102 protein-coding genes, 1 rRNA gene and 1 pseudogene are annotated in these 102,371 nt (G+C 69.7%); 82 read left to right on the forward strand and 22 right to left on the reverse strand.

The features are described from left to right. Positions 1-142: 142 nt before the first annotated feature. Positions 143-574, forward strand: a complete 432-nt coding sequence (gene rbfA, locus QM591_RS05215; RefSeq protein ID WP_415130301.1) for a 30S ribosome-binding factor RbfA — start codon at positions 143-145, stop codon at positions 572-574. A 39-nt stretch (positions 575-613) separates the two neighbouring features. On the opposite strand, the gene QM591_RS05220 is transcribed toward rbfA, so the two are convergent. Both QM591_RS05220 and QM591_RS05225 read right to left on the reverse strand, forming a co-directional pair. Continuing rightward, positions 614-1,096, reverse strand: a complete 483-nt coding sequence (locus QM591_RS05220; protein ID WP_415130303.1) for a flavodoxin family protein — start codon at positions 1,094-1,096, stop codon at positions 614-616. A 69-nt stretch (positions 1,097-1,165) separates the two neighbouring features. Then, positions 1,166-2,032 (reverse strand): A/G-specific adenine glycosylase, encoded by an 867-nt coding sequence (locus tag QM591_RS05225; protein ID WP_415130305.1) that lies wholly within the window; start codon positions 2,030-2,032, stop codon positions 1,166-1,168. 36 nt (positions 2,033-2,068) lie between these two features. Between QM591_RS05225 and QM591_RS05230 the strand changes: the two genes are divergently transcribed. From QM591_RS05230 to QM591_RS05265, 8 genes are all read left to right on the forward strand, one after another. Beyond that, the gene (locus tag QM591_RS05230) at positions 2,069-2,749 is read left to right on the forward strand and encodes a uridine kinase (RefSeq protein ID WP_415130307.1); all 681 of its coding nucleotides are present in this window, start codon (positions 2,069-2,071) and stop codon (positions 2,747-2,749) included. After that, positions 2,746-3,669, forward strand: a complete 924-nt coding sequence (gene truB / locus QM591_RS05235; RefSeq protein ID WP_415130309.1) for a tRNA pseudouridine(55) synthase TruB — start codon at positions 2,746-2,748, stop codon at positions 3,667-3,669. Before QM591_RS05230 ends, truB begins: the two co-directional genes overlap by 4 nt. Next, entirely contained in the window at positions 3,666-4,034 is a 369-nt protein-coding gene (locus QM591_RS05240) for a hypothetical protein (RefSeq protein WP_415130311.1), read from the forward strand. Before truB ends, QM591_RS05240 begins: the two co-directional genes overlap by 4 nt. Before the next feature lie 71 nt (positions 4,035-4,105). Continuing rightward, positions 4,106-4,552: a hypothetical protein gene (locus QM591_RS05245; RefSeq protein WP_415130313.1), complete on the forward strand. Its 447-nt coding sequence runs from the start codon at positions 4,106-4,108 to the stop codon at positions 4,550-4,552. After that, on the forward strand, positions 4,549-5,508 hold the full coding sequence (locus tag QM591_RS05250; RefSeq protein WP_415130315.1) for a bifunctional riboflavin kinase/FAD synthetase: 960 nt from the start codon (positions 4,549-4,551) through the stop codon (positions 5,506-5,508). The genes QM591_RS05245 and QM591_RS05250 overlap by 4 nt, the downstream gene beginning before the upstream one ends. Positions 5,509-5,743: 235 nt before the next feature. Beyond that, positions 5,744-7,915, forward strand: coding sequence for a DEAD/DEAH box helicase (locus QM591_RS05255; protein WP_415130317.1), 2,172 nt, complete (start codon positions 5,744-5,746; stop codon positions 7,913-7,915). Between the two features lie 121 nt (positions 7,916-8,036). After that, a complete protein-coding gene (locus QM591_RS05260; protein WP_415130319.1) occupies positions 8,037-9,065 on the forward strand; it encodes an ATP-dependent 6-phosphofructokinase in 1,029 nt (342 codons plus the stop codon). A 694-nt stretch (positions 9,066-9,759) separates the two neighbouring features. Then, positions 9,760-10,116, forward strand: a complete 357-nt coding sequence (locus tag QM591_RS05265; protein ID WP_415130321.1) for an endonuclease domain-containing protein — start codon at positions 9,760-9,762, stop codon at positions 10,114-10,116. 108 nt (positions 10,117-10,224) lie between these two features. Here QM591_RS05265 and QM591_RS05270 read toward each other — a convergent pair whose 3' ends face one another. After that, positions 10,225-12,327 carry a S9 family peptidase gene (locus tag QM591_RS05270; protein ID WP_415130323.1) on the reverse strand — a complete coding sequence of 701 codons (2,103 nt, stop codon included), beginning with the start codon at positions 12,325-12,327 and terminating at the stop codon, positions 10,225-10,227. A 172-nt stretch (positions 12,328-12,499) separates the two neighbouring features. Between QM591_RS05270 and QM591_RS05275 the strand changes: the two genes are divergently transcribed. The 7 genes from QM591_RS05275 (at position 12,500) to QM591_RS05305 (ending at position 18,895) form a co-directional block, all read left to right on the forward strand. Then, positions 12,500-13,900 (forward strand): inorganic phosphate transporter, encoded by a 1,401-nt coding sequence (locus tag QM591_RS05275; protein WP_067162933.1) that lies wholly within the window; start codon positions 12,500-12,502, stop codon positions 13,898-13,900. Further along, complete coding sequence (locus QM591_RS05280; RefSeq protein ID WP_415130325.1) at positions 13,897-14,229, forward strand: peptidase; 333 nt, start codon at positions 13,897-13,899, stop codon at positions 14,227-14,229. The genes QM591_RS05275 and QM591_RS05280 overlap by 4 nt, the downstream gene beginning before the upstream one ends. A 53-nt stretch (positions 14,230-14,282) precedes the next feature. Next, positions 14,283-15,338 (forward strand): phosphodiesterase, encoded by a 1,056-nt coding sequence (locus QM591_RS05285; RefSeq protein WP_415130327.1) that lies wholly within the window; start codon positions 14,283-14,285, stop codon positions 15,336-15,338. A gap of 33 nt (positions 15,339-15,371) precedes the next feature. Beyond that, entirely contained in the window at positions 15,372-15,755 is a 384-nt protein-coding gene (locus QM591_RS05290) for a MerR family transcriptional regulator (protein WP_415130329.1), read from the forward strand. Further along, positions 15,752-16,729, forward strand: coding sequence for an aldo/keto reductase (locus QM591_RS05295; protein ID WP_415130331.1), 978 nt, complete (start codon positions 15,752-15,754; stop codon positions 16,727-16,729). The genes QM591_RS05290 and QM591_RS05295 overlap by 4 nt, the downstream gene beginning before the upstream one ends. Before the next feature lie 150 nt (positions 16,730-16,879). Then, complete coding sequence (locus QM591_RS05300) at positions 16,880-18,343, forward strand: aspartate ammonia-lyase (RefSeq protein ID WP_415130333.1); 1,464 nt, start codon at positions 16,880-16,882, stop codon at positions 18,341-18,343. Positions 18,344-18,466: 123 nt separating this feature from the next. Beyond that, complete coding sequence (locus QM591_RS05305) at positions 18,467-18,895, forward strand: DUF4190 domain-containing protein (protein ID WP_415130335.1); 429 nt, start codon at positions 18,467-18,469, stop codon at positions 18,893-18,895. 64 nt (positions 18,896-18,959) lie between these two features. Here QM591_RS05305 and QM591_RS05310 read toward each other — a convergent pair whose 3' ends face one another. Continuing rightward, complete coding sequence (locus QM591_RS05310) at positions 18,960-19,832, reverse strand: fumarylacetoacetate hydrolase family protein (RefSeq protein WP_415130337.1); 873 nt, start codon at positions 19,830-19,832, stop codon at positions 18,960-18,962. A 99-nt stretch (positions 19,833-19,931) separates the two neighbouring features. Here QM591_RS05310 and QM591_RS05315 point away from each other — a divergent pair, with 99 nt between their 5' ends. The 4 genes from QM591_RS05315 (at position 19,932) to QM591_RS05330 (ending at position 24,081) form a co-directional block, all read left to right on the forward strand. Continuing rightward, positions 19,932-21,104: a PrsW family intramembrane metalloprotease gene (locus QM591_RS05315; protein ID WP_415130339.1), complete on the forward strand. Its 1,173-nt coding sequence runs from the start codon at positions 19,932-19,934 to the stop codon at positions 21,102-21,104. 230 nt (positions 21,105-21,334) lie between these two features. After that, the gene (locus tag QM591_RS05320) at positions 21,335-21,703 is read left to right on the forward strand and encodes an FKBP-type peptidyl-prolyl cis-trans isomerase (protein ID WP_415130341.1); all 369 of its coding nucleotides are present in this window, start codon (positions 21,335-21,337) and stop codon (positions 21,701-21,703) included. Positions 21,704-21,877: 174 nt separating this feature from the next. Then, positions 21,878-22,447, forward strand: coding sequence for a YceI family protein (locus QM591_RS05325; RefSeq protein WP_415130343.1), 570 nt, complete (start codon positions 21,878-21,880; stop codon positions 22,445-22,447). Positions 22,448-22,581: 134 nt separating this feature from the next. Then, entirely contained in the window at positions 22,582-24,081 is a 1,500-nt protein-coding gene (locus QM591_RS05330; protein ID WP_415130345.1) for a D-alanyl-D-alanine carboxypeptidase family protein, read from the forward strand. Between the two features lie 39 nt (positions 24,082-24,120). On the opposite strand, the gene QM591_RS05335 is transcribed toward QM591_RS05330, so the two are convergent. Then, the gene (locus tag QM591_RS05335) at positions 24,121-25,428 is read right to left on the reverse strand and encodes an MFS transporter (RefSeq protein ID WP_415130347.1); all 1,308 of its coding nucleotides are present in this window, start codon (positions 25,426-25,428) and stop codon (positions 24,121-24,123) included. After that, entirely contained in the window at positions 25,428-25,649 is a 222-nt protein-coding gene (locus QM591_RS05340; RefSeq protein WP_415130349.1) for a DUF167 domain-containing protein, read from the reverse strand. The genes QM591_RS05335 and QM591_RS05340 overlap by 1 nt, the downstream gene beginning before the upstream one ends. Before the next feature lie 156 nt (positions 25,650-25,805). Here QM591_RS05340 and rpsO point away from each other — a divergent pair, with 156 nt between their 5' ends. The 4 genes from rpsO to QM591_RS05360 all read left to right on the forward strand — a co-directional run bounded on the left by rpsO (position 25,806) and on the right by QM591_RS05360 (position 29,680). Then, positions 25,806-26,075: a 30S ribosomal protein S15 gene (gene rpsO, locus QM591_RS05345; RefSeq protein ID WP_067162967.1), complete on the forward strand. Its 270-nt coding sequence runs from the start codon at positions 25,806-25,808 to the stop codon at positions 26,073-26,075. 162 nt (positions 26,076-26,237) lie between these two features. Continuing rightward, on the forward strand, positions 26,238-27,656 hold the full coding sequence (locus tag QM591_RS05350; RefSeq protein WP_415130351.1) for a polysaccharide deacetylase family protein: 1,419 nt from the start codon (positions 26,238-26,240) through the stop codon (positions 27,654-27,656). Positions 27,657-27,776: 120 nt separating this feature from the next. After that, complete coding sequence (locus tag QM591_RS05355) at positions 27,777-29,003, forward strand: LLM class flavin-dependent oxidoreductase (protein WP_415130353.1); 1,227 nt, start codon at positions 27,777-27,779, stop codon at positions 29,001-29,003. Next, on the forward strand, positions 29,000-29,680 hold the full coding sequence (locus QM591_RS05360) for a CE1759 family FMN reductase (protein ID WP_415130355.1): 681 nt from the start codon (positions 29,000-29,002) through the stop codon (positions 29,678-29,680). Before QM591_RS05355 ends, QM591_RS05360 begins: the two co-directional genes overlap by 4 nt. A 38-nt stretch (positions 29,681-29,718) precedes the next feature. On the opposite strand, the gene QM591_RS05365 is transcribed toward QM591_RS05360, so the two are convergent. Genes QM591_RS05365 through QM591_RS05375 form a run of 3 tightly spaced genes read right to left on the reverse strand, consistent with a single transcriptional unit; the run spans position 29,719 to position 32,413 of the window. Then, positions 29,719-30,450, reverse strand: coding sequence for a gamma-glutamyl-gamma-aminobutyrate hydrolase family protein (locus QM591_RS05365; protein WP_415130357.1), 732 nt, complete (start codon positions 30,448-30,450; stop codon positions 29,719-29,721). A 29-nt stretch (positions 30,451-30,479) separates the two neighbouring features. Beyond that, complete coding sequence (locus tag QM591_RS05370; protein ID WP_415130359.1) at positions 30,480-31,151, reverse strand: response regulator; 672 nt, start codon at positions 31,149-31,151, stop codon at positions 30,480-30,482. Then, complete coding sequence (locus QM591_RS05375; protein ID WP_415130361.1) at positions 31,148-32,413, reverse strand: ATP-binding protein; 1,266 nt, start codon at positions 32,411-32,413, stop codon at positions 31,148-31,150. The genes QM591_RS05370 and QM591_RS05375 overlap by 4 nt, the downstream gene beginning before the upstream one ends. A 147-nt stretch (positions 32,414-32,560) precedes the next feature. On the opposite strand from QM591_RS05375, the gene QM591_RS05380 reads away from it, so the two are divergent. Beyond that, on the forward strand, positions 32,561-34,009 hold the full coding sequence (locus tag QM591_RS05380) for a cation:dicarboxylate symporter family transporter (RefSeq protein WP_415130363.1): 1,449 nt from the start codon (positions 32,561-32,563) through the stop codon (positions 34,007-34,009). Between the two features lie 68 nt (positions 34,010-34,077). Here the strand turns inward: QM591_RS05380 and QM591_RS05385 are convergent, their stop codons facing one another. Further along, the gene (locus QM591_RS05385; protein WP_067162986.1) at positions 34,078-34,260 is read right to left on the reverse strand and encodes a DUF5302 domain-containing protein; all 183 of its coding nucleotides are present in this window, start codon (positions 34,258-34,260) and stop codon (positions 34,078-34,080) included. Between the two features lie 318 nt (positions 34,261-34,578). On the opposite strand from QM591_RS05385, the gene QM591_RS05390 reads away from it, so the two are divergent. The 4 genes from QM591_RS05390 (at position 34,579) to QM591_RS05405 (ending at position 39,656) form a co-directional block, all read left to right on the forward strand. Then, entirely contained in the window at positions 34,579-36,858 is a 2,280-nt protein-coding gene (locus QM591_RS05390) for a polyribonucleotide nucleotidyltransferase (protein WP_415130365.1), read from the forward strand. 241 nt (positions 36,859-37,099) lie between these two features. Further along, positions 37,100-38,119, forward strand: a complete 1,020-nt coding sequence (locus QM591_RS05395) for an aldo/keto reductase (protein ID WP_415130488.1) — start codon at positions 37,100-37,102, stop codon at positions 38,117-38,119. A 76-nt stretch (positions 38,120-38,195) separates the two neighbouring features. Further along, positions 38,196-38,795, forward strand: a complete 600-nt coding sequence (locus QM591_RS05400; protein ID WP_415130367.1) for a histidine phosphatase family protein — start codon at positions 38,196-38,198, stop codon at positions 38,793-38,795. Positions 38,796-38,798: 3 nt separating this feature from the next. Continuing rightward, entirely contained in the window at positions 38,799-39,656 is an 858-nt protein-coding gene (locus tag QM591_RS05405; protein WP_415130369.1) for a phosphotransferase, read from the forward strand. A 33-nt stretch (positions 39,657-39,689) separates the two neighbouring features. Here QM591_RS05405 and QM591_RS05410 read toward each other — a convergent pair whose 3' ends face one another. Both QM591_RS05410 and QM591_RS05415 read right to left on the reverse strand, forming a co-directional pair. Further along, positions 39,690-40,463, reverse strand: a complete 774-nt coding sequence (locus QM591_RS05410) for a glycoside hydrolase family 16 protein (RefSeq protein WP_415130371.1) — start codon at positions 40,461-40,463, stop codon at positions 39,690-39,692. A 69-nt stretch (positions 40,464-40,532) separates the two neighbouring features. Further along, complete coding sequence (locus tag QM591_RS05415) at positions 40,533-41,003, reverse strand: GNAT family N-acetyltransferase (protein WP_415130373.1); 471 nt, start codon at positions 41,001-41,003, stop codon at positions 40,533-40,535. Positions 41,004-41,059: 56 nt separating this feature from the next. On the opposite strand from QM591_RS05415, the gene dapB reads away from it, so the two are divergent. Both dapB and QM591_RS05425 read left to right on the forward strand, forming a co-directional pair. Continuing rightward, positions 41,060-41,872 (forward strand): 4-hydroxy-tetrahydrodipicolinate reductase, encoded by an 813-nt coding sequence (gene dapB / locus QM591_RS05420; RefSeq protein ID WP_415130375.1) that lies wholly within the window; start codon positions 41,060-41,062, stop codon positions 41,870-41,872. Continuing rightward, positions 41,869-42,318, forward strand: a complete 450-nt coding sequence (locus QM591_RS05425) for a hypothetical protein (RefSeq protein WP_415130377.1) — start codon at positions 41,869-41,871, stop codon at positions 42,316-42,318. The genes dapB and QM591_RS05425 overlap by 4 nt, the downstream gene beginning before the upstream one ends. Positions 42,319-42,320: 2 nt before the next feature. On the opposite strand, the gene QM591_RS05430 is transcribed toward QM591_RS05425, so the two are convergent. From QM591_RS05430 to QM591_RS05440, 3 genes are all read right to left on the reverse strand, one after another. Beyond that, positions 42,321-43,232: a TIGR01777 family oxidoreductase gene (locus QM591_RS05430; RefSeq protein WP_415130379.1), complete on the reverse strand. Its 912-nt coding sequence runs from the start codon at positions 43,230-43,232 to the stop codon at positions 42,321-42,323. Continuing rightward, positions 43,225-43,650: an OsmC family peroxiredoxin gene (locus tag QM591_RS05435; RefSeq protein ID WP_415130381.1), complete on the reverse strand. Its 426-nt coding sequence runs from the start codon at positions 43,648-43,650 to the stop codon at positions 43,225-43,227. The genes QM591_RS05430 and QM591_RS05435 overlap by 8 nt, the downstream gene beginning before the upstream one ends. 88 nt (positions 43,651-43,738) lie before the next feature. After that, on the reverse strand, positions 43,739-44,176 hold the full coding sequence (locus QM591_RS05440; RefSeq protein ID WP_415130383.1) for a TlpA family protein disulfide reductase: 438 nt from the start codon (positions 44,174-44,176) through the stop codon (positions 43,739-43,741). A 122-nt stretch (positions 44,177-44,298) separates the two neighbouring features. On the opposite strand from QM591_RS05440, the gene QM591_RS05445 reads away from it, so the two are divergent. The 17 genes and pseudogenes from QM591_RS05445 to dapF all read left to right on the forward strand — a co-directional run bounded on the left by QM591_RS05445 (position 44,299) and on the right by dapF (position 60,285). Continuing rightward, the gene (locus QM591_RS05445; RefSeq protein ID WP_415130385.1) at positions 44,299-45,120 is read left to right on the forward strand and encodes a thymidylate synthase; all 822 of its coding nucleotides are present in this window, start codon (positions 44,299-44,301) and stop codon (positions 45,118-45,120) included. Next, positions 45,117-45,683 carry a dihydrofolate reductase gene (locus QM591_RS05450; protein WP_415130387.1) on the forward strand — a complete coding sequence of 189 codons (567 nt, stop codon included), beginning with the start codon at positions 45,117-45,119 and terminating at the stop codon, positions 45,681-45,683. The genes QM591_RS05445 and QM591_RS05450 overlap by 4 nt, the downstream gene beginning before the upstream one ends. Next, a pseudogene (locus tag QM591_RS05455) lies at positions 45,680-46,443 on the forward strand (SDR family NAD(P)-dependent oxidoreductase). Before QM591_RS05450 ends, QM591_RS05455 begins: the two are co-directional and overlap by 4 nt. 52 nt (positions 46,444-46,495) lie before the next feature. Beyond that, entirely contained in the window at positions 46,496-47,473 is a 978-nt protein-coding gene (gene dapA / locus QM591_RS05460; RefSeq protein ID WP_415130389.1) for a 4-hydroxy-tetrahydrodipicolinate synthase, read from the forward strand. A 105-nt stretch (positions 47,474-47,578) separates the two neighbouring features. Then, a complete protein-coding gene (locus tag QM591_RS05465; protein WP_415130391.1) occupies positions 47,579-49,255 on the forward strand; it encodes a ribonuclease J in 1,677 nt (558 codons plus the stop codon). Positions 49,256-49,271: 16 nt separating this feature from the next. After that, entirely contained in the window at positions 49,272-49,766 is a 495-nt protein-coding gene (locus QM591_RS05470) for a GNAT family N-acetyltransferase (protein ID WP_415130393.1), read from the forward strand. A gap of 86 nt (positions 49,767-49,852) precedes the next feature. Next, entirely contained in the window at positions 49,853-52,537 is a 2,685-nt protein-coding gene (locus QM591_RS05475; protein WP_415130395.1) for a DNA translocase FtsK, read from the forward strand. A gap of 61 nt (positions 52,538-52,598) precedes the next feature. Beyond that, entirely contained in the window at positions 52,599-53,174 is a 576-nt protein-coding gene (gene pgsA / locus QM591_RS05480; RefSeq protein WP_415130397.1) for a CDP-diacylglycerol--glycerol-3-phosphate 3-phosphatidyltransferase, read from the forward strand. Then, positions 53,171-53,731: a CinA family protein gene (locus tag QM591_RS05485; protein ID WP_415130399.1), complete on the forward strand. Its 561-nt coding sequence runs from the start codon at positions 53,171-53,173 to the stop codon at positions 53,729-53,731. The genes pgsA and QM591_RS05485 overlap by 4 nt, the downstream gene beginning before the upstream one ends. 147 nt (positions 53,732-53,878) lie before the next feature. Next, the gene (locus QM591_RS05490; RefSeq protein ID WP_067163029.1) at positions 53,879-54,199 is read left to right on the forward strand and encodes a helix-turn-helix domain-containing protein; all 321 of its coding nucleotides are present in this window, start codon (positions 53,879-53,881) and stop codon (positions 54,197-54,199) included. Positions 54,200-54,204: 5 nt separating this feature from the next. Next, positions 54,205-54,426 (forward strand): DUF3046 domain-containing protein, encoded by a 222-nt coding sequence (locus tag QM591_RS05495; protein ID WP_415130402.1) that lies wholly within the window; start codon positions 54,205-54,207, stop codon positions 54,424-54,426. A 249-nt stretch (positions 54,427-54,675) separates the two neighbouring features. Beyond that, positions 54,676-55,722, forward strand: a complete 1,047-nt coding sequence (recA, locus tag QM591_RS05500; RefSeq protein WP_415130404.1) for a recombinase RecA — start codon at positions 54,676-54,678, stop codon at positions 55,720-55,722. A gap of 235 nt (positions 55,723-55,957) precedes the next feature. Further along, positions 55,958-56,413 (forward strand): regulatory protein RecX, encoded by a 456-nt coding sequence (locus QM591_RS05505; RefSeq protein ID WP_415130406.1) that lies wholly within the window; start codon positions 55,958-55,960, stop codon positions 56,411-56,413. Between the two features lie 64 nt (positions 56,414-56,477). Beyond that, entirely contained in the window at positions 56,478-58,025 is a 1,548-nt protein-coding gene (gene miaB / locus QM591_RS05510; protein ID WP_415130408.1) for a tRNA (N6-isopentenyl adenosine(37)-C2)-methylthiotransferase MiaB, read from the forward strand. Further along, the gene (gene miaA / locus QM591_RS05515) at positions 58,022-58,957 is read left to right on the forward strand and encodes a tRNA (adenosine(37)-N6)-dimethylallyltransferase MiaA (protein ID WP_415130410.1); all 936 of its coding nucleotides are present in this window, start codon (positions 58,022-58,024) and stop codon (positions 58,955-58,957) included. The genes miaB and miaA overlap by 4 nt, the downstream gene beginning before the upstream one ends. After that, complete coding sequence (locus QM591_RS05520) at positions 58,954-59,376, forward strand: GNAT family acetyltransferase (protein ID WP_415130412.1); 423 nt, start codon at positions 58,954-58,956, stop codon at positions 59,374-59,376. Before miaA ends, QM591_RS05520 begins: the two co-directional genes overlap by 4 nt. A gap of 42 nt (positions 59,377-59,418) precedes the next feature. Next, positions 59,419-60,285 carry a diaminopimelate epimerase gene (gene dapF, locus QM591_RS05525; RefSeq protein ID WP_415130414.1) on the forward strand — a complete coding sequence of 289 codons (867 nt, stop codon included), beginning with the start codon at positions 59,419-59,421 and terminating at the stop codon, positions 60,283-60,285. Between the two features lie 35 nt (positions 60,286-60,320). On the opposite strand, the gene QM591_RS05530 is transcribed toward dapF, so the two are convergent. Beyond that, positions 60,321-60,962 (reverse strand): class I SAM-dependent methyltransferase, encoded by a 642-nt coding sequence (locus QM591_RS05530; RefSeq protein ID WP_415130416.1) that lies wholly within the window; start codon positions 60,960-60,962, stop codon positions 60,321-60,323. Between the two features lie 96 nt (positions 60,963-61,058). Here QM591_RS05530 and hflX point away from each other — a divergent pair, with 96 nt between their 5' ends. Next, positions 61,059-62,585: a GTPase HflX gene (gene hflX / locus QM591_RS05535; protein WP_415130418.1), complete on the forward strand. Its 1,527-nt coding sequence runs from the start codon at positions 61,059-61,061 to the stop codon at positions 62,583-62,585. Here the strand turns inward: hflX and QM591_RS05540 are convergent. Continuing rightward, positions 62,564-64,519, reverse strand: a complete 1,956-nt coding sequence (locus QM591_RS05540; protein WP_415130420.1) for a S9 family peptidase — start codon at positions 64,517-64,519, stop codon at positions 62,564-62,566. The genes hflX and QM591_RS05540 overlap by 22 nt on opposite strands. Before the next feature lie 224 nt (positions 64,520-64,743). Between QM591_RS05540 and QM591_RS05545 the strand changes: the two genes are divergently transcribed. After that, a complete protein-coding gene (locus QM591_RS05545) occupies positions 64,744-65,691 on the forward strand; it encodes a methylenetetrahydrofolate reductase (RefSeq protein WP_415130422.1) in 948 nt (315 codons plus the stop codon). Then, on the forward strand, positions 65,688-68,006 hold the full coding sequence (gene metE, locus QM591_RS05550) for a 5-methyltetrahydropteroyltriglutamate--homocysteine S-methyltransferase (RefSeq protein ID WP_415130424.1): 2,319 nt from the start codon (positions 65,688-65,690) through the stop codon (positions 68,004-68,006). Before QM591_RS05545 ends, metE begins: the two co-directional genes overlap by 4 nt. A gap of 111 nt (positions 68,007-68,117) precedes the next feature. On the opposite strand, the gene lexA is transcribed toward metE, so the two are convergent. Further along, entirely contained in the window at positions 68,118-68,792 is a 675-nt protein-coding gene (gene lexA / locus QM591_RS05555) for a transcriptional repressor LexA (protein ID WP_415130490.1), read from the reverse strand. A gap of 264 nt (positions 68,793-69,056) precedes the next feature. Here lexA and QM591_RS05560 point away from each other — a divergent pair, with 264 nt between their 5' ends. Genes QM591_RS05560 through QM591_RS05585 form a run of 6 tightly spaced genes read left to right on the forward strand, consistent with a single transcriptional unit; the run spans position 69,057 to position 73,379 of the window. Next, a complete protein-coding gene (locus tag QM591_RS05560) occupies positions 69,057-69,422 on the forward strand; it encodes a LysM peptidoglycan-binding domain-containing protein (protein ID WP_415130426.1) in 366 nt (121 codons plus the stop codon). An 11-nt stretch (positions 69,423-69,433) separates the two neighbouring features. Then, complete coding sequence (locus QM591_RS05565) at positions 69,434-70,516, forward strand: histidinol-phosphate transaminase (protein ID WP_415130428.1); 1,083 nt, start codon at positions 69,434-69,436, stop codon at positions 70,514-70,516. Between the two features lie 37 nt (positions 70,517-70,553). Next, positions 70,554-71,165 (forward strand): imidazoleglycerol-phosphate dehydratase HisB, encoded by a 612-nt coding sequence (hisB, locus tag QM591_RS05570; RefSeq protein ID WP_415130430.1) that lies wholly within the window; start codon positions 70,554-70,556, stop codon positions 71,163-71,165. Next, positions 71,162-71,812 carry an imidazole glycerol phosphate synthase subunit HisH gene (gene hisH, locus QM591_RS05575; protein WP_415130432.1) on the forward strand — a complete coding sequence of 217 codons (651 nt, stop codon included), beginning with the start codon at positions 71,162-71,164 and terminating at the stop codon, positions 71,810-71,812. Before hisB ends, hisH begins: the two co-directional genes overlap by 4 nt. Positions 71,813-71,866: 54 nt before the next feature. Then, positions 71,867-72,613, forward strand: coding sequence for a bifunctional 1-(5-phosphoribosyl)-5-((5-phosphoribosylamino)methylideneamino)imidazole-4-carboxamide isomerase/phosphoribosylanthranilate isomerase PriA (gene priA, locus QM591_RS05580; RefSeq protein WP_415130434.1), 747 nt, complete (start codon positions 71,867-71,869; stop codon positions 72,611-72,613). Continuing rightward, complete coding sequence (locus QM591_RS05585) at positions 72,597-73,379, forward strand: SseB family protein (RefSeq protein ID WP_415130436.1); 783 nt, start codon at positions 72,597-72,599, stop codon at positions 73,377-73,379. The genes priA and QM591_RS05585 overlap by 17 nt, the downstream gene beginning before the upstream one ends. Positions 73,380-73,397: 18 nt before the next feature. Here the strand turns inward: QM591_RS05585 and QM591_RS05590 are convergent, their stop codons facing one another. Then, the gene (locus tag QM591_RS05590; RefSeq protein ID WP_415130438.1) at positions 73,398-73,823 is read right to left on the reverse strand and encodes a DUF1844 domain-containing protein; all 426 of its coding nucleotides are present in this window, start codon (positions 73,821-73,823) and stop codon (positions 73,398-73,400) included. A gap of 271 nt (positions 73,824-74,094) precedes the next feature. Here QM591_RS05590 and infC point away from each other — a divergent pair, with 271 nt between their 5' ends. The 10 genes from infC (at position 74,095) to pheT (ending at position 83,467) form a co-directional block, all read left to right on the forward strand. After that, positions 74,095-74,730 (forward strand): translation initiation factor IF-3, encoded by a 636-nt coding sequence (gene infC, locus QM591_RS05595; RefSeq protein WP_415130492.1) that lies wholly within the window; start codon positions 74,095-74,097, stop codon positions 74,728-74,730. Positions 74,731-74,787: 57 nt separating this feature from the next. Next, positions 74,788-74,982: a 50S ribosomal protein L35 gene (gene rpmI, locus QM591_RS05600; RefSeq protein WP_005048908.1), complete on the forward strand. Its 195-nt coding sequence runs from the start codon at positions 74,788-74,790 to the stop codon at positions 74,980-74,982. A 31-nt stretch (positions 74,983-75,013) separates the two neighbouring features. Continuing rightward, entirely contained in the window at positions 75,014-75,394 is a 381-nt protein-coding gene (gene rplT, locus QM591_RS05605; protein ID WP_067163069.1) for a 50S ribosomal protein L20, read from the forward strand. Positions 75,395-75,502: 108 nt separating this feature from the next. Further along, positions 75,503-76,306 carry a TrmH family RNA methyltransferase gene (locus tag QM591_RS05610; protein ID WP_415130442.1) on the forward strand — a complete coding sequence of 268 codons (804 nt, stop codon included), beginning with the start codon at positions 75,503-75,505 and terminating at the stop codon, positions 76,304-76,306. 128 nt (positions 76,307-76,434) lie between these two features. After that, a complete protein-coding gene (locus QM591_RS05615; RefSeq protein ID WP_415130444.1) occupies positions 76,435-77,229 on the forward strand; it encodes an amino acid ABC transporter ATP-binding protein in 795 nt (264 codons plus the stop codon). 64 nt (positions 77,230-77,293) lie between these two features. Next, positions 77,294-78,196 carry a glutamate ABC transporter substrate-binding protein gene (locus tag QM591_RS05620; protein WP_415130446.1) on the forward strand — a complete coding sequence of 301 codons (903 nt, stop codon included), beginning with the start codon at positions 77,294-77,296 and terminating at the stop codon, positions 78,194-78,196. A gap of 60 nt (positions 78,197-78,256) precedes the next feature. Next, positions 78,257-78,907 carry an amino acid ABC transporter permease gene (locus QM591_RS05625; RefSeq protein ID WP_415130448.1) on the forward strand — a complete coding sequence of 217 codons (651 nt, stop codon included), beginning with the start codon at positions 78,257-78,259 and terminating at the stop codon, positions 78,905-78,907. Further along, a complete protein-coding gene (locus QM591_RS05630) occupies positions 78,904-79,842 on the forward strand; it encodes an amino acid ABC transporter permease (RefSeq protein ID WP_415130450.1) in 939 nt (312 codons plus the stop codon). Before QM591_RS05625 ends, QM591_RS05630 begins: the two co-directional genes overlap by 4 nt. Before the next feature lie 59 nt (positions 79,843-79,901). Continuing rightward, complete coding sequence (gene pheS / locus QM591_RS05635; protein ID WP_415130452.1) at positions 79,902-80,957, forward strand: phenylalanine--tRNA ligase subunit alpha; 1,056 nt, start codon at positions 79,902-79,904, stop codon at positions 80,955-80,957. After that, positions 80,957-83,467: a phenylalanine--tRNA ligase subunit beta gene (pheT, locus tag QM591_RS05640; RefSeq protein ID WP_415130454.1), complete on the forward strand. Its 2,511-nt coding sequence runs from the start codon at positions 80,957-80,959 to the stop codon at positions 83,465-83,467. Before pheS ends, pheT begins: the two co-directional genes overlap by 1 nt. 47 nt (positions 83,468-83,514) lie before the next feature. Here pheT and QM591_RS05645 read toward each other — a convergent pair whose 3' ends face one another. Continuing rightward, the gene (locus QM591_RS05645; RefSeq protein WP_415130456.1) at positions 83,515-84,639 is read right to left on the reverse strand and encodes an AAA family ATPase; all 1,125 of its coding nucleotides are present in this window, start codon (positions 84,637-84,639) and stop codon (positions 83,515-83,517) included. 64 nt (positions 84,640-84,703) lie between these two features. Here QM591_RS05645 and QM591_RS05650 point away from each other — a divergent pair, with 64 nt between their 5' ends. The 14 genes from QM591_RS05650 (at position 84,704) to QM591_RS05715 (ending at position 99,774) form a co-directional block, all read left to right on the forward strand. After that, entirely contained in the window at positions 84,704-85,489 is a 786-nt protein-coding gene (locus QM591_RS05650; RefSeq protein WP_415130458.1) for an ABC transporter ATP-binding protein, read from the forward strand. Beyond that, on the forward strand, positions 85,471-87,054 hold the full coding sequence (locus tag QM591_RS05655; protein ID WP_415130460.1) for a hypothetical protein: 1,584 nt from the start codon (positions 85,471-85,473) through the stop codon (positions 87,052-87,054). Before QM591_RS05650 ends, QM591_RS05655 begins: the two co-directional genes overlap by 19 nt. Before the next feature lie 76 nt (positions 87,055-87,130). Further along, the gene (locus QM591_RS05660) at positions 87,131-88,108 is read left to right on the forward strand and encodes an NAD-dependent epimerase/dehydratase family protein (protein WP_415130462.1); all 978 of its coding nucleotides are present in this window, start codon (positions 87,131-87,133) and stop codon (positions 88,106-88,108) included. Positions 88,109-88,326: 218 nt separating this feature from the next. Continuing rightward, the gene (argC, locus tag QM591_RS05665) at positions 88,327-89,391 is read left to right on the forward strand and encodes an N-acetyl-gamma-glutamyl-phosphate reductase (protein WP_415130464.1); all 1,065 of its coding nucleotides are present in this window, start codon (positions 88,327-88,329) and stop codon (positions 89,389-89,391) included. Then, positions 89,388-90,545 (forward strand): bifunctional glutamate N-acetyltransferase/amino-acid acetyltransferase ArgJ, encoded by a 1,158-nt coding sequence (argJ, locus tag QM591_RS05670; protein ID WP_415130466.1) that lies wholly within the window; start codon positions 89,388-89,390, stop codon positions 90,543-90,545. The genes argC and argJ overlap by 4 nt, the downstream gene beginning before the upstream one ends. Beyond that, on the forward strand, positions 90,542-91,441 hold the full coding sequence (gene argB / locus QM591_RS05675) for an acetylglutamate kinase (protein ID WP_415130468.1): 900 nt from the start codon (positions 90,542-90,544) through the stop codon (positions 91,439-91,441). Before argJ ends, argB begins: the two co-directional genes overlap by 4 nt. Beyond that, positions 91,441-92,718 carry an acetylornithine transaminase gene (locus tag QM591_RS05680; protein ID WP_415130494.1) on the forward strand — a complete coding sequence of 426 codons (1,278 nt, stop codon included), beginning with the start codon at positions 91,441-91,443 and terminating at the stop codon, positions 92,716-92,718. Before argB ends, QM591_RS05680 begins: the two co-directional genes overlap by 1 nt. Continuing rightward, entirely contained in the window at positions 92,715-93,638 is a 924-nt protein-coding gene (gene argF / locus QM591_RS05685) for an ornithine carbamoyltransferase (RefSeq protein ID WP_415130470.1), read from the forward strand. Before QM591_RS05680 ends, argF begins: the two co-directional genes overlap by 4 nt. Before the next feature lie 18 nt (positions 93,639-93,656). Beyond that, a complete protein-coding gene (locus tag QM591_RS05690) occupies positions 93,657-94,751 on the forward strand; it encodes a heparan-alpha-glucosaminide N-acetyltransferase domain-containing protein (protein ID WP_415130472.1) in 1,095 nt (364 codons plus the stop codon). A gap of 9 nt (positions 94,752-94,760) precedes the next feature. Beyond that, entirely contained in the window at positions 94,761-96,191 is a 1,431-nt protein-coding gene (argH, locus tag QM591_RS05695) for an argininosuccinate lyase (protein WP_415130474.1), read from the forward strand. Between the two features lie 75 nt (positions 96,192-96,266). Beyond that, positions 96,267-96,917: a SatD family protein gene (locus QM591_RS05700; protein ID WP_415130476.1), complete on the forward strand. Its 651-nt coding sequence runs from the start codon at positions 96,267-96,269 to the stop codon at positions 96,915-96,917. Further along, on the forward strand, positions 96,914-97,609 hold the full coding sequence (locus QM591_RS05705; RefSeq protein ID WP_415130478.1) for a hypothetical protein: 696 nt from the start codon (positions 96,914-96,916) through the stop codon (positions 97,607-97,609). Before QM591_RS05700 ends, QM591_RS05705 begins: the two co-directional genes overlap by 4 nt. 57 nt (positions 97,610-97,666) lie before the next feature. Continuing rightward, a complete protein-coding gene (gene tyrS / locus QM591_RS05710) occupies positions 97,667-98,968 on the forward strand; it encodes a tyrosine--tRNA ligase (RefSeq protein ID WP_415130480.1) in 1,302 nt (433 codons plus the stop codon). A gap of 2 nt (positions 98,969-98,970) precedes the next feature. Then, positions 98,971-99,774: a DUF4184 family protein gene (locus QM591_RS05715; RefSeq protein WP_415130482.1), complete on the forward strand. Its 804-nt coding sequence runs from the start codon at positions 98,971-98,973 to the stop codon at positions 99,772-99,774. 41 nt (positions 99,775-99,815) lie between these two features. On the opposite strand, the gene QM591_RS05720 is transcribed toward QM591_RS05715, so the two are convergent. Both QM591_RS05720 and QM591_RS05725 read right to left on the reverse strand, forming a co-directional pair. Further along, positions 99,816-100,244: a HEAT repeat domain-containing protein gene (locus QM591_RS05720; protein ID WP_415130484.1), complete on the reverse strand. Its 429-nt coding sequence runs from the start codon at positions 100,242-100,244 to the stop codon at positions 99,816-99,818. Beyond that, complete coding sequence (locus QM591_RS05725) at positions 100,241-101,518, reverse strand: CoA transferase (protein ID WP_415130486.1); 1,278 nt, start codon at positions 101,516-101,518, stop codon at positions 100,241-100,243. Before QM591_RS05725 ends, QM591_RS05720 begins: the two co-directional genes overlap by 4 nt. A gap of 602 nt (positions 101,519-102,120) precedes the next feature. On the opposite strand from QM591_RS05725, the gene QM591_RS05730 reads away from it, so the two are divergent. Then, positions 102,121-102,371: ribosomal RNA gene (locus tag QM591_RS05730) — 16S ribosomal RNA — on the forward strand; the annotation flags it as partial.

The raw sequence follows: 102,371 nt of genomic DNA on the forward strand, positions 1-102,371 counted from the left end.
CTCGGATGTCCCTCTTCGGCAAGAGTGGGGCCCCTGCCCCAATTGCCTCAGAGGGACATCCGAGTCCTCCGGCCCCCGCCTCCGCGGGGGTCTCCGGCGCTCCGCCTCGCGGACGCGGGGAGAGTGGAAGAAGGAGAAGGAAATGGCTTCGGAACGTCAGGCCCGACTGGCCGACCGCATTCGCGTGCTCATCGCCGAGCGCCTCGAGAAGGGGCTGCGTGACCCGCGGCTCGGATTCGTGACGATCACCGATGTGCGCGTCACGGGTGACCTGCAGCACGCCTCGGTGTTCTACACGGTGTACGGCTCCGACGAGGAGCGTGCCGACTCCGCCGCTGCTCTGACCGCAGCCACGGGAATGCTCCGCAGCGAGGTCGGCCGCAAGCTCGGAGTGCGGCTGACCCCGACGCTGGAGTTCATCCATGATGCGCTCCCGGAGAACGCCGGCCACATCGAAGACCTGCTCCGCGAGGCACGTGAGCGCGACGCTGCGGTGGCGGGAATCGCGACCGGTGCCAGCTACGCCGGCGACGAGGACCCCTACGTCAAGCCGCGCGAGGCCGACGAGGACTGATCCGCTCCAGGGGCTCGTCGGGGGCCCGCTCGTCGGGGGTCAGCGCGACAGCTCGCGGCCCCACGCGGTCGCCCGGTCGATCTCGCCGGGCTCCAGCGGACCCGTCTTGCCCGTCACGAAGAAGTCCACGTTCTCTGCGGGGACGGTCGCGTGGTGGCGCACGGCTTTCGCTGCCGATGCCGCCGCCGACCCGCCCCAGCGACTGTGTCCCTGCTTCGTGCCGAAGGTCGCGATGCGGGGGACCGGAAGCGGCGTCGGAAGGGAGTCCAGCCACTCGCGGATGCCTGTCGGAGTTCCCACGCCGCCGTCGGTCTTGGCGGCCTCTCGGCTGGCGGGCCGCGACATCGAGAAGGCGTGCGTCGGTCCTCCCACCAGGAGCAGATCGACGTCAGGCAGCGTCGTCGGGGCTTCGGCCACGGGTACGACCTCGGCCGATCCCGTCTCGCGGAGGCCGGCGGCGACCGCCTCGGCCACCTCGAGAGTGTTGCCGAACTGGGACTCGACCACGATGAGGGTTCTCATGCCGCGCAGGTTACGCCGCACCGAGGGGCATCGATGGGTCACGGGCCGGGAGAATCGGCTGAGCGGAGCTCACCGCGGCAGCCGCACCACCCCGTCTTCGATCTCGACCAGGCCGTCGGCCACGAGGGAGTCGATCGCACGATCGCGCTGACCGGCATCGGGCCAGTCCTTCGCGACCTCCTCCACGGGGCAGGCCTCCGGGGCCGCGTCGCGCAGCGTCTTCAGCACCGCGCCGCGGGCCTGACGGTCGCTGCCCTCGTAGCGCGCCTGTTTGCGACGAGTGTCGCCGGTATCGGGGTAGCCCGCGGCGCGCCAGGCGCACGATGCGGCGAGCGGACACCGATCGCAGTGCGGCACTCGTGCGGTGCAGACGACGGCCCCGAGCTCCATGGCTGCCGCGTTGACGACGGCTGCGGCCGCATCGTCGTCGGGGAGGATCGCGCTCATCGCGGCGAGGTCGCTACGGCTGGGCGGGCCGGGCTGTGCACGCCCGTCGACGGCGCGTGCGAGCACCCGCCGCGTGTTCGTGTCGACCACGGGATGTCGGTCACCGTAAGCGAAGACCGCCACCGCCCGCGCCGTGTAGTCGCCGATGCCGGTCAGCGCGAGGAGCGCGTCCACGTCGCGCGGGACCACTCCGCCGTGGCGTGCGGTGATCTCCGCCGCCGCTCGGTGGAGCCACAACGCCCGACGGGGATACCCGAGGTTCGCCCATTGCGTCACCGCCTCTGCCGGCGACGCGGCAGCCAGCGCCGCCGGAGTCGGCCAGCGTCCCAGCCACGCCTCGAGGCGGGGGATGACGCGCGCGACGGGGGTCTGCTGCAGCATGAACTCGCTGACGAGCACGCCCCACGCCCCGAAACCGGGGGCGCGCCAGGGCAGTTCCCGCGCGTGATTGCGGTACCACGCGATCAGCGGCGTCGCGAGGTCGGGCATCCTCTCAGCCTACGTCCCGTCGCCTAGGCTGGTCGGGTGCGCCTGCCCGTCACCCCCGCTGCCACGCTGTGGCGTGCCCTCCGCGACGAAGCCCGCCGGACCTACCCGCGAGGACGCGTGATGATCGCCGTGGACGGCGAAGACGGCGCCGGCAAGACACGCTTCGCCGACAACCTCGCGACCGTGTTCCGCGAGGACGGATCGGCGGTGTTCCGTGCGTCGATGGACGACTTCCACCGCCCGCGCGCCGAACGCTACGCCCGGGGCCGCACCTCTCCCGAGGGCTTCTACCGTGACTCCTACGACGAGGCGACCTTCCGGCGCGTGCTGATCGACCCGTTCCGCTCCGGAGCCACACCCGACGCGGGCTTCCAGCTGGCCGCCTTCGATCTCGTCCGAGACGAGCCTCGCCCGGCCGTGTGGGTCACGGCTCCCCGCGATGCCGTGCTCATCGTCGACGGGATGTTCCTGCACCGGCCGGAGCTGCGCGGCATCTGGCACTGGTCGATCTGGCTCGACGCCCCTCTCGACGTCCGCTATGCCCGCATGGCGGAAAGGGACGGAACCGATCCCGATCCGTCGGCCGAGAGCAACCGCCGCTACCGCGAGGGTCAAGAGCTCTACCTGAAGGACGCCCGCCCGCGCGCCGCCGCGTCCGTGATCGTCGACAACACCGACCCCGCCGCCCCGTCCCGCGTCTACCAGGACTTCTGTTGAGCGTCTCGACGCCGGGAGAGAGGAGCGCGCCCCGCGGCATCGCCCTCGTCGACAAGCCCGGCGGCATGACCAGCCACGACGTCGTCGTCCGCGCGCGCCGCGCGCTCGACATCCGCAAGATCGGCCACGCGGGCACCCTCGATCCCATGGCCACCGGTCTCCTCGTCCTCGGAGTGGGAAGCGCCACGCGTCTGCTCACCTTCATCGTCGGACTCGACAAGACCTACGAGGCGACCATTCGCCTGGGGGTGAGCACCGACTCCGACGACGCCGACGGTGTCGAGACGGCACGTGCCTCCGCCGATGAGGTCGCTGCGGTCACCGAGCAGGCGATCGCGACCGGCGTCGCGACGCTCACCGGGAGGATCTCTCAGGTCCCGAGCCGGGTGTCCGCCATCAAGGTCGGGGGGAAGCGGGCCTACGACCTCGCTCGCGCTGGCCAGGACGTCGAGTTGGCCCCGCGCGAGGTCACCGTCTCGCGGTTCGCCGTCGCCCGCGTCCGTCGCGATGCGGATGCCGGCACGATCGACCTCGACGTGAGCGTCGATTGCTCCAGCGGCACCTACATCCGCGCCCTCGCCCGTGACCTCGGTGCTCACGCCGGAGTCGGCGGGCACCTCACGGCCCTTCGCCGCACGCGGATCGGACCGTTCGAGGTGGCGGGCGCAGCGACCGACGTCACCGCCGACCTGCCGCTCCTCGACGAGGCAGACGTCGCTCGGCGTGTGCTCGGTGCCTTGGAGGTCTCCTCCGACGAGGCGCGAGACCTCCGCCATGGGAAGCGGCTGCTCGGCGCGGCCGAGCGCATCCCCGGCCCGATCAGCGCCGCGATCGATCCGGCGGGCCGATTGGTCGGGATCGTCCAGCGGCGGGGGAGCGACCTCAAGAGCGTCATGAACCTGCCCGAGGAGGCCGGATGATCCTGTGGTTCACGCTCGTCCTGATCGGCGTCGCCGTGGCGGTCGGGCTCGTGTGCGTCGTCGCGGGACTGGCGGGCAGGCGTCCCGGCGACGTCACCGTCGGCGGACTCGCACTGATCCTCCTGCTCCTGATCGCGCAGGTCGTCATGAGCATCATCGCACCGTTCGCTGGCAACCCGGCGACGGGGAGCCCGCTGGAGTTCTGGGTCTACCTGGTCTCGGCGCTTCTCCTGCCTCCCGCCGCCGTCGCATGGGCACTCCTGGAACGCAGCCGATGGAGCACGGTGATCATGGGCATCGCCGCCCTCGCGGTGGCGGTGATGGTGTGGCGCATGCAGGTGATCTGGACCGTGCAACTGGCCTGACGGTCCGTACCTCCGCGCCGTCCGGGCTTGCGACGCCCCTGGCTATGGCGCCCGCCTATCATTGACTGGTCATGTCTTCGTCGCGCCCCCGAATGACCGGAATCGGTCGTGTGCTCGTCGTCGTGTACGCCATCATGGCGCTCGCCGCCACGGGCCGGTCGTTCGTGCAGATCGTGCAGGACTTCTCCGCCGCCCCCGTCGCCTACCTTCTCTCGGCAGCGGCCGCTGTCGTGTACATCCTCGCAACCGTCGCGCTGGTGAAGTCCGGCTCTCGTGCGTGGTACGTCCTGGCCTGGGTGGCGATCTGCTTCGAGCTGGCAGGCGTCGTGGTCGTCGGGACCCTGAGCCTCGTGGTTCCTGAGCTGTTCGCCCACGACGCCACGGTGTGGTCGGGGTTCGGCTACGGCTACTTCTGGGTGCCGCTCGTCCTCCCCGTCCTCGGGCTGTGGTGGCTTGCCCGGGGCGGGCGAGAGACCTCCGCCGAGCCTGTGCTGGTCGAGGAGAGGTCGTCCTGGTGATCGTCTTCCACGATGTCGCAGAGGTCCCCGCCGACTTCGGCCGAACGGTCGTGGCGATCGGCAAGTTCGACGGCGTGCACTCCGGACACCGCGCCGTAGTCGCCCGGGCCCGGATCGAGGCGGCGGGCACCGATGCGCGCGTCGTCGCCGTGACCTTCGACCGCAACCCGCTCAGCTTCCTGAGCCCGGAGCGCTGTCCCGAGCCGCTGTCGAGCCTCGACCAGAAGCTCGACCTGCTCGCGGCCGAAGGCGTCGATGCGACGCTCGTGCTGCGTTTCGACGCGGAGCTGGCCGGTCTCGGCGCGCGGGAGTTCGTCGAGCGTGTGCTCGTGGACGGGCTCCGGGCCGTCACCGTCATGGTGGGCGACGACTTCCGCTTCGGTCGGGGCGGGGAGGGAGATCCGGACTTCCTCGCGCGGATGGGTGCCGAGCACGGCTTCGTCGTCGACGTCGTCGGAGACGTCCAGGGGGCCGGTCGCCGAGTCTCGTCCACCTGGGTGCGCGAATCGCTGCGATCCGGAGACGTCGAAGGCGCCTCCCGGCTCCTGGGCCGGCCCCACACGATGCGCGGACGCGTGGTGCACGGACTCCAGCGCGGACGCGAGCTGGGATACCCGACCGCGAACCTCTCCGCCGACGCCGAGGGCTTCGTTCCCGCCGACGGTGTCTATGCGGGCTGGCTCGTCGACGAGGGCGCGCCGGGGGAGGCGGGGCACGCCGTGACTCGGTACCCGGCTGCCATCTCCGTCGGCACCAACCCCACCTTCGACGACGTCGAGCAGCGACAGGTCGAGGCGTATGTGCTCGACGAGACCGGGCTCGACCTCTACGGGCATCGCGTGCAGGTGCAGTTCACCCAGCGCATCCGCGGCATGGTCGCCTTCGACGGCGTGGACGCGCTCCGGGCGCAGATGGCCGACGACGTGCGACGCACCCGGGTCGCGCTCGGCGTCTGAGGCGGACCGGCGCTTCGCGTCGGTTCCGGTCGCCCTTCCCACGCCGCGGCCGCACAGGCGCTACAATCGTCGAGAGGTTTCGTTCCGCCGTCGCCGCAGCTCGCAGAAGCGAGTACCCGCAGCCGGGGGGATCAGATCCCGCCTCACGACGCGGCATCCCGCCGCAGACCCGACCGCCCGATCGTGGCACGACGGGCATCACCGGCTTCGGCCGGTCTCTACGCTCAGGAGGAGCATGCCGACCACGGCACTTTCCGGAACCTCGACCACCGCCGCCAAAGCAGGTGCGCGCCGTCGTCGGGGGTCTTCGGCCCGTCGAGACGACGAGGCCCCCCTCATCCCGATCCTCGCGCGCAAGGTGCGCGAGGTCGAGGCCAAGGCGCAGCGGGGCAAGCTCGGCCCGACCAACCGCGTCAAGTTCCAGGTGATCGCGTTCCTCGTGCGCGAGGAGCGGGCCCGCGTGAAGGCGGAGGCCGAGATTCCCGCCGCGACGCGTGCCGAGCTGCTCAAACGGCTCGACGGGGTCGCGACGATCCTCGCGAAGACGGCCGCGCGTGACACGTCGCTGATCCAGCTCCTCGAAGTGGACCAGGCCACTTCTCCGGTCGCCCGCCGCATGCGCCGCGACTGGCTCCTGGAGTCGGGGGCAGAGCTCCCCGACGACGAGCTCATCATCACCGACGTCGCGCCGGCGCAGGCACCCGTGGTGCCCGCCGCCCTCGCCGATCGGCAGGTGGTGCCGCCGCAGATCGAGGCGCGCCGCGAGGCCAACCCCTTCCTGGCGCCCGATCTCGCGCTGCGTGCGCCGGCCGAGGCGCCGCGTCGCCGGCTCGACGGCTGGGAGCTCATGGGTCCGCTGTACAAGGCGTTCGAGATGGGCGCCGGGGGCGGGGCCGCCTCGATGGAGCTTCCGCCGGTGCCCGAGTTCGACCGGCTCTCTCCCAAGGGGCTGGAGATCATGGCCCACCAGTCGCGATTCCTGGAGGCGGTGCGGGCCGGACACCGCTCGTTCCTGCTGGCCGACGAGCCGGGTCTCGGGAAGACGGCGGAGTCTGTGCTCGCGGCCTCGGTCGCGGACGCCTACCCGCTCCTGGCCGTCGTCCCCAACGTCGTGAAGATGAACTGGGCGCGCGAGGTGGAGCGATGGACGCCGCAGCGGCGAGCCACCGTCATCCACGGCGACGGCGACACGGTCGATGCGTTCGCCGACGTCTTCATCGTCAACTACGAGGTCCTCGACCGGCACCTCTCCTGGCTCGGCTCGTTGGGACTGCGGGGGATGGTGGTCGACGAGGCGCACTTCATCAAGAACCTCACGTCCCAGCGCTCGCAGAACGTGCTCGCGCTGGCCGGCCGCATCCGCGAGCAGGTCCGTGATCCGCTGATGCTGGCGCTGACCGGTACGCCGCTCATCAACGACGTCGAGGACTTCGACGCGATCTGGCGCTTCCTCGGCTGGACCAACGGCGAGAAGCCCGGTCCGGAGCTCATGGCCAAGCTCGACGCGACCGGCCTCACTCCGGCCGACAAGGCGTTCTATCCCGAGGCGCGCGATGCCGTCATCTCCCTCGGGATCGTGCGTCGCAAGAAGAAGGACGTCGCCGCTGATCTCCCCGACAAGCTCATCGCCGATCTCCCCGTGGAGCTCGACGACGAGTTCGGTCGCTCCATCCGGGCCGCCGAGCAGGAGCTCGGTCAGCGGCTGGCCGCCAAGTACCGCCGGATCATCGAGGCGCGAGGCGACACGGTCGTGCTCGACGACATCGACGAGGACATCGTCCGGCTCGTCGCCCACGGCGAGCTCGAGGAGTCCAAGGCAGCGGGCACGGGTGCCGACAACGTGTTCACGATGGTGCGGAAGATCGGTCAGGCCAAGGCTCTGCTGGCGGCCGACTACGCCGTGCAGCTGCAGCGCTCGGTCGGGAAGGTCGTCTTCTTCGCGAAGCACATCGACGTGATGGACGCCGCCGAGGCGCACTTCGCGGCGGCCGGCCTTCGTACCGTGTCCATCCGGGGCGATCAGTCGACCCCTGCCCGTCAGCAGGCGATCGACGCGTTCAACGGCGATCCCGATGTGGCCATCGCCGTCTGTTCCTTGACCGCCGCGGGAGTCGGGCTCAACATGCAGGCCGCCTCGAACGTCGTCCTGGCAGAGCTGTCGTGGACGGCGGCCGAGCAGACGCAGGCGATCGACCGGGTGCACCGGATCGGCCAGGACGAGCCGGTCACGGCGTGGCGGATCATCGCGGCGCACACGATCGACACGAAGATCGCCGAGCTCATCGACTCCAAGCAGGGCCTCGCGCAGCGCGCCCTCGACGGTGACCAGCTCGATCCGACCTCCAGCGACTCGGTCCAGTTGTCCGCGCTCATGCACCTGCTCCGGCAGGCGTTGGGGGCGTTCTGAGCCTCGCCGTTTATCGACGGCGGGCTCGCTGGCACCACCACGCATCCGGCGATAGGGTCGGTGCGAGGCAATGGTGCCGCTCGGAACACCCGAATCATCGACACACCCGAAGGATCTCCCCATGAAGATCGGCATCCTCACCAGCGGCGGCGACTGCCCCGGTCTGAACGCCGTCATCCGCGGCGTCGTGCTCAAGGGCACGACCAACTACAACATCGAGTTCGTGGGCATCCGCGATGGCTGGCGAGGCGTCGTCGACGGCGACTTCTTCCCGCTCACCCGCCACGAGGTGAAGGGTCTGTCCAAGGTCGGCGGCACGATCCTCGGCACCAGCCGGACCAACCCCTACGAGGGTCCGCGCGGCGGTGCCGAGAACATCGCGAAGACGCTCTACGGGCACCACATCGACGGGATCATCGCGATCGGTGGCGAGGGCACGCTCGCGGCGGCCAACCGCCTGTGGGGCGACGGGATCAACGTCATGGGCGTGCCCAAGACGATCGACAACGACCTGCGCGCGACGGACTACTCGTTCGGCTTCGACACGGCCGTCAACATCGCGACCGACGCGATGGACCGCCTCCGCACCACCGGTGACTCCCACCAGCGCTGCATGGTCGCCGAGGTCATGGGTCGCCATGTCGGGTGGATCGCGCTGCACTCGGGGATCGCGTCCGGCGCCCACGTCATCTGCATCCCGGAGGTGCCGATGTCGCTCGACGACATCGCGGCCCAGGTGCAGAAGGCCCACGATCGTGGACGTGCCCCGCTCGTCGTGGTCTCCGAGGGCTTCAAGCTCATCGGCCAGGACGAGGCGTTCAGCGACAAGGGGCTCGACGCCTTCAACCGCCCCCGCCTCGGTGGTATCGGCGAGGTGCTCGCTCCGGAGATCGAGCGCATCACGGGCATCGAGACCCGCGCCACAGTGCTCGGCCACATCCAGCGAGGCGGATCGCCGTCCGCGTTCGACCGCGTCCTCGCGACCCGTCTCGGCCTCCACGCCGCCGATGCCGTGGTCGAGAGCGCGTGGGGCGAGATGGTCTCGATGAGGGGCACTGACATCGTCCGGGTTCCGTTCGCCGAAGCCCTCGGCGAGCTCAACACCGTGCCGCTGTACCGCTACGAGGAAGCAGCCGCACTCTTCGGCTGAGCGGGACCGGCGCCGCGCAGGCGATCTCCGCTGCACAGGACTCTTCGGTGGAGATCCTCCTGTCCAGGGGAGATCGCCTGCGGTGCGTGTACCCGGCGATTCGCCTCGGCCACGGCGTCGGCTCCTCCCCAGGACGTGTCGGAGGGGCGGTGGAGGCGCGGATCGTGTCCGCGCGGGAGGCAGAAGGCCCTCGGGCGACACTGAGGCATGCGCGCACCCGAGGAGCTTCCGGTCTGGCTGTCCGAGCGCGGGGGCTCCGCGCACGCGGCTGAGGCGCGGGCCGTGGGATTCACCACCCACGGGATCCGGATCGCCCTCGGGCGGGGCGGGGTCGTGCGTGCGCGGAAGAACTGGCTCGTACGGTCGGATGCGCCGCCGTCGGTGAGACTCGCTGCGGACGCGGGAGGGCGCCTCAGGTGCATCAGTGAGGCCGCACGCCGAGGGCTGTGGGTTCCCCCCGACGCGGGTGCGGCGGTGCACGTGGCGGTGGCGCCCACCGCGTCGCGCAATGCAACCGAGGGTGTTCGGCTCCACTGGGCCACCGGGGCCCGCGCCCGTGGCACGGACCACCTCGCGCGACCCCCTGCTGAACGTCCCTTTCTAGGTCGCACGGTGCCTTCCTCTGGGCGACGCGCTCGCGGTGTGGGAGTCGGCGATCCGACGCAGGGACGTCTCCGTCGAGACGCTGAAGGCGGTGAGGTGGCAGAGCGAAGCGGCTCGTCGCCTCGCCGACCGCGTCGGTGACCTGTCCGACTCCGGCTTGGAGACACGCTTCGTGCTCCTCGTCGGCCAGCTCGGGCTGGATGTGCGCCCGCAGGTCGCGATCGACGGGCATCGGGTGGACGTCCTCATCGGCAGGCATCTCGTCGTCCAGCTCGACGGCTTCGCGTTCCATACGTCGTCCGCGCGTCGGGCGGATCTGCGCCAGGATGCGCGGCTGGTGCTCCGCGGGTACACCGTGCTGCGGTTCGACTACGCCCAGGTGTTCTTCGACCCCGAGTATGTTCTCGGGGTCATCGCTGCCGCTGTGGCGCAAGGTCGCGACCGTTGAGGGTGCTCGCGGTATCCGCTGATCAGGCGATATCTGCTGATCAGGCCGTCGGGGCAGGGCGGCTCCTGTGCACCGGAGATCTCCTGCGCAGCCGTGCGGACGGATCGGTCAGTCGGCGACGCCCAGCACATCCAGGAGCCAGGCGAGCTCGAAGGCGCGCTGGTGCCACGCGTTGTACCGCCCGCTCACCCCACCGTGACCGGCGACCATCTCGCACCGCAGGAGGGCGTCGGCGCCGACCTCGCGCAGACGCGCGACCCACTTGGCCGGCTCCACGTACAGCACCCGCGTGTCGTTGAGGGAGGTGGTCGCGAGGATCCGGGGGTAGGAGACCCCGTCGCGGACGTTCTCGTAGGGCGTGTACGACTTCATGTAGGCGTAGACCTCGGCGTCGTGCAACGGGTCTCCCCACTCGTCCCACTCGATCACGGTGAGGGGGAGGGACGGATCGAGGATCGTCGTCAGTACGTCGACGAAGGGCACGTCGGCGAGCACGCCCGCGAACAGCTCGGGGGCGAGGTTGGCCACCGCGCCCATCAGGAGACCGCCGGCCGAGCCGCCTTCAGCGACCAGGCGGTCCGGCGTGGTCCATCCGCCGTCGACGAGGTGACGGGCGCACGCGACGAAGTCGGTGAAGGTGTTGCGCTTGTGGAGAAGCTTGCCGTCCTCGTACCACTGCCGGCCGAGCTCGCCCCCGCCGCGCACGTGGGCGACGGCGAAGACCACGCCGCGATCCAGTTCCGAGAGTCGGGCGACCGAGAAGCCCGGCTCGATCGAGTGTTCATACGAGCCGTAGCCGTAGAGGTGGACGGGGCGCGGCGAATCACCCGGGGCGCCGAACGACCGCTTCCAGACGAGCGAGAGCGGGATGCGGGTGCCGTCGTCGGCGGTCGCCCAGATGCGCTCCTGGCCGTAGTCGGCGGGGTCGTAGCCTCCGAGCACGGGCTGCTGCTTGCGCAGCAGCAGCTCGCCGGTGGCCACGACGTAGTCGTAGACGGTTCCGGGGGTCGTGAACGAGCCGTAGCCGATCCGCAGGAGCGGGGGCGCCCACTCGGGGTTGCCCGCGGTACCGACGGTGTACAGCGGCTCGTCGAAGGTGATCTCCGAGACGGCCGCGCTCGCGTAGTCGAGCACGCCGAGCCGAGGGAGGCCGTCGCGGCGGTAGGACACGACACCCCAGTCGCGGAACGCCGCGACATCCAGCAGACGGCGACCCGGAACATGGGGGAGGACGATCCGACGCGCACCGGAGGGGTCGGCCACCGGCACCTGCACGAGCTCGAAGTCGAGTGCGCCGTCGTTGTGCAGCACGTAGAGGACGTCTTCGCCGTCGACGATCGCGTGCGTCGAGGAGTACTCCACGCCCTCCTGACGCGGCCAGACCACGCGCGGTTCCGCCCGCAGATCGTCGGCGGGCACCAGGAACTCCTCCGAGGTGATGGAAGACCCCACCTCGATCATGAGGTAGCGGTCACTCCGTGTGAACCCGGCACCGACCCAGTAGCGCTCGTCGGGCTCATGGAACAGGCGCGCGTCGTCGTCGGCGGAGGTGCCGATCTCGTGCAGCCAGACCGTGTCGGGGCGCCACGCGTCGTCGACCGTCGTGTAGACGACGAACCGGCCATCGGGGGAGAACGAGGCGCCGGCCGACGTATTGGTCACGACGTCGTCGAGGTCCGTCCCGGACGCCAGATCCCGGATCCGCAGGGTGTAGCGCTCGTCGCCTTCGACATCCACGCCGTAGAGCAGGAGGCGGCCGTCGGTGGAGACTTCGAGGCTGCCGAGGGAGAAGAACTCGTGCCCGTCCGCTTCGACGTTGCCGTCGAGGAGAACCTCCTCGCCCACGATGGGGACGTCGGCGGCGAGCTCCGGAGGCGTCCAGTCATCGGGAGAGGAGAGGGGCGCCCGGCAATGGATGCCGTACTGCTTGCCCTCCACGGTGCGCCCGTAGTACCACCAGTCGCCACGGCGCGCCGGCACCGACAGGTCGGTCTCGAGCGTGCGGCCCTTGATCTCGTCGAAGATGCGGGAACGCAGTCCCGCCAGGTGAGCCGTGCGCGCCTCGGTGTAGGCGTTCTCGGCCTCCAGGTGAGCGATGACGTCGGCGTCGTCCTTCGCGCGGAGCCACTCGTACGGATCGACGACATCGTCGCCGTGGTGGCTGCGGGTGGTCGATCGGGTGGGGGCGACGGGAGGCTGCGCGGTGCTCACCGTCCCACGCTAACGGAACGGAATTCACCGGTCGCCCGTGTTCTGAGATCGCGGGCGAATGTGCGAGGATTTTCCTCGTCCGGTTGCCGGAACCTGAACCCACGGTGAACTCTTCGTTCGCTGCCGCCGACAGTGGTCGGCCCACCCCACTCCTCCTGACGGAAAGCGAACTGTGGAAGCCGCAGTCTTCATCGTCGTGCTGGTGATCGCGCTGGCACTCTTCTTCGACTTCACCAACGGATTCCACGACACGGCGAACGCCATGGCGACCCCGATCGCCACCGGCGCTCTCAAGCCCAAGGTCGCCGTGCTCCTGGCCGCCGGCCTCAACCTCGTGGGGGCGTTCCTGTCCACCGAGGTGTCCAAGACCATCTCCCACGGGATGATCCGAGAGGACGGGATCGACGCGTCGACCTTCCTCCCGATCATCTTCGCCGGCCTCATCGGCGCCATCACGTGGAACATGCTCACCTGGCTCCTGGGTCTTCCCTCCAGCTCCTCCCACGCGCTGTTCGGCGGGCTGATCGGCGCGACCCTGGTCGGAACGATGAGCGCTGCGGCGATCGACTTCGGCGTCGTTCTGAGCAAGGTCGTGCTGCCGGCTCTCATCGCCCCCTTCACGGCGGGCGTGATCGCGTTCGTCGTCACGAAGATCGCCTACGCCGTGACGCGCCGCTACGACAACAAGCCCGACGGGCGTGACGGCTTCCGGTGGGGGCAGATCTTCACGTCCTCCCTCGTGGCGCTCGCGCACGGCACCAACGATGCCCAGAAGACGATGGGCGTCATCACGCTGGCGCTGATCACGGCGGGAATGCAGGACCGCGAGCACGCCGATCCGCAGTTCTGGGTCATCTTCGCCTGTGCCTTCACGATCGCCCTCGGCACCTACATGGGCGGTTGGCGCATCATCCGTACCCTCGGCAAGGGCCTCACCGACGTCAAGCCGGCGCAGGGCTTCTCGGCCGAGTCGTCGACCGCGTCGACGATCCTCGCCTCCAGCTTCTTCGGCTTCGCCCTGTCGACGACGCAGGTCGCGTCGGGGTCGGTGATCGGATCGGGCCTCGGCCGTCGCGGCTCGAAGGTGCGCTGGGGCACGGTCGGACGCATCGCGGTCGGCTGGGTGCTGACCCTTCCTGCGGCCGGAGCCGTCGGAGCGGCCGCGGCCCTCATCGTCGTGTGGCTCGGCGACATCTGGGGCGTCACGGTAGGCGCGTTGATCGCGCTCGTGATCATCCTGGCGATCTTCGCCCGTTCGCGACGCAACGCGGTTCACGCCGGGAACGCGATGAGCGAGGTCGCCGACTCCGGCCACGCCGTGAAGGTCAAGCGCAACCCGCCGCCCACGCGTCGCCAGCGCGCCATCCTGCGTGAGCAGGCGCGGCAGAAGGCGGAAGAGGAAGCCCGGCAGAAGGCCGAGCGGAAGGCGAAGGCGAAGGCCGACGCGAAAAAGGCAGCGGGCGAGAAGAAGAAGGCCGCCGACGACAAGCGCGCCGCCGAGAAGGCCCGCGCCGCCGCGTCGAAGAGTCAGGCACCCGAGAAGGGCTCGCACGGCAAGGGGGGCAAGAAGTGATCGTCCACATCGACTGGGCCGCGTTCCTCGCGGTCTTCGCCGCCGCGCTCGTGGGTGCCTCGCTCGTCGTGGGCTTCTACGCGATCGGTCTCCGACTGCTCGTGCGTGCCGGGCGTGCACCGGTGGTCGCGCCCGCCGAGTTCACGGACGCCATCACCGTCATCACCGAGAAGGAAGCCCGCCGCGCCGCGAAGGCGGCCGTCAAGGCGGCGAAGAAGAGTCCGCTCACCGACGGGCAGAAGCGCGTCGCGCTGGTGGGTGCGTACGCGTCCTTCGGTGTCTCCGCGCTCGCGGTGCTGGGCGGTCTCCTCCTGCTGGTGCTGCACTGATCGGAAAGCGTCGGCGCCCCGCGACTGTCCCGGGCGGCTTCTAGGCTGGGAGCATGGACGGCACTGCTGACGACACCGCGCGACGCGACGCGGCACCGACCGGGGCCGCGCGGAGCGGATCACAGCCCGTCTCGCAGAGCGGCTCCCGACCCGCCTCGCGGAGCGGCTCCCAACCCGCCTCGCGGAGCGGCTCCCAACCCGAGGTGCAGTTCGGTCGCCATCCCCGAGCGGCCAAGACGCTCATCCATCTCAGCGACACGCATCTGCTCGCGGGCAACCCTCCCCTCGGAGGCCGGTACGACACGGCGGCGAACCTGGACGCGACGCTCGCCGCGATCGAGCGGACCGGGGTCCGCCCCGACGCCCTCGTCTTCACGGGCGATCTGACCGACTTGGGGGAGGCGGAGGCCTACCGCGACCTCCGTCGTCGAGTGGAGCCCTTCGCCGCACGCCTGGGTGCCCCGGTCGTCTGGGTGGCGGGCAACCACGACGAGCGACCGGCTCTGCGGTCCGCTCTCCTGGGCAAGGAGGCCTCCGACGCCCCGGTCACCGGCGTGTGGGACCTCGACGGTCTCCGTCTCATCGCGCTCGACACGTCCGTGCCCGGCTGGCACCACGGCGACCTCGATGACGCGCAGCTCACGTGGCTGCGCGATGTGCTGGCCGATCCGGCTCCGCAGGGCACGCTCATCGCCCTCCACCACCCGCCGCTGCCCTCCCACATCCCGTTCTTCGACATCCTCGAGCTTCGCCGGCAGGACGAGCTCGCCGCCGTGCTGCGGGGTTCCGACGTGCGGGGGATCCTGGCCGGCCACCTGCATTACTCCACCAGCGGGACGTTTGCGGGGATTCCGGTCAGCGTCGCGGCCGCGACCTGTTACACGATGAACCTGCAGCGACCTCCCGCGTCGGTCAACGGCATGGACGCCGGCCAGTCCTTCCACCTGGTGCACGTGTATGACGACGTGATCACCCACGCGGTGGTGCCGGTGCTGGCAGCCGAGACCGCCGAGCACTTCTCTGCGGAGTGGGTCGCGAAGATGGCCGAGCTGACACCCGAGGAACGGCTGGCAGCCTTCTCCCGAAAGGCGCCGCGTCCCTCCGCTTGACTTCGAGTGCGCTCTAAGTTCTAGCGTGAGGACATGACGTTCCTCCACGAAGGACTCTCGATTTCGGACGCCGCTGCGGCGACCGGGTTGTCGACTCACACGTTGCGCTACTACGAGCGTGCCGGGCTCATGCTGACGCCTGTCGACCGGGCATCCTCGACACACCGCAGATACAGCCCGGCGGATGTCACGTGGGTGCAGTTCCTCACCCGGCTCCGCTCCACGGGCATGCCGATCTCCACGATCCGCCTCTACACCCAGCTGGTGCGGGCGGGGGAGTCGTCGGTGGAGGAGCGTCTCGACCTGCTGCTACGACATCGCACGGCGGTGCTTGCGCAGCTCGAGGAGATCACGGCGAGCCTCGCCGCCATCGACCACAAGATCGCCGTCTATCGGCAGAAGGAGACACGCGAATGAAGACCATCCACCTCGGTGCCGCAGGCCCCCGCATCGGCCGACTGGGTCTCGGCCTCATGGGCATCAGCGCGTTCTACGCGGGGGCGCGCGAAGACGACGAAGGCGGCGTGCGCACGATCCATCGGGCCCTGGACCTGGGCGTGAACTTCCTCGACACGGCGGAGATCTACGGTCCGTACGTGAACGAGGAGCTGCTCGGACGCGCGCTCGCCGGGCGGCGCAGCGAGGCGATCGTCGCCACGAAGTTCGGCACGATCCGGCACACCGACGGCGATCGACCGGGGCTCGACGGCTCTGCGGCCAACGTGAGACTGTCCGTGGAGGGGTCGTTGCGGCGCCTGGGCACCGACTACATCGACCTCTACTATCAGCACCGCATGGACCCGGACACGCCCATCGAGGAGACCGCGGCGGCGCTCGCCGAGCTCGTGCAGGAGGGGAAGATCCGCGGATACGGACTGTCGGAGGCGGGGGTCGAGACGATCCGTCGAGCGCACGCGGTGCATCCGGTCACGGCGGTGCAGACCGAGTACTCGCTGTGGAGCCGCGATCCGGAGGCGGAACTGCTCCCCGTCCTGCGCGAGCTCGGGATCGGCTTCGTCCCCTACTCGCCTCTCGGCCGCGGTTTCCTCACGGGTGCCATCCGGTCGGTCGACCACCTGCCCGACGGCGACTTCCGCAAGACGAACCCCCGCTTCGTCGAAGGCGCCCTCGAACAGAACCTCCGGATCGTCGAGGCGGTCGAGGAGGTCGCTGCGGAGGCCGAGGCGACTCCGGCCCAGGTCGCCTTGGCGTGGCTTCTCGCCCAGGGTGACGACATCGCTCCGATTCCGGGCACCCGGCACGTGCAGCGACTCGAGGAGAATGTGGGCGCCGACGCGCTCGCGCTGACGGAGGCGCAACTCGGCCGCCTCGGGGCCCTCGACGCCCCCGTCGGTGACCGCTACTCGGACATGACGCCTCTCGGACGCTGAGTCCGGCGGTGCGGCGCCGCCACGCGCATACCGCCGCGACGTACAGAGGGCGAGGCGACGATGTACACGCAGTACATCGTCGCCCCCGCCAGAGCGGGCTAGGCTCGGAGGGATTCCGCCACCCTTCGAGACCCACAAGGACTCCTACCCATGGCTCAGGACGCAATGACGCGCACCCGCACCGAGACCGACTCCCTGGGATCGCTGGAGATCCCCGCCGACGCGTATTGGGGGATCCACACCGCCCGAGCGCTCGAGAACTTCCCGATCTCGCAGCGTCCCATCTCCGTCTACAAAGATCTCGTCACGGCGCTCGCGATGGTCAAGCAGGCCTCCGCTCGCGCGAACCGAGAGATCGGCGTCCTCGACGACGAGCGTGCGGACCTCATCGATCGCGCCGCCGGGCGGGTGATCGATGGGGAGTTCCACGATCAGTTCGTCGTCGGGGTGATCCAGGGCGGTGCGGGAACCTCGACGAACATGAACGCGAACGAGGTCATCACCAACATCGCGCTCGAGATGGCGGGGCGCGAGAAGGGCGACTACGCGTTCCTGTCTCCCATCGACCACACCAACCGCAGCCAGTCGACCAACGACGTCTACCCGACGGCCGTGAAGATCGGTCTGAGCCTCGACCTCAAGACGCTTCTGGAAGAGCTCGACCTCCTGCGGCAATCGTTCCTGGCCAAGGCCGTGGAGTTCCACGACGTACTCAAGATCGGCCGTACCCAGCTCCAGGACGCCGTTCCCATGACGCTCGGGCAGGAGTTCCACGGTTTCGCCACGACGCTCGGTTACGACCACCAGCGCCTCACCGAGAACGCCTACCTCCTCTACGAGATCAACATGGGTGCCACCGCGATCGGAACGGGGATCACGACGCACCCCGGATACTCCGCCGCGGTGCTCCGGCATCTGCGCGAGATCACCGACCTGGACCTGGCGACGGCGGCAGACCTCGTCGAAGCCACGAGCGACACCGGATCGTTCATGTCCTTCTCGTCCTCGCTCAAGCGCAACGCGATCAAGCTGTCGAAGATCTGCAACGACCTCCGCCTGCTCTCCTCGGGCCCCCAGGCGGGCCTCGGCGAGATCAACCTGCCCGCCCAGCAAGCCGGGTCGAGCATCATGCCGGGCAAGGTCAACCCGGTCATCCCCGAGGTGGTCAACCAGGTGGCCTTCGCCGTCGCCGGCGCCGACCTCACCGTCACGATGGCCGTCGAGGGCGGCCAGCTCCAGCTGAACGCCTTCGAACCGGTGATCGCCCACTCGATCTTCCAGTCGATCACGTGGATGCGGCGCGGCATGCGCACCCTCCGACTCAACTGCGTCGACGGCATCACCGCCAACCGCGACCGGCTGGGCGCGATGGTGGGGTCGTCGGTGGGAGTCGTGACCGCCCTCACGCCGTTCATCGGCTACGCGGCCTCGGCAGCGCTGGCCAAGACCGCGCTCCTGACCCACCGAAACGTCGGCGATCTCGTGGTCGAGGCGGGACTCATGACGCGCGAAGAGGTCGACAAGCAGTTGTCGCCGGCCCGCCTGTCGGGCTTGGAAGCGATCACGCAGGCGATTCCGATCGTCCAGGCCGCGGAGAACGTCGTCGAGGGCTGAGAGCGCGACAGGGATGACCGCCCCGCCGCTCGCTCCGTGCGCGGGCTCCCCTTTGCGCGTGGGTTTCCAATGGCGCTAACGTCATCGTTGCCGGTCGACCGGCACGACCCCGGAGGAGAACCGATGACCGATCCCCAGAATCCGCAGCAGCCGCAGACCCCGCCCGCGTACAACCCGCCGCCCGCGGCACCCGCGTACAACGCGCCGCCTGCCGCGCCCGCCTACAACGCCGGCGGGTACCCGGGGCCGGATGCGCCGGTTCCCGGCAAGACCCTCGGCATCGTGGCCCTCGTAGTCGTCTTCTTCGCGTCGGTCATCGGGCTGATCCTCGGCTATGTGGCACGTTCGCAGAGCAAGACCGCGGGCGTCGAGAACACCCCGGCGAAGGTCGCGATCATCCTCGGCTGGATCTTCACGGCCCTCTACATCATCGGTTTTATCATCGTCGGCATCCTCATCGCGATGGGTGTCGGTATCTGGCAGAACGCGTGCGCCGATCTCGGCTCGGGCGTCTGGGAGCTCACCGACGGCACCACCGTCACCTGCCCCTGAGGCCATCTGCACGAAACGCCGGGCCCACGGGTCCGGCGTTTCGTCGTATGAGCCGGTGGCCCGGTCAGCCGACGATGCGGCAGTGAGTCGTCAGCGCCCCGATGCCGTCGATCCCGACCGTCACGGTCGAGCGGTCGCGGAGGAAGATCTGCGGATCCCGCGAGTACCCGGCACCGCCGGGGCTGCCGGTCGAGATGAGGGTTCCGGGCAGGAGCGTCGCCGACTGTGACAGATGCGACACGAGCGTGGCCACGGATCGGATCATCTGACCCGTCGTGGCGTCCTGCACCGTCTGCCCGTCGACGATCGCCCAGATGTGGAGGTCCTGCGGGTCGTCGATCTCGTCGGCGGTGACCACGACCGGACCGGTGGGGGTGAAGCCGTCGAACGACTTGCACCGCGACCACTGCGCTTCCGAGAACTGGATGTCCCGCGCGGTGATGTCGTTGACCACGGTGTAGCCCCACACATGGTCCAGCGCTTCCGCCTCCGAGACGTCCTTGGCGGGACGCCCGATCAGCACGCCGAGCTCTGCCTCGTAGTCCACGGACTCGCTCAGCGTGCGAGGCCAGGTCGTCGTGGCATCGTGCCCGGTCAGGGAGCCGGGCCACAGGACGAAGACCGTGGGGGCCTTGTCGGCCTTCAACCCGAGTTCGCTCGAGTGTGCGGCGTAGTTCAGTCCGACGGCCAGGACGACCGGAGGGCGGCTGACGGCGGAGGCCCAGCCCACCTCGGCGAGAGGAGTGCCGTGCGTCGCGGTCGCCGCTGCCGACGCGTCGCGCACCCGAGCCAGCAGCGCATCTCCGCCGTCGATGAGGGACTGGAGGTCATCGGGGGCGCCGTCGAACAGCCCGGCCACGGGGAGGACGTCGTCGTCGCGCACGATGGCCAGGTGGGGAGCGTCGGACGCGGCCGAGGTCACGTGGGCGAAGCGCATCAGTCCAGGCTAGCCGGTGCGGCGCGGATCGCTGCGGATCGCGGTGTCGTCGGCCGTCCGGGCCGTGCGACGCGGGGCGCCACGCCTAGGCTGAGCCCCATGGCCTTTCCGTCCCCGCTGGCCCAGCCGCCTCATGCCGCGCCCGCGCCCGTCCCCGCCGCGGCGCCCCATCTGGCGGTGCAGCCCCCCGCGCCATCGCGTCGAGGACGCTCCGCGCCGCTCTGGCTGTTCGCGATCGTCGTGGTCGCCGCCCTGGGGCTCGCGGCCTACCTGCTGACGTTCCTCGGCGTGGCGGCCTCGGTGGTCGCGATGGTGCTCGCCCTCCTTCCCCTGACGGGAGTGCTGTTCGCCGTCCACCTCGTCGACCGATGGGAGCCCGAGCCCCGCAGCCTCAAGATCGCGGCCGTCGCCTGGGGTGCGGTGATCGCGGTCGGGCTCGCCCTCCTGGTCGACCTCCTCGTGGCGCCCGTTCTCGGAGTCATCGACCCCGCGCGTGCCGATGCGCTGTCGGCCGTCATCCAGGCGCCCATCGTGGAGGAGGTGGCCAAGGGGCTGGGGGTCTTCGCGATCTTCCTCTTCGGACGTCGCGCCTTCGACGGTCCCGTCGACGGCGTGGTCTACGGAGCCCTCGTGGGGGCGGGTTTCGCATTCACCGAGAACATCCTGTACTTCGCGACGAGCCTCCTCGAAGGGGGAGTGGGGGCGACCACGACGACGTTCGCCCTGCGAGGGATCCTCTCGCCGTTCGCTCACGTCATGTTCACGTCGGTCACCGGATACGCCCTGGGGCTGGCGGCGCGCGCGGGCGCGCGTCCGGGCGCGGCCCTCGGTCCGTGGATCGCGGGAATGGTCGGCGGCATCGTTCTCCACGGGCTGTGGAACGGCTCCGCGGTCTTCGCGGACTTCTTCGCGTTGTACGTGACGCTCCAAGTTCCGCTGTTCATCGGATTCGTCATCGGGGTCCTCCTGCTTCGTCGGGAGGAGTCGCGGCTGACCTGGGAGCGGCTGGATGACTATGTCGTCGCCGGCTGGTTCAGCCCCGCAGAGCGCGACATGCTCGCCACCGCTCGCGGACGCCGGGCGGCGGTTGCCTGGGCGCGCACGCTGCCGGGCGACCGCTCCGCCCGCATGAAGGCGTTCATCCGGGAGTCGACGTCGTTGGCCGCAGCGCGCCAACGGGCGATCACGGGACGAGACGCGCGTGCGATCGACGACGAGCGGATCTTCCTCGCCCGTGCGGTTTCCGCCCGCGCGGCTCTCCTCGGGCCCTGACAGCAGACGGCGCGACACCGCTCGCTCGTGCGCGGGCGCGGCGGAGCCGGAGGGATCCGGATGCCGGAAAGACTCGGCAAGACGGACTCAGCGCCCGGTGCCGCGGCGATGCCTGCGTGACTCCCGGGCGCTGAGTTGGCCTACGGTCATTGTCCCGGCGCGCCGTCGAGCCTGTCAAGAGGGGCCGTGCCGCCGTCCTCCCGCTCTCCTGGGCGTGCTTGGATAGGGGAATGACTGACGACCGCACCAAGCCCGAGTTCGACGCCCCTTCCGGCCCCGCGCCGTCGGAGCTCGTCATCCGCGACATCATCGTCGGAGACGGCCCGGAAGCCGCCCCGGGCGACACCGTCACCGTCCACTACGCGGGGGTCGAGTACGACTCCGGCGAAGAGTTCGACTCCTCGTGGGGCCGAGGCGAGAGCATCCAGTTCCCCCTCCGCGGTCTCATCCAGGGCTGGCAGGACGGGATTCCGGGGATGAAGGTCGGCGGTCGGCGTGAACTCGTCATCCCGCCCCACCTCGCCTACGGCCCTGCCGGCGGGCACTTCCTCGGTGGCAAGACCCTGATCTTCATCATCGACCTGTTGGCCGTCGGCTGACGATGATCGTCGAGGAGGGGGTGGTGCGCGCAGCGCCACCCCCTCCTCGCATCGGCGTCGACGGGATGAACCGCATCCGACAGTCGTTCCGAGTTTTTTTGCATGCGCGGGAATAGATCTCCTCGGCCCGCGTTTCATCCCGCACACGACCTCCGTCACGAAGGGCAATGACCAATGACCGAATCCACTGCTTCCGCCACCATCGACGTCCCCGGCTACAAGGCTGGTACGTGGGTGCTCGACCCCTCCCACAGCGAGGTGTCCTTCAGCGTCCGCCACATGATGATCTCCAAGGTGCGGGGCACGTTCGCCGTCAAGAGCGCCACGATCATCGCTCCGGAGAACCCCCTCGAGGCCCGTGTCGAGGCCTCGGTCGATGTGGCCTCGATCGACACCAAGGACGAAGGGCGTGACAACCACCTGCGCTCCGCCGACTTCTTCGACGTGGAGACCTACCCCACGCTCGACTTCGTCTCGACCCGTGTCCGCTACGAGGGCGGCGACTTCCTCGTCGACGGCGACCTGACCATCCGCGGCGTCACCAAGCCCGTCACGTTCGAGCTGGAGTTCGGCGGCTTCGGCACCGACCCGTGGGGCAACTACAAGGCTGGCGCGACCGCCAAGACGGTCATCAACCGTGAGGACTTCGGTCTCACGTGGAACGCTGCTCTCGAGACCGGTGGGGTGCTCGTCGGCAAGGACGTGACGATCACGCTCGACCTTCAGGGATCGCTCCAGGCCTGACAGAGGCGCTGCTCTCGGCGTCCTCACGGGGTGGGTGGCTTCGGCCTCCCACCCCGTCGCCGTATCGCCCCGTCCCGGCCCCGTGTAGTCTTTCCGCGACCACAGGGCGTACCCGAGCGCCCGGGAAGCGACACATGGCCCGCTCCTCCGTTCTGCGTACGCTGGCGATCACCACGGCGATGATCGTCGCGCTCGCCGTCGTCCCCCAGACCGCCGTGGCGGAGGACGGTGCGCCCGCGCCGTCGCCGACCGTCAGCCCGACAGCCACGCCGACGCCGACGCCGACGGCTCCTGCGCGAAGCGTGTACGGCTACTTCACGCTGCCGTGGATGGCCGGGACGGTCTACCAGTCGTGGACCGACGGCACGGTGCGCTCCCTCAGCAGGGCTCAGTGGCAGAAGACCGGTGCGTCGTCGCGGGTCGCGCCCATCCGCTATGTGAAGGCGGCGTGGTCGCCGTCCCGGTACGCGCTCGTGACCTTTCCTCACCGTGCTGACGACCGGGCGGTCGATCGTGTCGTGACCCTCACGTCCTCGCAGTACACGAGCGCAGGCAAGCCGCGCGTGACCACCGTCGCGGAGGTGCCGACCTCGACGTACTTCCGCTACGCATCCAGCGGCACCGATCGCTACGTCCGCACGCCCGACGGCCGGGGGCACAAGCTCACCGCGCGTGAGTACGCCGCTGCCGGCAAGCCCTCGGCGAAGACCGTCTACGGCGGGTACTACCGGCTGAAGTGGAGCAAGAGCGTGTCCTTCGTGGCCGCCGACGGCTCCCGACGGGCGCTGTCGAGCGCGCAGTACAAGAACGCGGGTTCTCCGAGGGTCGCGGTGGCTCCCACCGTGTACGTCAAGACGACGTGGTCGGGCCCCTACGCCCTCGTCACCTGGCCCCACAAGAAGAACGACTCGGCCGTCGATCAGGTGGTCCGCTTGTCGGCGGCGCAGTACAAAGCCGCCGGCTCGCCCCGCCTCGCGGTGAGGCCGAGGATCCCCGGCGACTCGTTCGTCCGCCTCGACGTCGGCCGGCAGATCTTCCATCGGTTCCGCGGCCACCTCACTCCGGTCACCGCGACGCAATGGCGCGCGGCCGGCTCACCCCGCGTGACCACCGTCGCGCCGGCCAAGCCCACCTACATCCGCGGCATCCTCATCGTCAACAAGTCGCTGCCCCTGCCGTCGACATTCGGCAACGGGCTGCGTCCGGAGCTCACTTCCGCTTTCGCGAAGATGAAGGCAGCGGCCCGCAAGGCTGGAGTGCCGCTGCGGATCATCTCGGGCTTCCGGTCCTATGCGTCGCAGAAGTCGGTCTACGCCGCCAAAGTCCGTCAGTACGGCTTCGCCACCGCACAGCTGCGATCCGCGCGCCCCGGCCACAGCGAGCACCAGACGGGTCTCGCGATCGACGTCAACTCGATCTCGCAGTCGTGGGGCGACACCGCGGCGGGGAAGTGGGTCGCGCGCAATGCCCACACCTACGGCTTCATCGTCCGCTACCCGCGCGGGAAGACCGGCGTCACGGGATACGCGTACGAGCCGTGGCATCTGCGCTACGTCGGTGTGGAGGTGGCGTCGCACCTTCACGCCAAGAAGCTGACCCTCGAGGAGTACCTCGGCGTGCCGTCCGCCTACTGACCTCGATGGAAGCGCGCGGCAACCCGTCCCGCGCACGACTCAGGGCTCGGGATGTTCGGCGTCGTACCGGCGGAATCGCGGGCTGAGCCGGACGGCCAGGACCACGATGCCGACGATCACCACCCCGCCGAGCAGCGGCGGCGCCCACAGCGCCGTGACCGTCGCGAGCGTTCCCGCGTACAGCGCCCCGACGCGCGGCCCGCCGGCGACCACGACGATGAAGATGCCCTGCAGTCGCCCCCGCATGGCGTCGGGGACCGCCGCCTGGACCATCGTGTTGCGGAAGATCGAGCTGACGTTGTCACAGGCGCCGGCCGCCGCGAGCGCAAGCATCGACAGCGTGATGACGACGAGGTTCGGGTGCCGCTCGTCCACGGGTCCGGTCGCGAAGGCTCCCGCCGCGCCGAGGACGAGCGTCGCACCGAACACGCCGATCGCGATGCCGTAGCCGATGATCGCGCGCTGGATGCCGAGGCCTTGGCGGCGAACCCGGGCGACGGGTCCCGAGAACACGCTCGAGAGGAACGCGCCCGCGGCGATCGAGGCGGTGAGCAGCCCCGTCGTGATCGGGCCTCCTCCGAGCAGCACTGCCCCGAGCGCCGGGAAGAGTGCGATGGGCTGGCCGAACGTCATCGCCACGATGTCGAGGAGGAACTGCAGGCGGATGTTGGAGGCGCGGCGGAGGAACCGCCACCCATCGCGGAGGGATGCCAGGCCGGGCCGGACGATCTCTCCTTCCGGGCGGATCGCCGGGAGCGCCCACAAACCCGCGAAGTTCGCGAGCATGAGGACGACGTCGATGGAGTAGGTCCACGCGTACCCGGCCAGCGCCACCAGGACGCCGGCGAGCGCGGGGCCTCCCATGACCATCAGGCCCATGGTGATCCCGCCGAGGGCGGAGGCGGCTGGCAGCAGCTCGCGCGGGAGCAGACGCGGGATGATCGATTGGCGCGCGGCCATGACGATCGAGTTCGCCGCCGAGTTGATCATGGTGAGGACGTACAGCCACCACACCGACTCGACGCCGCTCCAGGCCAGGACCGCGAGTCCCGCCGTCGAGGCGAAGGTGACCGAGGCGGCCAGGAGCGCCACGCGGCGGCGGTCGAACGCGTCGGCGAGCATTCCGCCGTACAGGCCGGCGAGGATCATCGGCACGAGTCCTGCCACGGCGATCATCGCCACGGCGAACGTCGACTCCGTCAGGGCGAACATGTGGAGCATGACGGCCACGACCGTCAGCTGGCCGCCCAGTCCCGCGAGCGTGGAGCCGATCCACATTCGGGTGAAGGCGGGGCTGGCGCGGAAGGGGCTGAGATCCAGGAAGGCGTCGCGACGCAGGCGCGCCATCAGTCGCCGACCTCGAGACGTTTGCGTCGCGAGGTGTGCCCGCGCACGATGGTCACCCGCCGCGGTGCGACGCCGAAGTGATCGGCCACGGCGCGGACGACACCCTCGTTGGCTGCTCCGTCCACCGCGCGCTCACGCACGTAGACGACGAGGACGTCGCCGCTGTCATCCACGAGGGGACCTTTCCGGCTTCCCGGTTTCACATGGACGTCGAGGTGCACCCCACGAGCCTACGGGCCGGCCGAGCGGGTGCGGCAGGCGCGGAGGTGGCCCGCTGACTGCTAGACTCTTCAGGTTGCCGTTCGATCGGCCGCGGATAAAGAGAGCTCACGCATGAGGCGTCGGGCGCCGCGCAACGAAGAGAGAGGGGATCACCTATGGCACTGGATGCAGAGGTCAAGAAGGCGATCATCGAAGAGTACGCGACGCACCCCGGTGACACCGGATCCCCCGAGGTGCAGGTCGCGATGCTGACGCAGCGCATCAAGGACCTGACCGAGCACCTCAAGGAGCACAAGCACGACCACCACTCGCGTCGTGGGCTGTTCCTGCTCGTCGGTCAGCGCCGTCGTCTCCTCGGCTACCTCCAGGACGTCGACATCGAGCGCTACCGTGCGCTGATCGAGCGTCTCGGGCTCCGCCGCTAAGGCATCGTCGCCAGCGTTCAATCGCTCCAAACTTCTTGAAGGCCGCTCCCTGGTGTGGGGGCGGCCTTCGTCGTTTCTCGGTGGCCGTGCGTTCGCTGAACATCGGTCGTCGCGCGCTGTGCCGTGTCGGGCGGCCGGGTGGGAGGCGGTTAGCCTCGAAGAGTGAGTGTGCGTCGCCCGTTGTTCGTGTTCGCCGCGGCGTTGTCCCTCCTCCTGACGGCGTGTGTGGCAGAGCCGGCCTCGGTCTCTCCGACCCCTCTTGCGTCGGAGACGGTCGCCGCTCTCCCGGAACGGCCCACGGTGGAGTTCCGGAGTGCAGACAGCGTGTCGATCCCGGGCCTGCGCACCGTCACCGACGGTGACAACGGGTCGCTGGTCTACACCGTGATCCCTCAGATCGAGGGGTACGACCGGCTGAACGAGCGGTTGCGGGACGTCCGCGAACAGGACACCCGCGATGTCGTGGACACCATCTCCGCCGGAGGGGCGGCCTCGCGAGGCTCGGTCAACGTGAGCTGGCGCACCCTCGGGTCTGCGCCCCGGATCGTGGGGTTCCTGATCTCCTCCATCGTCTCCCCGGGCGCCAGCACCGCGGTGCGCGAGCGCTCCGTCTGGTACGACGCGGCCGAAGACCGGCTGCTCGGGTGGCGCGACCTCGTCCGCCCGGAAGCCCATGATGCGGTGATCGACGACGTCCTCGCCCAGCTCCGGCGCTACGTTACCCAGCCCGATGTGGCGAGTGCACAGGACATCCTCCGTTCCGGCGACCCGGCGGTCGGGTTCACGGCCACGGGCGATCTCGTCCTCCAGTTCGACGAGTACGACGTCGCGGCCGGCGCGGAGGGCGCTCCCGCGTTCGCCGTATCGGTGCCGGAGTCGTCGCTGACGGGGTCGGGGAAGGCCGCTCGTGAGGCGACCCTGCGGCCGCAGCCGCTCGAAGCGGCGCCGGAGCCGCCTCCGGTGCCGGAGAGGGTCGACTGCCGTATCGCCAAGTGCGTGGCGCTGACCTTCGACGACGGTCCGTCCGGGCGGACCACGCCGCGACTCCTCGACCTTCTCGAGCGCGAGGACGTCCGCGCGACCTTCTTCGTGCTCGGAACGCAGGCGCAGGCGTATCCGAAGATCCTTCGTCGGATCGCCGCGGACGGACACGAGATCGGCAATCACAGCTGGTCGCACCCCGATCTCACCAGGCTCGACCCGGAGGATGCCCTCTCGCAGATGCGGCGGACGTCCCGCGCGATCGAGAAGGCCACGGGTCGCGCCCCCGACCTCCTGCGTCCCCCGTACGGCGCCCGCGACAAGAAGCTGGATGCGCTGGCGCGGGAAGACGGATACGCCGAGGTGCTGTGGAGCATCGATACCCGTGACTGGGAGAACCACTCGCCCAAGAAGATCATCGCTGCCGCCAAGAAGGCCAAACGGGGAGCGATCATCCTCATGCACGACATCCACGCCGACACGGTCGACGCGGTTCCCGGCGTCATCGCGGCGCTGCGGAAGAAGGGCTTCACCCTGGTGACCGTGAGCGACCTGCTCGGAACCACCCATGCGGGCAAGCGGTACTACGGCCGGTACTGAGCACCGTCGCCGCTGCCGTCGAGGGGGAGCGCGACCTCGGGAATACTGTGGACGCCGTCGTGTTGCATCAGATACATTCATCTGCATGAAACGGACGCGATGCGTCCAGAGAGTGGAACCATGAGCGAGAACACCCCCGACGCCTCGGGAATGCAGTTCGGAATCTTCACCGTCAGCGACATCACGCAGGATCCCACGACGGGGCACACGCCGAGCGAGGCCGAGCGGATCAAGGCCACCGTCGAGATCGCGAAGCACGCCGAGGCCGTGGGCCTGGACGTCTTCGCCCTCGGGGAGCACCACAACCCGCCGTTCTGGTCGAGCTCTCCCACCACGACCCTCGCCTACATCGCCGCGCAGACCGAGCGCCTCGTGCTCTCCACGGCGACCACGCTCATCACGACGAATGATCCGGTGAAGATCGCCGAGGATTACGCGATGCTCCAGCACGTGTCCGGCGGACGCATGGATCTCATGCTCGGCCGTGGCAACACCGGGCCGGTCTACCCGTGGTTCGGGAAGGACATCCGGCAGGGTCTGCCCCTGTCGGTGGAGAACTACGCGCTCCTCCACAAGCTCTGGCACGAGGACGTCGTGGATTGGGAGGGCAAGTTCCGCACATCGCTGCAGGGCTTCACCTCCACTCCGCGCCCGCTCGACGGCGTCGCACCGTTCGTCTGGCACGGGTCCATCCGGACTCCGGAGATCGCAGAGCAGGCCGCCTACTACGGCGACGGCTTCTTCGCCAACAACATCTTCTGGCCGGCCGAGCACTACCAGCGCCTCATCGCCCTCTACCGCCAGCGCTGGGAACACTACGGCCACGGCGCGCCGGAGACGGCGATCGTGGGCTTGGGCGGTCAGGCGTTCATGGCCAAGAACTCGCAGGATGCCGTGTCGCAGTTCCGCCCGTACTTCGACAACGCCCCGGTGTACGGGCACGGTCCCTCGCTCGAGGACTTCTCCGAGATGACTCCGCTCACCGTCGGCTCGCCGCAGCAGGTGATCGATCGCTACGCCGGGATGCGGGAACTCTTCGGCGACTACCAGCGCCAGCTCTTCCTCGTCGACCACGCCGGGCTCCCGCTCAAGACGGTGCTCGAGCAGCTCGACTTCCTCGGCGGCGAGGTGGTCCCGGCTCTGCGCCGGGAGTTCGCCAAGGATCGCCCTGCCGCCGTCCCCGACGCCCCCACCCACGCAGCGCGCGTGCGGGCGCTGTACGGTGATGGCCCGGTACGGGAAGCCCGGCCTCGCGCGAACCGCGGTGACAACCTCAGCGGTCCCTCGCCGTACCAGGACACGCCCGCCCCGGCAGGTGCCGCGTTCGGTCTGGGCGGCGCCCGATGAGCGCGCAGACCACGCCGCAGGCGCGGCGCATCGCGGTGATCTCGGCCGGACTGTCCAATCCCTCATCGACGAGAATGCTCGCCGACCGTCTCGCGGCCGCCACCCTCAAGGCGCTGTCGGAGACGACGGGGCCTGACGGCGCGGCCGTGGAAGCCGTCGTCGACACGATCGAGCTGCGTGATCTCGCCCACGACATCACGAACAACCTGCTCACCGGGTTCGCGCCGCCGGCACTGGAGTCGGCCGTCAACGCGGTCGTCTCGGCGGATGCCGTCATCGCGGTCACGCCGATCTTCTCCACGAGCTACTCGGGGCTGTTCAAGTCGTTCATCGACGTGCTCGACCCCGACGCCCTCACCGGCACGCCCGTGCTGATCGGCGCCAACGCCGGAACCGCTCGGCATTCCCTGGCGATCGACTATGCGATCCGGCCACTGTTCACCTACCTCCACGCGGAGCCGGTGTCCACCGGGGTGTTCGCGGCGTCGAGCGATTGGGGAGCGGCCGCCGACGAGGTCGCCCCGCTCGCGTCGCGCGTGGAGCGTGGAGCCCGGGAGCTCGCCGAAGCGATCGCCCGTCGCCCTCCCGCCACCGCGTCCGATCCGTTCGATCCCGCGAGCTACTTGGGTGAAGGGCGATCGTTCGGGCACCTGCTGGGCGGGCTCGCCGGAGAGTGAGCCTCACCGCGTGAGCACGCCGGGATGACCGGGGCCGCTCAGGAGGCGATCCCGGTCATGCGGTGTGCGTGCACGAGGTCGGCGAAGACGACGAAGGGGGCAGCGGCCACGGCCGGCGCCGTTCCCTCCGCCTCGGGGTGCCATTGGACGGCGAGCACCGGCGCGGACGCATGCTCGATCGCCTCGATCACGCCGTCCTGGGCGACGGCCACGACATTCAGGCCTTCTCCCAGTTCGCCGATGGCCTGATGGTGCCCCGAAGCGACCGACACGAGCTCCGCGGACAGTTCCGCGCGCAGGCGTGAGTGAGCGGCCAGCGCCACATCGTGCCAGCTCCAGGCCAGTAGTCCCCCCTCCGACCGCCCCGAGGGCACGTGGGCGACGCCGGAGGGAGCGAGATCCTCGATCAACGTTCCGCCGAGTGCCACATTGATGACCTGAAGCCCCCGGCACACCCCCAGCACGGGAAGCCCGCGGTCGAGGGCGTCCTGGAGGATCGCGAGGTCGAGGGCGTCTTGATCGGCGTTCACGTCGTAGCAGGCAGACGTGCGGTCGCCGCCGTAGCGAGCCGGGTCGATGTCGCCGCCACCAGGCAGGACGAGCCCGTCGAAGCCCTCGAGGTCGGGGCGGCGCACCACGACCACGTCCAGATCCTCGGCGCGCACGAGCTCGGCGACGTCGTCGAAGATCGCATTGGCGAGACCCACACGTGCATCGGCACCGTCGGCCTCGGACAGTCGGGCGGGCATGGCGATCCGGGGTGCAGTCACCTCCCCATTGTGGGGGATGCCCGCGTGGCTCAGCGCCAGCGATACTCCGTCTCGGGGCGGCCTTGGCCGCCGTGTCGTGCGGCTCGTTCCACCCTTCCCGACGCGGCGAGGTGCTCGAGATAACGGCGCGCCGACACTCGCGAGATGCCCAGGCGCGCGGCGGTCTCCGACGCCGAGAGGGGACCCGCGTCGCGCACGGCGGAGGTGACGCGGGCGAGGGTGTCGACCGAGAGGCCCTTCGGCACGCGGATCGTCCCGGTGGCACGCGAGGCGGACAGGAGAGCGTCGATCTCCTCCTGCGTGGAGGGACCGGAGGAGAGCCGTGAGCGCGCGTGATACTCGGCGTACTGCTCCAGACGCTCCCGGAAGACACCGAACGTCACCGGCTTGACGAGATACTGCGCGACGCCGAGTCCCACGGTCTGCCGGACCGCGTCGGCGTCGCGCACGCCCGTCACCGCGATCACGTCGACGGTGCTCCCTCGAGCCCGCACGTGCCTGAGCACGTCCAGTCCGGTTCCGTCCGGCATCGTCATATCCAGCAGGACGAGGTCGACTCGGGGGCCGTCCAGGAGAGCGGTCACGGCGGCGCGCGCCCCGGTGCACTCGCCGACCACGCGGAACCCCTCGAGTCGCTCCAGGTAGTGCCGGTGCAGTTCCAGGGTCAGGGCCTCGTCGTCGACGAGGAGGACGTCGATCACGGTGCCTCCGCCGGCAGGACCACCCGGAAGGTGGTGGGCGTGTCCGGAAGGATCTCCAGGGTGCCGCCGGCGCTCTCGACCACCGATCGCGCCAGGGCGAGGCCCACGCCTCGACCCTCGACGCCGGCCGGCTTCGTCGAGAAGCCGCGCTCGAACACGCGCTCCCTGAGTGCTTCGGGAACACCGGACCCGCTGTCGACGACCTCCACGATCAGGTCGTCGTCGATCCCTCGGTCCAGCCGCACTCGCACCCACCGCGGCGCCGGGGCGCTCGCCGCCGCATCCAGCGCGTTGTCGAGCAGATTCCCGACCAGAGCGACCTGGTCGACCGGTGCGAGCACGGAGGCGGGGGCGTCGGGAGCGATCTCGACGACCAGATCGATGCCCCGCTCGGCCGCTTGCGCTGTCTTGCCGAGGAGGAGCGCTCCGACGGTCGCATCGCCCGCGGTACGCGCCGCCACCCGGTCGACGAGCGACTGGCTCTGCTGCGCCGACGCGCTCAGCAGTTCGATCGCCTCGTCGGTCCGTCCGAGCTCCAGCAGGGCGACCGCGGCGTGCAGCCGGTTGCCGTGCTCGTGCGTCTGTGCGCGCAAGGCGTCGCCGAGTGTGCGCAGGGACTCCGCGGACGCAAGGGTGTCGCGGATGGCGCCGGCGGGAAGGTCGCCGGCCACTCGACGAGTGAAGCGCCGCGCGAGGACGGCGCCGACGATCCCGGCGGACACCAGCGCCGCCCCGATCCCGCCCGCGGCCGCGAGGCGCGGCAGCACCGACGCGGCGACGGTGTCGACGGTGACACCCACCGAGACCCAGCCGCGCAGGATGCCGTCGGCCTCCACGGGGACGATCGTTCGCAGAGAGGGTCCCAAGGTGCCCGTGAACTGCTCGGTCAGCATCTCCGGTCGTGGCGGGATGCTGCCGAGGTAGCGTCGCCCGATCTCGTCGGGATCCCGGTGGGTGATCCTGATGCCGTCGACGTCCATGACGGTGACGAAGTCGACCCGCGCGTCGGCCATGACCTCGGAGGCGAACGGCTGCAGCCGCGCCGAGGCGCTGTCACGATCCTCCGCGAGCGCCCCCACCACCTCGGGAGCGTGCGCGATCGTCTGAGCCACCGCCTGGGTGACCCGCTCGGCTTCGGCGCGGGCGGATCGCTGACTCTCCAGGAGCAGGATTCCCGCAGTGAGGAGGGCCACCACGGACATGGTCGCGACGAGCGCGAGGAACACCTGCGACGCAGCGCTGCGTCCGCGATCCCCGGCCATGCCTCTCCCTTGCGACTGCTCGGCATCGATTCGTGTGCGACCAATACGACCACAAATCGACGTGCGGAGGGGAGGAGGCGACGCTGATCGGACCGACACCGACGGCGGTGTCGCCGAACAACGACCGTTCACCCCACGGAGGCACACATGGCCCTCACCAACTCCTTCCGGCTTCCCGGCTACAACTGGCGCCGCGGCAAGCAGGCTTGGGACAAGCACACCTGGCTCTATGTCTCGGTGATCCTCGCGGTCATCCTCGGAGCCACCGTCGGCCTCGTCTGGCCCGAGTTCGCGGTCGGCCTGGAACCCTTGGGAAAGGGGTTCGTGAGCCTCATCAAGATGATGATCGCGCCGATCATCTTCTGCACGATCGTGGTGGGCGTGGGGTCGATCGCCAAAGCGGCCACCGTCGGCAAGATCGGCGGGCTCGCGCTCGGGTACTTCATGGTCATGTCCACGTTCGCGCTCGCGATCGGTCTCGTCGTCGGCAACATCATCCACCCCGGTGAGGGACTGAACATGCAGTCGGCCACGTACGATGCCGATTCGCTGGGCGAGGCCAAGACCACCACCGAGTTCGTGCTCGGCATCATCCCGGCGACGTTCTTCTCGGCCTTCACGGGGGAGAGCGTGCTGCAGGTGCTCTTCATCGCCCTTCTGGTCGGCTTCGCGCTGCAGGGGCTGGGCCGCAAGGGCGAGCCGATCATGTTCGCGGTGAAGCAGCTGCAGACGCTCGTCTTCCGCATCCTCGGGATGATCCTGTGGCTCGCCCCGATCGGCGCCTTCGGAGCGATCGCCGCCGTGGTCGGCAAGACGGGCGTCTCGGCGATCGTCAGCCTCAGCATCCTGATGGTGGCCTTCTACATCACGTGCATCGTCTTCATCGTCGGAGTCCTCGGCACCCTGCTGTGGCTCGTGGCGAGGATCAACATCTTCAGCCTCATGAAGTACCTCGCCCGTGAGTACCTCTTGATCGTCGGCACCTCTTCCAGCGAGTCGGCGCTTCCGCGACTGATCGCCAAGATGGAGCACGTGGGGGTCTCCAAGCCGGTCGTGGGCATCACGGTGCCCACCGGCTACTCGTTCAACCTCGACGGAACGGCCATCTACCTCACGATGGCGTCGCTGTTCATCGCCGCGGGGATGGGAGCGCCCATGTCGATCCCCGAGCAGATCGGGCTTCTGGTCTTCATGATCATCGCGAGCAAGGGCGCCGCCGGCGTGACGGGGGCGGGACTGGCGACCCTCGCCGCCGGCCTCCAGGCCTACCGGCCCGACCTCGTCAACGGTGTGGGGGTGATCGTCGGCATCGACCGATTCATGTCGGAGGGACGGGCGCTCACCAACTTCACCGGAAACGCCGTCGCCACGATGCTCATCGGCACCTGGACCAAGCAGTTCGACCGGGAGCGGGCCCTGGCGGTGCTCTCCGGCCGCGCTCCCTTCGACGAGTCGACGCTCTCCGGCGACCACCACGACGGGATGTCGACCGACACGGATGCCGTGAACACGCAGGAACTGGAGGGCGCCGCGCTCGAAGAGGCGTCTCTCAAGCAGGAGCGCGCACGGCGCCGCGCCGCGGGGGAGGCCGGGTAGCCAGCCCCGAACACAGACGATGGCCCGGGGGTCGCAAGCGTCCCCGGGCCATCGTCCGTGCGTGCGGCTCAGCCGCTCTTTCGGCGGAACTCGCGCTTGGTGACGGCGGCGTGCGTGCCGTGCACCGCGGAGTCGCCGTCGAGATGCGCCTCGCCGCTGCGCTGCTGGGCGTTCTTCTTGTCCAGCGCCTCCTTGAACTTGCGCTTCAGGTCGTCGGACGCCGCGGACGCGGCGGTGTCGTCAGTGCTCATGCCCCCACGATACGCAGGGGAGGGGGCGACTGGTAGGCTGACGGGGGCTGCCTTCGTGCTGCCCGTGCATCTGCGCTGCGCAGTGCACGATCGCAACTACACATCGAGTTCTCAACATCCCCGTTGAGACCCTGGAGCAGGCCGGCAGGAAGCTGGTCCCCTGTGGTGGGTTCCCGTCTCGCACGGTGGCTTTCTACTGGTGGCCAGTGCTGACGATACCGCGGCATGTCGCGCGTCGAGATCTGCCTGTTCCTGCTCCTTCGCACGATCTCGTGCGCGAAACGCGCGTGCGAGTCTAAACAAAGAAGGAGAGACCTCTTGGAAGGTCCTGAAATCACCGCCGCCGAAGCCGTCCTCGACAACGGACGCTTCGGCACCCGCACCATCCGGTTCGAAACCGGTCGGCTGGCCCAGCAGGCGCAGGGCGCCGTGGCCGCGTACCTCGACGAAGAGACGATGCTCCTGTCGGCCACCAGCGCCGGCAAGCACCCGCGCGAAGGGTTCGACTTCTTCCCGCTGACCGTCGACGTCGAGGAGCGCTCGTACGCCGCAGGCAAGATCCCCGGCTCGTTCTTCCGCCGTGAGGGTCGCCCCTCCACCGAGGCGATCCTCGTCTGCCGTCTCATCGACCGTCCGCTGCGCCCGTCGTTCGTCGACGGACTCCGCAACGAGGTCCAGATCGTCGTCACCGTGCTCTCGATCGCTCCGGGCGAGTTCTACGACGCCCTCGCGATCAACGCCGCGTCGCTGTCGACCCAGATCTCCGGCCTGCCGTTCTCCGGCCCCATCGCCGGCGTGCGCCTCGCGCTCATCCCGGGCCACGGCGAGCACACCGACCAGTGGGTCGCGTTCCCCACCGTGACCCAGCTCGAGGAGGCCGTCTTCGACCTCATCGTCGCCGGTCGGGTTCTGCCCGACGGTGACGTCGCGATCATGATGGTCGAGGCCGAGGCCACCGAGCACAGCTGGAACCTCATCAAGGCCGGCGCCGTCAAGCCCAGCGAGGAGATCGTCGCCCAAGGCCTCGAGGCCGCCAAGCCCTTCATCAAGGAGCTGGTCGCCGCGCAGAACGTCGTGGCGAACACCGCCGCGAAGGAGATCCAGCCCTACCCGGTCTTCCCCGCCTACAGCCAGGAGGTCTACGACTTCGTCGCGGGCCGGGCGTACGACCAGCTCGTGCCGGTGTACCAGATCGCCGACAAGCAGGAGCGCCAGAACGCCGACGACGCCATCAAGGAGGCCGTCAAGGCCGAGCTGCTCGCCGCCGTCGAGGCGGGCGAGCTTCCGGCCGTCGCGACCTTGGAGTTCTCCGCCGCGTACAAGTCGGTCACGAAGCTCATCGTCCGCAGCCGCATCCTCACGGAGGGTGTGCGCATCGACGGTCGAGGACTTGCCGACATCCGTCCGCTCGACGCGGAGGTGCAGGTCATCCCGCGCGTCCACGGCTCGGCGATCTTCCAGCGCGGTGAGACCCAGATCTTGGGCGTCACGACGCTGAACATGCTCAAGATGGAGCAGCAGATCGACTCGCTGTCGCCCGTGACGAGCAAGCGCTACATGCACCACTACAACTTCCCGCCCTACTCGACCGGTGAGACCGGCCGAGTCGGCAGCCCGAAGCGTCGCGAGATCGGGCACGGCTTCCTGGCTGAGCGCGCGCTCGTGCCGGTGCTGCCCAGCCGCGAGGAGTTCCCCTACGCGATCCGTCAGGTCTCCGAGGCTCTCGGCTCCAACGGCTCGACGTCGATGGGCTCCGTATGCGCCTCGACCCTGTCGCTCCTGAACGCGGGTGTGCCGCTGCGCGCCCCCGTCGCCGGCATCGCGATGGGACTCGTCTCCGACCAGGTCGACGGCCAGACGCGCTACGCGGCGCTCACCGACATCCTGGGAGCCGAGGACGCCCTGGGCGACATGGATTTCAAGGTCGCCGGAACGAGCGAGTTCGTCACCGCGATCCAGCTCGACACGAAGCTCGACGGCATCCCGTCGTCTGTGCTGTCGGCCGCGCTGACCCAGGCCAAGGAAGCGCGCCTCACGATCCTGAACGTCCTGAACGCCGCGATCGACGGTCCCGACGAGATGGCGCCGACCGCCCCCCGCGTGATCAGCGTGCAGATCCCCGTCGACAAGATCGGTGAGCTCATCGGGCCCAAGGGCAAGACGATCAACGCCATCCAGGACGAGACCGGCGCGCAGATCTCCATCGAGGAGGACGGCACCGTCTACATCGGCGCGACCGACGGCCCGTCGGCAGAGGCCGCCCGTGCGCAGGTCAACGCGATCGCCAACCCCACCAACCCGGAGGTCGGCGAGCAGTTCCTGGGCACCGTCGTGAAGATCGCGACGTTCGGCGCGTTCATCTCGCTCCTTCCCGGCAAGGACGGCCTCCTGCACGTCAGCGAGGTCCGCAAGCTCGCCGGCGGCAAGCGCGTCGAGAACGTCGAGGACGTCCTCGGTGTGGGCCAGAAGCTGCTGGTGCGCATCACCAAGATCGACGACCGCGGCAAGCTGTCGCTCGAGCCGGTGCTCGAGGAGGCCGCAGACCAGGAGGGTCGCGCCGCCGCGAGCGAGGGGCCCGAGGCTCCCGCAGAGGGCTGATTCCACCGCTGACCGATGCCCGTCCCTCCTCACCGAGGGGCGGGCATCCGTCGTCTCGGCGGCGGCGGAAAGCGTTATGGAATGTTTACCGCCCGTTCGCCGCAATGAGCGGAAGCCTCGTGCGCCTGGCTTACTCTCGGAGGTAACGCATCCGGGGATGCGTGAACATCCGGGATTCCGCGGCTCGTCGGGCATCTCGCGCGCACCACGGGTCTCCACGAGGACGAAGGGGGTGCGCGACATGGGCTTCTTCGGAGCGGGGTCCACACCTGCCGTCACGGCACCGTCTGCCACGCACCCGTCGGCACCCATCCCCGTGCAGGGGCCGGGAATCGGCCAGGGCCTGCGCGTCCCGCTCGGTGAGAGCGGCCTCCATGTCTTTCCGCTCTTTCTCGGCGGGAGCGAGTTCGGCTGGCACGTCGACTCCGGCGCCGCCCACGAGATCCTCGACGCCTATTCCGAACGCGGCGGGAACGCCCTCAACACGGCCGACGGCTACAGTTCCGGGCGCAGCGAGCACATCATCGGGCAGTGGATGAGCACACGCGGGGTGCGCGACGACGTCGTCCTGGGGGTCCGCGTCGGCACGGATCCCGACCACCCCGGGCTCGGCCCCGTCAACCTCATCCGGTCCGTCGAGGCGTCGCTCACGAGACTTCAGACTGATCGCATCGACCTGCTCTACCTCGACGCCACATCCGATTCCGCCACGCGCCTCGAGGACACCCTCGCGACGGCGGAGTGGCTCGTCGAATCGGGAAAGGTCCGCTCGGTCGGCTCGTTCGGTCATACGGCGTCACAGCTGGTGGAGGCTCGCATCATGTCCTCCGCCGGCTACCCGCGGATGACCGTGCTGGACGTGCCGTACAACATCCTGCGCACCCGCGAGTTCGACGGCGACCTGCGACTGGTCGCCGGTGCCCAGGGGATCGCCGTCACGTCGTCGCAACCCCTCGAGCACGGTTACCTCACGGGTGCTCACCGCTCGCGCGAGCGAGTCGGCAGTTCCGTGCGCGGCGTGCAGCTGGCCGCCGCGATGAACCGGCGAGGAGCGCGGACCCTGCGCGTCCTCGATCGCATCGGCGAGGAGCTTTCCGTTCCTCCGGCAGCGGTGGCGATCGCATGGCTCCTCGCGCAACGAGTGATCGTCGCGCCCATCGTGAACGTCTTCGCCGTCGCGCACGTCGAGGAGATGATGCAGGGGGTCGGCGTGCGGCTCAGTCGCACCCACCTGGCCGAGATCGCTCGCGCATCCGAGTGACGCGTCCGCCCGGGATGGTGTCGGGGCCGTGACGTAGGGTGGAGGAACCCCCGCCCCGTTCGGAATCGAGACTCACGTGACGCGCTATCTCTACCTGGTGCGCCATGGCGAACACCTCGACGCCGAGCACGGGCTCGAAGACGGACCCCTGTCGCCGCGGGGGCGACGGCAGGCCGAGTTGCTGGCTGACCGCCTGTCCGCGGTCCCGCTGTCCGCAGTGCGTCATTCGCCGCTCGAGCGCGCAGCCGAGACGGCTCGCGCGGTCGCCCACCGTCTTCCGTCGGTCTCGCCGGAGCCGTCGGCACTCTTGTTCGACTGCGTTCCGACAGCGATGACCCCCGACACCCCCGCCGTCTACGAACCGTTCTTCGGCGGGGTGACCGATGCGGAGTCCGAGGCCGGGGCCGCGCAGATGGCCGATGCGGTCGACGAGTTCCTCGTCCGCAAGTGGAGTGGACACGAACTGCTCATCACGCACAACTTCGTCATCGCGTGGTTCGTGCGGGAGGTGCTCGACGCGCCCGCCTGGCGGTGGCTCACCCTGACGCAGGCCCACTGCGGCCTCACGGTGCTGTCCCAACGCCCCGGCCGACCCTGGACGGTCGTCTCGCACAACGACCTCGCACACCTCCCGATGGAACTGCGCACCGGGCTCCACGAGACCCCCTTGGTCTGAACGATGGCAGAACCGGCCGCCGAGGTCCGGCTGGCGGCGCATGACGTCCGCCGTCTCGTGGACGAGCAGCACCCGTCGTTCGTCGGCAAGGTGCGTCTGTTCTCCCACGGCTGGGACAACGATCTCTTCCGGCTCGGCGACGACTGGGCGGTGCGGCTTCCGCGGCGCAGGGCCGCCGCCGACCTGATCCTCCACGAGCAGCGGTGGCTGCCGGAGCTCTCGGGGCGGCTGCCCGTTCCCACGCCCGTACCTGTCGCGGTCGGTCTTCCGACTGCGCAGTTCCCGTGGCGTTGGAGCATCGTGCCGTGGCTGCCCGGTTCCCGACTGGCCGACCTCTCACCGGGGGAGCGCGATGACGCGGCCGATGACGTCGCGGCGGCGCTCGCGGCGCTCCACACGCCGGCCCCGGCAGAGGCGCCCCGAAGCCCCCATCGCGGAATCGCCCTCCACGAACGTGACGCGGGGACACGCGAGCTCCTCGCGGGCGACCCGGAGCTGCTCGATCTCTGGCGTGTCGGCGTGGCGGCGGAGCCCTGGCGCGGCGCCCCGGTGTGGGTGCACGGCGATGTCCACCCCGGGAATCTCCTCGTCGCCGAAGGACGCTTGAGCGCCGTCCTCGACTTCGGCGATGTCTGCGCCGGCGACCCCGCGTGCGACCTGGCGATCGCATGGACGGCGTTCACCCCGCTCGGGCGTGCCCGGATGCGAGCCGCGCTGGGTGACCGGTACGACGCCGCGATCTGGACGCGCGCGGCGGCATGGGCGGCACTGTTCGCGGCGCTCCTCGCGGGCACGCGTGATCCGGCATTTCGCGAGGTCGCCGCGCATTCCCGCGCCGAGCTCGTTCGAGAGCTAGCCTGAGAGCGGACTGCCCCCGGGCTGATCTCGTCGCGATCAACCCCACGCCCGGACCCGATGGATGGTGGCTGCCTTCGGGTAGCTCCCGCGTCGGGGCCCGATCTCGAAGAGATCGATCATGAGCAACAGCGGGTAATCGGGTGCCTGGTCGAGGCGTCTGAGCACGCGGCCCTCGCATCCGATCACGGTCTCGCCCTCTCCCCACGCCACGGTCCAGGTGTGCGGGGCGGAGGCGTCGAGGGGGATCCTGATCTCAGCCATGTCGGTACGCAGACCGGGGTCGTGGTGCGCCTTGATACCCGTGCGAGCCAGGGTGGTCGCCCCAATCGTCTCCGCGTCGATCTCGAAGATGCAGATCTCGCCCGATTCGTTCGGCGACCGGTGCTCGGTCCCCACGAGCCACGCCGCGACCATGCAGCCCGGGGCGCGGCTGGCAGACAGAGTGATCTCGACGCGTCCTTGCGACGGAGCGAACAGCAGTTCGAGAGGTGTCTCGGTACGCACGCGCAGATCGTCGCGATGACGATGCGTTCCGGCGGCCGACCCGACAGGGCCGGAGAAGAGCCCCGTTTGAAGGTTCGAGACGCGCAACGGCGCGTCTTCCTGGCGCCAGTCCGGCTGGTCGGCCTCGATGCGCAGTTCGATTCCCTGCTCCGTGATCCGATAGCGGGCCGCCGCCCGGTCGGCCGTCGTCCAGTGCGGCAGGTAGCCTGCGACCCACCTCGCCGGGTCCAGCCCGCCGCGGAAGTCGTCATCGAGGGCGGCCGGTCGGTGGGGCTCGCCGGGAAAGGCTCGGGTCGGGAAGGTCATGCCGCATGATGGCACGACCCGCCGACGCCGCCTCCGGCACGTCCGTGCGGGCCTCAGCCGCCCGCCGCGTCAGAGAACCTTCCCTAGCCACACCGTCGCGTTGGGGTTGTCGTTGTACGCATCGATCGGCGCATAGCCGTGGGCGGTGTAGAGCGAGCCGGCGGCGGCGAGGGTGTGGTGCGTGTCGAGCACCATCTCCGCCGCGCCCCACTCGCGGGCCTGATCCTCCAGTGCCGTCAGCAGGAGGTGTCCCCAGCCGCGACCGCGGGTCTGTGGCTGCAGATAGAGGTGCTTGACCTCGTAACGCGCTCCGTGCGTGGCATCGGCCAACCGTCGGATGCCGCCGCATCCGACGTCGTTCTCCTCGTCATCGGTGACCACGAGGAACACGCCCGCCGGGGGAGTGAACGCCGCAGCATCGGGGAACGTGGGTCGGTAGGTCTGCCCCGCGGGGAAGGTCTCCCCACGCATGCCGAAGTACTCGGTCAAGAGGGTGCGCGATCGCGCGTCGTCGGCGGGAAGCTGTTCCAGACTCACCATGACATCGAGGCTACCGGCGACGCGCGTCGCGTCGGGCTCGCCGTAGGGTGGGAGGCATGACGACGAGAGTCGCCCTCGTGGGCGGAACGGGAAAACTCGGGGCCATCATCCACGAGGTCATCGACGACAGCGACGACTTCGAGGTGACGGCCGTTCTGGGCTCATCCAGCGACCTCTCGGAGATCGACGGGACAGACCTCGTCGTCGACGCGTCCACGCCGGCCGTCTCCATCGACGTCGTCCGGTCCGCGATCGAGCGCGGGCTGAACGTGCTGGTCGGCACGTCCGGCTGGTCGGCGGAGAGGATCGCAGCCATCCGCCCCCTGGTCGAGGCGGCGGGGACCGGCGCCGTCTTCATCCCCAACTTCTCGCTCGGATCGGTACTGGGATCGGCGCTCGCCGCTGCGGCGGCGCCGTTCTTCCCCTCGATCGAGATCGTCGAGGCTCACCGCGAGACCAAGGTCGATTCGCCGAGCGGCACCGCAGTGCGGACGGCGGAACTGATCGCGGCCGCGCGCACCGAGGCCGGCCCGGTCGAGTCGCCGCACGTGGACCAGCGAGCCCGCGGCCAGCAGGTCGCGAGCGTGCCGATCCACTCGCTACGCCGACCGGGGGTGGTCGCCCGGCAGGAGACCGTGCTGTCCGGCGCGGGAGAGACCCTGTCGATCATCCATGACACGGTCGATCCGGCGCGGGCATACGCGCCCGGCATCCGGGTGGCTCTGCAGGCGGCGCGCGACGCCCGTGGCGTCGTCATCGGACTCGACAGCTTCATCGACATCGGGCTGCGCGCGCCACGCTCCCGTCCCGCCGCTCCGGTCGACGAAGGCGATGTTCCCGGGCAGGTGGCCCGGACCACCGGCGCATGAGCACACGCATCGGCGTCGCCGTGATGGCGGTGCTCCTGGCCGTCTACATCGCGTTGGCGGGACAGCGGGCGTGGGTGCTGCTGACCGCGAAGGAGCCGGTCGCCGTCGCGATGGGGGCAGCCCTCGTTCTGCTTCCGATCCTGGGCGCGTGGGCGCTGGTCCGGGAGCTGCGTTTCGGCTGGCGCGCCGCCGCGCTCGGCCGGCGTCTGGAAGCGGAGGGCGCTCTCCCCGACGAGGAGATCCGCGTGCGTGCGAGCGGTCGTCCGCTTCGCGACGAAGCGGACGCGCTCTTTCCCGCGTACCGTGCCGAGGTGGAGGCCCACCCCGACGATTGGCGAGCGTGGTTCCGTCTCGCGCTCGTCTACGACGGTGCGGGCGATCGCACACGCGCCCGACAGGCCGCCCGCCGTGCGATCGCGCTGGAGCGCGCCGCATCACACGGCTGAGGTCACCGAGCCGGGATCGCCGCAGCGACGGCGTCCTCGACCGTCTCGTGGCGGAAGGTGAAACCGGTCTCCTGGAGCCGCCGAGGCGTGACGTCCATGTCGTTGGTGAGCAGGGCGCGGGTGGCGTCGGTGCCCAGCACGAGGGAGATCGCCCACACCGGCGCTCGCAGCAGGTACGGGCGATTCATCCGGCGGGCCAAGGCGAAGCCGAGATCGTTGGCGGTCGCGCGCTGCGGACCCGTCAGGTTCACCGGACCGGTGAGGCCGTTGTCGATGACGTGGCGGATGGCACGCACCTCGTCGTCCAGCGAGATCCACGGCCATACCTGTCTCCCGGATCCGATCGGACCCGACAGGCCGAACCGGGTGAGCAGCATGAGGGGCCCGAGGACGCCGTCCGGATGGACCACGGGCGCCGTGCGCAGGAGCGCGACTCGGGCGTCGGGGCCGGCGTGACGAGCCGCGCTCTCCCATTCCACGCAGAGGGCGGAAAGGAAGCCGTCGCCGGGAGGCGAGGACTCGTCCAGCGTGTCGCCGGGCGCGGACGGGTAGTAGCCGACGGCGGACGCGCACACGAACGCCGGCGCGTCCGCCCCGAGCGCCCGGACCGCCGCAGCGATCGCCTGCGTCGGCTGGATGCGCGACCACAGCAGCTCGTGGCGATATCGCTTCGTCCACGGGAAGCGTCCGATGCTGGCGCCGTTGAGGCAGACCACGGCAGACGCCCCCGCCAGGACCTCGGGCGCCAGCGGACGAGACGTGGGATCCCACGACACCTCGTCGGGGGAGGCGGATGCGCGTCGGACGAGACGGGTGACCCTCGTGCCGTCGGCGCGCAACGACGCGACGAGTGCTCGGCCGATCAGCCCGGACGCGCCCGCGACCACGACGTGGGCATCGTCGGGCTCAGGCAAGCGTCGCCTCGAGAGTGATCTCGATCCCGGTCAGGGCGGCCGAGACGGGGCATCCGGTCTTGGCTTCCTGCGCGATCCTGGCGAAGTCCTCGGCGCTGAGATTCGGCACGACGGCGTTGACGTTCAGGTGGGAACCCGTGATCCCGGTGCCGGGGACGAAGGTGACCGATGCGGTGGTCTCGACCGACTCGGGCGGCGTCCCGTTCTCCGTCAGAGCGTGGGAGAGGGCCATGCTGAAGCAGGAGGAATGCGCCGCAGCCAGGAGCTCCTCGGGCGTGGTCACCGACGTGGACCCTTCGCTGCGGGCCTTCCAGTCGACCGCGAGGGGACCCTGGTTGGAGCTTTCCAGGGCGATCTCCCCGGAGCCCTCGAACAGGCTTCCCTTCCAGCTCGTGCTCGCTTCGCTCGTGACGCTCATGGGGTCTCCTCGGTGCCGGATGGGTCGTCGGCGGGTTCCCGCGCGACGCTTTCGAGCGTAGACCGGCCGCGAGAGGGAGGGAATGGGGCTAGGCCGGAACGCGCGGGGCGAGCACGCGGTCCAGTTCCAGTTCCACGACGCCCCGGCTCGGTGCGCCGCCGAACCGGGTGTGGATCGTTCCCCGGCCGTCGAGGACGAACGTCGTCGGGGTCTGCAGCACGTGGAAGTGCTGCGCGATGTCGGGCCGATCGGTCAGGTCGACGTCCAGGTGCAGGACGCCCGCGCGTTCCCGGGCGATCTCACCGAGCGTCCGGTGGACTCCGGGGCAGCGGCCGCAGGTCTGCGTGCTGAACTGCAGGAGCGTGGCCCGTTCGCCGAGTGCGGTGGCGCCCAATCGCCGAGGATCCACGATCTCGTCGGGGTTGCGGTGGCGAGGGCGATTCTGCTGCCAGCGCAGGAACAGGCCGAGCCCGACGGTGGCGGCCAGCAGGGCGCTGAGCACGAGGAGGGCGTCGACCACGTTCACAGCGGACCATCGTATCCGCATGAATCCACTCGGTCGACGCTCGGGGGCCGTGTATGACGCCGCGCGACACCTGTCGCACCCGGTCCGCGCGCACCGCCCCGGTGTCCTCCGGCGGCGGTAGGGTGGCAGGCGTGACCGCCGCCTCCGTTCCCACGCCGTACGAAGACCTCCTGCGGGATGTGCTCGCCGAAGGGGTCCACAAGAGCGATCGCACCGGCACCGGAACCACGAGCGTGTTCGGGCGGCAGATCCGCTTCGACCTGTCGCAGGGGTTCCCGCTCATCACCACCAAGCGCGTGCACTTCAAGTCGATCGCCTACGAGTTGCTGTGGTTCCTCCGCGGCGAGTCGAACGTGAACTGGCTGCAGGAGAACGGCGTGACCATCTGGGACGAGTGGGCCGACGAGCGCGGCGAGCTCGGCCCGGTCTATGGCGTCCAGTGGCGGTCCTGGCCCACCGCGTCGGGGGAGACGATCGATCAGATCGCCCAGGTCGTCGAGCAGATCCGCACCAACCCGGACTCGCGCCGTCTCATCGTCTCGGCCTGGAACCCCGCCGACATTCCCAACATGGCCCTCGCGCCGTGTCATGCGCTCTTCCAGTTCTACGTCGCCGACGGGCGGCTCTCGTGCCAGCTCTACCAGCGCAGCGCCGACATGTTTCTGGGCGTGCCTTTCAACATCGCCTCCTACGCGTTGCTGACGCTCATGATCGCCCAGCAGACCGGGCTCGAGCCGGGTGACTTCGTCTGGACCGGGGGCGACTGCCACATCTACGACAATCACCGCGAGCAAGTGCGTGAACAGCTCACGCGCGAGCCGTACCCGTATCCCACGTTGCGGCTCGCCCGTCGGCCGGAGTCGCTGTTCGACTATCGGTTCGAGGACTTCGTGGTCGAGGGCTACCAGCACCACCCGCCGATCCGGGCGGCTGTCGCGGTATGACCGCGGGCGGTTCCGGCGCGGACGGCGGGCCGCGCCCGCAAGACTCGCCGACGAACGCTGCGCGTCTGGGGCTCATCTGGGCCGAAGCGCACGATCGCGTCATCGGAGCGGGTGGCGGCATGCCGTGGCACGTTCCTGAAGACCTCGCGCACTTCCGTGAGGTCACCCTCGGCTCTCCCGTGATCATGGGAAGGCGGACCTGGGAGTCCTTTCCCGATCGCTTTCGGCCGCTTCCCGGCCGCCGGAACATCGTCGTCACGCGCGACGAGGAGTGGGAGGCGCTCGGGGCCGAACGCGCCGCTTCGCTCCCGGCGGCGATCGCCCTCGCGGGCGACGGAGAGGTCTGGGTGATCGGGGGTGGGCAGCTGTATCGCGAGGCGATCGCCCGCGCCGACGTGCTGGAGGTCACCGAGCTCGACCTCGATGTCGACGGCGACACGCATGCCCCCGCCCGAGACGGCTGGCATGTCGTGTCGCGGTCGCCGTGGCGGGAGTCCCGGACCGGCGTGCGCTACCGCTTCGTCACCCTCGATCGCGCGACGGACGGTCAGGCCACACGATGACGCGAACGGCACTGATCACGGGCGCCAGTTCGGGACTGGGCGCCGAGTTCGCGCGGCAGCTCGCCGCGACGGGGCCGACCTCGTCCTCGTCGCTCGCGATCGCGAAGCGCTGGAGACGCTCTCGTCGGAGCTCGTCCGCGATCACGCCGTCTCGTGTGAGGTGCTCACCGCCGACCTCACCACCCGGGAGGGTCTGGACGCGGTCGCCGCGCGGCTGCAAGAGCGCGAACGCCCGGTCGGCGTGCTGGTCAACAACGCCGGTTTCGGTCTGGATCTGCGCTTCGAGCGCAACGATGTCCCGCAGGAGGAGCGTCACCTCGATCTCCATGTGCGTGCCACGATGCGCCTCAGCCACGCGGCGCTCGGCTCCATGTTGTCGCGCGGCGGCGGAAGGATCATCAACGTGGCCTCCGTCGCCGCGTTCCTTCCGCGCGGCACCTACGGCGCGGTCAAGGCATGGGTGGTCTCCTTCAGCCGGTGGGCGAACATCGCCTACTCCCCGCGAGGCGTGAGCGTGACGGCCGTGTGCCCCGGCTTCACGCACACCGGCTTCCACGCGCGGATGGGTTTGGCCGCGGGGCAGGAGGGTGTGCCGCCCTTCCTCTGGCTCGAGGCGCGCGAGGTCGTTCGGATCGGCCTGCGCGACGCCGCCCGCGGCCGCGCGGTGTCGGTGCCGTCGCTGCGCTACAAAGTGCTCGTGGCGGCGGCTCGACTCCTCCCGTCGCGACTCGTGGCCCGCCTCGCGACAGCCGGCCGCTGATCGGCAAGCCTCGACGAGGCCGCGCGCGGAGCGAACCGATAACCTGGGACGCATGACGCACACCGGTAACCCTTTCGGACAGGTGCTCGTCGCGCTCGTCACCCCGATGACGGCCGACGGCGAGGTCGACTGGCCCGCCGTCGAGAAGCACATCGATGATGTGATCGGCGCAGGCGCCGACGGCATCGTCGTCACCGGCACGACGGGAGAGACAAGCACGCTGACCGATGCAGAGAAGCTGCGTCTGGTCGAGGTGGGCAAGTCCGTCTCCGCGGGCCGGGCCAAGATCATCACCGGCGGCGGCTCGAACGAGACCGCTCACGCGATCGAGCTCTATCGCGCGAGCGAGAAAGCCGGCGCCGACGGCATCATGATCGTCACGCCGTACTACAACAAGCCCACCCAGGCCGGAATCCTCACGCACTTCCGCCTCGTGGCCGACGCCACCGATCTGCCGGTGATCCTCTACGACATCCCCGGTCGCACCGGCGTGCCCATCAAGTACGAGACGATCCTCCGGCTGGCCAAGCACCCCAACATCTTGGCGATCAAAGACGCGAAGGGGGATTTCAGCGAGGTCAGCCGCGTCTTGAACCAGACCGACCTCCTGTACTTCTCCGGCGACGACGCGAACGTGCTCCCGCACCTCTCGATCGGTGCGTCAGGGCTCATCGGGGTCACAGCGAACATCGCCCCGGCGCCGTACCGCACGATCGTCGACGCGGTCAATCGCGGCGACCTCGCCGCCGCGACCGCCGCCCACCGCAAGCTCGAGCCGCTCGTGCGGGCCGTCATGACCCACGTGCCGGGAACGGTGAGCGCCAAGTACATCCTCCACGGTCTCGGCCGTATCTCCAGCCCGCGAGTGCGGTTGCCGCTGGTCGGGCCGGAGGAGTGGGAGGCCGCCGTGATCGAGGACGAGCTGGCGCTCGTGCACGATGTCGACGGCGCCGATTTCTCCAATTTTCGTCCCGATCGCAACGCGGCGGCCGGCGGTGCGCTGCCCAAGGTGCACGGCACGACGCGCTGATCCCACGATCCACAACCGAACACCGGACGCCCCCATGGCGCCCCGAACCGAGACGTCTCGACTGTCCCTCAGGCGCGACGCTCGGACACCTGTGAAAGGCCACTGATGCCCACGAACGTCTTCGAGCCGGCTGCGCTCGAGCCCGGAACCCTTCGCGTGACCCCCCTGGGCGGTCTCGGAGAGGTCGGGCGGAACATGACCGTCTTCGAGTTCGACGGCAAGCTCCTCGTGGTCGACTGCGGCGTGCTCTTTCCCGAGGAGCACCAACCCGGCGTCGACCTGATCCTCCCCGACTTCGAGCCTCTCAAGGGGCGCCTCGACGACATCGTCGGCGTGGTCCTGACCCACGGACACGAAGACCACATCGGCGCCGTGCCGTACCTCCTCAAGCTCAAGTCGGACATCTCGCTCCTGGGATCCGGGCTCACGCTCGCGCTCGTCGAGGCCAAGCTCAAGGAGCACCGCCTCAAGCCGTACACGCTCACCGTCACCGAGGGACAGCGTGAGCAGGTGGGGCCGTTCGAGCTCGAGTTCGTGGCGGTGAACCACTCGATCCCCGACGCCCTCGCCGTCGCGATCCGCACCCCCGCTGGCCTCGTGCTGGCCACCGGTGACTTCAAGATGGACCAGCTTCCGCTCGACGGCCGGATCACGGACCTCCGCGCCTTCTCGCGGCTGGGGGAGGAGGGTGTCGATCTCTTCCTCGTCGACTCGACGAACGCCGACGTCCCGGGCTTCACGCCGCTGGAGCGCTCGATCGGTCCCGTGCTCGACCAGGTCATCGCCAAGGCGCCGCGGAGGGTGATCGTCGCGAGCTTCTCCAGCCACGTGCACCGCGTGCAGCAGGTGCTCGATGCCGCGCATGCGCACGGCCGCCGGCTCGCCTTCCTCGGCCGCAGCATGGTGCGCAACATGACGATCGCCGAGGAGCTGGGCTATCTCAACGTCCCCTCCGGCGTCCTCATCGACTACAAGAAGGCCAAGGACCTCCCCGACGATCGCATCGTCTACATGTCGACCGGTTCTCAGGGAGAACCGATGGCGGTGCTCTCTCGTATGGCCAACCTCGACCACGCAATCGAGCCCGGCCCTGGAGACACGGTCATCCTCGCCTCGAGCCTCATTCCCGGCAACGAGAACGCCGTCTACCGCGTGATCGACGGCCTGACCAAGCTCGGCGCGAACGTCGTGCACAAGGGGAACGCGAAGGTCCACGTCTCCGGCCACGCCGCCGCAGGCGAGCTCCTCTACTGCTACAACATCCTGCGCCCCCGCAATGTCCTCCCCGTCCACGGCGAGTACCGGCACCTCATCGCCAATGCGAAGCTCGCGCAGGACACGGGGATCGCCGCCGACCGCACGATCATCGCGGAGAACGGCACGGTCGTCGACCTCAAGGGCGGCGTGGCGCGTGTGGCCGGGCAGCTGGACCTCGGCTTCGTCTACGTCGACGGCTCGACGGTCGGGGAGATCACCGACGCCGACCTCAAGGACCGTCGTATCCTCGGCGAGGAGGGGTTCATCTCGGTGATCGTCGTCGTCGACGCGGCGACGGGACGGGTCATCTCCGGCCCCGAGATCCACGCGCGAGGGTTCGCCGAGGACGACTCGGTGTTCGAGTCGGTCAAGCCGAAGATCGCGGCCGCGTTGGCCGAGGCCGCGCAGTCCGGTGTCCGGGACACGCACGCCCTCTCGCAGGTGGTGCGGCGCACGATCGGACGATGGGTCAACCAGTCGCTGCGCCGTCGGCCGATGATCGTGCCGCTGGTCATCGAGGCCTAGCCCTACAATCGGGGCCATGCCCGCCACGTTCCGTCTGCGACCCGCTGCGCCGGGAGACGGCGCTTTCCTCGCCGACATGGTGGTGGAAGCGGCGAACTGGCGGGCGGAGGGGTTCCGGCCCAAGCACCAGATCCTCGAGAGCCCCGAGCACGCTCGGTACCTGGCGGGGTGGATGCGGCCCGGGGACGCCGGCCTCGTCGCCGTGGACGGGCAGGAGGTGCCGATCGGCGCGGCGTGGTATCGGATGCTGCCGCGCACCGACCCCGGGTTCGGGTACGTCGCGACCGGCGTTCCCGAACTGATCATCGGCGTCCGGCCCATCTGGCGCGCGCACGGCGTCGGGCGCGCCCTGCTGCAGGGCCTGTGCGACCAGGCTCGCGCCGCCGGGTTCGCGCGGCTGAGCCTCTCGGTGGAACGCGGCAACTTCGCCCAGACGCTGTATCGCAGCGAGGGCTTCGCGGTCACCCAGGCCGGCCACGGACGCGACACGATGGTCAAGCGCCTGCGCTGAGGACGTGCGGCATCCGGGCTCGTCGGCGCCGCGCCTCTGCCGCGTCGCTACGCCGGAACGTCGGTGGCGCGCCGTACCGTGGAGGAATGGCCAGGAGCACGAAGCCGACCTCGAGCGCGCGCGCGTCCGCGAAGAGCTCGGGTCCGTCGCGCGCCAAGAAGCCCGATCCCGCCCCCCGGCGCTACGTCGACGATGTCGACAAGCCGCCGCTCGCCGTCCGGGCGTGGCTCGGCCTCGCGCACGTGGTCGGCGGCATGTTCCGCGCGTTCGGGCCCGAGACGCTCGAGAAGGACCAGCGCCGAGACGGGTTCCCGTTCCTCCTGGTGCTGCTGGCTGCAGCCGGAGCCGTCGTGGAGTGGTTCCTCATCGGCACCGAGGTCGGCACGTCGATCAGCGCGTACACCGTCGGTTTCCTCGTCGGACGCGTCGCCTTCATTCTTCCCGTGCTGCTGCTCCTGCTCGCGGGCTGGCTGTTCCGCCATCCGTCGTCAGTGCACGACAACGGTCGCATCGGCATCGGGTTCGGCATCTTCGTCCTCGCGATCGCGGGCTTCTGTCACGTACTGGGCTCCCGTCCCCAACCCAAGGCGGGTCTTCCGGCCCTCAGCGAGAGCGGTGGGCTTTTCGGCTGGATGATCGGCGAGCCGCTGACCTTCCTCACTCCGATCGGTGCGGCGGCCGTGCTCGGGCTGCTGGCCGTTCTCAGCGTCCTCATCATCACCAAGACCCCTCCGAACCGCATCGGGCAACGGTTGGGTGACCTCTACGCATGGATGTTCGGGGCCGAGCGTCCGGAGCGGCCCGCTCCCACGGCGGGCCCGGACGCCCCGACGGTCGCCTTCGGGAAGGAAGAAGAGAGCGACGCCGCGCTTCCGTGGTGGCGACGCAACAAGTCGGGCCGAGAGGAAGACGTCGACGGGCACCTCGGTGCTGACGACCTCACCGCGCTCCTCACCCCGGCGACCACGGGCGGCTTCGACCAGGCCGTCGCGGCGCCCGTGCAGCCGCCCGCCGCCGAGGCGCCCACCGAGGTCATCGACCCGTCCGTGGTCGCGGGGGCGCAGCGCGCGGCCCGGAAAGCAGACACCGGTATCCGCGAGGACGCCGACGAGGTGCACGACGACGGCCTCCTGCCGGGACTGTCGGGCCTCGGGGGAGACCACGACGGCCGGCCTCCGGCGCTCCCGTACCGACTCCCGTCGGTGGAGGCGCTCGCGACGGGCACGCCGCACAAGGCGCGCTCGGAGGCCAACGACGCGGTCGTGCGAGCGATCATGGGAGTGTTCGAGCAGTTCTCGGTCGACGCGCGCGTGACCGGGTTCTCGCGGGGGCCCACCGTCACCCAGTACGAGATCGAGCTCGGCCCGGGTGTGAAGGTCGAGCGGATCACTGCCCTGACCAACAACATCGCCTACGCCGTCGCCTCCAACGAGGTCCGTATCCTCGCTCCGATTCCGGGCAAGAGCGCGATCGGCGTGGAGATCCCGAACACCGACCGCGAGATCGTGACCCTCGGAGACGTCCTGCGCTCTCCCGCCGCGGCGGCGCAGACCCACCCCATGACGATCGGTGTCGGGAAGGACGTCGGCGGAGGCTACGTCGTGGCGAACCTCGCCAAGATGCCGCACCTTCTCGTAGCCGGCTCCACCGGGTCGGGTAAGTCGAGCTTCGTCAACTCGATGATCACGAGCCTGCTCATGCGCGCCAAGCCCAGCGACGTGCGCATGGTCCTGATCGACCCGAAGAGGGTGGAGCTCACCTCCTACGCCGGTGTGCCGCATCTGATCACCCCGATCATCACCAACCCCAAGAAGGCTGCCGAAGCCCTGCAGTGGGTCGTGAAAGAGATGGACATGCGCTACGACGACCTCGCGTCGTTCGGCTTCCGTCACATCGACGACTTCAACAAGGCGGTCGTGGCCGGGGAGATCACGCTTCCGGCGGGCAGCGAACGCGTCCTCAAGCCGTATCCGTACCTTCTCGTGGTCGTCGACGAGCTCGCCGACCTGATGATGGTCGCCCCTCGCGATGTCGAGGACTCGATCGTCCGCATCACCCAGCTGGCCCGCGCGAGCGGAATCCATCTGGTGCTGGCCACCCAGCGGCCTTCCGTCGACGTCGTGACCGGTCTGATCAAGGCCAACGTGCCCTCGCGCCTCGCCTTCGCGGTGACGAGCGTCACCGACTCCCGGGTCATCCTCGACCAGCCTGGCGCTGACCGTCTGATCGGGCAGGGCGACGGTCTCTTCCTGCCGATGGGAGCCTCCAAGGCTCTGCGGGTGCAGGGAGCGTGGGTCGCGGAGAGCGAGATCGAGAAGGTCGTCTCGCACGTCAAGAAACAGGCGCAGCCCGAGTACCGATCCGATGTCCAGGCGGTCGCCGAGAAGAAGGAGATCGACGCGGATATCGGCGACGACCTGGAGCTGCTCCTCGCCGCCGCCGAGCAGATCGTCTCGACCCAGTTCGGGTCGACGTCGATGCTGCAGCGCAAGCTCCGGGTCGGGTTCGCCAAAGCCGGACGACTGATGGACCTCCTGGAGTCCCGGGAGATCGTCGGTCCGTCGGAGGGGTCGAAGGCTCGCGACGTCCTGGTGACACCGGATCAGCTTCCCGCCGTCCTGGCGCGGCTGCGCGGTGAGGACCCTCCCGCTCAGGCTCCGGCACCCGACGGCTACGGCAAGGACGCGGTGGACGCGCAGTTCGACGGCTATGAGGTCGTCGACGGCGACAGCGGCTCCGAGGATGCCTGGGGTCTGACCGGTCGTGACTGAGGACGCTGCCGCGCTCGACGCGGCGCGTCGGATGCTCGCTCGCCTCGACTAGGCTCGGCGCGTGGCGATTCCCCGGCAGCTTCCCAACGCGATCACGGTCGTGCGCATCCTGTGCGCACCGGTGTTCCTCTGGATGCTTCTCGCAGATGCCGGCGCCGACGGGGGACTGCGGTGGGCCGCTGCGGCCCTCTTCATCGTCGCGATCGCCACCGACGGCATCGATGGATACTTGGCCCGGCGGCACGACATCGTGACCGACCTCGGAAAGCTCCTGGACCCGATCGCCGACAAGGCGCTGACGGGGTGTGCGTTCGTCGGGCTGTCGCTGCTGGGGGAGCTGGATTGGTGGGTGACGATCCTCGTGCTGGTCCGGGAGGTGGGGATCACGGTCCATCGCCTCATCGTCGCCAGTGACCACGTCGTCGCCGCCGCGTGGATGGGCAAGCTCAAGACGGTTGCGCAGGCAGTCGCGTTGTCGTTGGCCTTGTTGCCGCTGTGGACGGTGCTGGGGGAGTGGGTCCACGTCGTGAACGTCGTGGCGATGGTGATCGCGGTGGTGCTCACCGTGGCGAGCGGGATCGACTACGTGGTCGCGGAGGTCCGGGGGTCTCGCGCCGCGCGGAGAGGGGAACGATGACGAGCCGTCGAGAGGCGCGCGCCGCCCGTCAAGCGGCGGAGATCGATGACCTCGAGAACACTCTCGTCTCGGTCGGACGTGCTCCGGACGTCGAGCGTGTGGTCGCGCGGCTGAGCGAGCTCGGCTGGACACTAGCGGTCGCCGAGTCACTCACGGGCGGCCTCGTCGTCTCCACGGTCGTCGATGTCGCCGGAGCCTCGGCGGTGCTTCGCGGTGGCGTGGTCGCGTATGCGACCGACGTCAAACAACGTGTCCTCGGTGTGGACCCGACGCTCCTGGCCGCTCACGGTCCGGTGCATCCGCGTGTGGCGCAGCAGATGGCCGAGGGGGTGCGGCGAGCCCTCGCGCACGACGATCAGCCCGCCGACGTCGGTATCGCGACCACCGGCATCGCCGGCCCCGTCTCGCCCGACGGTCAGCCGGTCGGCACCGTCCATCTCGCCGTCTCCACGCCGTTGGGGTCACGCGTCGAATCATTGGTCCTCTCCGGCGACCGCGCGCAGATCCGGGTGGAAGCCGCGGCGCGCGCGCTCCGACTGGCGTTGGACGCATTGTGAGCCCGCGGGAATAGACGGTGTTTCGTCCCCGTTACACCTGAGCGATTCCCACCCTTTCTCCAGCACGCGAGGTCTAGGGTGACAACGAGGTGCGGTACTGTTATCCACCCGTGAGTGCGGAATCATCGTCTGAGAAGGGGGCCCGACATGATCCTGGTTCGTCAAGAGATCGGTGACGTCCTTCGTGATCTGCGCCTGCAGAAGGGCAAGACCCTTCGTCAGGTCGCGGGCCGTGCGAGCGTCGCGCTCGGGTACCTCAGTGAGGTCGAGCGTGGACAGAAGGAGGCGTCGAGCGAGATCCTCGCTGCGGTCGCCGACGCGCTCGATGTGCCGATCTCCTCGATCATGCGCGAGGTCGGCGATCGGATTTCGGTACTCGAGGGTCTGCAGACCTTCCCCGACGTCGTGCCCGACGATCTCGCTTCGCTCGGAGGCGACTACGCGCAGCCTGAGCTCTCGCTGCGCTGACACCGATGCGTCGGAGCGAGTTCGCGCGTGCGGTAGAAGCCGAGTTCGGGCCCCGCGGCGATTCGTTGGTCTCCGATCTGGCGCTCAGCGCCGTGGGCTATCGCACCGCTGAGGAGGCTCTCCGCGACGGCGTCGACGCTCGAGAGGTGTGGCTGGCGTTGTGCGTCGAGACCGACGTTCCCTCGGGGCGTCGCCACGGCGTCGGTCGGCTCGAGCGTCGGCGCTGAGTTCGGACGGTGAGACGCAGCGTCCGCGTGTCGCGTCGAACATGTGTTCTATCCGGCGTAGTGTCCTGCACAGGAGATGTCTCCTCGGGGTTGTCCCCCGCTTCGCCTGAACTGCCGAGGAATGTCGGTGGTCCTTCGTAGCGTGGACGGCGTCATCGAGACACCTACGCCTTGTCGTAGTGCTCCCTTCGTCGAAGGGAGGCGCGACAGCCTACAGGCGACGGAAGCGCGAACACGAAGGAGCACGTCATGCCATCACCCGCCGACCGCGAGAAGGCCCTGGAATCGGCCCTCGCTCAGATCGACCGGCAGTTCGGAAAGGGCTCGGTCATGCGGCTGGGCAGCGACGAACGCGCCCCGGTCGAAGTGATCCCCACCGGATCCATCGCGCTCGACGTCGCCCTCGGAGTGGGCGGACTCCCGCGGGGTCGCATCATCGAGATCTACGGGCCCGAGTCCTCGGGAAAGACCACGCTCACCCTTCACGCCATCGCCAACGTGCAGCGGGCCGGCGGGATTGCGGCCTTCGTCGACGCAGAGCACGCGCTCGACCCCGACTACGCGCAGAAGCTGGGAGTCGACATCGATCAGCTCCTGGTCTCTCAGCCCGACACGGGGGAGCAGGCGCTGGAGATCGCCGACATGCTGGTGCGCTCCGGGGCGATCGACCTCGTGGTGATCGACTCGGTGGCCGCGCTCGTGCCCAAGGCGGAGATCGAGGGCGAGATGGGGGACTCGCACGTCGGTCTCCAGGCCCGACTGATGTCGCAGGCACTGCGCAAGCTCACCGGTGGTCTCAACCAGACCAACACCACCATGATCTTCATCAACCAGCTGCGCGAGAAGATCGGCGTCTTCTTCGGATCACCGGAGACCACCGCCGGTGGGAAGGCGCTGAAGTTCTACGCCTCGGTGCGCCTGGACATCCGTCGCATCGAGACGCTCAAAGACGGCACCGAAGCGGTGGGCAACCGCACGCGGGTGAAGGTCGTCAAGAACAAGATGGCACCGCCCTTCAAGCAGGCGGAGTTCGACATCCTGTACGGGGTGGGGATCTCACGCGAGGGCAGCCTGATCGACTTCGGCGTGGAGCACGCCATCGTCAAGAAGTCCGGGGCTTGGTACACCTACGACGGCGAGCAGCTCGGTCAGGGCAAGGAGAACGCACGCAACTTCCTGATCAAGAACGCCGACATCGCCGCAGAGATCGAGACGAAGATCAAGCAGAAGCTCGGCGTCGGTCAGCCTAAGCAGACCGAGACCGCCGACGAACTCGCCGCTCGCCGCCCGGCGTGACCCGGGGCAGCCGGTGACCGACGACACCGCTCACAGGGGCCAGGCCGACCACCTGGCCCCTGTCATCCCCCTGTTCGATCGGGGAAGCCGCGACGAGCGCGCTCCGAGTCGTGAGCGCACCGTGAGTGAGTGGCATACAACGTGGACCGAGTCGACGGAAAGCGGCGGGGGCGGTGCGGGAGCAAAGCGGGGTGACGAGCCTTCCGACGAGGCCGCTACGGCCGAGAAGTCACTCGTGAAGAAGCTTCGAGTACGTTCTCTCTCGGTGCGCGAGGCATACGACGTCCTCCGCTCGGCGAGCGTCGTCGGCGACGCGGCCGATGCGATCATCGACCGCTGCCTGCGTCACGGATATCTCGACGACGTGCGTCTGGCGGAACAGCTGGTGTACACCGCCACCGACCGCAAGGGCCAGGGGCGCAATGCCATCATGCGCACGCTGCGCCAGCGCGGCATCGACTCGGCGGTCGCAGAGGCTGCGCTCTCCGACGTCGTGGACGATGACCGCGAGCGAGCGCTCGAGTTCGCCCGGCACAAGGCGAGGGCATTCCGTGACGTCGATCGGGACACGGCTCTCCGCCGCCTCGTCGGGCAGCTCACGCGACGGGGCTATACCGGCGGGGTCGCGATGGCCGCCGCCCGAGCGGCGCTTGACGAGGCCGCGCCGACGGGCGTCCGCTTCACGGAGTGAGCCGACCGGGCCACGCCGCCGATCGGACCGAGGCCGTCGTTCCGGCTCGTAGAATGGCTGGATCATGACTTCTCCGTCTTCCGCGCCGACGTTGATCACCCCTTCTGAGGCCGCGCGTGCCAGCGACGGTCGCGCGCGCACGTACGAGGTGCGGACGTTCGGCTGTCAGATGAACGTCCACGACTCGGAGCGGCTGTCGGGATCCCTGGAGAGCGCCGGCTATGTCCGTGCCGAGGCGGGGAGCGAAGCCGACGTCATCGTGATCAACACGTGCGCCGTGCGTGACAACGCTGCGGGCAAGCTCTACGGGACACTCGGCCACCTCAAGAGTCGCAAGGAGCGGCACGAAGGCATGCAGATCGCCGTCGGCGGCTGCTTGGCGCAGATGGACAAAGACACCGTGCTGCAGAAGGCTCCCTGGGTCGACGTCGTCTTCGGCACGCACAACATGGGGTCGCTCCCCGGGATGCTCGAGCGCGCGCGTCACAACGGCGAGGCGGAACTGGAGATCCTGGAGTCGCTCGAGGTCTTCCCCTCCACCCTTCCCACCAAGCGCGATGCGGTGCACAGCGGGTGGGTCTCGATCTCCGTCGGGTGCAACAACACCTGCACCTTCTGTATCGTCCCCAGTCTTCGGGGCAAAGAGAAGGACCGGCGGCCGGGCGACATTCTCAGCGAGATCCGCCTCCTGGTCGATGACGGAGCGATCGAGGTCACCCTCCTCGGCCAGAACGTCAACAGCTACGGCGTGGAGTTCGGCGACCGCCAGGCCTTCGGGAAGCTCCTGCGCGCCGCGGGTGAGATCCCGGGACTGGAGCGCATTCGTTTCACGAGCCCCCATCCGGCCGCCTTCACCGACGACGTGATCGACGCCATGGCTGAAACGCCCTCGGTCATGCCGCAGTTGCATATGCCGCTGCAGTCCGGATCGGACCGGATCCTCAAAGCCATGCGGCGGTCGTACCGCAGTGAGCGGTTCCTCGGGATCCTGGACCGCGTTCGCGAGCGGATCCCCCACGCCGCGATCACGACGGACATCATCGTCGGCTTCCCCGGTGAGACCGACGAGGATTTCGAGGACACGTTGCGCGTGGTGGAGAAAGCGCGCTTCGCGAGCGCCTTCACCTTCCAGTACTCCATCCGGGAGGGCACGCCGGCAGCAACGATGCCCGACCAGGTCCCCAAGCATGTCGTGCAGGAACGCTACGACCGCCTCGTCGCGCTGCAGGAGCGGATCTCCCTGGAGGAGAACCAGCGTCAGCGAGGCCGCCGCCTCGACGTGCTCGTATCGACGGGCGAGGGGAAGAAGGACACCGCCACACGGCGGCTCACCGGTCGCGCGGAGGACAACCGCCTCGTGCACTTCGAGGTGCCCGAGGGATCGGAGGTTCCTCGTCCCGGAGACATCGTGACCGTGACGGTCACCCACGCCGCGCCGTTCCACCTTCTCGCCGACAGCCTCGACGGCGCGCCGTTGGTGGTGCGACGCACCCGCGCCGGCGACGCCTGGGATCGCGCGCAGGCCGAGTCCTGCGGCGTGCCGGCATCGTCGCCGGCCGATGGCCCCCGCGCCGTGGGGCTGGGAATGCCCACACTCCGCGTCGGATCGTGACCTCGGTCGCTCATCAGAGCGGCCCGCGCCTGTGGGCCGTCGTGGGCGCGACGGGAACCGGCAAGACCGACCTCTCGCTGCGACTCGCCGAGGCCCTGATCGGTCGCGGCCGACGGGCGGAGATCGTCAACGCCGACGCGATGCAGCTCTATCGCGGCATGGACATCGGCACCGCCAAACTGCCGCCATCGGAGCGACGGGGTGTGAGCCATCATCTCTTCGATGTGCTCGAACCGAATGAGGACGCCGCCGTCGCCTGGTATCAGCAGTCCGCGCGCGAGGCGGCCGTCGATGCGTTCTCCCGCGGCGTCGACGTCATCCTGGTGGGTGGCTCCGGTCTGTATGTGTCGAGCGTCCTCTACGACTTCCGGTTCCCCCCTCGAGACGAGAAGGTGCGCGCCGACCTCGAGCGGGAGCTCGCGGAGGAGGGGGCCGCAGCCCTCTATGAACGCCTCCGTCACGCCGATCCGGCAAGCGCCGCGCGCATCGATCCCCGCAACGGGCGGCGCGTCGTGCGTGCGCTCGAAGTGGTCGCCCAGGGGGCGGCGGGCCACGGAGCGGCTCTCCCCGACCAGCCGGTGCTCTGGCGCCCCGACACGACCGTCATCGGTGTGCACCTCGAGCGTGCGGAGTTGGTGGAGCGTCTGGATCGCCGTGTCGAGGGAATGTGGACGGACGGCCTTCTCGATGAGGTCCGCGAGCTGCGGGAGCGCGGCTTGGAGCGGGGCACGACCGCGCGGCGCGCCATCGGCTACGCGCAAGCGCTCGACCAGCTCGACGGCCGGCTCGATCAGGACGAGGCGATCGCCCAGACGCAGAGCCTGACCCGTCGCTACGCGCGTCGCCAAGTGTCGTGGTTCCGCCGCTATCCGGATGTGCGCTGGACGGCTTCGGACGTCGATGCCGCGCGCCTGGCAGACTCGGACGCATGACCGTCGCGATCCGACCCTTCGACCTCGCCGACACCGATGCCGTCGTCGCCCTATGGCAAGAGGCGGGACTCACTCGTCCCTGGAACAATCCGTACCAGGACATCCGCCGGAAGCTCACCGTACAGCCCGACCTGTTTCTGGTCGCCGTCGACGACAGCGACCTGGTCGGCACGGTGATGGCCGGATACGACGGCCACCGCGGCTGGCTCTACTACCTCGCCAGCGCGCCCGCCCGTCGCGGGCAGGGCATCGGACGCCGTCTCGTCGAGACAGCCGAAGAGAAGCTCATCGCCCTCGGGTGCCCGAAGGTGCAGCTGATGGTGCGGACGGAGAACCTCGAGGTGCACGACTTCTACTCGGCGCTCGGCTTCGAGCCGTTCGAGACCTGGACGACAGGAAAACGCCTCATCTCCGACTGACGGGCTCGGGCGGAGGTCTCTCGCGGAACCTAGACTTGACCGGTGACCACCATCTCGTTCACCAAGGGCCACGGCACCGGCAACGACTTCGTCATCGTGCCCGACGTCGACGGCGCTCTACCGCTGACCGAACGACAGGTCGCGGCGCTGTGCGATCGTCGCTTCGGGATCGGCGGCGACGGAGTGCTGCGGGTGGTGCGCGCGCGCCTCGTGGCCGACGCTGACGCCGAGACCGAAGCCGAGTGGTTCATGGACTACCGCAATGCCGATGGATCCGTCGCGGAGATGTGCGGTAACGGGATCCGCGTGTTCGCGAAGTACCTGGTCGAGACAGGGCTCGCCACGATCTCGGCGGATCAGCCGCTGCGCGTGGCGACCCGGGCGGGAACCAAGACCCTGACGAGGACCGACAGCGGTTTCGAGGTCGATCTCGGGGTCTGGCGTCCCGAGGCCGACGAGGTGCTCGTGCGGGCGCGGGGCGTCGGCGTCGCGCGCCCCGGACAGGGGATCGACGTCGGCAACCCGCACGTCGTCGTCGCGCTCTCCAGCTCGGACGAGCTCGATGACCTGGACCTCAGCGTCCAGCCGCTCCTCCAGCCCGAGCCTCCGGCGGGGGCCAACATCGAGTTCGTCGTCCCCGATGAGCCCCTCGTCCAGGACGGAGTCGGTGGCATCACCATGCGCGTGTTCGAGCGCGGTGTCGGTGAGACCCTGTCGTGCGGGACAGGAGTGGCGGCGGCCGCGCTCGCCGTTCGACTGTGGGCGGGGCCGGCGGCCCCCGCCCAGTGGCGCGTGGCCGTTCCCGGCGGGACCCTCGGCGTGCGCGTCGAACAGCACGCCGACGGCGAGCACGTGTTCTTGTGGGGCGCCGCCACCCTGGTGTTCTCGGGCGAGGTCACCCTGGCCTGATCAGGCGGAGCGCAGCGAGGGGGTGTCGGCCGCGCTCACGGGACGGAGATGGCGCCCGTCGGGGGACTGCCGTGGCGGCGCACCTTGATGACACGGAAGCCCCGACCCGTCGCCGCGCGCGTCACGGTGTATCCGTCGGCGAACGTGGCATCGAGCCACCTCTGCAACGAGTCCGATCCGAGGTTGCGCTGCACGACCAACCACGCGTCGCTGCGCTCGTCCAAGCGGGGGATCCAGCGTTCGAGCAGGCCGTGGAGCTCGTTCTTGCCGACGCGGATGGGCGGGTTGGAGCGGATCGTGCGGAAGGCGAGGTCGTCGGGAACATCGTCGGGCAGTACCGCGTTGACATTGGAGAGACCGAGATCGCGCGCGTTCCGGCGCACGAGATCCAGTGCGCGTTCGTTGACGTCGACCGCCCACACCGTGGCGTGAGGGGCATCGAGCGCCAGGGTCAGGGCGATGGGACCCCATCCGCAGCCGAGATCCAGAAGGTGGCCGCCGGCCGGCGGTGGGGGAGTGTTGGCAAGCAGCACTGCGGTGCCCGAGTCCACGTGATCGGGGCTGAAGACGCCGCCAGCGGTGGTGACCTCCACGGATCGGCCCGCGAGGGTCGCACGGATACGGCGGAGATTCTCAGCGCTGGCCGGCGTCGCGCTGAAGTAGTGATCGCTGGCCATGGCTTTCGAGCGTAGCGGAGGACAGTCCGCGCGCGGGAGGCTAGAGTTCACGGGTGAACCCGGGTCGGTCCACGGATCGACGAGGAAAAGGATGACATGACAGACACCAGCACTTCCCACGACACCGACGAGACCTCGGTCGACCCGGTCGATCGGGTGCTCGCGCACGCCGAGGGACGCAGCGGAGTGCGTGTGTTCGGGGCTGCGCAGGCCCTGCAGCACGAGTCGACCGTCGCCTACGGTGACACCGATGGCGAGCAGTGGGATCGCGAAGAGCGCGCCGCCCTGAGGCGAGTCGCCGGGCTTTCCACGGAACTCGAAGACGTCACCGAGGTGGAGTACCGCCAGCTGCGGCTCGAGAATGTCGTTCTCGTGGGCGTCTATCCGCAGGGCAGCCAAGAGGACGCCGAGAACTCACTCCGTGAGCTCGCGGCGCTCGCCGAGACGGCAGGGGCCGTCGTGCTCGACGGGGTCCTGCAGCGGCGGCCGCATCCCGACCCGGCGACCTATATCGGTCGCGGGAAGGCGGCCGAGCTCCGCGACCTCGTCGCTGCCGTCGGCGCCGACACGGTGATCGCCGACACAGAGCTCGCCGCGAGCCAGCGCCGTGCACTGGAAGACGTCGTGAAGGTCAAGGTCATCGACCGCACCACCGTGATCCTCGACATCTTCAGCCAGCACGCCAAGAGCCGCGAGGGCAAGGCCCAGGTCGAGCTCGCCCAGCTCGAGTACCTGCTTCCCCGTCTGCGCGGCTGGGGTGAGTCGATGTCCCGGCAGGCCGGTGGACAAGTGGGGGCGGGCGGGGCCGGAATGGGATCCCGCGGCCCGGGTGAGACCAAGATCGAGCTGGACCGTCGTCGCATCCGTACGCGCATGGCCCAGCTGAGGCGTCAGATCCGCGACTTCGCGCCCGCACGCGATGCCAAGCGTGCCGAGCGCAAGCGCCACACGATCCCGTCGGTCGCGATCGCGGGGTACACGAACGCCGGCAAGTCGAGCCTGCTCAACCGACTGACCAGTGCCGGAGTGCTCGTGGAGAACGCGCTGTTCGCAACGCTCGATGCGACGGTCCGCCGCGCGCAGGCCTCCGACGGACGCATCTATACCCTCACCGACACGGTCGGCTTCGTCCGGAACCTCCCGCACCAGCTGGTCGAGGCCTTCCGCTCGACCCTTGAGGAGGTCGGCGACGCCGACGTCATCGTCCATGTCGTCGACGGGTCGCACCCCGATCCGGCGGCGCAGGTGACGACCGTGCGCGCGGTGATGGCGGACGTGGGCGCCCGCTCCACTCGCGAGATCATCGTCTTCAACAAGGCCGACCTCGTCGACGACGACACTCGACTGGTGCTGCGCGGACTCGAGCCGCAGTCAGTGTTCGTGTCGTCGCGGACGGGCGAAGGCATCGACGACCTGCGAGCGGCGATCGAGGAGGCCCTGCCGCTTCCCGCCGTCGAGGTGCGGGCTCTGGTTCCGTACGGGCGCGGTGACCTGGTCAACGCCGTCCATGAGTCGGGTCACTTGATCTCGACCGAGCACCACGAGGACGGCACGGTGCTGCACGCCCACGTGAACGAGCGCCTCGCGGCCGAACTGGCTCCCTACGCGGTCGCCGCCGGCTGACCGGCGTCGCCGATCGTCTCGCCTCCACCCGCGAGGGGGAGCGGCGGCACGCCCGGAGTGGCGAAGCCGAAGACGCTGCCGAGGAAGGCGAGTTCGCTCTCGAGAGCGTGCACGATCGTCTCGGTGCGGCGGAAACCGTGTCCCTCGCCCTCGTAGAGCACATAGGCGTGCGGAACGCCCCGCGCCGCGAGCGCGTCTCGCACGGCCTCGGACTGCGAGGGCGGGACGACGGCGTCCTCGTCTCCCTGGAGGATCAGGAGGGGCACCCGCAGGCGGTCGGCGTGCTGCAGCGGGGAACGCGCGATGTACAGTTCCTCGGCCTCGGGGAGAGGGCCGATGAGACCGTCGAGGTAACGCGCCTCGAAATCGTGGGTGTCGGCGGCGAGCGTGCGCGCATCGGCGACGCCGTAGCGGGAGACGCCCGCGGCGAACACGTCCGTGCCGACGAGTGCGCCCAGCACCGTCCATCCTCCCGCTGAGCCGCCCTCGATCGCCAGGCGATCGCCATCGGCAGCACCGGCGGCGACGAGACCACGCGCGGCTGCGGCGACGTCATCGACGTCGACGACACCCCACTGACCGCGAAGCCGCTCCCGGTACTCCCGTCCGTAGCCGGTCGAGCCGCCGTAGTTCACGTCGAGCACTCCGATCCCGCGGCTCGTGAAGAACGCCGTCTTCGTGTCGGCGACACCCGCGACGTGCGAGGTCGGGCCGCCGTGGACCCACACCAGGTACGGCGGACGCTCGCCCGTCGGACCGGTGACCTCGGGGTTCGTCGGAGGATAGTCGAACGCGTGCACCGGGCCGTGTGGTCCCTCCACCGTGAGGCGGCGCGGCTCGGGAAGCCAGTCCGCGTCGAGCGGGAACGTGGCGCCCCGAACGAGCTCGACCGCGCCGTCGACGCCCACGAGCCAGATCCCGGTGACACCCGGCGCGGTTCCGGAGACGAGGACCGCGTCCGCCCGTGACGCCTCCACGAGGAGGCGGGAGCGCGGAGGCACAGGGACGACCGTGGTCGCCCCCGTCGGTGCGATCAGCACCAGTTCGTCGTCGCCGTCGGTGCGGACGGCGAAGACACCGCTTGCCCCGCAGAGTCCGTACCATCGTGACCCGAGGGTCCAGAGGGCCCCGCCCGTGTCGGCGTCGGCAGGAGCCAGCGCGTCGGCCGGGCCGCCCGCGGACAGGCCTGCCAGATCTCCTCGGTAGAGGTTCCACCGGCCGGTGTGGTCATCGATCCAGATGAGCTCACCGTCGTCGGTCCAGGTGGGCTGGAGCGCGGACGTCGAGCCCGAAGTGATGTCCTGCACGGAGTCGACGCCGGACGCGCCGAGGCGGCCGACGCGGATCACCGTCCGGTCCCACGGCATGTCGGGATGATCCCACGCGACCCAAGCCAGGTGACTGCCGTCGGGGGAGAGCGCGGGCTGGGCGAGGAAGTCGCTCCCTTCCACCAGAACTTCGACGTGCCCGCTGTCGACGTCGATGGCGACGATCGATCGCGCGGGCACCGGACGATCGTCGTGCACCTCGCGGATCGCCAGCAGGCGACCGGCGTGAACGGCGAGGCCCCCGAACCGCGTCGAGTCCGCCTCGGGGGTCAGTGGCGCCGGGGCGGCGCCCGGCGCGAGCCGCCACACGCGTTGGTCGGACTTCTCCACGAAGAACAGCGTGCCGTCGGCAGTGGTGGCCCACGACCCACCGCCGTACTCATGGACGCGAGAACGCGCGCTGAAGGGAGCCGGGAGCACGGTGGTGGTCTCTCCCGTGCGGGCCCGCCGGAGAATCGCCGTGCGGCCGCCCTCGGAAGCGACCGACTCACCCCACCAGATCTCGTCGCCGACGAAGGCCGCGCCCTCGAACCGCGGGGCGGCGGCAGCCGCGTCGGCGGCGGAAAGCGGAGAGGGCCAGGAGCCGTAGGGAAGCGAGGCACGCATGCCCCCACGCTACGCCCGCCTGCAACACGACGTCACACATCCGTGGCCGCGGGAGCCGCGCCCTATAGTGGTGCCATCGACGCCCGGCGCTGCCGGGCAGGAGCGACAGCCGAGCCCGGCACCCGCCCGCGACGACCGTCCCCGACTTGAATCGGAACGATGGCCGCGGCCCGCCGGCCTCCCCGATGCGCCATGCGCATCCCGCCCCTGACCTGAGAGCTGAGATGTCGACCCCCGAACCCGCATCGGTGCCCGTCTCGTTCGAGATCTATCCGCCGCGTACACCCGAGCGCATGCCGGCGCTTCACGAGACGATCCGCCAACTGGCCTCCGCGGACCCGTCGTTCATCTCGGTCACCTTCGGTGCCGGGGGATCCCACGGTGGCGCCTCGCTCGATGTCCTCACCCACATCCTCACCGAGACACACGTCTCTCCGCTTGCGCACCTGACCTGCGTCGGAAGCACGTACGCGCAGGCGGGTGCGCTCATCCGCGAGTTCCTCGACGCCGGTATCACCCGCTTCCTCGCCCTGCGTGGGGATCCCCCCGCCGGTTCGGCAGAAGGCGACGACTTCCTCGGTGACCTGGAGACCGCGGCGCAGCTGGTGCAGTTGATAGACCGCGTGCAGGCCGAGCGTGCGCCGTACAGCGAGGAGAGTGTCCCGGGCTTGCCGGGCGCTGCTCGCGTCGCGCCTCGGGAGAAGGTGCAGATCGCGGTCGCCGCGTTCCCGAACGGGCACCCGCGGTCGCGGCACCGGCACGAGGACATCGACGCCCTGCTGGCCAAGCAGGCCGCGGGAGCGACCTTCGCCATCACCCAGTTGTTCTTCCACGCCGACGACTATCTCGGCTTCGTCGATCGCGCCCGCACCGCCGGGGTCGTGATCCCGATCCTTCCCGGTCTCATGCCGATCACGTCGCGCTCTCGCCTGGAACGCGTTCTGGAGTTGACGGGCGAGGCCCGTCCGACGGCGCTCGCCGCCGCGCTCGAGCGGGAGACCGATCCGCGTCGGCAGCGCGAGGTGGGCGTGGCCGCCGCCGCCGATCTCGTCCGCGCCGTCGTGGCCGGCGGTGCGCCGGGCGTCCACCTCTACGCCTTCAACAACCACGAGACGGTGCTCACGGTGCTCCGCGACGCCGGCATTCTTCTTCCCGAACAGGAGCTGTCATGACCTTTCCCTCCGGCACGATCCTCGGCTACCCCCGTATCGGGCGTCGGCGCGAGCTGAAGCGCGCGATCGAGTCCCACTGGGCGGGAGACCTCGACGAGGCCGGCCTGCAGGCGGCCGCCGCCGAGCTTCGCTCCCGCACCCGAGCGCGGCTCGCCGAGTTGGGGCTGGGGACGCGCGACTCCGCGATTCCCGAGAGCTTCTCCTTCTACGATCAGGTGCTCGACGCGATCGTGACGCTCGGAGCGCTCCCCGCTCGGTTCGCGGACCTGCGCGCGGAGGACGGGCGCATACCGTTGTCGGCATACTTCACCGCGGCGCGCGGGGATCGAGAGCGGGCGCCGCTGGAGATGACCAAGTGGTTCGACACCAACTACCACTACCTCGTTCCCGAGATCGGGCCCGAGATGGTCTTCTCGCTTTCCGACCGCCGGGTGGTCGACCAGGTGCGGGAGGCTCGGAACGAGGGCTACCTCACGCGGCCTGTGCTCGTGGGACCGGTGACGTTCCTCGCGCTCGCGAAGGCTACCGCCGGCGCGCCGGACGGCTATCGGCCGCTCGACCGACTGTCGGACGTGTTGCCCGTCTACCGGGAGGTCCTGTCCGAGTTGCAGGACGCCGGGGCCGAATGGGTGCAACTGGATGAGCCGGCGCTGGTCAGCCAGTCCCTGGGCTACGACGACGACGAGCTCGCCGCTGCCGCACAGGTGGCCTATGCGGCCCTCGGAGCCGGCTCCGCGCGGCCGTCCCTGCTGGTGGCAGCACCGTACGGGCAGCTTTCCGACGCGGCGTGGCGCACGGTGGCCGCCGCGCCGATCGAGGCGATCGCGCTCGATCTGACGCGTGGTCAGGTGCCGGCCGCGGTGCCGGGGCTGACGGAGAAGACGCTGGTCGGCGGGGTGATCGACGGGCGAAACGTGTGGCGAGGCGACCTCGAGGCGGCCTGGGAGCGCCTGGAACGTCTGGGTGAGCTCGGTGCCGCGCAGGTGTCCGTAGGCACGTCGACCTCGCTCCAGCACGTTCCCCACGACGTTGACGATGAGCCGGATCTCGACCCCCGACTCGCGTCGTGGCTCGCGTTCGCGGACCAGAAGACGGGTCAGGTCACCGCCCTCGCCCGCGCTCTCGAGAACGGGCGCGAGAGCGCGCGAGACGAGTTCGCCGCGGCATCGGCCGCCTGGCGGGACCGCCAGAGCGCGCCCGGGGTGCGGGATGGAAAGGTCCGGGAGCGTCTGGCGTCTCGGACCTCGGAGTCCGCGCGGCGCGTCCCTTACGCGACCAGGCTGTCGGCGCAGGAGGACCTGGACCTGCCGCTCCTCCCCACGACGACGATCGGCTCGTTCCCCCAGACGGCCGAGATCCGCCGGGCGCGCGCCGCGCGTCTGTCCGGCGACCTGTCGGACGCCGAGTACGACGGCTTCCTCCGAGACGAGATCGCCCGGGTCATCGCCCTCCAGGAAGACCTGGGCCTCGATGTCCTGGTGCACGGCGAGGCCGAGCGCAACGACATGGTGCAGTACTTCGCCGAGAACCTCGACGGCTTCGCCGTGACGCGCAACGGCTGGGTCCAGTCGTACGGATCGCGCGCGACGCGTCCATCGATCCTCTGGGGCGATGTGTCGCGGCCCGGACCCATCACGGTGAGGTGGTCGGAGTACGCGCAGTCGCTCACCTCGCGGCCGGTGAAGGGGATGCTGACCGGACCGGTGACGATCCTCGCCTGGTCGTTCGTCCGAGACGACCAGACGCTCCGCGAGACCGCCGACCAGGTGGCACTGGCCCTGCGCGACGAGATCGCCGATCTGGAGGAGGCGGGCATCCGGATCGTCCAGGTCGACGAACCGGCGCTTCGTGAACTGCTGCCCTTGCAGAAGGCGGCACAGCCCGAGTACCTGGACTGGTCGGTGGGGTCGTTCCTCCTCGCAACGGCGGGGGCCCGACCCGAGACCCAGATCCACACCCACCTCTGTTACTCCGAGTTCGACGTCGTGATCGAGGCGATCGCGGCACTCGATGCGGACGTCACCTCGATCGAGGCCGCCCGAAGCGGCGGCGAGGTCGTGGCGGACATCGCGGCGGCGGGCTTCGCGCACGGCGTCGGGCCGGGTGTTTACGACATCCACTCCCCACGAGTGCCGTCCGCGGACGAGATCGCGACGACCCTCGAGGTCGCCACCGCGGCGCTGCCTCTGCGGCAACTGTGGGTCAACCCGGACTGCGGGCTCAAGACCCGCGGCTACGCCGAGACCGTCGAAGCTCTTCGGAACCTCGTCGTGGCGACGACGACGGCGCGAGCGCGCACGACGCAGAGCGCCTGAGCGAAGGGCCCTGGCGCATCCGGATCCTCCGAAGCGCCAGGGCCCCGTCGACGCAGCCGAGTCGCCTCCGGGAGGTGCGCGCCGCGGGCCTGAACCCGGGGCCCGGGACGTCTACACGGCGCGAAGAACCGCGACCACCTTGCCCAGCACGACCGCGTCGTCGCCCAGGATCGGCTCGAACGCGCTGTTGCGGGGGAGGAGCCACGTGTGTCCGTCGCGCTGACGGAAGGTCTTCACGGTCGCCTCGCTGTCGAGCATCGCGGCCACGATGTCGCCGTTGTCAGCGGTGGCCTGTGACCGCACGACGACCCAGTCGCCGTCGCAGATGGCGGCGTCGATCATCGAGTCGCCGCTGACCTTGAGCATGAACAGCTCTCCCTTGCCGACCAACTGGCGGGGGAGCGGGAAGATCTCCTCGACCTGCTGATCGGCCGTGATCGGAACTCCGGCGGCGATGCGGCCGACCAGCGGCACCATGGCCGCATCGCCCACGGCGGGTGCGATGTCGGCGGGGTTCTCCGCGGCGGTGCCGGGGAGGTCGATCAGCACCTCCATCGCGCGGGTCTTGCCGGGATCGCGGCGAAGATAGCCGCTCAACTCGAGCTGGTTGAGCTGGTGCGTCACGCTGGACAGCGACTTGAGCCCCACGGCGTCGCCGATCTCGCGCATGCTCGGCGGGTAGCCGTGCCGGGCGATCGAGCGCTGGATCACTTCGAGGATGGCCAGCTGCTTGTCGCTCAGACTCTTGCGTCGCCGGGTCTGGGACCTCTCGCGAGAACTCCGCATGTCGTCCATGGACGAGGCTCCTCTCGGTGCTCCGGAAGGCACTCGCCTTCGAATGTCGGAGGTAGGTGATGGGGTCTGATCATCGAAACCGTATCCGGTATCGATGGAGAACTTCCGGACCCGGGCGCGTGTCGCGTTCGATTCATCTGCGATCACTCTCCGCTTGACAGCACCAGAATATCGAAGATACATTCGGAAAAGAGATTCGCACCCGGCTCTCCCGGCCGAGCGTCGGGTGCGAATCTCTGATCCTCAGGAGGAGACATGACCACCATCGAGTTCGCCGCCCGCACGATGCCCGCCCGTCACACGCGGCTCCGCATCACGCGGCGTGGGCGACGTGCGTTGGCCGTCCTGGCCTCGCTCCCCGCCGTCGTCGCTCTGTCCATCGCGGTGGTCTCGGGGGGAGCCGCCCTCGCCTCGGGGGAGGCCGGAGCGCCGGCGGGAGGGTTCCAGACGGTCACGGTGCTGCCCGGTGACTCGCTGTGGTCGATCGCGGAAGACGTGGCGCCCGCCGCCGACCCCCGCGACGTCGTCGACGCGATTGTCCGCCTCAACGCGCTGGGATCGTCCGAGCTGGCAGCCGGGTCGACGCTCGCGATCCCCGCGGAGTACGTCGACGCGCGCTGACCCGCCCTACCATGGGTGGAGTGACGCTTCGTCTGGATGACCTGCCCCTTCGTGACGATCTCCGTGGGCTCGTGCCGTATGGCGCGCCACAGGTGCCCCTCCCGGTCGCCCTGAACGTCAACGAGAACACGCACCCCGTCCCGGAGGATGTCGCAGACGACATCCTCGACTCGATCGCGCAGGCGCTGCGTGAGATCAATCGCTACCCGGACCGCGAGTTCACGACGTTGCGCGAGGGGTTCGCCGACTACCTCGGCCACGGGCTCACGCGCGAGCAGATCTGGGCGGCGAACGGCTCCAACGAAGTCCTGCAGCACGTGCTGCAGGCCTTCGGCGGCCCGGGGCGGCGTGCGTTCGGATTCAGCCCGACGTACTCGATGTATCCCCTCCTGACGCGTGCGACCGGTGCCGAGTACGTGTCGGGCCGGCGGGACTCCGACTATTCGCTCACGGTCGATTCGGCGGTGCGGCAGGTCGAGGAGGCCGATCCCGACATCATCTTCCTCTGCGCGCCGAACAACCCCACCGGCACCCCGCTCCCTCTCGAGGTGATCGAGGCGGTCTACGCGCACAGCCGCGGCATCGTCGTGGTCGACGAGGCCTATCAGGAGTTCGCCCCGCGCGACGAGCCCTCCGCGCTCAGCCTCCTCCCCGGGCGAGGCCGGCTCGTGGTCTCGCGCACGATGAGCAAGGCCTTCGCCTTCGCCGGGGCGCGCGTGGGCTACCTCGCCGCCGACCCCGCCGTGATCGACGCCCTGCGCCTCGTGCGCTTGCCGTACCACCTGAGCGGGCTCACACAGGCGGCCGCAGTGGCTGCCCTCCGTCACGCCCCGACGATGCTCGGCATGGTCGACGAGATCGTCGCGCAGCGCGACCGGATCTCGGCGACCCTCGACGCCCTGGGCTATCTTCCGCACGAGACGTCGACCAATTTCGTCCTCTTCTCGGGGGTGGAAGACCCGGCAGCCACGTGGTCCGCTCTGTATGAACGAGGCGTGCTGATCCGTGACGTCGGAATCCCGCACAGCCTGCGCGTGACGGCGGGCACGGAAGCGGAGTCGACCGCCTTCCTCGATGCTCTCGCCTCGGTGTAGCGCCGGTCGAGCGGCCGCTGCTCGGTAGACTCGGCCCATGACCACATCTGCGCCCCGCGCGGCCTCCGTCCGTCGCGCGACGAGCGAATCGACGGTCGAGCTCGAGCTCGACCTCGACGGCACCGGAACGAGCTCGATCGAGACCACGGTCCCCTTCTTCGACCACCTCCTGACCGCCTTTGCCAAGCACTCGCTCACAGATCTCACGGTGCGGGCGTCGGGCGACACGCAGATCGACGCGCACCACACGGTGGAGGACGTGGCGATCGTTCTCGGGCAGGCCATCCGCCAGGCGCTGGGCGACAAGTCGGGCATCTCCCGGTACGGTGACGCCCTCGTGCCGCTCGACGAGGCGCTGGCTCAGGCCGTCGTGGACATCAGCGGTCGCCCCTACCTCGTGCACAGCGGGGAACCCGAGGGCTACGAGTTCCACCTCATCGGCGGGCACTTCACCGGCTCTCTCGTGCGGCACACTTTCGAGGCGATCGCCTTCCACGCCGGGCTCACGATGCACGTGAGGCTCCTGAGCGGGCGTGATCCGCACCACATCGCCGAGGCGGAGTACAAGGCCTTCGCTCGTGCGTTCCGACAGGCCAAGGCCCTCGACCCGCTCGTCCACGGGGTCCCGAGCACCAAGGGAGCTCTGTGACGGACGGATCGGCACCCCTCGTCGCGGTCCTCGACTACGGATCGGGCAACGTCCATTCCGCGGTGAAGGCCCTGGCCTCCGCCGGCGCGGACGCGCGACTGACCTCGGACCGTGGTCTCATCCAGGATGCGGCCGGTCTCGTCGTGCCCGGAGTCGGCGCGTTCGCGGCGGTGATGGCCGCCCTCCGTGAGAGCCGCGGGGACGAGGCCATCGAGAGGCGCCTGGCGGGGGGTCTTCCCGTACTCGGCATCTGCGTGGGAATGCAGGTGCTGTTCGAGAAGGGCGTCGAACGCGGACACGTCGCCGAGGGCCTCGGGCAGTGGCCGGGAACGATCGTCGAGCTCGATGCTCCCGTGCTTCCGCACATGGGGTGGAACACGGTGCGCGCGGGCGAGGGCTCGACGCTGTTCCGGGGGGTGGAGGAGGAGCGCTTCTACTTCGTGCACTCCTACGGACTGCCGACGTGGGAGCTGGACGTGATCCGACCCTTCCGGGCCCCTGCCGTCACCTGGTGCGACTACGGAGCGCCGTTCGTCGCTGCCGTCGAGAACGGACCGCTCTCTGCCACCCAGTTCCACCCGGAGAAGAGCGGCGAGGCGGGGATCCGGCTCCTCGCCAATTGGATCGAATCGCTCCCGCAGGGCTAGTCTCTCTCCTTGTGTGTACGCGCCGCCGCGCGTCTCGAACCACCCCACGGAGCCATGAACGATTTCGCGTCCACCCCTGAACTGATCCTCCTTCCCGCGGTCGACGTCGCAGACGGCAAGGCCGTCCGGCTCACGCAGGGCGAGGCGGGCACCGAGACGAGCTACGGCGACCCCGTCGACGCGGCGCTGCAGTGGGCGCAGGAGGGTGCCCGCTGGGTGCACCTCGTCGACTTGGACGCGGCCTTCGGCCGAGGCAGCAACGCGCCGGTGCTCCGCAAGGTCATCAAGCAGCTCCGCGGCGTTCAGGTGGAGCTCTCCGGAGGCATCCGGGACGACGCCACGCTGGAGGCGGCGCTGGAGTCGGGCGCTGCCCGCATCAACCTCGGCACCGCGGCGCTGGAGAACCCGGAATGGGCGGCTGATGTGATCGGCCGGTACGGCGATGCCATCGCGGTGGGACTCGATGTGCGCGGGACGACTCTGGCGGCCCGCGGCTGGACGCGCGAGGGCGGCGATCTGTGGCAGGTGCTGGATCGCCTCGAAGACGCCGGGTGCAGCCGCTACGTCGTCACCGATGTGACCAAGGACGGCACCCTGCGCGGTCCGAACGTCGACCTGCTGCGGGAAGTCGTTTCCCGCACGCCCAAGCCCGTGGTGGCGTCCGGCGGCGTGTCGAGCCTCGACGACATCGCCGCGTTGCGAGAGCTCGTCCCCCTGGGAGTCGAGGGCGCGATCGTCGGCAAGGCACTGTACGCGGGGGCGTTCACTCTCGCCGAGGCCCTGGATGTCGCCGGAGCCTGAGGACGCCTGCCACCTCGCCGCAGATTCGGCCGGGGTGCCGTGGGCCGGTCGCCGGTTCGAGGAGAACCCGCACGCGGGCGATGACGGGTCGGCCGACCCGGCTCTGCTAGCGGCTCTCCTTCGGTTCCGCTCCGGCGAGGGGTCGCAGACCGAGGTGGTCGACGCGCTGCGGTCGGCGAGGGTGCTTGCTCCGCTGGTCGCCGAGAAGGGCGAGGAGGGCGTCGCGCCCAGCGGCCTCGCCGTCGACAAGACACAGGAGCTGTCGATCGTCACCGTCGCCGCTCCCGATGGCCGTCGCGTGCAGCCGGTGTTCTCCTCGGTGGAGACCCTGGCGCGATGGGATCCCACCGCACGCCCGGTGCCGGTGGAGGCGGTGCGCGCCGCGCTGGCGGCCTCCGCCGACGACACGGACCTGATCGTCTTGGACCCAACCTCCGATACCGAGTTCGTCGTGCGTCGTCCCGCGGTGTGGGCGATCGCGCAGGGCAGGGAGTGGGAGCCGAGCCCCCTCTCTCCTGCGGTCTTCGCCGCACTCCAGGAGAGCGTCGCTCACGAACTGGCTGTGCTGGATGTGTCGGTGGCGGCGGGCGACCCCGACGCGCGCCTGCGGGGTCCCGAGCTCGTCGTGACGCTGGAGCTCATCGACGGACTGGAGCCGGCGGTGCTCGATGCGATCCTCGCTCGTCTCGCCCAGCGCTGGGCGGCGGACGACCGCATCGCGGTTCTCGTCGACTCGCTCTCGGTGAAGCTCCGCCGCGGACGGTGAGGCTCCGGCCCCGTGACCTCAGGTCACGGGGCCGGTGTACTTCTCCCCGGGGCCCTTCCCGATCGGGTCGGGGATGACCGACGCCTCGCGGAACGCCAGCTGGAGGGAGCGGAGCCCGTCGCGGAGCGACCGGGCGTGCATGTCGCTGATCTCCGGGGCGCCGGCCGTGATGAGGCCGGCCAGGGCGTTGATCAGCTTTCGCGCCTCGTCGAGGTCTTTCTGCGTCTCGGGGGAGTCTGCCAGGCCGACCTTGACGGCGGCGGCGCTCATGAGGTGAACGGCGGTCGTGGTGATGACCTCGACCGCCGGGACGTCGGCGATGTCGCGCGTCGCCGACTGCGCGGCGCGCTCCTGTTCCTCCCAGCGGCGCTGCCGCTCATCGCTCGGCCCGGAAGCGGGATGCTCGGCCAGGAAGTCGTCGTCGCGCGACGGAATCGTGTCCACGTTCTGCTCTCTGCTAGACTTGGCGCGCACCGGAGTGTTCTGCTCCGGATCGAAAGAGGATCACATCCCACCCGCGCTTGCCGCTCCAGGCTACCGGGTCTTGCGCTCCACCCCGTCCAGGCGGGGTCGTCCCTCGTCGAGAGATCGCGGGGGAGCAGGGCGTGGAACTGAACGCCGATGTGCGCATCGAGCGGGTGGACGTGGTCATCTTCCGCCCCCGTCCCGGACCCGGGTCGGGGTTGCAGTCCCCGCACGAACAGGAGTCCCGCACATCAGCGATCCCCGCACCAACGACCGCATCCGCGTCCCCGAGGTCCGCCTCGTCGGCCCCGCGGGTGAGCAGGTCGGCGTCGTCCGTATCGAGGTGGCGCTGCGTCTTGCCCAGGAAGCCGATCTCGATCTGGTCGAGGTGGCCCCCAACTCGAAGCCGCCCGTGGTCAAGATCATGGACTACGGCAAGTTCAAGTACGAGGCAGCGCAGAAGGCCAAGGAAGCTCGCCGCAACCAGGCCAACACCGTCCTGAAGGAGGTGCGCTTCCGACTGAAGATCGAGGCGCACGACTACACGACCAAGCTCAAGCGCGCCGAGGGCTTCCTGCAGGCGGGCGACAAGGTCAAGGCCATGATCCTCTTCCGCGGACGTGAGCAGTCCCGCCCCGAGCAGGGTGTGCGATTGCTGCGCAAGTTCGCCGAGGACGTGGCCGAGTTCGGAACCGTGGAGTCCAACCCCACGATCGACGGACGCAACATGGTCATGGTCATCGCCCCGCACAAGAACAAGTCCGAGGTGAAGACCGAGCAGAACGCCCAGCGTGCTGCCAACAAGGAGGCCGCGCGTCAGGCGCGCAACGCGACGGGCACCGAGTCCGACGACGCCTCCGCCGCCGAGCCCGCTCCCGCGGAGTAAGGCTGCCGCAAGGCCCACGAGCTCCCGCCACGCGGGAACCACAACGAAGGAAGAATCATGCCGAAGCAGAAGACCCACTCGGGCGCCAAGAAGCGCTTCAAGGTCACCGGAAGCGGAAAGATCAAGAAGCAGCAGGCGAACCTCCGCCACAACTTCGAGGGCAAGCCGACCAAGCGCACTCGTCGCCTGTCGGCCGACAAGATCCTGGCCCCGGGCGACGCCAAGGTCGCCAAGAAGCTCCTCGGCATCTGATCGCCGACGCACACCCTAGGAAGTAGAAGAAATGGCTAGAGTCAAGCGGGCCGTCAACGCCCACAAGAAGCGTCGCGTCATCCTCGAGCGCGCATCCGGCTACCGCGGACAGCGTTCGCGCCTGTACCGCAAGGCGAAGGAGCAGGTCACCCACTCGCTCGTCTACGCGTACCGCGACCGTCGCAAGCGCAAGGGCGACTTCCGCCGCCTGTGGATCCAGCGCATCAACGCTGCGAGCCGCCAGAACGGCCTGACGTACAACCGCTTCATCCAGGGCCTCGGCCTGGCGGGCGTGCAGGTCGACCGGCGCATGCTGGCCGAGCTCGCCGTCAACGAGCCCGCCGTGTTCGCCTCGCTCGTCGAGACGGCCAAGAAGGCGCTGCCTGCTGACGTGAACGCGCCCAAGGCGTAACGCGCGGCATCACCGTCCGAGAGGGCGCCCTCCTCGTGGGGGCGCCCTCTCGTCGTTCCTGGAGACGGGGTGGGGAGGTGGAGGGTGGCGCGCCCCTACACTGAGAGCGTGCTCGAGAACCCCCGTTCCCCGCGCGTGCGCGCTGTCGCGAAGCTCACCAAGCGCAGCGCCCGGCAAGAGACCGGCCTGTTCCTCCTGGAAGGACCGCAGGCGGCCCGCGAAGCCCTGGCCTACCGCGCCGACTCGATCGTCGAACTGTTCGCCACTCCGAGCGCGGGGGACAAGCACCCCGAGCTGCTGGCCTCGGCTGAGCGTGCCGGCATCCGCGTCGAGCACACGACCGAGGCAGTGCTCGACGCGATGGCCGACACCGTGACGCCGCAGGGGATCGTCGCGGTCGCCCGACAGACTCCGACCGCGATCGAGGACGTCTTCCTCGGTGCCCCCACCCTCATCGCGATCTGCGAGGAGGTGCGAGACCCCGGCAACCTCGGCACCATCATCCGGGCCGCCGATGCGGCGGGGGCCGATGCCGTCATCCTCACGGGGCGCACGGTCGACCCGTACAACCCGAAGGTCGTCCGCGCGACGACCGGCTCGTTGTTCCACCTGCCGATCGCCCTCGCCGCAGACGTCGGCGAGGTGGTGGACCGAGCCCACGGCGCGGGCCTGCGCGTCGTGGCGGCCGACGTGGGCGGCGGCGACTTCCTCGCGCACCGGGGCGACCTGGGGGCCCCCACCGCGTGGTTGTTCGGGAACGAGGCCCGCGGCCTGGACGAGCGGGCGCTGTCGCTGGTCGACCTCACCCTGCGCCTCCCGATCTTCGGGCGAGCGGAGTCACTGAACCTGGCGACGGCAGCGAGTGTGTGTCTGTACGAGAGCGCTTTCGCGCAGCGATCCGCGACCCCCTGACGACCCGACCCGGCCTTCGTCCGGCGCCGGGAGGACGCTGTTTCGTGCGTGTTCCGTCGCGTCACGATTGGATGAAGACTGCTGTGGATAATCCTGGACGCCGGCTGAAAAACGAATACGCTGGCCGGATGACGGGCTCTGCAGACGGGGCGGCTCCGCCCACCTCGAACATCTCAGTACGGCGCGGCGACCCTCTGGTGGTCATCGAACACGTGCAGAAGCACTACGGCGACTTCCACGCCCTCAAAGACATCGACCTCACGGTCAATCGCGGCGAGGTGGTGGTGGTGATCGGCCCGTCCGGCTCGGGCAAGTCCACCCTCTGCCGCACGATCAATCGGCTCGAGACCATCACGAGCGGCACGATCAGCATCGACGGAAAGGAACTCCCGAAGGAGGGCAAGGGCCTGGCTGCGCTGCGTGCCGACGTCGGAATGGTGTTCCAGTCGTTCAACCTCTTCTCGCATCTGACGATCCTCGAGAACGTCACTCTCGGACCGATCAAGGTCAAGGGCATGAAGAGAGGCGAGGCCGAGACTCTCGCTCGTCAGCTGCTCGATCGCGTCGGCGTCGGTCATCAGGCCGAGAAGCTGCCGGCGCAGTTGTCGGGTGGCCAGCAGCAGCGCGTCGCCATCGCCCGCGCCCTGGCCATGAAGCCGAAGGTGATGCTCTTCGACGAGCCCACGAGCGCGCTCGACCCCGAGATGATCAACGAGGTCCTCGACGTCATGGTCGGGCTCGCGCACGACGGGATGACGATGATCGTCGTCACCCACGAGATGGGGTTCGCCCGGAAGGCAGCCGACCGGGTGGTGTTCATGGCCGACGGGCAGATCGTCGAGGAGGCCACCCCCGACCAGTTCTTCACGAACGCGCAGAGCGACCGCGCGAAGGACTTCCTCTCCAAGCTCATCACGCATTGAACGCGTCCGCGCCCTGCACCGGCGCGGCGATCTACGGACGACACGAAACGAAAGAGGAGATCACATGCGACTGACACGTATCGCGGCCGCCGCGGCCGGAATCGCCATCGCGGCGCTGACACTCACGGCCTGCAACAGCGGCACGCCGGGCGCCGGACCGAACGAGCCGGGTGGAGAGACCACCGAGAACCCTTGGACCGTCGCGACCGACGTGTCGCTGGAGGGGAGCCCCACCTTCGACGCGATCAAGGCTCGCGGCAGCGTCAACATCGGCGTCAAGGAGGACCAGCCGAACCTCGGTTACCTCGACCCCGCCACGAGTGTGCGCAGCGGATTCGACATCGACATCGCGCGCTGGATCGCCGCATCGCTCGGCTACGACGAGGACAAGATCAACTACGTCGTCGTCGACTCCGCCAACCGCGAGCAGGCGATCATCAACGGCCAGATCGACTACTACGTCGGCACCTACTCGATCACTCCTGCTCGCAAGGAGCAGATCTCCTTCGCCGGTCCGTACTTCGTCACCGGGCAGGGGCTCCTGGTCGCCAAAGACTCCTCGATCACGGGCGTCGACGACCTCACCGCCGACACGGTCGTGTGCTCGGTGACGGGCTCGACCTCGATCCAGCGGATCAAGGACGAGACCCCCGCCAAGACGGTGGAGCTCAGCAAGTACTCGGAGTGCGTCGAGCAGGTCAAGAACGGCCAGGCCGACGCGGTGACGACCGACGAGGCGATCCTCATCGGCTACGCGGCCTTCTACCCCAACGAGCTCAAGGTCGTCGGAGAGCCCTTCAGCGAGGAGCGCTACGGCGTCGGCGTGGCCAAGGGCGACACCGCGTTCGTCGAGTTCGTGAACACGATGCTCACCGACGGCGGAGACGTCTGGACCGCGATCTTCGAGAAGAACCTCGGGCCCGCGGGCGTCACGGGCACCCAGCCGGCGGTAGACCCGGCCGAGTGACACCCGGGTGGGGGCGGCTCCGGCCGTCCCCACCTCCGTCCCCTCACGAACAGGAGCATCGTGGAACAGATCTTCGCGTACCCCGACCTCTGGCAGCAGGCGCTGGTCGGCACCCTCGTGCTGTTCTTCGCGGGCGGAGCCATCGCCATCGTCCTCGGGTTCATCGTGGGGGCGATGCGGGTGTCGCCCATCCCGATCGCGCGCGTGGTCGGAGCGGTCTACGTCAACGTCATCCGGAACACGCCGCTCACCCTCGTCCTGTTCTTCTTCGCGTTCGCCGTGCCCATCCTCATCGAGGTGCCGCGTGGCAGCTTCCTGCTGCTGGCGATCCTCGGCCTCGGGATCTACACCGCGACGTACGTCGCCGAGACGCTCCGCTCCGGCATCAACACCGTTCCGGTGGGTCAGGCCGAGGCCGCCCGCGCCTTGGGCATGGGGTTCGGGCAGGTGATGGGCTACGTCGTGCTGCCGCAGGCCGCGCGTTCTGTGATCCCGCCGATGATGAGCGTGCTCATCGCACTCCTGAAGAACACGACCGTCGCCGCCGGGTTCTCGGTGATGAACCTCGGGAGCATCCGCGCCAACATGAGTGAGAAGGGGGAGAACCAGATGGTCACGATCCTCCTCGTCATGGTCGTCTTCGTGGTGATGGTCCTGCTCCTCGCCTGGCTGCAACGCACGCTCGAGAAGAAGTGGAGGATCGCACGATGAGCTCCGTCCTCTACGACGTCCCCGGCCCGCGCGCCATCGCGCGCAATCGCATCATCGGTGTCGTGACCGTCCTCGTGGTGGTCGCCGCCGTCGCCTTCCTGGTGTGGCGTCTGTTCGACACCGGACAGTTCTCCGCGCAGAAGTGGAGCCTCTTCACCTACACGCGGGTCTGGGAGATGATCGGCCAGTCCACGCTGGCCACACTCGCCGCCTTCGCCGCCGCCGCGGTGGGAGCCCTCGTCCTCGGGTTCGTGCTGGCGATCGGCCGGCTCTCCGACCATGCGTGGGTCCGCGTCCCGTTCACGGCCCTCGTGGAGATCCTCCGCGCGGTGCCGGTGCTCATCTTCATGATGCTGCTCTTCTACGGACTCCCCGTCATCGGCATCCGCGTGAGCAGCTACTGGGCGGTCGTCATCGCCCTGGTCGCCTACAACGGTTCCGTCCTGGCCGAGGTGATCCGCGCCGGAGTCGAGTCGCTCCCACGCGGCCAGAAGGAGGCCGGATACGCGATCGGCCTCCGCAAGGCCGGAGTCTTGCGTCTGATCCTGTTGCCGCAGGCCATCCGTGCGATGATGCCGGTCATCATCGCCCAGCTGGTGGTGACCTTGAAGGACACTGCGCTCGGCTTCATCATCACCTACCCCGAGCTGCTGTACACGGCGAAGCTCCTGGGCAGTAACCCGCAGTACGGATCGCCGCTGATTCCGTCGGCGATGATCGCCGGAACCATCTACGTGGCGCTGTGCCTCGCGCTGAGCTACCTCGCCTACCTCGTGCAGAAGCGCGTGCGCCGGTCGCCACGAGCCACCGGCGTCACGCGGGCCGACGTCACGGCGCACGACGTGACCGACACTCAGCTGATCGGGGCGCAGTCGGCAGCCGACATCGCGTCGGCTCGACGGGGTGCGGCCAAGCGCGACGGCAACAGCCGATAGCGCTCCGGGCGCGGGGAGCGAGACGAACCGGGGGAACGCCGCCGGTAGACTCGACTCTCGTGTCTGACGCCCCTCACCCCGACTCGCCGGAGATCACTCCCGACGCCGTCGAGAGCGCGGTTGCCGCCGCCCTCGCCGCGATCGATGCCGCTGCGACGACCGCTGACCTGAAGGCCGCCCGCAACGCGCACGTCGCGGAGGGCTCGCCCCTCGCGCGGCTGAACGCGCAGCTGCGTCATGTCCCCGCCGACCGCAAGGCGGAGTTCGGAAAGCTCGTCGGGCAGGCGCGTGCCAGCGTCACGCAGGCCGTGGCGGCACGCGAGTCGGCGCTGGAGGCCGCCGAGACGGCAGCGCGCCTGGAAGCCGAGAGCGTCGACATCACCGCGCTGCCGCACCGCGCACGCATCGGCGCCCGCCATCCCTTGACCCTCCTGCAGGACCAGATCGGCGACATCTTCGTCGGGATGGGATGGGAGGTGGCGGAGGGGCCCGAGCTCGAGCACGAGTGGTACAACTTCGACGCCCTCAACCTCGACGCCGACCACCCCGCGCGCCAGATGCAGGACACGTTTTACGTCGATCCGGTCTCGTCACATCTGCTGCTGCGCACGCAGACCAGTCCCGTGCAGATGCGGTCGATGCTGACCCGAGACCTTCCCATCTACATCGTCTCGCCCGGGCGCGTCTACCGGACCGACGAGTTCGACGCGACGCACCTGCCGGTCTTCAGCCAGTTCGAGGGCCTCGTCGTCGACAAGGGCATCACGATGGCGCATCTGCGCGGCACGCTCGATCACGTCGCCCGGGCGCTGTTCGGCGCGGAGGCCAAGACGCGGCTGCGCGCCAACTACTTCCCGTTCACCGAGCCGTCCGCCGAGCTCGATCTCTGGCACCCGACCTTCAAGGGCGGTGCCCGCTGGATCGAGTGGGGAGGCTGCGGCATGATCAACCCCAACGTGCTGCGCGCGGCGGGCATCGACCCGGAGGAGTACTCCGGGTTCGCGTTCGGGATGGGGATCGAGCGGACGCTCATGTTCCGCTCGGACGTCAAAGACATGCGCGACATGGCCGAAGGCGATGTCCGCTTCAGCGAGCAGTTCGGAATGGTGGTCTGATGCGCGTCCCGCTGTCGTGGCTTCGCGAGTACGTCGACGTCGCCGAGGGGGCGACCCCCGACGATGTGTTGGCATCGCTCGTCTCGGTCGGCTTCGAAGAGGAGGACGTCCACGGCTTCTCGCTGACCGGACCGATCGTCGTCGGTCAGGTGCAGGAGTTCGTCGAAGAGCCCCAGTCCAACGGCAAGACCATCCGCTGGTGCCAGGTAGACGTCGGCGAGGCCCACGGGGGAGTGCGGGGCATCGTCTGCGGTGCCGGCAACTTCTTCCCCGGTGACAAGGTCGTCGTGACCCTTCCGGGTGCGGTGCTTCCGGGGCCGTTCCCGATCGCCGCGCGCAAGACGTACGGTCACGTCTCGGACGGCATGATCGCCTCGGCGAAGGAGCTCGGCCTCGGTGAGGAGCACAGCGGAATCCTGCGCCTCGTCGAGCTGGGACTCGACCCCGAGGTGGGCACCGACGCGATCGCCCTGCTCGGGCTCGACGACGTCGCCGTCGAGGTCAACGTCACCCCCGATCGCGGCTACGCCCTGAGCCTGCGCGGCATCGCGCGGGAGTACTCGCACGCCACGGGAGCGGTGTTCCGTGATCCCGCCGACCGGCCCTTCGAGACGCTGGAGCAGCCCACGTCGGGCTTCGAGGTGTCCGTCGTTGACGATGCGCCGCTGCGGGGACGCGTCGGGGCGAGCGAGTTCGTCGTGCGGGTCGTTCGCGACGTCGATCCGACCAAGCCCACCCCGGCCTGGATGGTCGCACGTCTCACGCTCGCCGGCATCCGGCCGCTGGGCATCCTCATCGACATCACCAACTACGTGATGCTGGAGCTCGGCAACCCCATCCACGGGTACGACCTCGACCGACTGAGCGGGGGCATCGTCGTTCGGCGCGCTGCCGCAGGCGAGCGCCTGGTGACCCTCGACGGCAAGGACCGCACGCTCGACCCGGAGGATCTGGTCATCACCGACGGCTCGGGTCCGATCGGTCTTGCCGGGGTGATGGGTGGCGCGAGCACGGAGATGACGGGCGCCACGCGCAACGTCCTGATCGAGGCGGCCGTGTTCGACCCGGTCACGATCGCGCGCACCGCGCGCCGGCACAAGCTCCCCTCGGAGGCGTCCAAGCGGTTCGAGCGCGGTGTCGATCCGCTCATCCCGTTCGTCGCCGCCCGACGGGTCGCCGACCTCATGGTCGAGTATGCGAGCGGAACGCTCGACGCCGTCGGTGGGGCACTGTTCGCCGAGGTCTTCGCGGCGTCGATCGATCTTCCGCGCGACTTCGCGGCGCGCCTCATCGGGGTCTCCTACACCGACGCCGAGGTCGTCGCGGCGCTGGAGACGATCGGGTGCGAGGTCTCGGACGACGACTCCGACAGTTGGACCGTGATCCCGCCGACGTGGCGTCCCGACCTGACCGACAAATGGACGCTCGTCGAAGAGGTCGCGCGGATCACGGGATACGAGCGCATTCCCTCCGTCCTCCCTCTCCCGCCGTCGGGCCGCGGATTCACGCCGTCGCAATCGGGGCGACGTCGAGTCGCCAACGCGCTGGCGGCTGCGGGGTTCGTGGAGACGCCCTCGTTCGGGTTCACGACCGAGGAGCAGAACGACCTCCACGGCTCGGCCGATGGAACGCATCTGCCGAGCGTCAAGCTCGCCAACCCGCTCGACGGGCAGGCGCCCTTCCTCCGCCGCACGCTGGTGCCGGGACTGCTGCAGGTCGCGCACCGCAACGTCGCTCGCGGGCTGTCCGACCTGGCACTGTTCGAGACCGGCACGGTGTTCCTCCCCGCGCCGGGCGTGCGGTACGGCACGGAGGTCGTTCCGCCGCCGGCGGTGCGTCCGGATGCCGCAACGCTCTCGATGCTCGATGCGGCCATTCCGCCGCAGCCGCGCCACGTCGCTGTGCTCCTCGTGGGCGATCGCGTCGCGAAGCAGCCGGGGCAAGCGGCCATCCCGTTCGACCTCGCCGACGCGGTGGATGCCGTCCGTGCCATCGGCGCGGCCGCCGGCGTCTCGCTCGACGTCGCCCAAACCACGCGCGCTGCTCTGCACCCCGGACGCGCCGGAAAGGTGCTGGCCGATGACGTCGAGGTGGGCTACGTGGGAGAGCTGCTGCCGTCGATCTCGGCGGAGGCAGACCTGCCCGGCCGCGTCCTGGTCGCCGAGCTCGACCTGGACGCCGTGCTGGAGAGTGCCCACGGACGCGTCGTGGCGACGGCCCTGTCGGGCTACCCCGCAGCCACACAGGACGTCTCTCTCGTCGTGGATGTCGCCGTGACCGCGGCGGAGGTCGAGCGCGCGGTCGTCGACGGTGCCGGCGACCTGTTGGAGGCGATCCAGCTCGTCGACGACTACCGCGGTGCCGGCGTTCCCGAGGGATCGAAGAGTCTCACATTCGCTCTCCGATTCCGGGCGCCTGATCGCACCCTCACCGCCGCCGAGGCGACCGCGGCGAAGCTCGCGGGCGTAGAGGCAGCGAGGGAGCGGTTCGGCGCGACGCTGCGGGAGTGAGGGTCGGGAGCCGCCGACTCACGCGCGTCCGGTAGCCGGCACGCCGCTCACCGGGTGCCCCAGTTCCATGCGGGCACGTCGAGGAATCCCTGTCCCTCGATCAATGTCCCGTCGGCGGATGAGCGCAAGCTCACCCGCGCCGCGTCGGGCAAGGCGTCCACCAGCGCAGCCGCGTGCGACACCACGATCACTTGCGTCCGCGCGGCGGCGCGCTCGATGAGCGCGGCGAGCGGGGCGAGCAAGGACGCGTGAAGACTTGCCTCGGGCTCGTTCAGAACGACCAGGGGTGCAGGTCGTGCCGGCAGGAGCGCCGCGCACAGGAGCAGATAGCGCAACGTGCCATCCGAGAGCTCGCTCGCGTCGAGTCTCCGCAAGAGGCCCGGCTGGCGCAGGGAGAGCCGGAAGACGCCGTCGACCGCCTCGATCTCCACCGATGCGCCGGGGAACGCGTCGTCGACCGCCCGAGCGAGCCCCTCTCCCTCCCCGGCATCGACGATCGTCGCCCACACCGCCGCCAGGTTCGCGCCGTCGTGGCCCAGCAGAGGGGAACGGGTGCCGATCTGGGGACGTCGCGCGGGTGCGTCGGCATCGGTGCGGAACTGATCGTAGAACCGCCACGACGTCAGCGTCCGACGCAGAGTCAGCAGTTCCGGCGCCGTGTCACCGTCGGCCAACTCGGTCAGCATCGTCGTCGAGGATTCGAGCTGCTGGGCAAGGCTCCGCCACCCGTCCTCGCGGACCCGCACGTGGGTCCGCGTGCGGTCGATGAGCACGGTGGAGGGCTTGGCCACCGGTCCCGCGAAGACCTGCTCCCGCTTGATCTCCGGATCCCGCGCGAACGCGCTCCGTTGGTCGGTCTGCGGAACCCCCAGATCGATGAGGTAGCCGAGCTCATCCGAGGCGACGCCCAGTTGCACCGCGACAGGCCGACGACGGATCGTGCCCTGGGCGCCACCGTCTTCGGGACCCGCCCACAGGACCGACGGGAGTCCGCCTTCGCGCGCGAGCGCTCCCACCACGTCACCGCTGCCGGCCGATGCCAACAGGCGCAGAGCGCGATACAGGTTGGACTTGCCCGAGCCGTTGGGTCCGGTGACGACGGTGAGAGGGTGCAGCGGCACGATGACGTCTCGGAGGGAGCGGTAGCCGGCGACGGCGAGGGTGCGGAGCATGACACCACCCTGTCATCGGCGCCCGACACGGGTCGTCGACAGTGGTACGCCTAAGCTGGGGGAGATGAGCGAGGACGGAACGAATCACGACCGGACCGCGCCGGCACTGCGAATCGCAGGCCTGAGCAAGCGCTTCGGGGCCAAGGTCGCCGTCGACAACATCGACCTCGAAGTACCGGCAGGGTCGTTCTACGGACTGGTCGGACCCAACGGCGCCGGAAAGACGACGACGTTGTCCATGGCGACCGGACTCCTGCGACCTGACGCCGGAAGGATCTCGGTCCATGGCGTCGACGTCTGGGCCGAGCCGACGACCGCGAAGCGGATGATCGGCAACCTCGCCGACGGGGTACGCCTGTTCGACCGGCTCACCGGCGAGCAGCTCATCACCTATACCGCGATGATGTTCGGGCTGCCGCGAGCCGAGATCGCCCCTCGCGTGGCCGACCTCATCGCGATGATGGATCTGCGCGAGGCCGCCGGGGCGATCGTGGCGGACTACTCGGCCGGGATGACGAAGAAGATCGCGCTGGCGTGCGCTCTCGTCCACGCGCCGCGGTTGCTCGTGCTCGACGAGCCCTTCGAGTCGGTCGATCCCGTCTCCGCGGCCAACATCGAGGACATCCTGCGCGGATACACCGCTTCGGGTGGCAGCGTCATCGTCTCCAGTCACTCGATGGATCTCGTGCAGCGCATGTGCGATCACGTCGCGGTCATCGCCAGCGGCCGCGTGCTGGCGGCAGGCACCACGGACGACGTCCGCGGGGACTCGAGCCTCCAGGACCGCTTCATCTCACTGGTCGGCGGTCGTCACACCACCCAGGGGCCCGAGTGGTTGCGACAGTCCTGAGGCTGCGATATCGCATCCTCGCGAACGATCTCTCCCGCCGGCCGTGGCAGCTCGTCGGCTTCTGCTTCGGCATCCTCTGGGCGGTATCGGCCCTCGGTCTCCTCGCGGTGGGGGCTGTCGTGCTCGCCCTCACGCAGCCGGTTGAGACCGGCCGCGTCCTCACCGTGGTGGGCGGGTCGGCGCTGCTGCTGGGCTGGGTCATCGGTCCGCTCGTGGTCGCCGGTCTCGATGCGACCGTCGATCCGGCACGGCTGGCGCCGTTCCCCCTGACACGCCGTGACACGATGCTCGCGCTGGCAGCGGTCGGTCTCTCGGGTGTGCCGGGCCTCGCGACGATCCTCGCCGCGGTGCTCGCCTCGCTCGTCTACCTGGCGACGCCGCTCGCCGTGGCCGTCGCAGTGCCCATGGGGGTGCTGGCCGCCGTGACCTGCGTCGTGGCCGCCCGGCTCGTGGGGTCGTTGTCGTCGGGACTCGGCAGCAACCGCAAGGGGCGCGAGATCGTGGGTACGCTCGTCCTCGCCGTCGTCATCATGACCGGGCCGATCCTCACGGGCATCGTCGCGCTGCTGGACCGCACCGCGGACCTCTGGCCGCGGGTGCAGTCGGTCGCGGCGATCCTGTCCTGGACCCCGCTCGGCGCCGCCTGGGCGGTGCCGGCCGACGTGGCCGCAGGGATGCCTCTGTCGGCGCTGGCACGGTTCGCTGTGGCGGCGGCGACGCTCGTCGTGCTGTGGCTGGTGTGGGCGCGCTCGCTCGATGCGGCGGTGACGAGTCCGGTTCGCCCCACCTCGCGCGCCGCGCGGCCGGGGTCCCTCGGGCTGTTCGGCCGCTTTCCTTCCACTCCCGTCGGGGCGACGTGGGCGCGCTCGCTCACCGCGTGGCTGCGCGACCCCCGGTATCTCCGACAGCTGATCGTCGTTCCGCTCCTCCCGCTCCTGCTGGGGTTGACCGGAGGGCTGACCGATTCCCCCTTCATCGTCTCGAGCGTGATCGTCGCGCTGGTCCTGGCGATCGCGACCTACAGCGACGTCTCCTACGACGGCACTGCTTTCGCCTCCGTGCTCGCCTCCGGCATCCGTGGCCGAGACGACCGGTGGGGGAGACTCCTCGGAGCCGCCAGCGTGGGTGTCCCGATCGTCGTCGTCTTGGCTGTGCTCACGACTCAGCTGGCGGGAGCCCCGGATCGCCTTCCCGCGATCCTCGGGGCATCGCTCGGGCTGCTGCTGGCGGGGTACGCCGTCTCCGCCGTGTCGTCGGCGCTCCTGGTCACCCCGGTCGCCGCCCCCGGCGACAGCCCGTTCAAGACCGTCCCCGGCCAGACGTTCGTGAGTGGACTCCTCGTCTTCGTCGTGATGGCCGCGATCTTCGTCCTCGCGCTTCCCTCCATCGTGCTGGCCGTCCTCTCGGCGGCCACCGGCAACGGCGCGTTCGGCTGGGCGGCGCTCACGGTCTCGGTCGTCGTCGGCATCGGCGGGAGCGCCGCCGGGGTGGCCATCGGAGGTCGCATCTTCGATCGAGGTGCTCCGGAACTCCTCCAGCGGATCAAGGCGTTCCCGACGCGCTGACGGCGGCGATGCTCCTCGCCGTCCGCCACGAGCGGACGGGCTGGCGCCGCCGCAGATCTCCTGCTGTGCTGAGGGGATGCGGAGAGTCCTCGTCCTCGGTGGCACGGGATGGCTGAGCGGTCGAATCGCCCGGCTATGGTCCAAGCGGGGTGCCGAGGTCGTCTGCCTTGCGCGGGGTTCCCGACCGGCGCCGGCGGGGGCGACCCTCGTCTCCGCCGATCGTTCCGGCCCCGATGCCTACGCCGCCGTCGCGGCCGAGCGCTGGGACGACGTCATCGACATCTCATCGAGGCCCGGCCACGTGCGCGCGGCGCTCGCCGCTCTGGCTCCACGCTCGGCGCACTGGACGTACGTCTCGAGCGTCTCGGTCTACGCCGACAACGAGACGCCGGGTGCCGACGAGACCGCCGCATTGGCGAAGCCGGTCACTTCAGATCAGGACGCGGACGCGGACTACGCGGGGGCGAAAGCGGCAGCGGAGGCCGCGGTCTCGGCGGCGGAGGTGACGTCGTCGATCGTCCGGCCCGGGCTGATCGTGGGGCCGGGGGATCCTACCGACCGGTTCGGATACTGGCCGGCGCGTTTCGCCGCAGCCGGGTCGGAGCCGGTGCTCGTGCCGGAGACGGCGGGACTGTTCGCGCAGACGATCGATGTCGACGACCTCGCGGCGTTCATCGTGAGGGCGGGGGAGCAGCGGCTCTCCGGGCCCGTCAACGCCGTCGGGCCGTCCCTGCCGCTCTCGGACGTCCTCCGCGAAGCGCGGACCGTGGCCGGGCACACCGGCGACCTCGTCTCGGCGCCGGTGGAGCGGCTCGTCGCGCAGGGCGTCGAGTACTGGGCGGGACCGCGTTCGCTTCCGCTCTGGCTCCCCGCCGACCTCCCGGGGTTCGCCACGCGCGACGATCGCCGCTACCGCGCCCTGGGCGGAACCGCGCGCCCCCTCCACGTCACTCTGGAGCGCGTGCTGCTCGATGAGCGCGTGCGCGGCGTGGATCGCGCGCGTGCGGCCGGGCTCCGCCGCAGCGAGGAGCGTGCGCTCCTCGGACGTCTCTGACCACCGACACCGACGCGATTTGCAGAGGTGTGGGCCTCGGCGCTATCGTCGCGACATGCTCTCGGCCGCGACGCAGACCCCCCTCGTGGTCTTCCGCGCACGCCGACGCCAGGGCGGCCGCCGACTCTAGGCGACCCCGAACGCTCCCCGTCGTTGCCGGGTGGAGCCGCCGGTGTCGCCGTCTCCGGCCCCGCTCCCTCAGACAATAAGGTTGGACAATGACCTATTCGGTCGCCGTTTCCGGCGCTTCCGGCTATGCCGGCGGAGAGATCCTGCGCACGCTCGCCGCCCACCCCGACATCCACATCCGCACCGTCACGGCGCACTCCTCGGCGGGACGGCGCCTCGTCGACGAGCAGCCGCACCTCCGGTCGCTCGCCCACCTGACGATCCAGGAGACGTCCGCAGAGACCCTGGCCGGGCATGACGTAGTGTTCCTCGCTCTCCCTCACGGGCAGTCGGGCCAGTACACCGAGGCGCTGGCAGAGGTTCCCCTGGTGATCGACGCCGGCGCCGACCACCGGCTGACCTCGGCGGCGGCGTGGGACGAGTTCTACGGTGGCCTCTTCCACGAGCCGTGGACGTACGGCGTGCCGGAGCTTCCGGTCGCGGGCGGCAAGCAGCGGGAGGCGCTGCGGGATGCGTCGCGGATCGCCGCGCCCGGCTGCAATGCGTCGACGGTCGCCTTGAGCGTCGCGCCCGGGGTCGCGGCCGGGATCGTCGATGCGGGGGACATCGTGTCGGTGCTCGCCGTCGGGCCCTCCGGTGCCGGGAAGAGCCCCAAGACGCACCTGCTGGCGGCCGAGATCCTCGGTAGCGCCAACCCGTACGCCGTGGGTGGGACCCACCGCCACATCCCTGAGATCGCGCAGTCGTTGATCGCCGCCGCGGGAGAGCGGGGCGCGGAGGTCACCGCAAGCCTCCGGCTGTCCTTCACTCCCGTGATCGTCCCGATGTCCCGCGGGATACTCGCCACCACGGTCGTGCCGCTGCGCCCCGGCGTCTCCGACGCCGACGTTCGCGACGCGTGGGAGGGGGCCTATGACGGAGAGACCTTCGTCCACGTCCTCCCCGAGGGGCAGTTCCCGCGCACGGCCGACGTGATCGGCGCGAACACCGCTCTCCTGGGTGTCGCCGTCGACCGTAGGGCCGAGAAGGTCGTGATCGTGGCCGCCGTCGACAACCTGATGAAGGGCACCGCCGGGGCCGCCGTCCAGTCCATGAACATCGCCCTCGGTCTCCCCGAGGACCGGGGCCTGACCGTGAACGGAGTCGCGCCGTGAGCGTCACCGCAGCCCAGGGATTCGATGCGGCGGGAGTCGCAGCCGGACTGAAGTCCACCGGAGCGCGCGATGTCGCCGTCGTCGTCAACCGCGGCCCGCACTTCGCCGGTGCTGCCGTCTTCACGAGCAACCGCGCGAAGGCCAACCCGATCCTGTGGTCGGAGCAGGCCGTCGCCGACGGCCGGGTCCACGCGGTGGTGCTCAACTCCGGCGGCGCGAACTGCTTCACGGGGAGCTTCGGGTTCCAGACCACCCACCAGACGGCGGAGTTGGCGGCGGGGTTGCTGGAGGTGAGCCCTGGCGACGTGCTGGTGTGCTCCACCGGGCTCATCGGAACCGGGGACGAGGAGTTCCGCCGCAAGGTCCTCGACGGGACGCGGGAAGCCGTCGCTCAGCTGCGGGCCGACGGCGGCGACGACGCGGCACTGGCGATCATGACGACCGACTCCCGCCCCAAGCGGGCGGTCTCCGCCGGCTCGGGCTGGACGATCGGCGGAATGGCCAAGGGGGCGGGGATGCTGGCCCCGGGGCTGGCGACGATGCTCGTCGTCCTCACCACCGATGCGGTCGTCGCCTCCGCCGACCTCGACCGGGCGCTGCGGAGCGCGACGCGCGTCACTTTCGACCGACTGGATTCCGACGGCTGCATGTCGACGAACGACCAGGTGACGCTCCTGGCGAGCGGCGCCAGCGGAGTGACGGCCGATCTCGACGAGTTCACGCGCGTGCTCACCGAGGTCTGTCAGGACCTCGCCCAGCAGCTGCAGGCCGATGCCGAAGGCGCCAGCCACGACATCTCCATCCAGGTCGTCCACGCCGCCTCCGAGGAGGACGCGGTGACGGTGGGACGATCGGTCGCCCGCAACAATCTCTTCAAGGCCGCCATCTTCGGCAATGACCCCAACTGGGGGAGAGTGCTGGCGGCGATCGGGACCACCCAGGCCCGGTTCGACCCCTACGACGTCGATGTCTCGTTCAACGGTGTCCGGGTGTGCAGCCACGGTGCCCCCGACCGCCCGCGCGAGGAGGTCGACCTGGCGCCCCGATCGACCGAGATCCTGATCGACCTCAAGGCGGGCGACGCGGAGGCCACGATCCTCACGAACGACCTCACCCACGACTACGTCCACGAGAACAGCGCGTACTCCTCATGACCGATCTCCAGCAGACCACGCCCGAGCAGGCGGCGCAGAAGGCCGGCGTGCTCATCGAGTCGCTGCCCTGGCTGCAGCGCTTCCGCGATCAGGTGATCGTCATCAAGTACGGCGGAAACGCGATGATCTCCGAGGAGCTGCAGGAGGCGTTCGCGCAGGACATCGCGTACTTGCGCTTCGTCGGGGTCAAGCCGGTCGTCGTACACGGCGGCGGTCCGCAGATCTCTCAGATGCTGGATCGGTTGTCGATCCCCAGCGAGTTCAAGGGCGGCTATCGGGTCACCTCGACCGAGGCGATCAGCGTCGTGCGGATGGTGCTCACCGGCCAGATCAACCCGCAGCTGGTCGCCCGGATCAACGCGTTCGGCCCCTTCGCCACCGGTCTGTCCGGAGAGGACGCCGGGTTGTTCCGCGGGCGCCGCAGAGACGTCGTCGTGGACGGGGTGGCGCATGATCTCGGCTACGTCGGTGACGTCGTCGGCGTCGATCCGCAGCCGGTGCGCGACCAGCTCGCCGCCGGTCGCATCCCGGTGGTCTCGTCGATCGCGCCCGATCAGGACAACCCCGGGCAGTCCCTGAACGTCAACGCCGATGCCGCCGCGGCCGCTCTCGCCGTCGCGCTGGGCGCCTCGAAGCTCGTCGTGCTCACCGACGTGCCGGGGCTCTATGCGGATTGGCCCCATCGGGAATCGCTCGTCTCGCATCTGACCGCCGACGAGCTGCGGGAGATGCTCCCGCGTCTGGAGTCGGGGATGATCCCCAAGATGCAGGCCTGTCTCGACGCGGTCGACGGCGGGGTCGACACGGCCGCCATCATCGACGGCCGTCAGCCGCATTCGGTGCTGGTGGAGATCTTCACAGAAAAAGGAATCGGAACAGAGGTCGTGGCGACGTGATGGAGGACGACGTGCAGACGCAAGCCGGAACACTGACTCAGACGCGGTGGCAGGAGGACGCGACGCGCGACCTGGTCCGCAACGCGGCCGATCGCCTCGCCCTCCTCACCCGTGGTGAGGGCGCGTACGTGTGGGATGACGAGGGCAAGCGCTACCTCGACTTCCTCGGCGGCATCGCGGTGACCTCGCTCGGTCACGCCCACCCGGTGTTCGTCGAAGCGGTGACGCGGCAGGCGGCCACCCTCGCGCAGGTGTCGAACTTCTTCGCCACCCCGCCCCAGCTCGAACTGGCCGCGCTCCTGAAGCAGCTCGCCGGCACCGGCCCCTCCGGCCGGGTGTACTTCGCCAACTCGGGCGCCGAGGCCAACGAGGCGGCCTTCAAGCTGGCCCGCCTCCACGGTGCGGCCGAGCGCACCGGCACCGCGCGGCCACGCATCCTCGCCCTGAAGAACGCCTTCCACGGCCGGACGATGGGAACGCTCGCCCTCACCGGCAAACCGGCGATGCAGCAGCCGTTCCTCCCGATGGTGCCCGGCGTCGAGTTCATCGACACCACGATCGAGGCCCTCGAATCCGCGATCGATGAGACGGTGGCCGCGGTGTTCATCGAGCCGATCAAGGGTGAGGCGGGGGTCGTCGATCTGCCGGAGGGCTTCCTCCGCGCCGCCCGGGACCTCACGGCTCAGCACGGGGCGCTGCTCATCCTGGATGAGATCCAGACCGGCGCCGGGCGCACCGGCGAGTGGTTCGCCTTCCAGAGCGCCGGTATCGTTCCCGATGCGATCACGGTGGCCAAGGGCATCGCCGGAGGCTTCCCGATCGGCGCCCTGATCACCTTCGGCGACACCGGCGAGCTCTTCTACCCGGGAACGCACGGCTCGACCTTCGGCGGCAACCCGCTCGCAACCGCGGTCGGAGCTGCCGTCCTCCGCGAGATCGAGCGTGCCGACCTGCTCGCCAACGCCCGCGAGCGCGGCGCACAGCTGCGAGACCGCATCGCGGCGATCGGTTCGCCGCTCGTGGCGGGGACGCGGGGACGGGGTCTGCTCATCGGCGTCGCGCTCAGCCACCCCGTGGCCGGAGCGGTCGTCGCGGCCGCTCAGGAACACGGCCTCATCATCAACGCCGCCAACGACGAGACGGTGCGATTGGCGCCGGCATTGACGATCGGCGACGTGGAGGTGGAGGAGTTCGTGGAACTGTTCACCCGCGCGCTGCGCACCGTCGAAGACGCCCTCATGCTCGATGACCACACGAACTCGGAGACCCCCGCATGACCCGCCACCTCCTGCGTGACGATGACCTCAGCCCCGCCGAGCAGTCCGAGATCCTCGATCTCGCCCTGTCCCTCAAGAAGGACCGCTGGAAGCTGAAGCCGCTGGAAGGGCCTCAGACGGTCGCAGTGATCTTCGACAAGTCGTCGACGCGCACGCGCGTATCGTTCGCCGTCGGCATCGCCGACCTGGGCGGCTCGCCCCTGATCATCTCGACCGCCAACAGCCAGCTCGGCGGCAAGGAGACCCCCTCCGACACCGCGCGCGTGCTGGAGCGACAGGTCGCCGCGATCGTGTGGCGGACCTACGCGCAGGCCGGCTTGGAGGAGATGGCGCGGGGAACGCGGGTTCCGGTCGTCAACGCGCTGAGCGACGACTTCCATCCCTGTCAGTTGCTGGCAGACCTCCTCACGATCCGAGAGCACAAGGGAGAGCTCCGCGGCCTGACGTTGGCGTTCTTCGGCGACGGCAAGTCGAACATGGGGCACTCGTACGTGCTGGCGGGCGTCACGGCCGGCATGCACGTCCGCGTCGCGTCACCGGTGGACTACGCGCCCCGCGAGGACGTGATCGCCGACGCCGATCGGATCGCCGCGGAGACCGGCGGCTCCGTCACGCTCTACACCGATCCGCTCGAGGCCGCTGCCGGCGCCGACGTCGTCGTCACCGACACCTGGGTCTCGATGGGGAAGGAAGAGGAGAAGATCGCCCGCCTCCGCGACCTCGGCGGCTACAAGGTCACTCAGGAGACGATGGCGCTCGCTGATGACGCGGCGATCTTCATCCACTGTCTCCCCGCCGACCGCGGGTACGAGGTCGATGCCGAGGTGATCGACGGTCCGCAGAGCGTCGTGTGGGACGAAGCCGAGAACCGCCTCCACGCGCAGAAGGCGCTTCTGGTCTGGCTGCTGCGCCAACAGTGACATCGTGACGGGACCGGCGTGAGCAGCCAGGGGAGGACGGCGACGCCGGGTCTTCGGTGGCTGACCTCGCCGGGGCGCGTCGCGGGCGTCGATCTCGCACGCGGGCTCGCGGTGCTGGGCATGCTGACCGCGCACCTGCTGTCGATCGCACCGTTCGACGGCGCCGATCCGAGCACGTGGCTCGACGTCGTCAACGGTCGGTCGTCGATCCTGTTCGCCCTCCTGGCGGGGGTCTCGATCGGTCTGCTCAGCGCGGGCGCCGGCGGAACGTGCCTGCGGGTGATCCGTGCCCGGCTCGCGGTGCGCGCGGGAGCGGTGTGGCTGCTCGGTGTCGCCCTGATCTCGACGGGCGTGCCCGTGTACGTGATCCTCCCCGCCTACGCCGTGCTGTTCCTCCTGAGCCTTCCCCTGCTTTCCCTCGGCCCACGGCCGCTGTGGGCGATCGCTGCGGCCGTGGCGATCGTGTCGCCGCTCGTCCAGCCGCTCCTCGACGACGTGCTGCCGTGGGAATCGCCGGGTGGCGCCGAGGTCGCGCTCCTCATCGGGTGGCACTACCCGTTCACGATCTGGTTCGCCTTCGTCGCTGCAGGTCTCGCGGTCGCGCGGTCGGGGTTCGGACCGCGCGTGCCGTTGCGGCTCGTGCTGGGCGGCGGGGCCGCCGCGCTGGTCGCCGGCGTCGGTGCCACCCTGATCCCCGACGAGGCGCTGTCGGACGGGTGGGCGAGCCGAGCGCTCGCCGTCGCAGCCCATTCCGGGGGCCTGCCCGAAGTGATCGGATCGGGCGGAATCGCCCTGGCGGTCCTCGGTGTGTGTCTCGCGCTCTGCCGGACCCCGGCCGCGACGATCGTCCTCCCGCTGCGTGCGGTGGGCGCCATGCCGCTCTCGGCGTACACCGGCCAGATCCTGGTCTGGGCGGTCTGGGCCGCGCTCGCTCTCGGTACGACCTCCGATCTGGGTGCCTTCCGAGCCTTGAACCCGCTCCCGGTGTTCGTCGGCGGAACGATCCTGCTCTGTACGGTGTGGGCCGTCGCGTGGGGGAGGGGCCCGTGCGAGCGCATCATCGCGGTGCTGGCCTCACGCCTGATTCCCGGCCCGCCTCGGGCGCGCGACTAGGCTGACACGGTGACCGAATCTGCTGCGCATGGGACCAACGAAGGTGCACTCTGGGGAGCGCGCTTCGCGACGGGGCCCTCTCCCGAGCTGGAGGCTCTCAGTCGCTCGACGCACTTCGACTGGGCGCTCGCCCGTTACGATCTCGCCGGCTCCCACGCTCACGCGAATGCTCTCCACGCGGCCGGATACCTCACCGATGACGAGATCGTCCGCATGCACGCCGGGCTCGACGCCCTGGCCCGCCGGATCGAGGATGCGACCCTCGTGGCCCAGCCGGGAGACGAGGATGTCCACGGCGCGCTCGAGGCGGCGCTCATCGCCGAAGTCGGTCCCGAACTGGGGGGCAAGCTGCGCGCAGGACGCAGCCGCAACGATCAGATCGCGACCCTCGTGCGGCTCTATCTGCTCGACCATGCAGGCGTGATCGCGCGCGACCTGCTCCGCGTGATCGATGCGGTCGTCGCGCAGGCCGAGGCCCACTCCACCGCGATCATGCCGGGCCGCACGCATCTGCAGCACGCGCAGCCGATCCTCCTCGCCCATCACCTGCAGGCCCATGCCTGGCCCCTCGTGCGCGACGTGGAACGCCTCCGCGACTGGTCCGCGCGGGCCCGCGTTTCGCCGTACGGCGGCGGCGCACTGGCCGGAGCCACACTCGGGCTGGATCCGCAGTCGGTCGCGCGGGAGCTGGGTCTCGACCGGCCCGCCGAGAACTCGCTCGACGGCACGTCGGCGCGAGACGTCGTGGCGGAGTTCGCCTTCATCACGGCCATGATCGGGGTGGACCTGTCGCGCTTCGCGGAAGACGTGATCCTCTGGAACACGCGGGAGTTCGGATTCGTCACGCTCGATGACGGCTACTCGACGGGGTCGAGCATCATGCCGCAGAAGAAGAACCCGGACATCGCGGAGCTCGCGCGCGGCAAGGCGGGGCGTCTGATCGGGAACCTCTCCGGCCTTCTCGCGACGCTCAAGGGGCTTCCCCTCGCCTACAACCGCGACCTGCAGGAGGACAAGGAGCCGGTCTTCGATTCGGTGGCGACGCTGGAGGTCGTTCTTCCGGCGTTCGCCGGCATGGTGGCGACTCTGCAGTTCCACACCGATCGGATGGCCGAGCTCGCTCCGGCGGGATTCTCGTTGGCCACCGACGTGGCCGAGTGGCTCGTCACGCAGGGCGTCCCCTTCCGTGACGCGCATGAGATCTCGGGCGCTCTCGTGCGCGCCTGCGAACAGCGGGGGATCGGTCTGGAGGACGCCGACGATGCCCTGCTCGAGTCGGTGTCTGGCCATCTCCGTCCCGCGGTGCGCGACGTCCTGTCGATCGAGGGTTCCGTGGCGAGCCGCACCGGCGCTGGCGGCACGGCTCCGGTGCGGGTGAACGAGCAGCGCGCCGAGCTGGTGGCACGTGCCCAGGCCGCCGCGCGGGCGCTGACGGTCTGAGGCCGCGGGGCTTATCGATCCCAGACATAAGCAGAACGCTTATCACTGAGCATGATAAGTGATATGCTTATTACCATGTCTCGATCCGTCGTCACCATCGCCGACATCGTCGGCTCGCGTCTCCTCGAGGATCGGAGCCAGGCGCAAGCGGCGATCGAATCGGCGATCGCTCGCGTGGACGACGACCTGCCGCTTGCCCGGCACCGTCTGGCCGCCACCGTCGGCGACGAGTTCCAGGGGGAGTACGCCACTCTCGCCGACGCGCTCCGCTCGCTCCTGCTCGTCCAGCTCGCCCTCCCCGACGGCATCGAACTGCGTTTCGGCGTGGGCGTCGGTCCGATCGAGGTGGTGGCCTCTCCGGGGGGCAAGATCTCCGACGGACCGGGATGGTGGGCTGCACGCGAGGCGATCGATCGGGTGCACCGACTCCAGGACCGCGCCGTTCCGTCTGCGCGCACGCGCGTTGTCGCAGGTGTGGGGGAGGATGCCGTCATGAAGACCGAGGCGCGCATGGCCAACGCCTACCTGCTCGTACGTGACGAGATGGTCGGTGCCATGAGTGAGCGCGCGCGGCGCCTCACCTACGGGCGGTGTCTCGGGCGCACGCAGAGGGAGCTCGCCGCGGCAGAGGGCATCACCCAGCCCGCGGTCTCCCAGGCGCTGGCCGGAGCGGGAGCGCCCGCCGTGATCGCGGGGTTCAGCGTCCTCGGAAAGGACGACGCGTGATCGGCGCCGGGCTCGTCCTCCTCGGTGTCGGGGTGGGCGACCTCCTCCGGCAATACGCCCCCTCGCGGCTGCGGATCGCCGCGACGGTCCTCGCGGCGATCGCCCTCGTCGTCCTTGCCGCCGGAGCCGATGCGATGGTGTGGGCCTTCGTCGCCCTCGGCACCGCGGTCCTGTGGACATGGGGAACTCCGGATCGACGCGGGGGCCCCGCCGGGCTCTGGCCGGTCGTGCTCGTCGCGGTGGTCTGCCTCGTCGCGGTCGCCGTCATCGGGATCCGCGCGGACCAGGGGCCGTGGGGCGAGTTCTGGCCGACAGGGGGCCCGCTCAGCCGGGTGAGTGCCGACGTGGCCGTGTTCGTGGTCGGGGCGGTGGCCTTCCTGTCGGAGTCGGGGAACGTCGTCGTGCGCGCGTCGTTGCGTGACGCCGCCCTGCCCGACGCCGACGGCATCACGCTGAAGGGCGGTCGTCTGATCGGCCCCCTCGAGAGGCTGCTCGTCTTCTCCCTCACCCTGACGGGGGCCTTCACGCTCCTGGCTGCCGTCCTGGCCGCCAAGGGGATCGTCCGCTTCCCCGAGATCTCCCGAGACAGCGGCTCGGGCCTGCGCGCCGAGTACTTCCTCATCGGCAGTCTCGTCAGCTGGGCGACGGCGCTGGGCGTCGCCTTCCTCCTCTGGTGGGGCACTCTCGGCTGACCCCGCCTCGCTTCCGGGGGACGGGGACGGCAGGCCCGCGCTGATAGCCTGGAACGCGTGTCTGAAACCGTCGTGAGCGCCCTCGCGCCCGCCAACGATCCGACGTTCGCGAACGTCTGGGACGAGATCGTCTGGCGCGGCCTGGTGCATGTGTCCACCGACCAGGAGGCGCTGCGTGCGCTGCTCGGCGGAGACCCGATCACGTACTACTGCGGGTTCGATCCGACCGCGTCGTCGTTGCACCTCGGGCACCTCGTGCAGCTGCTCACGATGCGCCGCCTGCAGTTGGCCGGACACCGACCCCTGGGACTGGTCGGCGGCTCGACCGGGCTGATCGGCGACCCCCGTCCGACGGCTGAGCGCACGCTGAACTCCCGCGAGACGGTGTCCGAGTGGGTGGCGAGCCTGCGCGCCCAGGTGGAGCGCTACCTGAGTTTCGAGGGCGACAACGCTGCGCGCATGGTCAACAACCTCGACTGGACGGCGCCCCTGAGCGCCATCGACTTCCTCCGCGAGATCGGGAAGCACTACCGGGTCGGCACGATGCTCAAGAAGGATGCCGTCGCGGCGCGACTGAACTCCGACGCGGGCATCAGCTACACCGAGTTCAGCTACCAGATCCTCCAGGGACTCGACTTCCTCGAGCTGTACCGCCAGTACGACTGCGTGCTTCAGACGGGCGGATCCGACCAGTGGGGAAACCTCACCAGTGGCACCGACCTCATCCATCGCGTCGAAGGCGTCTCCGTGCACGCGATCGGGACGCCGTTGATCACCAACAGCGACGGCACCAAGTTCGGCAAGAGCGAGGGAAACGCCATCTGGATCGACGCGGCGCTCACGAGCCCCTACGCGTTCTACCAGTTCTGGCTCGCGACGGCCGATGCGGACGTCGTCGAACGGTTGAAGGTGTTCACCTTCCTCACGCGCGAGGAGATCGAGTCCTACGCCGGGCTCGTCGAGACGGAGCCCTTCCGCCGGGCCGCCCAGAAACGGCTCGCGGAGGAGGTGTCGACCCTTGTTCACGGCGCGGAGGCGACGGCTGCCGTGATCGCGGCGTCGGAAGCACTGTTCGGGCAGGGCGACCTGGCTGCGCTGGATGCGGCGACCCTCCGATCCGCGCTCGAAGAGCTGCCGCACGCTCGCGTGCCGGCGGGAACGCCGGTGGTCCAGGCGCTGCTGGAGACCGAGCTGGTCTCCAGCCTCAGTGACGCGCGTCGCGCGATCGCCCAGGGCGGCGTGTCGCTCGACGGCGCGAAGGTGACCGACGACGCTGCGACCGTCGCCGGCACGCTCCCGGGCGGCGTCTCCGTGCTCCGGCGGGGGAAGAAGACCCTCGCCGGACTCTTCGTCGACTGACCGTGCCGTTCACACCCGCTCACGCGGCGGTCGCGCTGCCGTTCGTTCGTACGCCGCTCCTGCCGGCGGCGATCGCGGTCGGCGCGATGGCGCCCGACGTGCCGCTCTTCGTGCGCGGCACGCCGGTGACCTATCAGCTGACCCACACCAACGTTGTGGTGTCGGGTCTCGTCGCCCTGCTGCTCCTGGTGCTCTGGTACGGCTTGCTCCGGCCCGCCGTCCGGGAGCTTTCCCCGCGATGGCTGGCCGAGCGGCTTCCCGCTGAGTGGGACCGCGCCGGCGCCGACGCGTGGCACGCCGTGCGCGAGCCCCGTCCCGGAGCGCGGCACGGGGTGTGGCGCGAGAACGGAGTCTTCGCCGTCCTGGTCGCCGTCTCGCTCGTCCTCGGCGTCCTCTCGCACATCGCGTGGGACGCGTTCACTCACGAGGGTCGGTGGGGCCTGGCACTGTTCCCCGCTCTCGACGAGCTGTGGGGCCCGCTTCCCGGCTTCAAGTGGCTGCAGTACGGGTCGGGCGTGGGCGGAGTGGCGGTTCTCGCGATCTTCGGCGCCGTCTGGATCTCCCGCCGACCACGGCTGGCGCCGTCCCGCGTGCTTCCTCCTGCGGTGCGGTGGTCCTGGTGGGCTTCGCTTCCCGTCGCGCTGATCGTCGCGTGGCTGATCGGATCAGCCGTGTACGGCGCCGATCCCGAGGTGACTGCGCATCACCTCGCCTATCGCGTGCTGCCACCCGCGTGTGCGGTGTGGGGGCTGTTGACGGCCGTGCTCTGCGCGTGGATCCTCGCGCGTCGGCGCGCCCTGTCCTGAGCTCTTTCCCTCCCGATCTCGCCGGTGCCGCGATGCACGGATCAGCGCGACGCCGTGCCGGGATCGGGGTGACCGAGCGCCCGCCACGCCTGGTACCGGACCCGCTCGTTCGGGTCGGACGTGCATGCCTCCACCGCTCCCCGGGAATCGTCGATCCCGTGCGCGGTGATGACTTTCAGCGCCATCTCCCTCACGCGCCACGCGTCGTCGGACAACGCATCGAGCACGATCTCGGGGTGGGCCGCAGGACCGATGTGAAGCAGCCCACGCGCCCCCCACACCCGGCGCCATGCCGTCGGCCATCCGATCGTTCCGCCGAGCCAGGAGATGTCAGGCCAGGCCGGGTCGTCGTCGCGGGCGGAGCCGCTCAGGAGCGCTTCGCACCAGGCGACGACGCGGTCGCGCCCGAAGAGCTCGCAGGCAGTGATGATCCGTGCCCGGGGACGGTCTCCGGGGGCGGGGAGCGTCATCGGACGCTCTCCGCGCGGCCGTCGTCGCTCCGCCACCGGGGGAGGTCCCGCCCCCAGGGGCGCGGTGCACGGAAGCGGGCGCCGGGCAGAGCGGGGGCGGCGGTGACGAGTGAGACGCCGTCGACGTCGAATGACTGCAGGTGCCCCGTCTCGTCGATCGGCGGCACCGCCGCCGCCCGGGGCGGTCGCGGGAAGCCGAGCAGCTCAGCGGCGATTCGGCGCAGGCTCGTCCGCGCCAGCCAGGAGCCGCCCTCGATCTCTCGACGGTGCAAGAGCTCGAGGGCAGCCGCCGCGAGCAGGTACCCCGCGCTGTGATCGAGGGCTTGCGCCGGGAGCGCTCCGGGATGTTCGCCGTCCCGCGACTCCTCCCAGGCGATGCCGGACTCTGCCTGCACCAGACTGTCGAATCCTCTCCGAGAGGGGTCTGGCCACGCGGTGAGCTGGAGCACGATGAGTCCGGGCCGTCGCCGCGCAAGGGACGCCGCGGACAGTCCGCGCCGCTCCAGCCCGTCGGAGCGGTAGCCCAGCACGACGACATCCGTCGACGCGAGGAGCGCATCGAAGCCGGCGCGGTCGGTACCGGTGCCGAGGTCGAGCAGCGTCGACCGCTTCGCGTGCCCGGTGTCGAGATGCTGCCACGGGAGCTCCGGCAGGTGCGGGGGATCGATCCGGAGGACGTCGGCCCCCCACAGCGCCAGGGTGCGGCTCGCGACCGGCCCCGCGATCACCCGCGTGAGGTCGAGCACTCGCGTGTGGGCGAGCGGGCGCTCCGCATCCGACACCTGGACGGCGCGCGTCGGCGCGTCACCGAGGCGAGTGGTCTCCACGACGGGACGCGCTCGCAGCTGCTCGTCGACGGCGGCATCGGCGGGGCGGACGGTGACGCAGAGACCGCCGTGAGCGGAGATCGCGGCCGCGGCGGTCTCGGCCGGTCGTCGCGCCAGCTCCGCCCGCACGCGATCGAGTTCGTCGGCCCCGGCGGAGAGGTGGAGAGCCGACAGGAGGGCTCGGCGATGGTGCGGGTAGTTGGCATGAGTGCGCACCCAGCCGTCAGCAGCCCGGAAGAAGCCCGACAGGGGAGCGAAAGCACGGGGTGCGGATCCGTCCACGCGGAGCCACCGCTCGCTCGTGTAGGCGACCGCGACGGCGGTCGGCTCCAGGGGGCGTGCGGATGCTCCCACCAGGACAGCACGCGCCTCCTCGACCGCGGTCACGGCGTGCCAGGCGAGCGCGGCGACATCGGTGGCGGCCGCGAGAGGAACGGGCGAGGGCATGGGGGCACGCTACGCCGGAGCGTCGAGGTGCGCGACCTCGCTGGGCCGGGAGGAGCCACCCGGCCCCGGAATCACGCGGCGCGGAGGCGCGACACGCCCGGGATGCAGGCCCGATTTGCCGAAGGGCCAGAACCCACGTAACTTATTACTTGTTCGCCCCACAGGGAAGAGCGAGAAGGCCGGAAGGCCTCGCCCCCTCAAGCGGAGAACCACCTCCACCCCACACACCTCCTACTGGAGGAACCAGGGCCTTAGGGTCTAGGATGGAGTGTCCACCTCGTGGACCGCGGTCGTCGACTGCTCCGAGGATCTGAAGATCCCGGCGAGTCGATTTGACAGACGGAACGAGATGGATAAGATAGAGAAGTTGCCCTGCGGGGGAGGCTGAGAGGCCGAACAGCAGGAGCATCCGATCCTTGAGAACTCAACAGCGTGCACTTGTCAAATGCCAAATAACCTCGATCCAGCTTCGGCTGGATGAGATTCCTTTGGATCAAAGTCCGGCACTTCGGTGCCGGCAACGGATAGTCAGCAATGACATCCCTTTGGTCAGATCAAACTCGCTGCTCCGGTCATTTTCCGGCTGGTCGCAGCAACATTTCTTTACGGAGAGTTTGATCCTGGCTCAGGATGAACGCTGGCGGCGTGCTTAACACATGCAAGTCGAACGGTGAAAGCGGAGCTTGCTCTGCTGGATCAGTGGCGAACGGGTGAGTAACACGTGAGCAATCTGCCCCTGACTCAGGGATAAGCGCTGGATACGGCGTCTAATACCGGATACGAGCTGCTGAAGATGCCTTCGCAGCTCGTATCCGGTATTAGACGCCCTTTCCAGCGCTTATCCAAGAGTCAG

It is taken from the genome of Microbacterium sp., from assembly GCF_047607225.1.
Lineage (GTDB): Bacteria > Actinomycetota > Actinomycetes > Actinomycetales > Microbacteriaceae > Microbacterium.

Coding starts and splice junctions, on each gene's coding strand:
- QM591_RS05380 (WP_415130363.1), top strand. CDS start 32,561: ATGGCCCTCACCAACTCCTTCCGGCTTCCCGGCTACAACTGGCGCCGC.
- QM591_RS05465 (WP_415130391.1), top strand. CDS start 47,579: ATGCCCACGAACGTCTTCGAGCCGGCTGCGCTCGAGCCCGGAACCCTT.
- dapB (WP_415130375.1), top strand. CDS start 41,060: ATGACGACGAGAGTCGCCCTCGTGGGCGGAACGGGAAAACTCGGGGCC.
- QM591_RS05255 (WP_415130317.1), top strand. CDS start 5,744: ATGCCGACCACGGCACTTTCCGGAACCTCGACCACCGCCGCCAAAGCA.
- QM591_RS05290 (WP_415130329.1), top strand. CDS start 15,372: ATGACGTTCCTCCACGAAGGACTCTCGATTTCGGACGCCGCTGCGGCG.
- QM591_RS05360 (WP_415130355.1), top strand. CDS start 29,000: ATGAGCGCGCAGACCACGCCGCAGGCGCGGCGCATCGCGGTGATCTCG.
- metE (WP_415130424.1), top strand. CDS start 65,688: ATGACCTTTCCCTCCGGCACGATCCTCGGCTACCCCCGTATCGGGCGT.
- QM591_RS05300 (WP_415130333.1), top strand. CDS start 16,880: ATGGCTCAGGACGCAATGACGCGCACCCGCACCGAGACCGACTCCCTG.
- hisB (WP_415130430.1), top strand. CDS start 70,554: ATGACCACATCTGCGCCCCGCGCGGCCTCCGTCCGTCGCGCGACGAGC.
- QM591_RS05645 (WP_415130456.1), bottom strand. CDS start 84,639: ATGCTCCGCACCCTCGCCGTCGCCGGCTACCGCTCCCTCCGAGACGTC.
- QM591_RS05285 (WP_415130327.1), top strand. CDS start 14,283: ATGGACGGCACTGCTGACGACACCGCGCGACGCGACGCGGCACCGACC.
- QM591_RS05315 (WP_415130339.1), top strand. CDS start 19,932: ATGGCCTTTCCGTCCCCGCTGGCCCAGCCGCCTCATGCCGCGCCCGCG.
- QM591_RS05375 (WP_415130361.1), bottom strand. CDS start 32,413: ATGGCCGGGGATCGCGGACGCAGCGCTGCGTCGCAGGTGTTCCTCGCG.
- rpmI (WP_005048908.1), top strand. CDS start 74,788: ATGCCGAAGCAGAAGACCCACTCGGGCGCCAAGAAGCGCTTCAAGGTC.
- hflX (WP_415130418.1), top strand. CDS start 61,059: ATGACAGACACCAGCACTTCCCACGACACCGACGAGACCTCGGTCGAC.
- rplT (WP_067163069.1), top strand. CDS start 75,014: ATGGCTAGAGTCAAGCGGGCCGTCAACGCCCACAAGAAGCGTCGCGTC.
- QM591_RS05530 (WP_415130416.1), bottom strand. CDS start 60,962: ATGGCCAGCGATCACTACTTCAGCGCGACGCCGGCCAGCGCTGAGAAT.
- QM591_RS05355 (WP_415130353.1), top strand. CDS start 27,777: ATGAGCGAGAACACCCCCGACGCCTCGGGAATGCAGTTCGGAATCTTC.
- QM591_RS05540 (WP_415130420.1), bottom strand. CDS start 64,519: ATGCGTGCCTCGCTTCCCTACGGCTCCTGGCCCTCTCCGCTTTCCGCC.
- QM591_RS05585 (WP_415130436.1), top strand. CDS start 72,597: ATGTCGCCGGAGCCTGAGGACGCCTGCCACCTCGCCGCAGATTCGGCC.
- argB (WP_415130468.1), top strand. CDS start 90,542: ATGACCGATCTCCAGCAGACCACGCCCGAGCAGGCGGCGCAGAAGGCC.
- QM591_RS05435 (WP_415130381.1), bottom strand. CDS start 43,650: ATGAGCGTCACGAGCGAAGCGAGCACGAGCTGGAAGGGAAGCCTGTTC.
- QM591_RS05225 (WP_415130305.1), bottom strand. CDS start 2,032: ATGCCCGACCTCGCGACGCCGCTGATCGCGTGGTACCGCAATCACGCG.
- QM591_RS05305 (WP_415130335.1), top strand. CDS start 18,467: ATGACCGATCCCCAGAATCCGCAGCAGCCGCAGACCCCGCCCGCGTAC.
- QM591_RS05680 (WP_415130494.1), top strand. CDS start 91,441: ATGGAGGACGACGTGCAGACGCAAGCCGGAACACTGACTCAGACGCGG.
- QM591_RS05335 (WP_415130347.1), bottom strand. CDS start 25,428: ATGGCGCGCCTGCGTCGCGACGCCTTCCTGGATCTCAGCCCCTTCCGC.
- rbfA (WP_415130301.1), top strand. CDS start 143: ATGGCTTCGGAACGTCAGGCCCGACTGGCCGACCGCATTCGCGTGCTC.
- QM591_RS05260 (WP_415130319.1), top strand. CDS start 8,037: ATGAAGATCGGCATCCTCACCAGCGGCGGCGACTGCCCCGGTCTGAAC.
- QM591_RS05310 (WP_415130337.1), bottom strand. CDS start 19,832: ATGCGCTTCGCCCACGTGACCTCGGCCGCGTCCGACGCTCCCCACCTG.
- QM591_RS05560 (WP_415130426.1), top strand. CDS start 69,057: ATGACCACCATCGAGTTCGCCGCCCGCACGATGCCCGCCCGTCACACG.
- QM591_RS05470 (WP_415130393.1), top strand. CDS start 49,272: ATGCCCGCCACGTTCCGTCTGCGACCCGCTGCGCCGGGAGACGGCGCT.
- QM591_RS05240 (WP_415130311.1), top strand. CDS start 3,666: ATGATCCTGTGGTTCACGCTCGTCCTGATCGGCGTCGCCGTGGCGGTC.
- QM591_RS05475 (WP_415130395.1), top strand. CDS start 49,853: ATGGCCAGGAGCACGAAGCCGACCTCGAGCGCGCGCGCGTCCGCGAAG.
- QM591_RS05650 (WP_415130458.1), top strand. CDS start 84,704: ATGAGCGAGGACGGAACGAATCACGACCGGACCGCGCCGGCACTGCGA.
- QM591_RS05700 (WP_415130476.1), top strand. CDS start 96,267: ATGTCTCGATCCGTCGTCACCATCGCCGACATCGTCGGCTCGCGTCTC.
- argC (WP_415130464.1), top strand. CDS start 88,327: ATGACCTATTCGGTCGCCGTTTCCGGCGCTTCCGGCTATGCCGGCGGA.
- recA (WP_415130404.1), top strand. CDS start 54,676: ATGCCATCACCCGCCGACCGCGAGAAGGCCCTGGAATCGGCCCTCGCT.
- QM591_RS05450 (WP_415130387.1), top strand. CDS start 45,117: ATGACCGCGGGCGGTTCCGGCGCGGACGGCGGGCCGCGCCCGCAAGAC.
- QM591_RS05565 (WP_415130428.1), top strand. CDS start 69,434: ATGGGTGGAGTGACGCTTCGTCTGGATGACCTGCCCCTTCGTGACGAT.
- QM591_RS05620 (WP_415130446.1), top strand. CDS start 77,294: ATGCGACTGACACGTATCGCGGCCGCCGCGGCCGGAATCGCCATCGCG.
- QM591_RS05410 (WP_415130371.1), bottom strand. CDS start 40,463: ATGACCTTCCCGACCCGAGCCTTTCCCGGCGAGCCCCACCGACCGGCC.
- QM591_RS05520 (WP_415130412.1), top strand. CDS start 58,954: ATGACCGTCGCGATCCGACCCTTCGACCTCGCCGACACCGATGCCGTC.
- QM591_RS05490 (WP_067163029.1), top strand. CDS start 53,879: ATGATCCTGGTTCGTCAAGAGATCGGTGACGTCCTTCGTGATCTGCGC.
- QM591_RS05385 (WP_067162986.1), bottom strand. CDS start 34,260: ATGAGCACTGACGACACCGCCGCGTCCGCGGCGTCCGACGACCTGAAG.
- QM591_RS05330 (WP_415130345.1), top strand. CDS start 22,582: ATGGCCCGCTCCTCCGTTCTGCGTACGCTGGCGATCACCACGGCGATG.
- QM591_RS05220 (WP_415130303.1), bottom strand. CDS start 1,096: ATGAGAACCCTCATCGTGGTCGAGTCCCAGTTCGGCAACACTCTCGAG.
- QM591_RS05395 (WP_415130488.1), top strand. CDS start 37,100: ATGGGCTTCTTCGGAGCGGGGTCCACACCTGCCGTCACGGCACCGTCT.
- QM591_RS05325 (WP_415130343.1), top strand. CDS start 21,878: ATGACCGAATCCACTGCTTCCGCCACCATCGACGTCCCCGGCTACAAG.
- QM591_RS05245 (WP_415130313.1), top strand. CDS start 4,106: ATGTCTTCGTCGCGCCCCCGAATGACCGGAATCGGTCGTGTGCTCGTC.
- argF (WP_415130470.1), top strand. CDS start 92,715: ATGACCCGCCACCTCCTGCGTGACGATGACCTCAGCCCCGCCGAGCAG.
- miaB (WP_415130408.1), top strand. CDS start 56,478: ATGACTTCTCCGTCTTCCGCGCCGACGTTGATCACCCCTTCTGAGGCC.
- QM591_RS05295 (WP_415130331.1), top strand. CDS start 15,752: ATGAAGACCATCCACCTCGGTGCCGCAGGCCCCCGCATCGGCCGACTG.
- QM591_RS05660 (WP_415130462.1), top strand. CDS start 87,131: ATGCGGAGAGTCCTCGTCCTCGGTGGCACGGGATGGCTGAGCGGTCGA.
- QM591_RS05630 (WP_415130450.1), top strand. CDS start 78,904: ATGAGCTCCGTCCTCTACGACGTCCCCGGCCCGCGCGCCATCGCGCGC.
- rpsO (WP_067162967.1), top strand. CDS start 25,806: ATGGCACTGGATGCAGAGGTCAAGAAGGCGATCATCGAAGAGTACGCG.
- QM591_RS05405 (WP_415130369.1), top strand. CDS start 38,799: ATGGCAGAACCGGCCGCCGAGGTCCGGCTGGCGGCGCATGACGTCCGC.
- priA (WP_415130434.1), top strand. CDS start 71,867: ATGAACGATTTCGCGTCCACCCCTGAACTGATCCTCCTTCCCGCGGTC.
- QM591_RS05415 (WP_415130373.1), bottom strand. CDS start 41,003: ATGGTGAGTCTGGAACAGCTTCCCGCCGACGACGCGCGATCGCGCACC.
- QM591_RS05495 (WP_415130402.1), top strand. CDS start 54,205: ATGCGTCGGAGCGAGTTCGCGCGTGCGGTAGAAGCCGAGTTCGGGCCC.
- lexA (WP_415130490.1), bottom strand. CDS start 68,792: ATGCGGAGTTCTCGCGAGAGGTCCCAGACCCGGCGACGCAAGAGTCTG.
- pheT (WP_415130454.1), top strand. CDS start 80,957: ATGCGCGTCCCGCTGTCGTGGCTTCGCGAGTACGTCGACGTCGCCGAG.
- QM591_RS05720 (WP_415130484.1), bottom strand. CDS start 100,244: ATGACGCTCCCCGCCCCCGGAGACCGTCCCCGGGCACGGATCATCACT.
- QM591_RS05545 (WP_415130422.1), top strand. CDS start 64,744: ATGTCGACCCCCGAACCCGCATCGGTGCCCGTCTCGTTCGAGATCTAT.
- dapA (WP_415130389.1), top strand. CDS start 46,496: ATGACGCACACCGGTAACCCTTTCGGACAGGTGCTCGTCGCGCTCGTC.
- QM591_RS05725 (WP_415130486.1), bottom strand. CDS start 101,518: ATGCCCTCGCCCGTTCCTCTCGCGGCCGCCACCGATGTCGCCGCGCTC.
- QM591_RS05320 (WP_415130341.1), top strand. CDS start 21,335: ATGACTGACGACCGCACCAAGCCCGAGTTCGACGCCCCTTCCGGCCCC.
- QM591_RS05485 (WP_415130399.1), top strand. CDS start 53,171: ATGACGAGCCGTCGAGAGGCGCGCGCCGCCCGTCAAGCGGCGGAGATC.
- QM591_RS05425 (WP_415130377.1), top strand. CDS start 41,869: ATGAGCACACGCATCGGCGTCGCCGTGATGGCGGTGCTCCTGGCCGTC.
- QM591_RS05615 (WP_415130444.1), top strand. CDS start 76,435: ATGACGGGCTCTGCAGACGGGGCGGCTCCGCCCACCTCGAACATCTCA.